The sequence below is a fragment of the Flavobacterium tiangeerense genome (assembly GCF_007830355.1).
GTDB lineage: Bacteria > Bacteroidota > Bacteroidia > Flavobacteriales > Flavobacteriaceae > Flavobacterium > Flavobacterium tiangeerense.
In genome coordinates this window covers 1-115,343 of record NZ_VLKO01000009.1, presented here as the reverse complement: position 1 = coordinate 115,343, position 115,343 = coordinate 1, and the positions used below count along the sequence as shown (strand labels likewise).

110 protein-coding genes and 3 tRNA genes (1 of these 113 running past the window's edge) are annotated in these 115,343 nt (G+C 33.9%); 42 read left to right on the top strand and 71 right to left on the bottom strand.

The genetic code is table 11. The features are described from left to right. From IQ05_RS15585 to rluF, 3 genes are all read left to right on the top strand, one after another. Positions 1-140, top strand: partial view of a hypothetical protein gene (locus IQ05_RS15585; RefSeq protein WP_317133643.1) — the end only. It extends 142 nt beyond the left edge of the window; 140 of the gene's 282 nt are visible here — the last part of the coding sequence; its start codon lies off the left edge, out of view; its stop codon occupies positions 138-140. Between the two features lie 9 nt (positions 141-149). Next, complete coding sequence (locus tag IQ05_RS11765) at positions 150-704, top strand: alpha/beta fold hydrolase (RefSeq protein ID WP_317133642.1); 555 nt, start codon at positions 150-152, stop codon at positions 702-704. 180 nt (positions 705-884) lie between these two features. Next, entirely contained in the window at positions 885-1,697 is an 813-nt protein-coding gene (rluF, locus tag IQ05_RS11760; protein WP_144893196.1) for a 23S rRNA pseudouridine(2604) synthase RluF, read from the top strand. A gap of 62 nt (positions 1,698-1,759) precedes the next feature. Here the strand turns inward: rluF and IQ05_RS11755 are convergent, their stop codons facing one another. The 8 genes from IQ05_RS11755 to IQ05_RS11720 form a co-directional block, all read right to left on the bottom strand. Continuing rightward, positions 1,760-3,145: a DUF4153 domain-containing protein gene (locus IQ05_RS11755; RefSeq protein WP_144893194.1), complete on the bottom strand. Its 1,386-nt coding sequence runs from the start codon at positions 3,143-3,145 to the stop codon at positions 1,760-1,762. Between the two features lie 54 nt (positions 3,146-3,199). Next, positions 3,200-3,493 (bottom strand): winged helix-turn-helix domain-containing protein, encoded by a 294-nt coding sequence (locus IQ05_RS11750; RefSeq protein WP_144893192.1) that lies wholly within the window; start codon positions 3,491-3,493, stop codon positions 3,200-3,202. 2 nt (positions 3,494-3,495) lie between these two features. Further along, complete coding sequence (locus tag IQ05_RS11745) at positions 3,496-4,110, bottom strand: hypothetical protein (protein ID WP_144893190.1); 615 nt, start codon at positions 4,108-4,110, stop codon at positions 3,496-3,498. Positions 4,111-4,203: 93 nt separating this feature from the next. Beyond that, positions 4,204-5,130: a magnesium transporter CorA family protein gene (locus IQ05_RS11740; RefSeq protein ID WP_144893188.1), complete on the bottom strand. Its 927-nt coding sequence runs from the start codon at positions 5,128-5,130 to the stop codon at positions 4,204-4,206. 221 nt (positions 5,131-5,351) lie between these two features. Continuing rightward, positions 5,352-6,233, bottom strand: coding sequence for a bifunctional 5,10-methylenetetrahydrofolate dehydrogenase/5,10-methenyltetrahydrofolate cyclohydrolase (locus IQ05_RS11735; protein ID WP_144893186.1), 882 nt, complete (start codon positions 6,231-6,233; stop codon positions 5,352-5,354). Positions 6,234-6,307: 74 nt separating this feature from the next. Then, entirely contained in the window at positions 6,308-7,669 is a 1,362-nt protein-coding gene (ffh, locus tag IQ05_RS11730) for a signal recognition particle protein (RefSeq protein WP_144893184.1), read from the bottom strand. A 196-nt stretch (positions 7,670-7,865) separates the two neighbouring features. Further along, complete coding sequence (locus tag IQ05_RS11725; protein WP_144893182.1) at positions 7,866-8,498, bottom strand: HmuY family protein; 633 nt, start codon at positions 8,496-8,498, stop codon at positions 7,866-7,868. Positions 8,499-8,517: 19 nt separating this feature from the next. Then, positions 8,518-10,593 carry a TonB-dependent receptor plug domain-containing protein gene (locus tag IQ05_RS11720; RefSeq protein ID WP_144893180.1) on the bottom strand — a complete coding sequence of 692 codons (2,076 nt, stop codon included), beginning with the start codon at positions 10,591-10,593 and terminating at the stop codon, positions 8,518-8,520. Positions 10,594-10,690: 97 nt separating this feature from the next. On the opposite strand from IQ05_RS11720, the gene IQ05_RS11715 reads away from it, so the two are divergent. Continuing rightward, positions 10,691-11,605, top strand: coding sequence for a DUF6607 family protein (locus IQ05_RS11715; protein ID WP_167496943.1), 915 nt, complete (start codon positions 10,691-10,693; stop codon positions 11,603-11,605). 126 nt (positions 11,606-11,731) lie between these two features. Here the strand turns inward: IQ05_RS11715 and argS are convergent, their stop codons facing one another. Further along, positions 11,732-13,510 (bottom strand): arginine--tRNA ligase, encoded by a 1,779-nt coding sequence (gene argS / locus IQ05_RS11710; RefSeq protein WP_144893176.1) that lies wholly within the window; start codon positions 13,508-13,510, stop codon positions 11,732-11,734. A 293-nt stretch (positions 13,511-13,803) separates the two neighbouring features. On the opposite strand from argS, the gene IQ05_RS11705 reads away from it, so the two are divergent. Beyond that, positions 13,804-16,212 (top strand): TonB-dependent receptor domain-containing protein, encoded by a 2,409-nt coding sequence (locus IQ05_RS11705; RefSeq protein ID WP_144893174.1) that lies wholly within the window; start codon positions 13,804-13,806, stop codon positions 16,210-16,212. Between the two features lie 203 nt (positions 16,213-16,415). Here the strand turns inward: IQ05_RS11705 and IQ05_RS11700 are convergent, their stop codons facing one another. Continuing rightward, the gene (locus tag IQ05_RS11700; protein WP_208653367.1) at positions 16,416-17,411 is read right to left on the bottom strand and encodes an isoaspartyl peptidase/L-asparaginase family protein; all 996 of its coding nucleotides are present in this window, start codon (positions 17,409-17,411) and stop codon (positions 16,416-16,418) included. A 131-nt stretch (positions 17,412-17,542) separates the two neighbouring features. Further along, the gene (locus IQ05_RS11695) at positions 17,543-18,550 is read right to left on the bottom strand and encodes a 3-oxoacyl-ACP synthase III family protein (protein WP_144893170.1); all 1,008 of its coding nucleotides are present in this window, start codon (positions 18,548-18,550) and stop codon (positions 17,543-17,545) included. 271 nt (positions 18,551-18,821) lie between these two features. Between IQ05_RS11695 and IQ05_RS11690 the strand changes: the two genes are divergently transcribed. Continuing rightward, positions 18,822-21,233 (top strand): alpha/beta hydrolase family protein, encoded by a 2,412-nt coding sequence (locus IQ05_RS11690; protein ID WP_144893168.1) that lies wholly within the window; start codon positions 18,822-18,824, stop codon positions 21,231-21,233. Positions 21,234-21,333: 100 nt separating this feature from the next. Here the strand turns inward: IQ05_RS11690 and IQ05_RS11685 are convergent, their stop codons facing one another. From IQ05_RS11685 to IQ05_RS11675, 3 genes are all read right to left on the bottom strand, one after another. Continuing rightward, entirely contained in the window at positions 21,334-22,281 is a 948-nt protein-coding gene (locus tag IQ05_RS11685; RefSeq protein WP_144893166.1) for an ABC transporter ATP-binding protein, read from the bottom strand. Positions 22,282-22,385: 104 nt separating this feature from the next. Beyond that, positions 22,386-23,081, bottom strand: coding sequence for an OmpA family protein (locus IQ05_RS11680; RefSeq protein ID WP_144893164.1), 696 nt, complete (start codon positions 23,079-23,081; stop codon positions 22,386-22,388). Between the two features lie 13 nt (positions 23,082-23,094). Next, positions 23,095-23,571, bottom strand: a complete 477-nt coding sequence (locus IQ05_RS11675) for a lipocalin family protein (protein ID WP_144893162.1) — start codon at positions 23,569-23,571, stop codon at positions 23,095-23,097. Between the two features lie 181 nt (positions 23,572-23,752). Here IQ05_RS11675 and htpG point away from each other — a divergent pair, with 181 nt between their 5' ends. The 9 genes from htpG to IQ05_RS11635 all read left to right on the top strand — a co-directional run bounded on the left by htpG (position 23,753) and on the right by IQ05_RS11635 (position 35,518). Further along, positions 23,753-25,639: a molecular chaperone HtpG gene (htpG, locus tag IQ05_RS11670; RefSeq protein ID WP_144893160.1), complete on the top strand. Its 1,887-nt coding sequence runs from the start codon at positions 23,753-23,755 to the stop codon at positions 25,637-25,639. 371 nt (positions 25,640-26,010) lie between these two features. After that, complete coding sequence (locus IQ05_RS11665; protein WP_144893158.1) at positions 26,011-27,423, top strand: KAP family P-loop NTPase fold protein; 1,413 nt, start codon at positions 26,011-26,013, stop codon at positions 27,421-27,423. A gap of 87 nt (positions 27,424-27,510) precedes the next feature. Then, a complete protein-coding gene (locus IQ05_RS15605) occupies positions 27,511-27,942 on the top strand; it encodes an RDD family protein (RefSeq protein WP_144893156.1) in 432 nt (143 codons plus the stop codon). 296 nt (positions 27,943-28,238) lie between these two features. Beyond that, on the top strand, positions 28,239-28,694 hold the full coding sequence (locus tag IQ05_RS11655) for a hypothetical protein (RefSeq protein WP_144893154.1): 456 nt from the start codon (positions 28,239-28,241) through the stop codon (positions 28,692-28,694). 325 nt (positions 28,695-29,019) lie between these two features. Then, entirely contained in the window at positions 29,020-29,238 is a 219-nt protein-coding gene (locus IQ05_RS15455; protein WP_208653366.1) for a hypothetical protein, read from the top strand. A 158-nt stretch (positions 29,239-29,396) separates the two neighbouring features. Further along, complete coding sequence (locus IQ05_RS11650) at positions 29,397-29,720, top strand: DUF3291 domain-containing protein (RefSeq protein ID WP_144893152.1); 324 nt, start codon at positions 29,397-29,399, stop codon at positions 29,718-29,720. Between the two features lie 238 nt (positions 29,721-29,958). After that, on the top strand, positions 29,959-30,417 hold the full coding sequence (locus tag IQ05_RS11645) for a DUF4440 domain-containing protein (protein WP_144893150.1): 459 nt from the start codon (positions 29,959-29,961) through the stop codon (positions 30,415-30,417). 202 nt (positions 30,418-30,619) lie between these two features. Then, positions 30,620-31,855, top strand: a complete 1,236-nt coding sequence (locus IQ05_RS11640) for a retropepsin-like aspartic protease (protein WP_144893148.1) — start codon at positions 30,620-30,622, stop codon at positions 31,853-31,855. A gap of 411 nt (positions 31,856-32,266) precedes the next feature. Further along, entirely contained in the window at positions 32,267-35,518 is a 3,252-nt protein-coding gene (locus tag IQ05_RS11635) for a S41 family peptidase (protein ID WP_144893146.1), read from the top strand. 113 nt (positions 35,519-35,631) lie between these two features. Here the strand turns inward: IQ05_RS11635 and IQ05_RS11630 are convergent, their stop codons facing one another. The 6 genes from IQ05_RS11630 to IQ05_RS11610 all read right to left on the bottom strand — a co-directional run bounded on the left by IQ05_RS11630 (position 35,632) and on the right by IQ05_RS11610 (position 40,796). Further along, the gene (locus tag IQ05_RS11630) at positions 35,632-36,591 is read right to left on the bottom strand and encodes a sodium-dependent bicarbonate transport family permease (protein ID WP_144893144.1); all 960 of its coding nucleotides are present in this window, start codon (positions 36,589-36,591) and stop codon (positions 35,632-35,634) included. 74 nt (positions 36,592-36,665) lie between these two features. Next, on the bottom strand, positions 36,666-37,625 hold the full coding sequence (locus tag IQ05_RS11625; RefSeq protein ID WP_144893141.1) for an L-threonylcarbamoyladenylate synthase: 960 nt from the start codon (positions 37,623-37,625) through the stop codon (positions 36,666-36,668). A gap of 3 nt (positions 37,626-37,628) precedes the next feature. Continuing rightward, positions 37,629-38,465, bottom strand: coding sequence for a DUF6671 family protein (locus IQ05_RS11620; RefSeq protein ID WP_144893139.1), 837 nt, complete (start codon positions 38,463-38,465; stop codon positions 37,629-37,631). Further along, positions 38,458-38,760 (bottom strand): hypothetical protein, encoded by a 303-nt coding sequence (locus IQ05_RS11615; RefSeq protein ID WP_144893137.1) that lies wholly within the window; start codon positions 38,758-38,760, stop codon positions 38,458-38,460. Before IQ05_RS11615 ends, IQ05_RS11620 begins: the two co-directional genes overlap by 8 nt. Positions 38,761-38,762: 2 nt before the next feature. Beyond that, on the bottom strand, positions 38,763-38,933 hold the full coding sequence (locus IQ05_RS15365; protein ID WP_158634591.1) for a hypothetical protein: 171 nt from the start codon (positions 38,931-38,933) through the stop codon (positions 38,763-38,765). Positions 38,934-39,281: 348 nt separating this feature from the next. After that, positions 39,282-40,796 (bottom strand): DUF2254 family protein, encoded by a 1,515-nt coding sequence (locus IQ05_RS11610; protein WP_144893135.1) that lies wholly within the window; start codon positions 40,794-40,796, stop codon positions 39,282-39,284. A gap of 163 nt (positions 40,797-40,959) precedes the next feature. On the opposite strand from IQ05_RS11610, the gene IQ05_RS11605 reads away from it, so the two are divergent. Next, entirely contained in the window at positions 40,960-41,361 is a 402-nt protein-coding gene (locus IQ05_RS11605) for a DUF2721 domain-containing protein (RefSeq protein WP_144893133.1), read from the top strand. Between the two features lie 39 nt (positions 41,362-41,400). Here IQ05_RS11605 and IQ05_RS11600 read toward each other — a convergent pair whose 3' ends face one another. Next, positions 41,401-43,530, bottom strand: coding sequence for a TonB-dependent receptor domain-containing protein (locus IQ05_RS11600; RefSeq protein ID WP_144893131.1), 2,130 nt, complete (start codon positions 43,528-43,530; stop codon positions 41,401-41,403). 142 nt (positions 43,531-43,672) lie between these two features. On the opposite strand from IQ05_RS11600, the gene IQ05_RS11595 reads away from it, so the two are divergent. The 10 genes from IQ05_RS11595 to IQ05_RS11550 all read left to right on the top strand — a co-directional run bounded on the left by IQ05_RS11595 (position 43,673) and on the right by IQ05_RS11550 (position 52,936). Next, the gene (locus IQ05_RS11595; RefSeq protein ID WP_144893129.1) at positions 43,673-45,058 is read left to right on the top strand and encodes a DUF1800 family protein; all 1,386 of its coding nucleotides are present in this window, start codon (positions 43,673-43,675) and stop codon (positions 45,056-45,058) included. 10 nt (positions 45,059-45,068) lie between these two features. After that, the gene (locus IQ05_RS11590) at positions 45,069-46,238 is read left to right on the top strand and encodes a DUF1501 domain-containing protein (RefSeq protein WP_144893127.1); all 1,170 of its coding nucleotides are present in this window, start codon (positions 45,069-45,071) and stop codon (positions 46,236-46,238) included. 58 nt (positions 46,239-46,296) lie between these two features. After that, positions 46,297-47,193 carry an EamA family transporter gene (locus IQ05_RS11585; protein ID WP_144893125.1) on the top strand — a complete coding sequence of 299 codons (897 nt, stop codon included), beginning with the start codon at positions 46,297-46,299 and terminating at the stop codon, positions 47,191-47,193. A gap of 68 nt (positions 47,194-47,261) precedes the next feature. After that, positions 47,262-47,615: a DoxX family protein gene (locus IQ05_RS11580; protein ID WP_144893123.1), complete on the top strand. Its 354-nt coding sequence runs from the start codon at positions 47,262-47,264 to the stop codon at positions 47,613-47,615. A 4-nt stretch (positions 47,616-47,619) separates the two neighbouring features. Beyond that, positions 47,620-48,228, top strand: a complete 609-nt coding sequence (locus IQ05_RS11575) for an alpha-ketoglutarate-dependent dioxygenase AlkB family protein (protein ID WP_144893121.1) — start codon at positions 47,620-47,622, stop codon at positions 48,226-48,228. A 298-nt stretch (positions 48,229-48,526) separates the two neighbouring features. Next, positions 48,527-48,805 (top strand): DUF2805 domain-containing protein, encoded by a 279-nt coding sequence (locus IQ05_RS11570; protein ID WP_086455130.1) that lies wholly within the window; start codon positions 48,527-48,529, stop codon positions 48,803-48,805. A gap of 55 nt (positions 48,806-48,860) precedes the next feature. Next, positions 48,861-49,202, top strand: a complete 342-nt coding sequence (locus tag IQ05_RS11565; RefSeq protein ID WP_144893119.1) for a hypothetical protein — start codon at positions 48,861-48,863, stop codon at positions 49,200-49,202. After that, positions 49,203-50,144 (top strand): alpha/beta hydrolase, encoded by a 942-nt coding sequence (locus IQ05_RS11560; RefSeq protein ID WP_144893117.1) that lies wholly within the window; start codon positions 49,203-49,205, stop codon positions 50,142-50,144. It begins immediately after the preceding gene. Between the two features lie 45 nt (positions 50,145-50,189). After that, positions 50,190-52,052, top strand: coding sequence for a M61 family metallopeptidase (locus IQ05_RS11555; protein ID WP_144893115.1), 1,863 nt, complete (start codon positions 50,190-50,192; stop codon positions 52,050-52,052). A 173-nt stretch (positions 52,053-52,225) separates the two neighbouring features. Then, positions 52,226-52,936, top strand: a complete 711-nt coding sequence (locus IQ05_RS11550; protein ID WP_144893113.1) for a DUF4369 domain-containing protein — start codon at positions 52,226-52,228, stop codon at positions 52,934-52,936. A 220-nt stretch (positions 52,937-53,156) separates the two neighbouring features. Here IQ05_RS11550 and IQ05_RS11545 read toward each other — a convergent pair whose 3' ends face one another. From IQ05_RS11545 to idi, 8 genes are all read right to left on the bottom strand, one after another. Beyond that, complete coding sequence (locus tag IQ05_RS11545) at positions 53,157-53,618, bottom strand: hypothetical protein (protein WP_144893111.1); 462 nt, start codon at positions 53,616-53,618, stop codon at positions 53,157-53,159. A 121-nt stretch (positions 53,619-53,739) separates the two neighbouring features. Continuing rightward, positions 53,740-53,813: transfer RNA gene (locus tag IQ05_RS11540), tRNA-Thr, on the bottom strand. A 149-nt stretch (positions 53,814-53,962) separates the two neighbouring features. Next, positions 53,963-54,036, bottom strand: a tRNA-Thr gene (locus IQ05_RS11535). A 78-nt stretch (positions 54,037-54,114) separates the two neighbouring features. Beyond that, on the bottom strand, positions 54,115-54,381 hold the full coding sequence (locus IQ05_RS11530) for a hypothetical protein (RefSeq protein ID WP_144893109.1): 267 nt from the start codon (positions 54,379-54,381) through the stop codon (positions 54,115-54,117). A 71-nt stretch (positions 54,382-54,452) separates the two neighbouring features. Beyond that, entirely contained in the window at positions 54,453-55,412 is a 960-nt protein-coding gene (locus IQ05_RS11525) for a type I phosphomannose isomerase catalytic subunit (protein ID WP_144893107.1), read from the bottom strand. A gap of 96 nt (positions 55,413-55,508) precedes the next feature. Further along, on the bottom strand, positions 55,509-55,970 hold the full coding sequence (locus IQ05_RS11520) for a peroxiredoxin (protein ID WP_144893105.1): 462 nt from the start codon (positions 55,968-55,970) through the stop codon (positions 55,509-55,511). After that, the gene (locus IQ05_RS11515) at positions 55,967-56,377 is read right to left on the bottom strand and encodes a 6-pyruvoyl trahydropterin synthase family protein (protein WP_144893103.1); all 411 of its coding nucleotides are present in this window, start codon (positions 56,375-56,377) and stop codon (positions 55,967-55,969) included. Before IQ05_RS11515 ends, IQ05_RS11520 begins: the two co-directional genes overlap by 4 nt. Before the next feature lie 12 nt (positions 56,378-56,389). Continuing rightward, positions 56,390-56,947 (bottom strand): isopentenyl-diphosphate Delta-isomerase, encoded by a 558-nt coding sequence (gene idi, locus IQ05_RS11510; protein ID WP_144893101.1) that lies wholly within the window; start codon positions 56,945-56,947, stop codon positions 56,390-56,392. A gap of 383 nt (positions 56,948-57,330) precedes the next feature. On the opposite strand from idi, the gene msrB reads away from it, so the two are divergent. Together msrB and IQ05_RS11500 are read left to right on the top strand one after the other, a co-directional pair. Beyond that, positions 57,331-57,891, top strand: a complete 561-nt coding sequence (gene msrB / locus IQ05_RS11505) for a peptide-methionine (R)-S-oxide reductase MsrB (protein ID WP_144893099.1) — start codon at positions 57,331-57,333, stop codon at positions 57,889-57,891. 207 nt (positions 57,892-58,098) lie between these two features. Then, the gene (locus tag IQ05_RS11500) at positions 58,099-59,406 is read left to right on the top strand and encodes an amidohydrolase (RefSeq protein WP_144893098.1); all 1,308 of its coding nucleotides are present in this window, start codon (positions 58,099-58,101) and stop codon (positions 59,404-59,406) included. Positions 59,407-59,467: 61 nt separating this feature from the next. On the opposite strand, the gene IQ05_RS11495 is transcribed toward IQ05_RS11500, so the two are convergent. Continuing rightward, complete coding sequence (locus IQ05_RS11495) at positions 59,468-61,036, bottom strand: NAD(P)/FAD-dependent oxidoreductase (RefSeq protein WP_144893096.1); 1,569 nt, start codon at positions 61,034-61,036, stop codon at positions 59,468-59,470. Positions 61,037-61,225: 189 nt separating this feature from the next. Here IQ05_RS11495 and IQ05_RS11490 point away from each other — a divergent pair, with 189 nt between their 5' ends. Then, positions 61,226-61,465, top strand: a complete 240-nt coding sequence (locus IQ05_RS11490; protein ID WP_144893094.1) for a hypothetical protein — start codon at positions 61,226-61,228, stop codon at positions 61,463-61,465. 2 nt (positions 61,466-61,467) lie between these two features. Here IQ05_RS11490 and IQ05_RS11485 read toward each other — a convergent pair whose 3' ends face one another. Then, positions 61,468-62,289 (bottom strand): purine-nucleoside phosphorylase, encoded by an 822-nt coding sequence (locus tag IQ05_RS11485; RefSeq protein ID WP_144893092.1) that lies wholly within the window; start codon positions 62,287-62,289, stop codon positions 61,468-61,470. 62 nt (positions 62,290-62,351) lie between these two features. Here IQ05_RS11485 and IQ05_RS11480 point away from each other — a divergent pair, with 62 nt between their 5' ends. Genes IQ05_RS11480 through IQ05_RS11450 form a run of 7 tightly spaced genes read left to right on the top strand, consistent with a single transcriptional unit; the run spans position 62,352 to position 67,757 of the window. Beyond that, positions 62,352-63,101, top strand: a complete 750-nt coding sequence (locus IQ05_RS11480; protein ID WP_158634590.1) for a DUF547 domain-containing protein — start codon at positions 62,352-62,354, stop codon at positions 63,099-63,101. Between the two features lie 9 nt (positions 63,102-63,110). Next, positions 63,111-63,446 (top strand): arsenosugar biosynthesis-associated peroxidase-like protein, encoded by a 336-nt coding sequence (locus IQ05_RS11475; protein WP_086452673.1) that lies wholly within the window; start codon positions 63,111-63,113, stop codon positions 63,444-63,446. Then, positions 63,443-64,510 carry an arsenosugar biosynthesis radical SAM (seleno)protein ArsS gene (arsS, locus tag IQ05_RS11470; protein ID WP_144893088.1) on the top strand — a complete coding sequence of 356 codons (1,068 nt, stop codon included), beginning with the start codon at positions 63,443-63,445 and terminating at the stop codon, positions 64,508-64,510. Before IQ05_RS11475 ends, arsS begins: the two co-directional genes overlap by 4 nt. A 9-nt stretch (positions 64,511-64,519) precedes the next feature. After that, entirely contained in the window at positions 64,520-65,167 is a 648-nt protein-coding gene (locus IQ05_RS11465) for an aquaporin (RefSeq protein ID WP_144893086.1), read from the top strand. An 11-nt stretch (positions 65,168-65,178) separates the two neighbouring features. Continuing rightward, the gene (gene arsM / locus IQ05_RS11460; RefSeq protein WP_144893084.1) at positions 65,179-66,150 is read left to right on the top strand and encodes an arsenosugar biosynthesis arsenite methyltransferase ArsM; all 972 of its coding nucleotides are present in this window, start codon (positions 65,179-65,181) and stop codon (positions 66,148-66,150) included. Positions 66,151-66,203: 53 nt separating this feature from the next. Beyond that, the gene (locus IQ05_RS11455; RefSeq protein ID WP_144893082.1) at positions 66,204-66,797 is read left to right on the top strand and encodes a TIGR04282 family arsenosugar biosynthesis glycosyltransferase; all 594 of its coding nucleotides are present in this window, start codon (positions 66,204-66,206) and stop codon (positions 66,795-66,797) included. Between the two features lie 6 nt (positions 66,798-66,803). Next, on the top strand, positions 66,804-67,757 hold the full coding sequence (locus IQ05_RS11450) for a 1-acyl-sn-glycerol-3-phosphate acyltransferase (RefSeq protein ID WP_144893080.1): 954 nt from the start codon (positions 66,804-66,806) through the stop codon (positions 67,755-67,757). On the opposite strand, the gene IQ05_RS11445 is transcribed toward IQ05_RS11450, so the two are convergent. From IQ05_RS11445 to recQ, 4 genes are read right to left on the bottom strand one after another with little or no spacing between them, the layout of a single operon-like run. After that, positions 67,758-68,786, bottom strand: coding sequence for a VOC family protein (locus tag IQ05_RS11445; protein ID WP_144893078.1), 1,029 nt, complete (start codon positions 68,784-68,786; stop codon positions 67,758-67,760). Between the two features lie 13 nt (positions 68,787-68,799). Next, the gene (locus tag IQ05_RS11440; protein WP_144893076.1) at positions 68,800-69,591 is read right to left on the bottom strand and encodes an SDR family oxidoreductase; all 792 of its coding nucleotides are present in this window, start codon (positions 69,589-69,591) and stop codon (positions 68,800-68,802) included. Continuing rightward, positions 69,581-70,285 carry a TIGR04283 family arsenosugar biosynthesis glycosyltransferase gene (locus IQ05_RS11435; protein WP_144893074.1) on the bottom strand — a complete coding sequence of 235 codons (705 nt, stop codon included), beginning with the start codon at positions 70,283-70,285 and terminating at the stop codon, positions 69,581-69,583. The genes IQ05_RS11440 and IQ05_RS11435 overlap by 11 nt, the downstream gene beginning before the upstream one ends. Positions 70,286-70,319: 34 nt before the next feature. Further along, entirely contained in the window at positions 70,320-72,515 is a 2,196-nt protein-coding gene (recQ, locus tag IQ05_RS11430; RefSeq protein WP_144893072.1) for a DNA helicase RecQ, read from the bottom strand. Between the two features lie 85 nt (positions 72,516-72,600). On the opposite strand from recQ, the gene IQ05_RS11425 reads away from it, so the two are divergent. The 4 genes from IQ05_RS11425 to lptB all read left to right on the top strand — a co-directional run bounded on the left by IQ05_RS11425 (position 72,601) and on the right by lptB (position 75,581). Next, positions 72,601-73,566, top strand: a complete 966-nt coding sequence (locus tag IQ05_RS11425; protein ID WP_167496942.1) for a KpsF/GutQ family sugar-phosphate isomerase — start codon at positions 72,601-72,603, stop codon at positions 73,564-73,566. Continuing rightward, a complete protein-coding gene (tatC, locus tag IQ05_RS11420) occupies positions 73,566-74,381 on the top strand; it encodes a twin-arginine translocase subunit TatC (RefSeq protein WP_144893070.1) in 816 nt (271 codons plus the stop codon). The genes IQ05_RS11425 and tatC overlap by 1 nt, the downstream gene beginning before the upstream one ends. After that, a complete protein-coding gene (locus IQ05_RS11415) occupies positions 74,374-74,727 on the top strand; it encodes a carboxymuconolactone decarboxylase family protein (RefSeq protein WP_144893068.1) in 354 nt (117 codons plus the stop codon). The genes tatC and IQ05_RS11415 overlap by 8 nt, the downstream gene beginning before the upstream one ends. Positions 74,728-74,840: 113 nt before the next feature. Beyond that, positions 74,841-75,581 (top strand): LPS export ABC transporter ATP-binding protein, encoded by a 741-nt coding sequence (gene lptB, locus IQ05_RS11410; RefSeq protein ID WP_086452666.1) that lies wholly within the window; start codon positions 74,841-74,843, stop codon positions 75,579-75,581. Between the two features lie 31 nt (positions 75,582-75,612). On the opposite strand, the gene IQ05_RS11405 is transcribed toward lptB, so the two are convergent. Together IQ05_RS11405 and IQ05_RS11400 are read right to left on the bottom strand one after the other, a co-directional pair. Then, the gene (locus tag IQ05_RS11405; protein WP_144893065.1) at positions 75,613-76,479 is read right to left on the bottom strand and encodes a glycoside hydrolase family 25 protein; all 867 of its coding nucleotides are present in this window, start codon (positions 76,477-76,479) and stop codon (positions 75,613-75,615) included. Positions 76,480-76,487: 8 nt separating this feature from the next. After that, positions 76,488-77,204, bottom strand: a complete 717-nt coding sequence (locus IQ05_RS11400) for a CDP-alcohol phosphatidyltransferase family protein (protein WP_144893063.1) — start codon at positions 77,202-77,204, stop codon at positions 76,488-76,490. A 238-nt stretch (positions 77,205-77,442) separates the two neighbouring features. Here IQ05_RS11400 and IQ05_RS11395 point away from each other — a divergent pair, with 238 nt between their 5' ends. After that, positions 77,443-78,513, top strand: a complete 1,071-nt coding sequence (locus tag IQ05_RS11395) for a putative type IX sorting system protein PorV2 (RefSeq protein ID WP_449404243.1) — start codon at positions 77,443-77,445, stop codon at positions 78,511-78,513. A 132-nt stretch (positions 78,514-78,645) separates the two neighbouring features. Beyond that, positions 78,646-79,785, top strand: a complete 1,140-nt coding sequence (locus IQ05_RS11390) for a lipoprotein N-acyltransferase Lnb domain-containing protein (protein WP_144893337.1) — start codon at positions 78,646-78,648, stop codon at positions 79,783-79,785. A gap of 21 nt (positions 79,786-79,806) precedes the next feature. On the opposite strand, the gene IQ05_RS11385 is transcribed toward IQ05_RS11390, so the two are convergent. From IQ05_RS11385 to IQ05_RS11220, 34 genes are all read right to left on the bottom strand, one after another. After that, a complete protein-coding gene (locus IQ05_RS11385; RefSeq protein ID WP_144893061.1) occupies positions 79,807-81,201 on the bottom strand; it encodes an exopolysaccharide biosynthesis polyprenyl glycosylphosphotransferase in 1,395 nt (464 codons plus the stop codon). A gap of 160 nt (positions 81,202-81,361) precedes the next feature. Then, positions 81,362-82,705, bottom strand: a complete 1,344-nt coding sequence (locus tag IQ05_RS11380; RefSeq protein WP_144893059.1) for an O-antigen ligase family protein — start codon at positions 82,703-82,705, stop codon at positions 81,362-81,364. After that, the gene (locus IQ05_RS11375) at positions 82,702-83,778 is read right to left on the bottom strand and encodes a glycosyltransferase (RefSeq protein WP_144893057.1); all 1,077 of its coding nucleotides are present in this window, start codon (positions 83,776-83,778) and stop codon (positions 82,702-82,704) included. The genes IQ05_RS11380 and IQ05_RS11375 overlap by 4 nt, the downstream gene beginning before the upstream one ends. After that, positions 83,775-84,893 (bottom strand): glycosyltransferase family 4 protein, encoded by a 1,119-nt coding sequence (locus tag IQ05_RS11370; RefSeq protein ID WP_144893055.1) that lies wholly within the window; start codon positions 84,891-84,893, stop codon positions 83,775-83,777. Before IQ05_RS11370 ends, IQ05_RS11375 begins: the two co-directional genes overlap by 4 nt. Continuing rightward, entirely contained in the window at positions 84,890-85,819 is a 930-nt protein-coding gene (locus IQ05_RS11365) for a methyltransferase domain-containing protein (protein WP_144893053.1), read from the bottom strand. Before IQ05_RS11365 ends, IQ05_RS11370 begins: the two co-directional genes overlap by 4 nt. 86 nt (positions 85,820-85,905) lie before the next feature. Beyond that, positions 85,906-86,925 (bottom strand): glycosyltransferase family 2 protein, encoded by a 1,020-nt coding sequence (locus IQ05_RS11360; RefSeq protein WP_144893051.1) that lies wholly within the window; start codon positions 86,923-86,925, stop codon positions 85,906-85,908. Beyond that, the gene (locus IQ05_RS11355) at positions 86,915-87,934 is read right to left on the bottom strand and encodes an exostosin domain-containing protein (RefSeq protein WP_144893049.1); all 1,020 of its coding nucleotides are present in this window, start codon (positions 87,932-87,934) and stop codon (positions 86,915-86,917) included. The genes IQ05_RS11360 and IQ05_RS11355 overlap by 11 nt, the downstream gene beginning before the upstream one ends. A gap of 5 nt (positions 87,935-87,939) precedes the next feature. Next, the gene (locus IQ05_RS11350) at positions 87,940-88,788 is read right to left on the bottom strand and encodes an FkbM family methyltransferase (RefSeq protein WP_144893047.1); all 849 of its coding nucleotides are present in this window, start codon (positions 88,786-88,788) and stop codon (positions 87,940-87,942) included. Further along, a complete protein-coding gene (locus IQ05_RS11345) occupies positions 88,778-90,331 on the bottom strand; it encodes a glycosyltransferase family 2 protein (protein WP_144893045.1) in 1,554 nt (517 codons plus the stop codon). The genes IQ05_RS11350 and IQ05_RS11345 overlap by 11 nt, the downstream gene beginning before the upstream one ends. Continuing rightward, positions 90,328-91,476, bottom strand: coding sequence for a glycosyltransferase family 4 protein (locus IQ05_RS11340; RefSeq protein ID WP_144893042.1), 1,149 nt, complete (start codon positions 91,474-91,476; stop codon positions 90,328-90,330). The genes IQ05_RS11345 and IQ05_RS11340 overlap by 4 nt, the downstream gene beginning before the upstream one ends. An 89-nt stretch (positions 91,477-91,565) precedes the next feature. Beyond that, the gene (locus tag IQ05_RS11335) at positions 91,566-92,438 is read right to left on the bottom strand and encodes a hypothetical protein (protein WP_144893040.1); all 873 of its coding nucleotides are present in this window, start codon (positions 92,436-92,438) and stop codon (positions 91,566-91,568) included. Positions 92,439-92,488: 50 nt separating this feature from the next. Next, complete coding sequence (locus IQ05_RS11330; RefSeq protein ID WP_144893038.1) at positions 92,489-93,922, bottom strand: MBOAT family O-acyltransferase; 1,434 nt, start codon at positions 93,920-93,922, stop codon at positions 92,489-92,491. A gap of 1 nt (position 93,923) precedes the next feature. Beyond that, positions 93,924-95,321, bottom strand: coding sequence for a glycosyltransferase family protein (locus IQ05_RS11325; RefSeq protein WP_144893036.1), 1,398 nt, complete (start codon positions 95,319-95,321; stop codon positions 93,924-93,926). A gap of 88 nt (positions 95,322-95,409) precedes the next feature. After that, on the bottom strand, positions 95,410-96,285 hold the full coding sequence (locus IQ05_RS11320) for an N-acetylneuraminate synthase family protein (protein ID WP_144893034.1): 876 nt from the start codon (positions 96,283-96,285) through the stop codon (positions 95,410-95,412). A 211-nt stretch (positions 96,286-96,496) separates the two neighbouring features. Further along, positions 96,497-97,657 (bottom strand): acylneuraminate cytidylyltransferase, encoded by a 1,161-nt coding sequence (locus IQ05_RS11315; RefSeq protein ID WP_144893032.1) that lies wholly within the window; start codon positions 97,655-97,657, stop codon positions 96,497-96,499. Then, on the bottom strand, positions 97,654-98,502 hold the full coding sequence (locus IQ05_RS11310; RefSeq protein ID WP_208653365.1) for a hypothetical protein: 849 nt from the start codon (positions 98,500-98,502) through the stop codon (positions 97,654-97,656). The genes IQ05_RS11315 and IQ05_RS11310 overlap by 4 nt, the downstream gene beginning before the upstream one ends. Positions 98,503-98,563: 61 nt before the next feature. Beyond that, a complete protein-coding gene (locus tag IQ05_RS11305) occupies positions 98,564-100,003 on the bottom strand; it encodes an MBOAT family O-acyltransferase (RefSeq protein ID WP_144893028.1) in 1,440 nt (479 codons plus the stop codon). A gap of 1 nt (position 100,004) precedes the next feature. After that, positions 100,005-100,883 (bottom strand): glycosyltransferase family 2 protein, encoded by an 879-nt coding sequence (locus IQ05_RS11300; RefSeq protein ID WP_144893026.1) that lies wholly within the window; start codon positions 100,881-100,883, stop codon positions 100,005-100,007. A 12-nt stretch (positions 100,884-100,895) separates the two neighbouring features. After that, positions 100,896-102,041: a glycosyltransferase gene (locus tag IQ05_RS11295; RefSeq protein WP_144893024.1), complete on the bottom strand. Its 1,146-nt coding sequence runs from the start codon at positions 102,039-102,041 to the stop codon at positions 100,896-100,898. Beyond that, positions 102,038-103,189, bottom strand: coding sequence for a glycosyltransferase (locus IQ05_RS11290; protein WP_144893022.1), 1,152 nt, complete (start codon positions 103,187-103,189; stop codon positions 102,038-102,040). Before IQ05_RS11290 ends, IQ05_RS11295 begins: the two co-directional genes overlap by 4 nt. 79 nt (positions 103,190-103,268) lie before the next feature. Then, complete coding sequence (locus tag IQ05_RS11285) at positions 103,269-104,300, bottom strand: acyltransferase family protein (protein WP_158634589.1); 1,032 nt, start codon at positions 104,298-104,300, stop codon at positions 103,269-103,271. Between the two features lies 1 nt (position 104,301). Continuing rightward, on the bottom strand, positions 104,302-105,087 hold the full coding sequence (locus IQ05_RS11280; protein WP_144893018.1) for a glycosyltransferase family 2 protein: 786 nt from the start codon (positions 105,085-105,087) through the stop codon (positions 104,302-104,304). Continuing rightward, positions 105,084-105,944 carry a glycosyltransferase family 2 protein gene (locus IQ05_RS11275; RefSeq protein WP_144893015.1) on the bottom strand — a complete coding sequence of 287 codons (861 nt, stop codon included), beginning with the start codon at positions 105,942-105,944 and terminating at the stop codon, positions 105,084-105,086. The genes IQ05_RS11280 and IQ05_RS11275 overlap by 4 nt, the downstream gene beginning before the upstream one ends. Next, on the bottom strand, positions 105,941-106,783 hold the full coding sequence (locus tag IQ05_RS11270; RefSeq protein WP_144893013.1) for a glycosyltransferase family 2 protein: 843 nt from the start codon (positions 106,781-106,783) through the stop codon (positions 105,941-105,943). Before IQ05_RS11270 ends, IQ05_RS11275 begins: the two co-directional genes overlap by 4 nt. Before the next feature lie 19 nt (positions 106,784-106,802). After that, positions 106,803-107,750, bottom strand: a complete 948-nt coding sequence (locus tag IQ05_RS11265) for a glycosyltransferase family 2 protein (protein WP_144893011.1) — start codon at positions 107,748-107,750, stop codon at positions 106,803-106,805. Then, on the bottom strand, positions 107,750-108,658 hold the full coding sequence (locus tag IQ05_RS11260; RefSeq protein WP_144893009.1) for a glycosyltransferase family A protein: 909 nt from the start codon (positions 108,656-108,658) through the stop codon (positions 107,750-107,752). The genes IQ05_RS11265 and IQ05_RS11260 overlap by 1 nt, the downstream gene beginning before the upstream one ends. Then, complete coding sequence (locus IQ05_RS11255) at positions 108,652-109,506, bottom strand: glycosyltransferase (RefSeq protein ID WP_144893007.1); 855 nt, start codon at positions 109,504-109,506, stop codon at positions 108,652-108,654. Before IQ05_RS11255 ends, IQ05_RS11260 begins: the two co-directional genes overlap by 7 nt. Further along, positions 109,506-110,483, bottom strand: a complete 978-nt coding sequence (locus tag IQ05_RS11250) for a glycosyltransferase family 2 protein (protein ID WP_144893005.1) — start codon at positions 110,481-110,483, stop codon at positions 109,506-109,508. Before IQ05_RS11250 ends, IQ05_RS11255 begins: the two co-directional genes overlap by 1 nt. A 27-nt stretch (positions 110,484-110,510) precedes the next feature. After that, on the bottom strand, positions 110,511-111,362 hold the full coding sequence (locus IQ05_RS11245; RefSeq protein WP_244289568.1) for a glycosyltransferase family 2 protein: 852 nt from the start codon (positions 111,360-111,362) through the stop codon (positions 110,511-110,513). After that, positions 111,341-112,087 (bottom strand): class I SAM-dependent methyltransferase, encoded by a 747-nt coding sequence (locus tag IQ05_RS11240; protein ID WP_144893001.1) that lies wholly within the window; start codon positions 112,085-112,087, stop codon positions 111,341-111,343. The genes IQ05_RS11245 and IQ05_RS11240 overlap by 22 nt, the downstream gene beginning before the upstream one ends. Beyond that, the gene (locus tag IQ05_RS11235; RefSeq protein WP_144892999.1) at positions 112,056-113,306 is read right to left on the bottom strand and encodes an ABC transporter ATP-binding protein; all 1,251 of its coding nucleotides are present in this window, start codon (positions 113,304-113,306) and stop codon (positions 112,056-112,058) included. Before IQ05_RS11235 ends, IQ05_RS11240 begins: the two co-directional genes overlap by 32 nt. A gap of 197 nt (positions 113,307-113,503) precedes the next feature. Then, positions 113,504-114,373: an ABC transporter permease gene (locus IQ05_RS11230; protein ID WP_144892997.1), complete on the bottom strand. Its 870-nt coding sequence runs from the start codon at positions 114,371-114,373 to the stop codon at positions 113,504-113,506. A gap of 218 nt (positions 114,374-114,591) precedes the next feature. Further along, on the bottom strand, positions 114,592-115,068 hold the full coding sequence (locus IQ05_RS11225) for a hypothetical protein (protein ID WP_144892995.1): 477 nt from the start codon (positions 115,066-115,068) through the stop codon (positions 114,592-114,594). A gap of 140 nt (positions 115,069-115,208) precedes the next feature. Next, positions 115,209-115,294: transfer RNA gene (locus IQ05_RS11220), tRNA-Leu, on the bottom strand. Positions 115,295-115,343 lie beyond the last annotated feature (49 nt).

The following is a 115,343-nucleotide window of genomic DNA, read 5'->3' as shown; positions in this document are numbered from 1 at the left end:
ACCAATTACCCGCCGTACTGCAACAAGCCCAAACCCAAACACTCTCTTTTCAAGATCAAAAAATACAAACCTATACTTGGCCTGGCAACAGTCATGTGATTTTATTAGTACACGGTTGGGAGAGCAACGCTTCGCGTTAGGAAAAACTCTTGCCTTACCTCGCAAAAACCGGTAGTACCATCGTAGCACTTGACGGTCCTGCGCACGGACTCTCCAGCGGCACCACATTCAATATTCCGCATTATGCCGAATTTTTACACCAAGTGGTACAGCATTTTAAACCACAAACTTTAATCGGACACTCACTAGGTGGCAAAACCTGCTTGTACTACCAGTACGTTTACCAAAGCGACGACTTAAAAAAAATGGTTATCCTTGGCGCACCAAGCGATTTCAAAATAATATTAGACAATTATATCGCGTTGTTAAGCCTCAATTCTAGAATTTTAACTGGCCTAAAAAAATATTATCGTGATGTTTTTCAACTCAATACAGATGAGTTTGCAGGACAACATTTTGCAAAAAACATGCTAACCCAAGGCTTTCTTGCCCATGATGAGCAAGACCAAGTAGTGCTCATTCACGAAGGCAACAAAATCGCCGCAACTTGGAAAAATGCTACTTTTATTACCACAACTGGCCTCGGCCACAGCATGCACGACCACAATTTATACGAAAAAATTAGTCAGTTCATTCAAAATTAGGGCGTGTTCGCCGCGGCGACCAGGCTATTCGCTACAATCTTTTTTGGGCAAAAAAAGCCCTAAAAAAGGATTTTCGCTGCTATCCTTCACGCAAATCCGTCGTAAAGTTGATAAGTTCGTTTTACAAGCAATCTCAAAATCAATAGCTATTATAATTTGCAAATTGATTACTTTTGCAAGATGGAAGATCAATTAAAACGCCTCAATAAATTCATTGGCGAAACAGGTTTTTGCAGCCGCCGCGAAGCTGATAAAATCATCGAAGAAGGACGAGTGACCATCAATGGTGTTGTACCCGAATTAGGGACCAAAGTAGCACCTCATGACGAAGTACGCATTGACGGCAAATTAATTCGTGAAAAAACAGAAAAATCAGTATATCTTGCCTTTTACAAACCAGTAGGGATAGAGTGTACCACAAACCTTGATGTACACAACAATATTGTAGATTATATTAATTATCCAAAGCGAATATTCCCAATTGGGCGTTTAGACAAAGCCAGTGAAGGCTTGATTTTCATGACAAATGACGGCGACATTGTTAATAAAATATTACGTGCGCGCAACAATCACGAAAAAGAATATACCGTTACCGTAAACAAACCCATCACTGATCGTTTTATTGAAAGAATGGGAAATGGTGTACCTATTTTAGATACCGTAACTAGAAAATGTAAAGTAGAGCAAATCAGTAAATTTACATTTAAGATCATCCTAACACAAGGTTTAAACCGCCAAATCCGTAGAATGACTGAATATCTAGGCTATGACGTAACCGCCTTAAAACGCATTCGGATTATCAATATTTCGCTAGATGTTCCTGTGGGGCGCTACCGTGATTTGACTGAGGCCGAAATCAAAGAACTCAATGCTCTTATTGAGCCATCTAGCAAAACAGAAGAAGCTAGTTTACCAAAAGTAGAAACACCAAGAAAAAGAACTGAGTTTATAAAAAGAGATGATCCTAGGTTTAAGAAACGCGGGGATTATTAAAAAGAAATCCCATTCTAGTTACACAATTACTCGAACTAGAATGGGATTTATATTTAATAGAATTACTTAGTATTCACAAACTCATAATACAAAGCTTTCGACAAAAAAGAGCATTCTTGATTTTTTAGAATTTCCTTTTCCCTAATCATTTCATTGTATTGACCATCTAATTTGTTTTCTTGAATAAATTTTCTACGAATTTCATCATTAAAATTTAAGCCTGATAAAAATACAGGTTCAACCCCTTTATTAACTTCAATATTATAATAAGTAATTATAGCGCCCCAATTAACAAAACTGGTTAATAAAACTATCCCATAAAAACCCCACATCATTTGATTGAAAAGAAAAGCATTTGTTTTTTGCTTAGCAATTTTTATAAAAGAAATAATCAATCCTATTATTGCTAAAATTAAGAAAGCGTACACACCTAATCTCTTGTAGGTCAATCCATAAAACGAAATGTACTCTGTGTTTTTGATTATGGTACAAAGTATTAAAATTCCATTTAAAACAATCCAAATTTTGGCTAATTTTTTAAGGTATATCGCTTTTTCATCAAAGTTAAAGCCACCTTTGAAGTAAAACAAGATTACACCAACTGCCATGATAATTGATAAAATTACAGCATTTACTCGTTCATGTGTATCCGAACTTAAATTTGATTTTTTAACCACTTCAAAAAACTGCTCATAGTTATAAGTTACAATGAAAACCAATAGCAATGCATTCAAAAGAAAGAACGTAATCTCTCCACTTCTTCTTTCGAAATCAATATCCAAAAACGAAAATGAGTTTTTATTTTGAATCTTGTCGACGTCATCAAAATCATTATCTAATAAACTATTCTTTTCGTAACAAATCTCTGGTATCCAATAATTCCAGAAAGTGAATGAAATAAAAAATCCTAAAGCAGAAATTACAATTGCTTGCCAAACATCGATGTCTAAATAATAACCGGTAAACAGAGACAAAAAATGATCACTTGCAAATGAGTATACTACTAAAAACAATCCAAGAAATAGAAGTGGAATAACAAAGTAAGCTATCAGTTTTTTTATAAAACCATTATTGATTCTGCGTTTAGGAAGGTATTGACTAAACATGAATATACGGCCTAAAGAGGTAATTCCATTGAACAAAACCAAAGGAAAAGCTTGTAACAATTTCAGTTTAGGTTCTTGAGTTTTGAATTGTAAAAAGATAATTGATAAAGACATGGCACAAAACGACGGAAAATCGCCATACCAAGCAAACGCAAAACAAGACAAAACCGATGCAACCACTAACAGCAAATGCATCCTACTGGTAAACTTCTCTTGGAAAAAATAGCATATTAATCCGATTTGTACAATCCCAAAAATAGCCCAATTAAGCCCCAAATCTTCGTTGTAAAAAAGCAATGTAAAAACCAAACTGCTTGCTAAAATAAAATGTAGTTTTTTCATAATTATAAATTTAAAAGTACTTTGTATTTCAAAGTAAAAAGTTAAAAAAAAGGTTTATTTAGATTTGAATAATTTTTCAAGACTATTTAAGTGGCAAACAAAAGCAGCTCTCCCCATATTGGTCACTCGATACGAGGTTTTTGGTTTTTTACCCACAAATTCTTTTTTGATTTCGATATAGCCTGATTTCTCTAAAGAAGAAGAGTGACTCGCTAAGTTTCCATCAGTAGTATTTAATAATGCCTTCATCTCTGTAAAATCGATCCAGTCGTTTACCATCAATACAGACATTAATCCTAATCGGATTCGACTTTCGAAATCTTTATTTAATTTATCGATAATACCCATGATTATCTGTATTTTTTAAACATAATTGTTCCGTAGACTATGTGTAGAATTCCAAAACCAAGGGCCCAAAAAATCAATCCATATCCTAGAAAAAATAAAGATACACCCCCAAGAAATAATTGAAAGTATCCTAAATACTGAATATCTGAATACGTATACTTACCCGCATTTACCAATGCTAATCCGTAAAAAAGTAAAGTAGCTGGCGCTAAAAAAGCGAAAAGACCATGATATATTAAAGCTAGACAAAAGACGCCTCCAACTGCTAAAGGAATTGCTAATTGCAAAAGCATCACTTTTGTGGTAGAAGTCCAGATTGGTACATTATTTTTTTTACTCTTTTTAAAAGTGAATAGAAATCCAGAAAGAAGAGCAAGAACTAAAATTACAATCCCCACTACAATTAGTTTATAAATCAAATCAACACTGTACACTTTCTCCAATCCATCAAAATAAGACATCTCATTTGACTCAAACAAAAAAGCAGCATAACCCGCACCAAGTAGCGCAAAGACTCCTGCAAAAACACCTGACAATCCGCTAAGGGAAATAAACCTTGAAGAACGTTCCATCATGGAACGAATGTGAACTAAATCTTCTTGAATATTGTGACTCATAATAAAAGTACTTTGAATTACAAAGTTATTGTTTTTAATGTATAATCCAAGAAAAGGAAGAAGAAAAAATATTTTTTTTTTAAATAATGTTTCTTAAAACCATCTTTTCTTTTTGAACAAAAATACTCCAAAGCACGAAAGCATAATAGATACTGCAATTACAATCCAGATGCCATAGCGGTTATTCTCTAAATCGTTGGGAACATTCATACCGTATAAACTGGCAATCAAGGTGGGAATCATCAAAATAATCGAAATTGAAGTCATTTGCTTCATAATCGTATTCATATTATTTGATATCACAGAGGCGTATGCATCCATTGTACCGGTTAAGATGTCACTATATATATTGGTAGTTTCTTGGGCTTGGCGCAATTCTATCTCTACATCTTCCAATAATTCTAAATCAAAATGCTCTTTTTGAGATTTGATATTTTTGATTCGATGCAATAGAATATCATTGCCTTTCAAGGAAGTCATAAAGAAAACCAAACATTTTTCTATTTGGAGTAAAGCCTGTAATTCTTCGTTTTTGATTGATTTTTCGAGATTATCCTCGGCTAATTTTATCTTTTGATTGACTTGCTTCAAGTATTTTAAAAACCAAACACTAGAGGATAACAATAGCTTGAGCACCAAATCAAAGTTGTCCTTAATATCGATTTTTTTACGTTGGGTGTAAATCACAAAATCAGAAAGCATTTCTGTTTTATGAAAACTAATGGTGATACAAACTTCCCTTTTGAAAACAACACCAACAGGAATCGTATGAAAAGGCAATTTCACATCGTTGCTTTTCACAGGAATTCGCATGATAATCAAAGTCCAACCATTTTCAATTTCTATCCTTGGTCTTTCGTCAATATCTTCAATGTCATTATAAAATGCTTCGGGAATTTGTAATTCTTCGAGTAAATATTTTTTTTCTATTTCGGTAGGACATTCAATATTGATCCAGCAGTTTGGAGTCCAATTAGTAGTGACACTTAATCCGTTATTGTTTTTGTAAAAAGCTCTCATTTCAAAATCCTATAGGTTTATGTATAGCCTCTTGAAAATTGTTCAAGTGCTATCTTAGTTTAACATTTCCGAATAATAATCGTCCATTACCTTTTTTTTTAAAGTGTTGCAAAAGTATTCTTTAAATTTAGATTCTAAGCTTTTACTAGTTATAATTTAGGAGCATCTTAAGACAAAAAAAAGCCCCAAAAATAAATTTGAGGCTTTCTATGTAAAAATTTTTATTTGTTTCTCTTCATTTCCCTTGCCAAGAGTGTGTTTTTTAACAACATAGCAATGGTCATTGGTCCTACTCCACCAGGAACTGGGGTAATAAAAGATGCTTTTTTGCTTACTTGATCAAAATCTACATCACCGGTGATTACGTATCCTTTCTCGTGGTTTTCGTCAGGAACGCGGGTAATACCCACATCAATAACAACTGCTCCATCCTTCACCATATCCGCTTTTAAATAATTGGGAACACCCAAAGCTGTGATTATAATATCAGCCTGAATGGTAATTTCTTCTATATTTTTGGTGTAACTATGCGTAAGTGTCACTGTTGAGTTCCCTGGAAAACCTTTGCGTCCCATCAAAATACTCATTGGTCTACCCACAATATGGCTGCGGCCAATAACAACAGTATGCTTTCCTTTTGTTTCTACTCCATAGCGATCTAACAATTCTAGAATACCAAATGGTGTTGCAGGAATGAAAGTTGTCATATCCAATGCCATTTTCCCAAAGTTCTCCGGATGAAAACCATCAACATCTTTACTTGGGTCAACCGCCATTAAAACTTTTTGCTCGTCAATTTGTTTAGGAAGTGGCAATTGCACAATAAAACCGTCAATTTGCTCGTCTTCATTTAATTCTTTGATCTTTTTAAGCAATTCAATTTCTGTAGTAGTGTTTGGCATTTTAATCAAAGTAGACTCAAACCCTACTCTTTCACAGGCTTTTACCTTACTTCCTACATAGGTTAAACTTGCGCCATCATTCCCTACGATTAGGGCTGCCAAATGAGGAACTTTCTCACCATTGGCTTTCATTTTTTGTACTTCAACAGCAATTTCGCTTTTAATGTCTTCTGCTGTTTTTTTTCCGTCTAGTAGTTGCATTGTTGTTTTGTTTAATATAGTAAAGACAAAAGTCTTAAAATCATAACGACTTTAAGACTCTCTTTTTAAATTCTTTATTTCATTCCTGGCATTCCACCAGGCATTCCGCCTTTCATTCCGCCCATCATTTTCATTAGGTTTTTTCCACCCGGACCTTGCATCATTTTCATCATTTTGCTCATTTGGTCAAACTGCTTCATTAGCTGATTTACTTGCTCGATTTTTGTCCCTGAACCTTTAGCAATTCTTGCTTTACGTTTTACATCAATCACAGCTGGTTTACTTCGTTCAATTGGGGTCATTGAGTAAATAATAGCTTCAATATGTTTGAAAGCGTCGTCTTCAATTTCAACATCTTTCATCGCTTTTGAAGCACCCGGTATCATTCCTACCAAGTCTTTCATGTTACCCATTTTCTTTACTTGCTGAATTTGAGAAAGAAAATCATCAAAACCAAATTCATTTTTAGCAATTTTCTTTTGGATTTTTCTTGCTTCTTCTTCATCGAATTGCTCCTGAGCTCTCTCCACAAGGGAAACAACGTCACCCATTCCTAAGATTCTCTCGGCCATACGTACAGGATAGAAAACATCAATAGCTTCCATTTTCTCTCCAGTACCTACAAACTTAATAGGCTTATTTACAACTGTTTTGATAGATAAAGCAGCTCCACCACGGGTATCACCATCTAATTTTGTTAAGATAACACCATCAAAATTCAATCTGTCGTTGAATGCTTTTGCTGTATTTACGGCATCTTGACCTGTCATAGCATCAACTACAAACAAGGTTTCTTGTGGTTGAATCGCTTTATGTACGCGTTCAATCTCGTTCATCATTTCTTCATCCACAGCCAAACGACCAGCGGTATCCACAATGACAACATTAAACCCATTTGCTTTAGCATGTTTGATTGCGTTTTGAGCAATTTCAACTGGATTTTTATTTTCTGGTTCTGAATATACCTCAACACCAATAGAATCTCCAACTACATATAATTGCTGGATCGCCGCAGGACGGTAAATATCACATGCAACTAATAATGGTTTTTTGTTTTTCTTAGTCAAAAGATAATTGGCTAATTTTCCAGAGAAAGTAGTTTTTCCAGAACCTTGTAATCCAGACATCAAAATAACAGATGGATTACCCGATAAATTAATTCCGGCTACATCGCCACCCATTAATTCAGTCAATTCATCTTTGACTAACTTAACTAATAGTTGCCCTGGTTGAAGCGTTGTTAAAACGTCCTGACCTATTGCTTTTTCTTTTACTTTGGTAGTAAAATCTTTGGCAATTTTAAAGTTAACATCGGCGTCAAGTAAAGCACGTCGAACTTCTTTTAAAGTATCTGCTACGTTTACTTCGGTTATTTTTCCGTGACCTTTTAATATATGGAAGGCTTTATCTAGTTTTTCGCTTAAATTATCGAACATAATTCTTTTTCTCTTTAATTAAGGTGTAAAATTAATGATTTGGTATTGAAGTTGAAAAGGTATTAGTAATAAAAAAAGGAATGTTTTTAAAATTATCTGAATAAAACAAAAAGAGGCTGAAATAATCAGCCTCTTTAATTCAAAAAAAAAATAAAAAAATCAACTAAAAATGAATTCAAGCTAAACAGTTTTTCCTCTAGAAAGAGATTGAACTGTTGTTTTGATAAACGAATTTAAATGTATAAAATCGAGATATAGAAGTCCCATCAGGAGATGTGGGTGCATCTTTGTAATAACTTAAAATTTCGAATTTAGCATATTTCCCATCGTGTGTTTTTACCACGTATACTTTACCTGCTTTGGCAGAAATAATATGCGATGTAGCATTATAATCATACCATGAATTAATACCCGAGGTAGGAAAGGAATAGGTTTTATCACCATCTTGAATAAATGTATTTGCAGCTGGAATAGCTGTAATACTGCTCAATGACCCCGTTACAATACTTACAGCTGCAACACCTTTTCTAGATGGTTCTTCTTTAAGACCAATCAATGAGCCTCCGTTAACAATTATTTTTGTCCCTCTAAAAGCAATATCCCAAACATCATTTGTAACAACTGCATTTTGAGAAAAACTAAATTTGGTGAACGGCCCTCCTTCTGGTTGTCCTTGACCACCTGTTTGTGGAGCTGGTAAATTTGAAACTGTTTTTGTCTCAAGTACTACTACTTTTTGTGGAGCATCATCCTTATCACATGAAATAAAGGTTGTAAAGATTGCCATAACTGCGATCGTAAAAAAAGAGGTTGAAAATGTGTTTTTCATAATAAAAATATTAAAAGTGTTAAAAATTAAATTGTAATCTTGTAAAAAATAAACGCCCCGAAAGTGTACTAATTTCTTGTGGATTTGTAAAATCAAAAAGATTGTTGACACCTGCTTGTAGCGTAAATTTTTGTAGCATTTTTTTTGAAGCGGAAATATTGATCGTTGTAAAAGCATTTACAAAGTCATCATATTTATCTAAAACTTGATTGTTATTAGAATCCCATAAACCATACTTACTTTTATAAAAAACTTGTAAATTGAAATCGGTTTTTAACTTTGGCACAGCATAATAAAACTTTAAATTTGCCGTGTTTTTCGAACGATTGAATAACCCAAAATAATCAGCTTTTTTAATTTGGAAAGATTCTAATGTTACAGGATCTCGGGCGTAAACTGTGCCTTTCTCAACAGCTTTGATAACAGACTCGTCTTTAGCAATTAAGTATTGATAACCAAAAGAAACATTAAATTGCTTAGAATACTTATGAGTAGAATTGAATTCTAGACCATAGGTAAAAATTTGGTCAACATTAAAGTAACTAAATACGTTTTGTCCATTATTCTTTTGTGCGGCAACTCTTGTATCGATGAGATTTGATATCGAATTGTAAAAAAAATTGGTCTCCACTTTTAATTTTTCCTTTTGATAAAAGCTGCCCAAATTTAGATTTACGGAACTTTCTGGTTCTAATGGATTTTCAAAACTAATTCCAGGTATCCTGTTCAGCAGCTGTCCTTGCTTTTCTAAAACATTTAATTGTGATTCTGCTACATTATATCCCAGCACGGTATATCCTACTGAGGAATTTGTAAAATCAAAATACAATTGTCTAAAATCAGGCGCTTTAAAACCATAACCTATAGATGTTTTGAAAGATAAACTAGGATTGACTTTGTAATTTACAGCAAATTTAGGGCTCCATTGAGAGGCAAACTGGCTATTATTGTCATACCGAATTCCTAGCAAAAAATTGACTTTCTCCGTCGGATTAAAATCCAATTGTGAAAAAACATATTGAGATTGAACAGCCACTTTTGTAGCAAAATAAGTTCTATCTAAAGATTCATGATTAAAACCCGCACCTGCTATAATTTTATTTTTTTTCCAATTAAACAAGGCTCTAATTTCTGGACGATACAACCATTGATTGTAATAATTTTGTTCAAAAAGTATATTTTCAGGACTATTCAAGAAAGAATTATTTTTGTAATTTGTGGCATACAATTCATAATCTACTTGTACATTAGAACCCCATTTTTGTTCTAATTTTGAATGTAAATCCCATTCTAAAATTGTTGCATTACCAGCATAATTAATGGCATTTATGATCGTTTTATATTCTTGCAATTGATTGTAAAAACGTGTCCCAAAGGTAAATTTTACATTTTTTGAAAAATCCCAAAACACTCTGGGTTGTATAGTGGTGTTTTGATAAGGCTCTACTGTTTTTAATTCCGTATTTGGGTCTAAATCATAGCCATTTGAGGAGAAATAATTGGTAAAAAGTGTTGCCGAAATTTTTTCTTTTTTCCAATTAAAATTCAGATTTACATCATTAGTATTCCAACTAGCGTATCTAAAGGATCCATTTCCCGAAGCATTATTACGTGTTGGCTTTTTAGTAATAATGTTAATTACACCCGCTAAAGCTTCAGAACCATATAAAGACGAAGAAGCTCCTTTTACAATTTCTATTCGATCAATATTTCCCACACTTATTCGAGACAAATCAAATGTTCCTGCACTCCTTCCTACAAGAGGAACCCCATCCATTAAAATTAAAATATATGCTGCATCAAGACCTTGCATTTGTAATCCTTCCACTCCTCCAAAATCTGATGTTAAATGAAGTCCTGTTTGTTGTGCTAAAATTTCATCTAATCGTGTCACGCCGGCCTTTTCTATAGTAGCCGCAGATATAACATGTGTTGGAAGTGGCAAAGTAGCAATCAATCTTTTTGTTCGTGTTGCTGTTACAACAACTTCATCTAAATGTTCCTGTTTTAAAGAATCAATTGACTGTTGACCTTGAGAGTAACACGCTAATGAGAGTAAAGGAAAGCCTATTTTTAGTATTCTATTTAGAAACATTCTTGATTTTTTTCAGCAAATGTAGATATTATTTTTATTTGTTCTAAATAAATATAGTATTTTTGTCGAAATTATTTAATCCTTAAAAAGTATTTATATGAGATCAAAAGTTTTCATTACCTCCATTGCATTAACTACAAGCTTATTAAGCAACAGTCAAACAGATGCTAGACAAAATGACATCGCAGCCATCAAGTCTATGTGCGGTTGCTATGAAGTTCAATTCAACTTTGCTGAGACTTTTAATTATCCCAAAGATTCATTAACCTATAAACCTTCTGAAACAAAACATGAAAAAGCATTAGAATGGGTTCAGCTTATTGAAGACTCATCTAAAAAAATAAGCATGCAACATTTATTAATAGTAGGTTCTAATGAAAATGACATTGTAAAACACTGGAGACAAGACTGGCTATTTGAAAACACCGATTTTCTTAACTTTCAAAAAGATTTGACTTGGAAACACAGCGCAACACCTGCAAAAAATGTAAAAGGACAATGGACACAAAAAGTATATCAGGTAGACGACAGTCCTAGATATGAAGGCTCATCTAGTTGGGTTCATGTTGATGGAAGTCACTATTGGAAAAATACCACAGACGCACCTCTCCCTAGAAGAGAGTATACAAAAAGAGATGACTACAATGTATTAAAAAGAAGAAACATACATGAAATAACGGCAACGGGCTGGGTTCATGAACAAGATAACGACAAATTGATTCGGAATTTAAATCAAAAAGACATCTTATTGGCTCAAGAAAAAGGTTTTGATGTCTATACTAAAGTTCCTGATGCTAACTGTAAAGTGGCCCAAAACTGGTGGAAGAAAAACGAGGACATCTGGCTCAAAATTAGAAATAAATGGAATAGCGTTTATGCCTCAAAAAAAGACATCAACTTGCACAAAAAAGTAGAAAAGAAGTCTCTTTTTTCCCTTCTATTTGATCTAAAACCTACTGCAAGTCAAGCAGAAATTGATGCTATCATAGATTCCTTTGTAATTAAATCTTAAAAAAAATATAATGCATCGTTTACAATACATTTAGGTTTGCAAAAACTATTTAAAAAATTGGCTTTCGCCCAAAAAAAAAATCCGAATCTTAACTGATTCGGATTTTTTTGATCTAAAGTTTTAAATTTACATTCTGTCAGGAACATTAATTCCCAGTAACTTAAATGATGCCGCAATAACCTCGGCTACTTTTTTAGACAGTTGTACTCTGAATTTTTTCTTTTCTAAATCCTCTTCCCCTAAAATAGGCACTGCTTGGTAAAACGAATTGTACTCACGAACTAAATCATAAGTAAAATTTGCCAAAAGCGCCGGACTGTGATGCTGGGCTGCATTTTGAATTACTTCAGGAAAAAGTTCCAATTGTTTGACCAATTCTTTCTCTTTTTCATGTAAAATATCTATTTGTGCATTATTTGAGTAATCAAAATTTGCTTTGCGAATTATAGATTGAATACGTGCATAGGTATATTGTATGAACGGACCTGTGTTTCCAGCAAAATCAACAGACTCTTCTGGATTAAAAAGGATTCGCTTCTTAGGATCTACTTTCAAAATATAATATTTCAATGCTCCTAAACCGATTGTGCTGTATAAATTAGCTTTTTCTTCAGGTGAATACGCTTCTAATTTTCCTAAATCCTCTGCTATTTTTTGAGCCGTAGCGGTCATTTCTTGCATTAAATCATCGGCATCTACAACAGTTCCTTCACGAGATTTCATCTTTCCTGATGGTAAATCAACCATTCCGTATGACAAGTGGTATAAGTTTTTTGCCCAATCAAAACCTAATTTTTTCAGAATCAAAAACAATACTTTAAAATGGTAATCTTGCTCATTTCCTACAGTATATACCATTCCGCCAACATCTTGCATGTCTTTCACACGTTGAATTGCCGTACCAATATCCTGAGTCATATACACAGCCGTACCATCTGAACGCAACACAATTTTACGATCAAGACCTTCGTCAGTTAAGTCAATCCAAACAGAACCGTCAGGATCTTTTTCGAAAATTCCTTTTTCTAACCCAATTTGGACTACATCTTTCCCTAGTAAATACGTATCGCTTTCGTAATAATACTTGTCAAAATCAACTCCTAGATTCTTATATGTAATGGCAAAACCATCGTAAACCCATTGGTTCATTTTGGCCCACAATGCTTTCACTTCAGCATCTCCAGCTTCCCATTTTTGGAGCATTTCTTGGGCTTCAAGAATAATCGGAGCTTGTTTTTTAGCTTCTTCTTCTGTTTTCCCTTCTTGCATTAATTGATTAATTTCCTCTTTGTAGGCCTTATCAAATGCCACATAAAAGTTACCAACTAATTTATCTCCTTTTAAGCCTGAAGTTTTAGGAGTTTGATTGTCACCAAATTTTTGCCAAGCCAACATGGACTTACAAATATGAATACCTCTATCATTAATGATTTGTGTTTTATATACTTTTTTACCTGAAGCCTTGATGATTTCAGCTACTGAATATCCTAGCAAATTATTACGAACGTGTCCTAAATGCAAAGGTTTATTGGTATTTGGAGAGGAATACTCAACCATAACGGCTTTATCATTTGCCGAAGGCGTCACAAAACCATAAGTAGCATTGTCTTTTATACCTGCAAATAGGTTTAAGTAATATTGATCCGCAATTACAATATTCAAGAAACCCGAAACTACATTGAAACGACTTACTTCAGCTAGGTTTTCGACTAAATAATTTCCAATTTTATTTCCTAATTCTACAGGATTACTCTTTACTAGTTTCAACAATGGAAAAATAACCATGGTAATATCTCCCTCAAACTCTTTACGAGTGGTTTGAAACTCCACCTTTTCAATGGTCACGTCAAACAAGGTTTTTATTGCGTTTTCTATTGCGGGTATAAGAACTTGTGGTAAAGTCATTTTATATTTTTTTTGAGACAGCAAATATAGTCATAATCAAGGAAATTGAAAATTGGATACCAACATAATTTACAACTCACAATCTGACTGATACATAAAAAACACAAAACAAATCAAAATTACATAGAAATTAATGTAACAATTATACTTCAAAACAGTCTATTATCTTGGTTACTGTGTTCCAAATATTAATTAAATGTTAAATAATACATAAAATAGTATTGTGCTTAACATAGTATTATTTAAAAGAATACATTTGCCTCATCAATCAAATCAATCAAATCAAATTAATCATGAAATTGAAACTATCAATTATCTGCTTTATGGTAACGCTGTTTACTGTACAAGCACAAACTTCAAGTAAAACCTCGCCACTTGAAAACTCTGGACTAATCACTGGAAAAATAATCGACAAGCAAACTAATGAACCGCTTGGATATGTAAATGTAGTTATAAAAGAAGACGGTAAAGTGCTAACCGGCGAAATTACCTCAGAGAAAGGACTTTTTAGCATTAAAAATTTACCGCTAAAAAAGTATACCGTTGAAATTCAATTTATGGGATATAAAACTGTTTCTAAACCAGTTGTACTTTCTATAGATCAAAAATCGGCCAATCTCAATACCATAATTCTAGAAGAAGACGCTATACAACTAAAAGGAGTAGAAATTATAGCAGAACGCTCAACCATTGAACAAAAAATAGATCGAAAAGTGATTAATGTGGGTAAAGATTTGACTACCGCAGGAGCCACCGCATCAGAGATTATGAGTAACATCCCCTCTGTAAATGTAGATCAAGATGGTAAAATTTCCTTGAGAGGAAATGAAAATGTACGTGTTTTAGTTGACGGCAGACCCAGTAACATTGAGGCTTCGCAATTATTAAAACAAATCCCATCAGCCTCTATCAAAAAAATTGAACTGATTACAAACCCAAGTGCAAAATACAATCCTGAGGGAATGTCTGGGATTATCAATATTGTTTTACATAAAAATGCTAATGACGGCCTTAATGCCAGCATCAATTCTGGATTAACATTTGCCCAAACTCCAAAGATTTCCAACACTCTGAACATGAACTACAGAACAGGAAAAGTGAATTTTTTCTCTACTTATGGGGATAATTTTGGGATCCGATTTAATGAAGGCATGATATCACGATTAGATGATAATTCGAATCAAATTTTTGATATAAAGAATGATAACAAGTCACATCTTGTGAAATTTGGAATGGATTATTACATCAACGATAAAAACACCTTGTCTGCTTATACCAATCAAAATATTTTTAAGAGTGATGGTATAATTGATATTAGTGTCGTTAATCCTAACGCTTCTCAAAATATTGGATTAAACTCGAACTACCTCACTGACAATACCGATGGGACGTATAATGTTGCGCTAAAACACCTAACAAGTAAAGAGGGAGAAACACTTGATTTAGAAGTAAATCACAGTATTTTCTCTGAAGATCAAATAGCACGTTTTCGCACCACGTATACCAATCCTAGCATCCCAAGTAGCGCTTACGATGATTCGCTTGGCGAAAAAAGAATTAACACCATCGTAAATCTCGATTACACGAATCCGCTTGACGAAAAAACAAAATTAGAGCTTGGTGCAGAAAGCAGAAATTTACGTACCGATAACGATTATGCTACAAACAACGCTGCTTTGACAAATTCAAATTACACGTATGATTTAGACATTTATTCGGCTTATGCGACCTATGGACAAAAATTCAAAAAAATTGGCTACCAATTGGGTGCACGTTTTGAAAGCTATCATGTAAAAGCAGTGCTAAACGGCACCGTTGCTTACAAAGATGATTATTTTACAGTATATCCATCAGCGTCTATGACGTACTCACCATCTGAAAAAAACCAACTCCAAATTAGTTTTAGCAGACGTGTAGACAGACCTGGAATAGATCAAACAAAACCCCTGAGAGAATTTAGCTCGCCTAGATTAACCTCTATAGGAAATCCAGAATTGGACCCACAATTTACAAACTCAATAGAATTTAATTACACAAAGACACTTTCAAAGGGATCTTTAACCACCGGATTGTTTGTAAGAAGCATTCAAAACGAAATCAACCGAATCATTTATCCAGATCCTCAAAATCAAGACCAACAAATTTTAAGTTTTGACAACTTTGACAACAACACTGCCTATGGATTTGAAGTTTCTATGAATTATAAAATTAATAGTTGGTGGGATATTCAACCTGCAATAGATTACTCAAACATCAACCAGAAAGGACTTGTATCTCAAATAAACACTACTACAAACTCATTCGATTTGGTTACCAAAGAAGTTGCCGCAGCAGCATTTAATGCTCGTTTTAATAGTAATTTCAAAGCTAGTAAAAGTCTACGTTTTCTATTATTTGGTTTTTATAGATCTGGAGTTGATGGTGTTCAATTTAACAACAAAGAAATGTACAAAATTGACGCTGGTGGACGCTACTCTTTCTTGAAAGACAAGGCTACATTAAGCATCCGATTCAATGATATTTTCAACACCATGAAAGCAGGTTTTGAGGGTGAAAATCCGTATCCACAAAGAGGTCAATTTAGATGGGAAAGTCAATCCGTATTTGTAGGTTTCAATTATGCTTTTGGCGGAGGTAAAACTAAAAACCTGCAGCGCAAACAAAGAGAGGACAATACCAAACAAGGTGGAGGTCTGTTCTAGAAAAAAATAGTGTTACAAAATTTTAAATTTTGATAGCATATAAAAAACAGTATGAGTCAGTTGCCTATTTTATCAACTCAATTGTCTAATTTTTTTTTGAATTCGAAAATGCTTTTCCAATTCTAAAAAATTAGTTTTAATAGTTTGTTACCCAAAAAATTCGGAGCATGCCACTCCGAATTTTTTATTTTCATTAAGATTTATTATTTCAAAAAATAAGAAGCATCAATCAAGCGATTTCCTGTTGCATCATGTACCGCATAATTAAAACCACCTTGAATACAATATGATCCGTACTCCCCTTTTTTGTTCAAGGCTATAAAACCAACTTGAATGTCTTTTAGATTTTTATTTCTTTTTTGGGTTAAATTTACAATGCGCATGACCGCCTCTTCACATGCTTTTTGTGGAGATTTCCCTTGTCGCATGAGTTCTACCACCAAGTGACAACCTGTAATTCGTATTACTTCTTCCCCATGACCTGTAGCAGTGGCAGCACCAATTTCGTTATCTACGTAGAGACCTGCACCTATGATGGGCGAATCTCCTAAACGTCCATGCATTTTAAACGCCATGCCACTTGTAGTACATGCTCCAGACAAATCTCCATTGGCGTCAAGGGCAATCATGCCAATGGTATCGTGATTTTCAATATTAGCAATAGGTTTGTAATCACTGGTTTTTAGCCATTCTTTCCACTCCCGTTCTGAGTCAGCTACTAGTAAATTTTCCTTGACAAACCCTTGCGAAACAGCAAATTGAAGGGCACCATCTCCTACCAGCATTACGTGAGGTGTTTTTTCCATTACTGCTCGTGCCACAGAAATGGGATGCTTTATAAACTCTAAACACGCCACAGATCCAATATTAGCATTTTCATCCATGATACAAGCATCAAGCGTCACTCGGCCATCGCGATCTGGTCTTCCGCCATAACCTACGCTTCGCTCTTTTGGATCAGCTTCGGGAATTTTCACGCCAGCCTCAACAGCATCCAGCGCTTTCCCATTATTTTTTAAAACATCCCAAGCAGCCACATTCGCTTGCATACCGAAATTCCAAGTTGAAAGCACAATTGGTTTGTTGATTTTCTTGGGTTCTGCTATATTTTCTGTTTCCGCTTTACCCTTGAAGGCTTGCAAAGCAAAAGCTGCTGAGGCGAGCGCTGTTGTTTTTAAAAAATTTCTGCGGTTTGCCATAATTAAAGAGGTTTAGTATTTGAAATAACGGGAGTATAAAAATAGCTTTTATTTTCCAAAAAAAAAGTCTGTACAAATTTGTACAGACTTTTTACTTTATTATGCATTTACCTTATAAATACAGGGTTTATTTACCATTTTATAATAGCACTTCCCCAAGTAAAACCACTGCCAAAAGCAGCTAAAACAACGGTATCTCCTGATTTTATTTTACCTTTTTCCCAAGCTTCAGTTAAAGCGATTGGAATAGAAGCTGCGGTTGTGTTACCATATTTTTGAATGTTGTTGTACACTTGGTCATCCGTAAGATCAAATTTCTTTTGAATGAATTGAGAGATTCTCAAATTTGCTTGATGAGGAATCAACATATCAATATCAGAAACTTGCAAGTTATTCGCTTGCAATCCTTCATTAATCACTTCGCTAAAACGAACTACAGCATTTTTAAACACAAACTGTCCGTTCATGTAAGGGAAATAACTTTCGTCGTCTGGATCATTATCTGCTAAAATATCTGTTACCCAGCGTCCTCCCATTCCTGGTGCTTTTACAATTAACTCCTCAGCATGTTGCCCTTCGGAGTGTAAATGTGTAGACAAAATACCTTTGGTCAAATCTTCCTCTCTACTTAATACAGCGGCACCAGCTCCATCTCCAAAAATTACCGAAACGCCACGACCACGCGTAGTCATGTCTAATCCAGTAGAATGTACCTCTGAACCAATTACCAAAATGTTTTTATACATTCCTGTTTTAATATATTGATCTGCAACAGATAAAGCATATATAAAACCCGAACATTGATTACGAACATCAAGAGCACCAACTGTTTTTAATCCTAAATCACGCTGTACTAGAACTCCTGGACCAGGGAAATAAAAATCAGGACTCAACGTTGCAAAAACTACAAAATCAATATCTTCCTTGGCAACACCAGCACGTTCAATAGCTATTTCAGCAGCCTTTACACCCATAGATGTAGTCGTATCTTCTCCTTTTATGATGTGGCGTCTCTCTTCTATACCGGTACGCTCTTGAATCCATTCATCATTGGTATCGATAATCTTAGATAAATCGTCATTTGTAACCACGTTTTCGGGTACATAATAACCCAATCCTGCTATTCTTGAATGATACATATAATTATTGTTTTATTAAAATCAGATTGCAAATTTAGAACTAACTCTAAAATTCAGGGTACTAAAATACCACTTTTTTAGCAAATTACAAGTTTTAAGCATTTTGAGGCCTTGCAAACCGTCAACTCAATTATCATAAATGAAATTTAAATTGACAGTATCTATTAAAAAAGAAGATTCTTGTAAAGTTTAACACAACAAATGTAACAACAATGCAGTTAAGCAGACTAAAAATAGATACTATTCAAGCTAATTTAAAATCATTAAAATTATGAAATTAAAAATGTCCTTACTCCTTTTCCTTGGCATGAGTTTACAGACTTTTGCACAGGAAAACGTAACCTACCAAAAACCATCTCCATCTATCTTGACTCTTGCTGATTATGAAAGAGCTCCATCAGTGTCAATGGATACTAAAAAAGAATACCTTTTATTATCTTATCGAAATACCTATAAGTCCCTTGACGATTTAAATCAAGATGAACTTAGACTAGGAGGTTTACGTATCAATCCTACTACAAATATTTCAAGTACGGTTACCTATGTGAACAACTTAAAAATTAGAAAAGTAAAGGATCAAAATGAAGTACAAGTTGCTGGTCTTCCTCAAAACCCACGTATCAGTAATATTTCTTGGTCACCTAATGATTCAAAAATTGCATTTACGCATACTGCCGCAACTGGTGTTGAGTTATGGACTATCGATGTGGCATTGGCTACAGCCAAAAAAGTAAGTGAGGCTACCTTAAACGCCAATATTGGAAGTCCGTTTGTATGGATGAAAGATAACAATACACTTCTTGTAAAAATGCTTCCTAAAAATAGAGCAGCTTTGCTAGATTCTAAAAAAGATTTGCCTACCGGACCAATTATTTCTAACGCTGATGGATCTAAATCTCAAAACAGAACCTATCCTGACATGTTGAAAAATATGAATGATGAGATCAATTTTGAGAACATTATGACATCCGAATTGTACAAAATTAATTTAGATGGTACAGCTACTCTATTTAAAAAGGCAGCTATGTACGCGGGTGAAAGTTTCTCCCCTGATGGAAATTACTTGATGCTAACAACTATTCAAAAACCGTTTTCTCACATAGTTCCTTTGAGTCGTTTCCCATCAAAATCAGTGGTGTATGACAAAGACGGCAACGAAGTAAAAACAGTTAATGAAGTACCCTTAACCGAAATTATCCCGAAAGGTTTTATGGCTGTCAGAAAAGGAAAACGCAACATGAGCTGGAGAGCAGATAAACCTGCTACACTAGTTTATGTAGAAGCACTTGATGGTGGTGACCCAGCGAACAAAGTTGATTTTAGAGATGAAGTACTGCTATGGAACGCACCTTTCACCTCTCCTGCAAATACGCTTGTAAAAACACCACAACGTTTTAGCGGCATCATGTGGGGTACTGAAAATGTAGCGGTACTGATGGATGAATGGTACGACACTCGTAATACTAAAACATACCTCATCAATCCTGCAGCTCCTGAACAAGCTCCTAAAGTAATTTTTGACCGAAATTCTCAAGATGTGTATGCAGATCCTGGAAATTTTGAAACTCGCAAAAACGAATTCAACAGATATGTACTGGCTATAGAAAACAACAAAACTTTTTTAATAGGTGCTGGTTTTACTAAGAACGGACAATTCCCTTTTATTAGTGAAATGGATTTAAAAACATTGCAAACTAAGAGACTATACACCTCATCGTACACGGACAAAAAAGAAGATATTCTAGAAATTGAAAACTTAAAAGAAGGTACGGTTTTGGTACAAATTCAGTCTAAAAACGAATATCCAAACTATTACTTGAGAAACATCAAGCAAAAAAATAAACTAACACCTATCACCACTTTCCAAAATCCTTTTGAAAGCATTAAAAACGTTAATAAAGAAGTGATTAAATACACTCGTAAAGATGGTGTTCAATTATCTGGAACCTTATATTTACCTGTAGGATATGACAAGGTTAAAAAAGAAAAAATGCCATTGTTGATTTGGGCGTATCCAGCAGAATACAAAGACAAAAATTCAGCGGGTCAAAGCACGCAGAACCCGAATGAATTCACTTTTCCAAATTACGGTTCGTTTGTGTACTGGGTAACCAAAGGTTATGTGGTACTGGATGATGCTGCTTTCCCAATTATTGGTGAAGGAACTACGGAGCCAAATGATAATTTTATCACACAACTAGTAGATAATGCCGAGGCTGCTATTAATGCAGTTGATGCTTTAGGATACATTAACCGTAAAAAAGTAGCTGTAGGCGGACATTCATACGGAGCTTTTATGACAGCTAATTTACTAACACATTCTAATCTTTTTGCATGTGGAATTGCACGTAGTGGTGCTTACAATAGAACATTAACTCCTTTTGGTTTTCAGAGTGAGCAACGCAACTACTGGGAAAGTCCAGAAGTATACACAGCGATGTCTCCGTTTATGAATGCTGGAAAAATGAAAACACCAATGTTGTTGGTACACGGTGAAGCGGATAACAATCCGGGAACGTTTACTTTGCAAACCGAACGCTACTTTCAAGCTCTGAAAGGACTTGGAGCTCCAGCTCGAATGGTGATTTTACCAAAAGAAAGTCATGGTTATGCAGCCAAAGAAAATATTTTGCACCTGCTTTGGGAACAAGATCAGTTTTTAGAAAAATATTTGAAAAACTAAACGCAGCTTGATCAAGCCCAGTTTTTAAACACAAAAATCCCCGAAATCAAATCTGGTTTCGGGGATTGTTTTTTTATATCAAAAGGAAAAAAATTTAGCTTTACGCTAACATCAAGTTGACTTCTTGATTAAAGTCTAATTCCGTGTCATGCTCAAAGAAAATGGCTCTTCTGTCAAAAGCAGCTTTAACTAAAAAATGACCGCCTCTAAAATAGCATTGCTTGACAACCGCTGTCATTTTTGCATTGTCTACAACTTTTAATTGGTGCGGATACAACAATAAATATTCGTCATCAGCGGGGTCAATGTCTATAATTTGTGACAGCATAAACTCATTGACTTCACCAAAAAGAGACGCTACATATTTATTTGCCGGAAGTTCATACAAAGCTCTTGAAGCACCTTTGATCACTACTTGTCCTTGCTGCAACACAATAGTTTCATCTGCAAATGACAAGGAATCCACACTATCATGTGTGGCTATGATACAAGTAATTCCTTTTTTCTTTAAATAGGCAAACAAGTTGCGTCTTAAAGCATTCTTTCTGAAATTATCAATATGGCTGAAGGGCTCGTCTAGCAATAAAATTTCTGGCTCGAGGGCCAAAGCTTTGGCTAAGGCTACCCGTTGTTGTTGTCCACCACTTAAATCTTTGGCTTTTACTTTGGCAAAATCCGTCATCTCTACCATTTCGAGTAGCTCTTGAATTCGGAGTTTTTTTAGAGGTAAAAAAGCGCTCGACAAAAATTTCCCCACATTTTCCTCTACGGTAGTGTAGGGCATTAAATCAAAATCTTGAGCCAGGTATTTAATATAAGCAACGCCAGGAATCAAGTTGTATTTAGGACCCAGTATTGGTTTTTCGTTGTAACTAATTGACCCACTATTGAGATCCAGTAAACCATAAATCAGTTTGAGTAAGGTACTTTTTCCGCAACCACTTTCCCCAATAATAGCAATGTTTTGCCCTTTCTCAATAGTAAAATTAATATCTGTTATTACAGGCTTGTCACTATAAGAAAAGTGTATATTTTTTATTTCTAGCATCATCAAAAATTAAAGTGCAAATTTACAATCTTTAAATCAATTTTAAGCACAAAAAAAGCTGCTTCTAAAAAGAAACAGCTCTTGTTTTTTAAAGTACTTTAAGCTTATTTTTTCACTTCAGCTTCAGCATCTTTTATCATTTTTTCGTTAGCCGTAATAGCAAACTCTACACGACGGTTTTGGCTTCTACCTTCATTAGTTTCATTAGAAGCAATAGGATCAGCAATACCCATACCTGTTACTTTAAATCTAGCAGAAGAAACTCCTTTGCTTGACAAGTAATTACGTACCGCCGCAGCTCTATCCCCTGAAAGTTTCAAGTTATAATCTGCTGGACCTGTACTGTCAGTGTATCCGTAGATAGTAATGTTCGTATCTGGATATTCTCCAAAAACAGGAACTAATTTATCTAGATTAGTTTTTGCAGCAGCAGTCAAAGTAGATTTGTTCGTATCAAAACGTACTGCATTTTCATTCAAAACCAATTTAATTCCTTCTCCTACACGTACTACCTCAGCACCTGGAAGAACAGCATCAATTTCTCGTGCTTGTTTGTCCATTTTATTACCAATAGCGCCACCTGCAACACCACCAATAACTCCTCCTAGTACAGCACCCATAGCACCATTACCACCTTTTCCTAAATTGTTACCTAGAACTCCACCTAGAACAGCACCTGCAACAGCACCTATTCCTGCTCCTCTTTGAGTTTTGTTTGTGTTTTTCACAGCCTCACAGCTTGTAAAAATTGAACCTATAACCATTATTGTTGCTATAGCAACTACTGAAATCTTTTTCATGTTATCTTATTTTTTAGTTAGTTTTTTGAAACTGATATATTACATCAGTCATTTTTCCTGCTACATCTATTTTGTCTACTAGTTGAAACGAAGTTTCAGTTTGATTAGCAAGACCTAAAATATAACCATCTCTCACTTTTCTTGCTTTTTCGCCAGCGTCTAAAACTTTTAAAACAAACTGACCTTCATTGTTTACAAACCAAGTAATTGGAGAACTAAATGCAACACAATTTGCTTTGGTCAAAGCCATAGTTCCTTTGTTATTGTTTGATACAAATTTCCAGGAACTACCTACAAAACATTCCGAGTCAGCCAACTGAAAGCTATTTACTTTTACATATTGAGATCCTGGATATGTTACTGAGCTAATAACCCAGTCTCCTTTGATGGCAACTTGCGATTTTCTATCTGTTTTGGTACTCGTAGCTGATGTTGACTTGCAAGCAAACATCAAAACGGCTATAGCGCACACTAAAATAATTTTTTTCATTTTGATACATTTAATGAATTAATACTTACACAAAGATACTATGCATTTTTGAAATTATGTTTCACAATTTTAACATTTTGTATCATAATTAACGCTTACGCCATTTTGTCACCCTTTTTACAATTGGTATTCTATTTGAAAGCCTGATTGGTAACCAATTTAATTTTAAAATTTAAAAAATATGACAACAGGTAAAATTAATGTTTCAGTAGAAAACATCTTTCCCTTAATCAAGAAATTTTTATACAGCGACCACGAAATTTTCTTGAGAGAATTGATTTCGAACGGTACCGATGCCACCTTAAAATTAAAGCATCTGATCAGTATTGGCGAAGCCAAAGTAGAATATGGCAACCCAATGATCGAGGTAAAAATTGACAAAGAAGGAAAGAAAATCCACATCATCGATCAAGGTTTAGGAATGACTGCTGATGAGGTTGAAAAATACATCAATCAAGTTGCTTTTTCAGGAGCCGAAGAATTCTTAGACAAGTACAAAGACTCCGCTAAAGATTCTGGAATTATCGGACATTTTGGTCTTGGTTTTTACTCTGCTTTTATGGTAGCTGAGAAAGTAGAAATCATCACCAAATCATTCAAAGACGAGCCTGCTGCACACTGGACTTGCGATGGTAGCCCAGAATTCACTTTAGAACCAGCTGATAAAACTACACGCGGAACTGAAATTATTTTGCACGTTGCTGAAGATTCTTTAGAATTTTTAGAAGACGCCAAAATCAAAGATTTGTTGAACAAATACAACAAATTCATGCCTATTCCAATTAAATTTGGAACTAAAACACAAACATTGCCTAAGCAAGAAGATGCTCCAGAAGATGCCGTTGCCGAAACCATCACCGTAGACAACATCATCAACAACCCAAATCCAGCTTGGACCAAACAACCAACAGAATTGGCTGCTGAGAATTACAAAACCTTCTACCACGAGTTGTACCCAATGCAGTTTGACGAACCGTTATTCCACATTCATTTAAATGTAGATTATCCGTTCAACTTAACTGGTATTTTGTATTTCCCAAAACTAGGATCTGATTTGCAAATCCAAAAAGACAAAATTCAGTTGTACCAAAACCAAGTCTATGTTACCGATAACGTAGAAGGAATTGTACCTGAATTTTTAATGATGTTAAAAGGTGTGGTAGACTCGCCAGACATTCCATTGAACGTATCTCGTTCAGGATTGCAAGCTGACGCTGCCGTTAAAAAAATCTCTAACTACATCACGCGTAAAGTTGCCGATAAGTTAAAATCATTGTTCACAGAAAACCGTGAAGATTTTGAACAAAAATGGAATGACATTAAAATTGTTTTGGAATACGGAATGTTATCCGAAGACAAGTTTTATGAAAAAGCAGGCGCTTTTGTACTTTACCCAACCGTAGATGGCAAATTCCACACGCTTGAGGAATTAAAAGAAAAACTAGCTGCCACGCAAACCGATAAAGATGGTAAACTTGTCATCTTGTACGCAGGTAACAAGGATGCGCAACACTCTTACATTGCTACAGCCAAAGACAAAGGATACGAAGTATTGTTGCTAGACTCTCCAATTATCTCGCACTTAATCCAGAAAATTGAAGGCGACAACAGCAACCTGACTTTTGTACGTGTAGACTCGGATCATATTGACAACTTGATCAAGAAAGACGAAACTACCATTTCAAAACTTTCAGATGAAGAACAAACCAGCCTAAAAACCGTTCTAGAAACCATTGTACCAAAACAAACGTACAGCGTACAACTAGAAGCGCTAGACAGCAACTCGGCACCATTTATCATCACACAGCCAGAATTCATGCGTCGTATGAAAGAAATGAGCCAAAGCGGTGGCGGCGGAATGTTCGGGATGGGTAACATGCCAGAAATGTACAATTTAGTAGTAAACACTAACTCTGAATTGGCCAGCAGCATTCTAAACAACAAAGACAAAGACGCTCAAGAAAGCCTTGTAAAACAAGCGCTAGACTTAGCCAAACTTTCTCAAAACTTGCTAAAAGGTGAAGCCTTAACTGCATTTGTAAAAAGAAGTTTCGAGCTAATAAAATAAATATTAGATTTTTAGATCGTTAGATTTTAGAGTAAACCTGCAAGCGACCCCGAAGTATCGGGACTTGCAGGTTTTTTTTTGGAGCAGATCAGCCGTTTTCAGCAGGCGTGTACTCCCGCTATACGCTGTAATCTTTGCTTTTGGCTGCCGCCACCGCAAAGGATTTTCGCTGCTATCGGGGCTATTTGACACGGATAATTTTTACAAAGTCGTTTTTGAAAAACATAATTTGTAAGATTATTTTAATACATTTGAGAAATGAATGAGGTGAGATGGAACTTTTTTTAATTCCGCTGAATTGGGTGGTGTTTGCGAAGGTTTGATACACCAATTCGTAAGTTACCAGCAAGTTTATAAAAAATCTTAATCAAATGAATATTAGACACCACGAAATAGAAATAGAACAGCATAACCCTTTTTCTAATTGTAAACTCGGCAGGCAAAAATATTCTACTGTCTTAACTAGCATAATCAATTCATATCCAAATGGTTTTGTATTAGGTTTAAACAACAAATGGGGAACTGGAAAAACTACGTTTGTAAAAATGTGGCAACAAGATTTAAAAAACAACAATTTTCAAACTCTGTATTTTAATGCTTGGGAAAATGATTTTGAGAATAATCCTCTAACTGCATTAATGGGAGAATTAAAGACTATTACTAATGTAGATACAGAGCCAAAATTTAAAAACACGCTAAAAAAAGCAGCAATATTATCTAAAAACATAGCCCCAATAATTGCAAAAGCAATCGCTGATAAATATATAAATACTGACGGTGTAAAAGAAGCAATAATTGGAGTAACAGAGGGATTAGTAAATATTTTTGAAAACGAAGTTAATGAATATGAAAAAAAGAAAAAAAGCATCTCTGATTTTAGACAAAGTTTATCAGAATTCATTTCAAATACTAACAAGGGAAAACCGTTAGTCTTCATTATTGACGAACTAGATAGATGCCGACCAAACTACGCAGTTTCAATACTTGAACAAATAAAACATTTTTTTTCTGTCCCAAATATTGTTTTTATTTTATCAATCGATAAAGAACAACTTGGTAACGCAATTAAAGGTGTTTACGGAAGTGATAAGTTAGATTCCGATGAATATTTAAGACGATTTATCGATATCGAATATTCAATTCCGGCTCCTGAAGTAGACATTTTTTATAAATATTTATACGAATATTTCCAGTTTGATGATTTTTTCAATTCCGTGGATAGATTAAAGCACTATGAATTAAAATCTGACAAATTAAATTTCCTTGATACTTGTAAACTACTATTTACGAATGCTAATGTTCCCTTAAGACAACAAGAGAAAATATTTGCACATTCTAGATTAGCTTTAAGGAGTTTTACATCAAATATGTTTGTAACTCCACATCTTTTTATGTTGTTAAATTTCATAAAAATAATAGACAATAAATTTTACGAACAACTGAAAAGCAAACAACTTTCAATAAAAGACTTACAGAACAAATTTTTATCTATAATCAAAATCCATATTAACGAAGATTCTGAAAGACAACTTATGTGGCTTGAAATTTCTTTAATTAACGTTTACAATAATTATAATCAAGACAGATATTATCGAAAAAAATTATTTGAAAGAGACAAGGATACTGGGCTTAATATAGCATTAATTAGTTCAATTTTAAAGGAAAATTCAGAATCTGATGTTATGCATATTCTGGAAAGTATAAACCGAGGTCATCGCGAAGGAGATTTAGATTTGTCTCATTTCACAAATAGAATAGACTTGTTAGAAAATATACAAATATAAAAACCTATCTGCTAGAAGTGTTTAAAAGTTATTCATGCGAAGTCAGAGACATCCGAAAAACAGGTAAACGAAGTATACTATATTGAAATGACAAAAATTAATTATTTAGTACGTCGAGCTAGTTCGGCTTTAGTGGATTTGCTTGTATTTGCTATTTGCTGCAAACTTTTAGAGCCAATTTTTGGAGAAAAGAATCTTGATGGCACCTATTCTTTTAACAGTGGATTGGTCCTTATTTTATTTTATTCTTTTTACTTAATTCAAGATTTTTTTTTCAAAAAAACAATTGGTAAGTATTTACTAAAACTAGAATTAAACTTTGAAAAACAATCCGATTTAAATGGGTATCGCAAGTATTTAAAAATAGTGTTAAGAAGGCTTTTTGATTTGATAGAGTTAGTTTGCCCTTTGATTTATATTTTATTTATAATTTCCACAAAAAACAATCAAAAGTTAGGGGATATAATTTCTAAAATTACTGTAAGGCCAGTAAGCACAGCTCCTCGATCTGTTCTTTAAAAAAAGTTCTTAAAACTCGAGATTGCTTAGTGACTACCTCTGAATCAAGCTGCTAGAAGTATTATTAAAAAAAACGTTTTAACAAACAATGTGCTAAATGCTATGCCTTGCAATGCGCAGTTACAGACATTCGCACAGAATCTAGTTTTAATAACATTGTGTTCTAAAAAAGAAGACTTCGTGGACCGAGAGTCTACTGCAATTCTATTTAATGTTAATCAAAATAAAAAAACAAGCAAAACAAGCAAAATTGTAGAAATTAATTAACTTTCACACAAACTTTAAATGTATAAAAAATGAACTTTACACAAAAAAAATTCAGTCTAATTTTCATGTTGTTTTTTAGCCTATCACTATTGGCTCAAGAAGCAAATAATGAAACAAAATTGCTACAAGATATCAATTCTATTTTGTCTAATAGTATTGCAGCAACTACGTATACCATTTCTATTTCCAATGATGATATAATAGCAAACTGTGGTTTCAAACAAACATTCCCACTAGATAAAATTGATATCGAAAAAATTAAAATTAAAAAAGAATCGATGCAAATTAACAATCAAGGTAGAAAGGGAAATCTCTATTATTTGAAATTATTTAGCAATGAAAAAGGAAATCATGTTGTTAATGATAGTTTTCCGGGAAAAGTAAATATGTTGCTTATTACTTTTAGTCACGAACAACCAGAAACAGTTCAAAAACTCAAAGATTTACTTATTGAATTGGTTAAAAACCATATTTACAGAAAATAAACTAATACTATTGGTCCTCTTCTTGCGCTAGCGTCTGATCCAGCTGCTCGAAGTGTTTTAAAAAAAACTCTTAAAACTCTGGACTACTGTGCAAATGTCTCCCCATCTACTCGAAGTGTTTTAAAAAAAAGTTCTTAAAAGTAAGACTGCTGTGCGAATGCTTGCGGATATATGCTATAACTTGCGAAGTGAAGTCAGAGGCATTGGCACAGCACAAGTTCAGATATCATTCTGTTCTAAAAAGGAAGACTTCGGGGAGCGCTTGAAATTAAATTCAGCGATTAAAACATAATCATTACTTATCAATCCCTTAAATACTCACAAAATGAAAGATGAGAAAAGAAAAATAATTAAATCCCAAAAAAACGCAGCCCTACTTTTAATTTTTGGTCCATTACTGGCGCTAATCTCATATAGCAGCAAAGATGACTTCGACAAATATGGAAATAACAATTACTACATCTGCGCCTGTCTATTTGTGATTATGATTTGCGGCGCACTAGCATTAAAGAATAGTTTACGTAAACTAAAAGAATTGAATTGATGCCCAGCTGCTCGATCTGTTCTAATAAAACGTTCTTAAAAACTCGAGTCTGCTTTGCGAATATCTATGAATTAGGGCCCTAGCTAGATTCGATGGTGTTGAAAAAATGTGTTGTACCAATTTATAAATTAGCGCTCATTGTAAAAAAATCGAAATAAATGATAGTATCAATAACTAAAATAGAGCTAAATTCTTTTTCAAAACTTATTGATTTTTTTAAGTTTAATAGACAAATTATAAATCAGTTAAAAGAATCAAACTGCAAAAAATATAAAGCAACAGGAAGTTGGAATTTAAAAGTTTGGTATACAATGACTTTATGGGAAAATGAAAATCAAATTAATGACTTTTATCGTAATGGAAATCATTTAGAGGCAATGAAGCAATCAAAAAAATTTTCATCAAAAATTCAATCACATAGAATAGAAAATGACGATTTGATAAATTGGAAAGAATCAAAAAAATTATTTATTAAAAAATAATTAAATAGAAACAACGAACCACTAACAGGCGTCACACACAAGCCAGCTGTTCGATCTATTCTGTAAAAATAAGTTTTAAAAACTTTTACAATTTATACACTTGCCAACTCATTGATAATAAATACATTATTTAAAAAACTTTTTTAATACTTTGAATCAAAAAGCTTTATAAGTAGCAACAAGAAAAAAATTAGATAAATTAAGTTCTTCATCTAGCAGTTAATTTAATTTCAAAAAAATGAAAAGACGTAACACCATAATATTGACGCTGTTTTTTAATTCGATAGCATTCGGTCAAGTTTCAAATGAAACCCACAAAAAACAAATTCAAAAACTAGTACTCGAATCGTTTGATGAAATTTGGTCCAAACTAGAACCTAAAAACATTGAGAAATATTACACCAAAGATTTCCTGCTGTTAGAACACGGCGAAGTGTGGAATAACGACACCATTGCAACACATTTGAACAAAGCCAAACTCAAATTACCCATGCCAAAACGAGTAAACACGATTGAAATTATTGACATCAAAATTACCAACAAAACTGCTTGGGTGGCCTACCACAACCATGCAACCATTTCTGTTGATGATAAAATTATTAGAAAAGCCCACTGGCTAGAAAGCGCCACGGCAATTTTAACCGAAAAAGGCTGGAAGTTTGATATGCTGCATTCTACTAGAGTAAAAAGTGAGTGAAAAATACAATCGTATGTAAATGTCGCTATAAACAATAGTATTGATTTGCAATTTTTTTTTCCACAAAGTTTATGGAAAATGAGACAGGAATAAATTAAAACCAAATCAAGCAGAGTTAGAACTTAAGGTCAGAACTTTTGAAAAATTTGTTTCTGCTAATTTACAGGTTGGCAAAACTTCAAAGAAAGCAAAAAATTAGTTTATGAAAATATATTTGGTTGCAGTTTTTTTGTTTGCAAACATTCTAAATGCTCAAAATAAGTACAATTTGAACGTTGGTGAAATAAAAGAAAAAAAATATCACTCAACTTTTGATTTTGAAGATATTAATGGAAAGATAATTATAGATGTCAAGATCAACAATAAAATACGAAAATTTTTTTTAGATACTGGTGCGCCTACAATGATTAGCAATGAAATCGCATCTGCTAAAAATTATAAGAAAGTTTTCAAGTCTGCAGTGACTGATGCTAACTCTACCACAGAAAATCTTGAAGTAATTCAAATACCTGAATTTTCAATTAACGACGTAACTTTTATTAATAATTATGCGTTAAAAATTAAAGACATGACAATTTTTGACTGTTTTAATGTTGAAGGAATAATTGGTAGTAATTCTTTAAGAAATTCTGTAATTGATTTTGATTTTAAAGCAAAAAAAATCACAATTACGAGCAATTTCGAATCATTAGGATATAGACAAATAAAAGAAAATAAGTTACTATTCAAAGATTTACAGAGTACACCAATACTAGAGATAAAAATGAAATTGGGTTATTTTAGATATAACGAAGAAGTTATTTTTGACACAGGTGATAATTCGTTTTATTCGATATCAACAAATAATTTGAATAAAATAACAACACTGATAAAGAAAAACCAAATACCAAAAGAATTACAAAATATAAATCAATCTGATTTACTGGGCATCATTGGGAGTTCGAATGGGAGTTTCACTTGGAGTCTTTTTGGAAATGAAAAAAATAATGTTCAGTATAAATTTAAAATTCAAGAATTTGATTTTAGCAGCACCCTTTTCAATAACATAATTGCAACAACAACCTATGGGGGCAATTCTAACATTGGTTCCGAAATTTTAAAATATGGAAAGCTTACTTTAGATTATAAAAAAGAGAAGTACTATTTTCAAGTATACGAGAATCAAAAAGAAATAAATGTAAACCATAATTTTAAAAGTATTTATCCAATAGTTGAGAACGATAAATTGATTGTTGGTGTAGTTTGGGATAGTAAAATCTCGGATAAGATAAACATTGGGGATGAAATTATGAGCATTAACAACACCGATTTAAGTCTATTCACCAAATGCCAAATTCTGAAAATGTCGTTTGAAAATTTTAAAGAGGAAGATAAATTAATAATGAAAATTAAAGATAAGGCAACCAATGAAATAAAGGTTGTGACAATTCAAAATTAAATAAAAAAAATCAGATCACACTGATTTTGAATCCTTGGCAACAAAACCCCTTGAAAATTGAACAGAAAGAAATATAATTATTGTTGGGCCTTCTTAAACTAATAATAAAATTCCGCTTAAATCCGCCGAATCAGACAGTCATTAATTTTAATAAATAGTATACACTTTTTGTGATTTACAAGACCGAAAACAAGAAGATGTAATAATTTATTCTTATATCGGTTTATTTATTTCTCCGTACTATACCTGACTTTTAAGCTTGTCTACCTGTACATAGCTGGCCAAGAAACGAGACTTGAACATAAAAAAGGTCTTCTCTGTTTTTGCTTTTTAAAATCCTAAAAGACAAAGTAAATATGTAACAGAATCTAAAAATAGGCTACTAAATTAAAAACTAAATTCTAATAAACTATGAACTTAAAATCTTCATTATACTGTGGCTTGTTGTTGGTAGCAAGCTCAGTATCATTCGCACAAGATGCCCTATGGTTGCGCCATCCCGCGCTCTCTCCTGATGGAAAAAACATTGCTTTTGGCTACAAAGGCGATATTTATGTAGTCAATGCCAAAGGTGGTACTGCAGTTCCTATTACCATTCATGAAGGACATGACATGATGCCTGTTTGGAGCAAAGACGGAAAGCAAATTGCTTTTGCTAGTGACCGCTACGGAAATTTTGATGTGTTTACGCTACCCGTAACTGGAGGTACTCCTACCCGACTAACCTTTAACTCAGCCGCTGATTATCCGTATGATTTTTCACCTGATAGTAAAAAGGTGTTATTTGGTTCTAGCCGCCAAACTAGCAGCAATAACATTCATTTTTACTCGCCGCGTTTGTTCCAAAACCTTTACACAGTTGCAGCAACTGGCGGAAAACCGGTGTTGGTTACTGAGGGCGGAATAGAATATGCGCGCTACAATGCAGCAGGAAATCAAATTGTTTTTCAAGACCGCAAAGGCTACGAAGATGCCTTACGCAAACACCACACCAGCAGTGTAACGCGTGATATTTGGGTATTTGATGTCAACAAAAAAACATACACGCAGTTAAGCACTTACGAAGGTGAAGACCGCGAGCCGGTATACAGCAATGACAACCAAAATATTTTCTTTTTGAGCGAAGCCGATGGCAGCAATCAAAATATTTTCAAGCAAAACCTTGGCGCTAAAACAGCAACGGCCATAACTACTTTCAAAAACAATCCGGTACGTCATTTAAGTGTGGCACAAGACAATACTTTGTGCTTTTCGCAAAACGGTGAAATTTATACTTTGAAGGAAGGTCAAAGCCCACAAAAAATAAAAATTACGATTCAAAATGATGGTAAAGGCAATGTGGAGAAAAACGTACCTATTGCAGGTTCTATTTCAGAGTTTGTACCAAGTCCTAACGGAAAAGAAATTGCAATTGTTTCTAGAGGTGAAATTTTTGTGACCAATGCCGACGGTGGAAGTACCAAAAGAATTACCAACACACCAGAACAAGAGCGCCATGTGCAATGGTCTCCTGACAGTAAAACGCTTATTTACGCCTCAGAACGTGGTGACAGTTGGGATTTATTTACGGCAAAAGTGGAACGAAAAGAAGAAGCTTATTTTTATGCTGCTACTTTAATCCAGGAAGAAAAATTGATTACGTCTGACAAAGAAGAGTTCCTACCTAAATTTAGCCCAGACGGAAAAGAAATTGCTTTTGTTGAAGAACGCAACATTGTTCGTGTGTATAATTTAGCCAACAAAACCACAAGAACCATTTTACCAGAAGGTAGAAACCACAGTTATTCTGATGGCGATTTTGGTTTTAACTGGAGCGATGATAGCAAATGGCTTTTTGTAGATGATAGCATGGGTAATTTTAATGCAACGCATACCGCGATGATCAAAGCCGATGGCTCCGAAACTAAATACCCAATTATGAGTGGTTTCGGAGAAGATGCAGCCAAACAACAAATAAAAGGCAAAGCATTAGCCTGGCTGAGCAGCAAAGAAGGTCGTAAATCATTGGCAAACCAAGGCAGCAGAGAACTTGATGTATACGCCGTATTTTTCGATAAAAAAGACTTTGAAAATTTTAAATTATCCAAAGAAGAAGCGGCACTAGCAAAAGAAATAAAAGACAAAGAGAAAGAAGCCGAAGACAAAAAAACAGCTGCTAGCACTGATAAAAACAAAAAAGACACTCCTAAAAAAGAGGAAGTTGTAGTTTGGAATCCAGATTTGACTGACCTTGAAACCAGAAAAGTTCGTGTTACAATTAACAGCTCATCTATTGCGGATTTTGTATTTAATGATGAAGGCAGTAAATTGTTCTATTTAGCTTCTTTTGAAAAAGGATTCGACCTTTGGGTAACCGATACCAAAACCAAAGAAACTAAGATTTTAGCCAAACTAGGATCATCGCCAAGTACTTTATTTTTAAGCAAGGACAACAAAACATTGTTTGTACGAAACGAAGGAGGCTTATCGAAAATTGATACGGAAGGCGGAAAAATTACTGGAATCCCTGTATCGGCAGAGATGGTTTTAAATACCGAAGCAGAACGTAACTATATTTTCAATCACATGTGGAGACAAACCGCTAAGAAATTTTATGATCCAAAATTACATGGTGTCGATTGGAAAATGTACAAAGATACTTATGCTAAATTTTTACCACACATCAATAATAACTATGATTTTCAAGAATTATTGAGCGAAATTTTAGGAGAACTCAACGCCTCACACACCGGAGGACGCTACAGCGCTAGTTTTCCTAATATGGATGTAACGGCTTGTTTGGGTTTATTGTACGATGAAAAAAACGCCGCGGACGGTTTAAAAGTTACAGAGGTTATTGTAGGCGGGCCTTTTGATAAAACAGGCTCAAAGCTAAAAGCAGGTGCCACTATCAATAAAATTGACAACGAACCAATTACTGCAGCTACAGATTGGGCTAAGTTTTTGAACAGAAGAACGGGTAAACTAATCCTAATTTCAGGTGTAGATGCTAATGGTGTACCGTTTCAAGAAAGTGTAAAACCGATTTCATTTGGTGAAGAATCGGGTTTAATGTACAACCGTTGGATTCGCAAGATGAATCAGATAACCGAAAAATTGAGTAACGGCAAAGTAGGCTACGTGCACGTACAAGGTATGAATGACGGCAGTTTTAGAGAAGTTTTTGACCAAGTAATGGGTAAAAATTTCGAAAAAGAAGCTTTGATTGTTGACACTCGTTTTAATGGTGGTGGCTGGTTACACGATGATTTGAATACGTTATTGAGTGGCAAACGCTACCTTGAATTTGCACCACAAGGTAACCGATTGAAAGATGCGGAGCCATTAGGGAGATGGACCAAACCTAGTTGTGTTTTAATGAGCGAAGGTAATTATTCAGATGCATTTATTTTCCCATACGTCTACAAACAAAACGGAATCGGGAAGTTAATTGGAATGGGAGTACCAGGAACAGGAACGGCTGTTTGGTGGGAAACTCAAATTGATCCATCTTTAGTTTTCGGAATTCCAATGGTAGCTACTATTGGAAAAGAAAACAGACCTACTGAAAACTTGCAAGTAAATCCAGATATTCCAGTTGCATTGAAATACGAAGATTATTTGAACGGACAAGACAAGCAATTAGAAAGAGCTGTAGAAGAAATGCTGAAAACTATTAAGTAATCATTCTGTTCCTAGAAGGTAATTTCATTAAAAAAATGAGAATATAGTAGAACAAAAAAAAGAGGTAGCTTTTTGAGCTACCTCTTTTTTTTACTCAATAATTGGGACCGAAATTAACAATTAATAATGGCAAAATATATTGGCATCCCAAAGGTGATATTAAAAGGAAATGTTACTGCTAAAGCCATAGGTAAAAATATTCCTGGATTTGCTTTAGGAACAGCAATTTTCATGGCCGCTGGAACAGCAATGTACGACGCGCTTGCAGCTAAGACAGCAAAGATGAAACGGTTCCCGATATCCTCTGTTACAAAGTGACTTAGATAGGCAACAACACTTCCATTAATTAAAGGAATTACTATGGCAAAGGCAAAACTGAACCAGCCACTTTTAAAGAAATCCCCCAATTTACGACCACTTACAATTCCCATATCAAGCAGAAACAAAGCTAAAAATCCTTTGAAAATATCGGTGGTAAAGGGTTTAATACCTAAAGCTTGTTGCTCACTCGCCAAAAAACCAATGAACAAACTCCCTAGAATTAACAACACGCTTCCGTTTGTGAAAGAATGGGTAATAATTGTTGACATCTTAGTTTTTAAAACGTTCTCGGTACTAAACAATCTAATTAAGATGACACCAACAATAATTGCCGGAGCTTCCATCAATGCCATCACAGCAACCATATGACCACTAAAGGTGTAATTTTGTAATTCTAAAAACGAAACCGCGGTTACAAATGTTACTGCACTTACAGATCCATAAGTAGCAGCAATAGCTCCCGCATTCTCAATGCTGTATTTTTTCTTTAAAATAAAAAAAGAATACAAGGGTATGATTAAAGCAATTGAGACCCCAAAAAATATGGCCCATATAATATCAATAGTAAAATGACTGTGAGCTAGCTCTTGACCGCCTTTAAAACCAATGGCAAATAAGAGGTATAAAGAAATAAACTTGGAACTTCCTTCAGGGATTTGCAAATCACTTTTGACTAAAACAGCAATAATTCCTAAAACAAAAAAGAGTAATGCCGGATTTGTTAAATTATCTATTAATAAATTTAAATTCATGAGTTAGTTTTTTTACAATCACATTAATGTCATGCAATTGAATTGATATAATTGTTTTGTTAGTGTTCTAAAAATTACTTTTTGGTAGCTCGTTGTAATCTGTCATTAATAGCTTTACCGAGTCCGCTATCTGGGAAACGCTCTGCTAGAATGACATCTAGATTTTTTTCATCCAATCTATGTAGTGCAGCGTATAATCCTGAAGCTGCCTCTAGTAATGAACCCGAAACTGACAAAACTTCTTGGGCACAAATAGATGTGTTTTGAACCTCTTGCTTAAAAGCCAAGACTCCCACTCTTTGATTTGCAAATTTGGCTACATCCGCACTTATCGTATCTGTAAGGTACGTGGTAGTATTAGGTGCGTAATGACGTGACAACATTCCTGGTGCAGGCGGTGCTTTTTCGTCATGCACTATTGTTTTAAGTGGACCAATGATGGCTTCTAAGTCCTCTATTGCTAGTGATCCCAAACGATACAGAATGGGTTCACCATCATCAAACCCTATAATTGTAGATTCAATTCCTCTTTCACAACTACCACCGTCTAAAATCATAGGTAATTTATTTTCAAAATAATGCGCAACATGAACGGCTTGAGTAGGACTTATAGATCCAAAAGGATTTGCGCTGGGTGCTGCCAATGGAAAATCCAGTTGCTCTAAAAGTGATAAAGTAACCTTATGATTAGGAACCCTAACTGCTACTGTATCCTTGCCGGCAGTAACCGAATCTGGAATTTGAGGTTGCTTTTTTAATACCATAGTTAGAGGTCCAGGCCAAAAGGCATTTGCTAGTAGCATCGCTTTTTCGGGAATTTCTCTAGCTATAGATGGTAAACTTTCAATAGATTTTATATGAACAATAAGCGGATTGAAAGAAGGTCTTTCTTTTATACTGAAAATAGATGCTATTGCTTTTGGACTAAAAATATTTCCTGCTAATCCGTACACCGTTTCAGTAGGAATCGCTATCACTTCATCTTGATTTAATAAAGCAACAGCTTTTTGAATGGAATTGTTTATTATACTCATTATTTAGGGGTTACAGTAATCACAAAAAGTAGGTTCTTCGGTCATTTTTTGATACGGAAAATTGATTTCGTGCGTATATTGGCATTTTTTGCAAGAATATATATGGCTCAAAGTAGACTGAGTAGGATTGGCACACCAAGAACATGGCAAACCGGGATTAACACTGGTCACAACAAAACCTGGAGTCATGCACTCAGGACATATAGATTGTATGGATTGCAACAATTTTTGGGTAGCGATCTCAATAACTTTCATCCGTGTGGGATTGTAATGGGCACGCATATCTGTTTCGGCGTATATCGTACCATACACCTCCATGATATAGTTGTAATATTTTTTTAAATCGTCTTCAGTTGTTATACCTTTAATGACTGCTTTATCATCATCGGCAATACTTCGCAAAATAATTGCATGTGATGGGAAATGAACTTTATGGGCAAATGCAGTCAGTGCCTCATAACTTGCAACAGCCTCACCGTAAAAATTAGTATCTAAACTGAGTTCTCTAACGATTATTTCAAGATCATTTTTTTTATCTATGAAAATCAGAAATTCTTCATCCGCTTGTGCAAAAAACAAAGACGGATGAGGACCAAAAGATCCTTCGCTAGCAAGACCTAAATCACAATCAAAAGCTTCCATCGCGGCTAGACATTTTTCCCGAACAGTTGCCACAGCCGATTCCTTTCGCTTAATTTCTCCTGAAAAAGTACCAAAAACATCCGTATCAAAATTAGAAGGCACAAAACAAGAAACGCCTAATCCATTTTCAAGAATGGGTGCAATGACCCTTTCCTTGTGGTGTTTTGTGGCAATTAGTAACGTTCTGCCATTAAACATCCGCCTCTTGTTTGAGTCTAGGTTGCATTTCAATTTGAATTACACCGTTTACACATAATTCCATATTTTTTGCATCGGCTTCTTTAATCAGTTCTTTAATATAATCAGAGGCTTCTTGTAATGTTTCTTTCCTTCTCTTAGAATGCAAATGGTCTTGGTCAAACCTAATTTCATTGCTAAATTGCTCTAAGTTGTGGTAATTGATTTTACTATTAATCAACGAGAACAATACTTTTCCGGCTTCCGTTGGCTCAAATTGACCTTCGACTAATTTAAATTGATACTCTTTTTTCATGATTATTCTAAATTATTTTGTTTTGATAAAATGTACACGCTGTACACTATTCCTAAACCTAAAATCAAAATAAAAAATACATTTTGAGGCGCTACGAGGTTCAGCAAAAAACCTGTCAACAACCAGAGCGCAGCAACAAGTAAACTTCCGTTAATTTTAAATTTAGTTCTCATACAGACACATTTGTTTGGTGCTGCAAATGTATCATGGTTATGTTATAAATTTTTATTTATATTTATAATGATATTCATAAAATAAATTAATGAATATACGCGTGGATGGTCGTGAAAATCATAGAGAATTGATTTTCGATTGAAAATTTTACAAATTAGCAGGTGATAATTGGATAGAAATTAAATATAGAAGTTTTAAAAACAATAAATTCTACAGAAAAAAAGTGAAAAATTTGGGTAAACGGTACAAGGAAGCAGCATAAATTGAAAACCAATTGCGCCAATCTATTTTAGAGTTATACTTTTTATAGAAAAATATGCAGACAATTTAATACTAGTTTTAAAACCTTAGTAATCATAGGCGTTTAAATAGGCAATAGCATCTGATTGAACCGAAGCAATTACTTCATTATCACTAACGCATTTAATCTCATAAAAGGATAAAATCTCTTTTTGTTTTAATCTCAAAATTTGCTGTTTTGCTTTTTTTCTAAATTGGGATAACTCATTCTCAATTGTGAATAGCTTTTCCTTTGATATTTTCAGCGTACCGTTAGCATGATTGGTTAAGTTGTAAATATCTGACAGTTCCATTTCCTCCACTTGTTGAATTAAAATTTTTAAATGGAATGGATTTTCAACTAATGGGAGTATGATTCTAATAGATCGGATGATTCGTTTGATTACAGTGGGATCTTCCTTGCCCCATTGAAAAATTTGATCGTAACAAAAATCGATAAACTCCTCAAAGTTGAATTCATTTACTTGTATATGCTCCGATTTAAGTGACTTAGCATCAGTTGATGGAAACTCTTTCATTGCTAACTCCTTTGCAATTTCCCCAATTTGGTCTATACAATTCAGGCAGGTTGTGGGATCGTTTACCGCTGGTGAAATGGCTTTTATGGCTATATCAACTAGTTTTCGAACACCAAAATTGATGTCTTGAGTGTGGCTTCTAAATTGTTCTACCTTAAATGCGTTTTTCACAATGGCGCCTACTTCTTTTTGCAACTCTTGAACTTGAGCTGGAGTAAGATTTTGGTCAAAAACTAATGTTAACAAGGTAGTTGTCCCTTTCATAATAAACTCCCCAACGATAGGTTTTTGGAATGCATTTTCAAAACAAAATCCTACTTCCGATTGCAATACATACTCCGTAACCTTTTTGAGTTTACCATAATTAACGCTATCTAAATACCCAGAATCAAAAGGACTCACAACAGATACCTTGAATTTGTCTGGATGAATTATGGCCCGTTTGTACAACAGATTTTTTCCTAAACACCAGTTTTCTTGATATAAAATATTAATTTCCTCAATCATGTCTACTTTGATCCTATTGGTAATACTGGATACATTCATATTGATACTCAAATAGGTAATCATGTTAGGGTAAGACCAAGACAAACCATAAAAAGCCAATAAAGTCCCCAAAGAAAGTGTTACCAAAAATGGAGTATTCGGGCAAAAAACAGAAGCAAATTGCGGCAAAATACACAGTGAAATGGTTCCCACAAAAAGACCTATAAATTTTTGCATTTTAAAATCATTAATCAAAAAATGTCTTAAAATGCGTGGCGAAAATTGCGATGAAGCCAGTTGCATAACTACAAAAATGACCGAAAATGTAGTGAGCGATATACCTATTAGAATCGAAATCAACACATTCGTCACAGAGATGAGCCTAGTGTAAGTATCTAAAATATCAATATTAAAAATAGTCCCAAAATCTACTGAATATTCTAAAATCATTACAGCCGAACCTATAACTACTGCATATAAAACTCCTAGAAAAGTACCTAAATCTTTTAGTTGGTGAATCAATATGTTTTTTAACTTGTATTTTAATGTTTGCGGCATACCTTATTATTAAGAAAGTAAAATTAATATAAATGATGATATAAATCCTGATGGCTGGTAATTTTAGTAATTTTGTAAAAAGAATTAATGCTAAAATAAAAGCATGAGTTTTTTTAAGAATCCATATTTGCATTTTTAAACCTTTTTCAAACAGTAAGCTCAAATGATTTTACAAATAGAAACTCCTGCACTCCTTTTTGGCGCAACATCATTAATATTATTAGCCTACACAAATCGGTTCTTGACCATTGCAACTATTGTTCGCGGACTAAAGAAAACTTATAAAGAAAAAGAAAACAACTTGATTTTACTGGAAATAAAAAACCTCAACTTGCGCCTTACCTTAATTAGAAACATGCAAATGGCTGGTGTTTTAAGTCTTTTTTTGAGCGTATTTGCAATGTTGCTGTTGTTTTTACAACAACAAACAGCAGGTATATACCTATTTGGCCTTAGCTTGCTAGGTTTACTGGTATCCTTGGCTTTATCATTTTGGGAAATCAGTATTTCTGTGAATGCTTTGCGCTTGCATTTAAGTGATTTGGTTCAAAAAGAAACTCCATAAAAAAAGCTGTAACATGATGTACAGCTTTTTAGAAATTGTTTATTGGTTGATTAAACCGCCTTCTTCTTTTTTCTCGTTGTTTAATAAACTCGGATTTTCCTTTGCCAATTTGTTCTTAGTTGGTATTTTGTAGTTCAAACTAAAACCAAATTTTCTTGTGTCTTGCTTACTGCTTATGAGTAAAGGCGTCTCAAAGGAATTGAATGCGTTTCTATTCGTATTCAAAATATCATCAGCAAAAAGAGATACTGTCAACTGATCTTTTAAGAATTTTTTCGAAAAAGTAAAGTCTAATGAATTTCTAAGGGGCTCTACCGCAATAAAGTAAAAATAATTTCCTCTTGGAATAACGTAATTATAATTGGCAACAAATTTTACTTTTTTGGGTAAAAGTATCTGAGACATAAAATTAAACATCCAAAAACCATTTGTATCTACTTTAGGAATTTGATGGTATTGGTAGCCCGCATAGACGTATAAAAAATTCATGGTGTCAGGATTTACGTTCATTTTCATAGTTTCGGCTAGGCCTTTGGTAAACAACATATAGGGAATAGGCATTCCTACACTAAAATTATGAATCTTAACTTCTGGAATATTTTCATTTGTATTAACTACACGATTATTAGTAAGTAAAACTCTATTGATCACTTGGTTTTTTGCCACACTCATGTTGTAGCTTATAAATGCGTAATCAAAAGCACTCAATTTAACTTCATAATTATCAAAAATGGTAGGCTGCAAGTTAGGGTTACCAGAATATGCAACATTAGGGTTTTGATAATTAGTATTATTGGGGTTCAATGCCGATGTGCTTGGTAACGTAATTTTTTTGTTGTAGTTCATATTAAAATTAATGGCATTACTAAAATTGTACTGCGCACTTGCATTGGGGAAAAACCTGAACTGATTAAATTCTGCTAGTTTTGAAACATCAGTATTTCCAGTAATTTTATAATCTTCGGCTCTACCACCTAGAATAAAATTAACTTTATCAAATTTAGTTTGAAATTCTAAGTAAGTTGAAGCGGTTCTGCGCTTGTAATCTAAGTTGGTTACACCTCTATTTGAAGCATCAAACAAAAGCTCTTCATACAAGGCTCCTACATTCAGTTTACCTTCATCAGAGAAAGCAATCGGTTGAGAGTAATCTACTTTTGCATTAAACAACTCTTGTTGTGAAGCATTGTCTAGTAATGGAGTTGTGGAACCGGCTGGAGCCAATTGAAATTCATTTGAATTGCTGTTATAGTTGAATTTAAACTCCAGTTTTTTGGCTGCATTATCAAACTTTTTTTGATAGGTAATTACCGCGTCATGACGAAAACCACCGCTCATTGAAGCATCATCAGTTGTGAAACCCGGACCATTTGAAAGCGTTTGACTGTTGTTATTATTGTGTGTCAGATCATAATTAAGGAGTAATCTATCTTTACCAATATCAAAAGTAAGCGCTGATTTTACATAATTATTTCTCCCCACACGATCAGCTTCTGTTGCTGTTAGTAAAGCACTACCTCCGTTTTCTTCATTTTTTAAGGAAGTCCATAAAGCACTTTCTCTATAATTTTGACCCAAGTTTAATTGCCATCCAAAATATTTATTCTTGGCACTCAATAACACGCTATTGTTCATTCTCCAGCGAACATCATCATAACTGGTAAAACTGCTGCTGTTAGTATATGTAGCACTCAAATAATTTTTCGCGTTTTTGTTGGTAATAATATTAAGGATTGCACCACCGGAAGTAGCCGGAAACTCAGCTCCTGGTTGTGTAATAATTTCAATTTTTTCAATAGCATTTGCTGGCATTCCCTCTAGGAAAGCATTGAGTTCATTAGTAGAAATATTAAGTGGTCTTCCATCCATAAACACATCCAGCTGCTTACCTTGAAACATCATACCGGCAATATCTGATGCTATCAATCCTGGTAATTTCTTGATTCCTTCTAGCACAGAACCAGTATTTAAGCTTGGTTGATCCGAGAAGTTAAAAATGGTTCGGTCTGCTTTTTGCTCCACTGCTTTTTTAGTTTTTACAATGGTTACTTCTTTCAACTCTGTAGTTTTTTCTGTTTCGGTTTCAGGAGTTTTCTCCGGAGTTGTTTGAGCCATACTGCGCGTCATAGAAATCAAACTCAACAAAATAATAAAATGTATCTTTTTCATGTTTTTTATATCAGATACCCCATAAGACATCTTTATAAAGGAAATGTTACAAAATTGACAATTTGATTTTTCTTATTAGTACATTAATGTTGTAAGGTTAAACCTTTTTTAGAACAACATGTCCTACTGTAAATAACTCTCTATGAACGCACAAACACTCTGGTCTTTACGACTTGGTTTTTCCTCAAAGCAAGCCGAAAAAATACAAACTATGGGAATTAATTCATTTCTAGAGGCTTCGTTTGCAACGTTACATGACCATAAAGTTCCTGATTTTATGGCAGACAGCCCAAAATCTATAACCGAATTACAACAATATAGAAAAAAACTTAAAGATGCCAGTCCAGAACAAATAAAGGAATTGCGTAAAAAGGAAGCACAAACTGCACTCGAATTGAAGAGTTGGTGGATTGATAAAATGCAAAACGAAACCTATCCGCTACGCGAAAAAATGACCTGTTTTTGGCACAATCATTTTGTATCAACACTGCAAAAAGTAAAGGTTAATTATTGGGTTTTTCAACACAATCAAATTCTTAGAGAAAACGCATTTGGAAATTTCAAAACTTTAACAAAAACGATTATTCAAAGCAATGCTATGGTGCGCTACCTTGACAATGTAGACAACAGAAAAGGCAAAATAAATGAAAATTTAAGTCGGGAATTACTAGAATTGTTTACTCTAGGTATTGAGAATTATACTGAAGCTGACATAAAAGGTGGCGCTAAAGGGCTTGCAGGGCTTGGACTAGGAGAAGACCAAGCAATATACCGAACCTTTTTTGAAGATAATGAGGCTTTTAGCTATCTAGGCAAAAAAGGAAGTTTTAAAATTGATGCGATGATAGACCTTATTTTTGAACAGTCTCAAATTCCTTATTTGTTGACTCGCAAAATTCTAAAATGGTTTATTTATGACACCCCAAATGAAGACTTAGTTACGTATTATGGAGACTATTTCAGAAAAATGAATTTTGAAATACAGCCCTTACTTTTAAAAATTTTTACCGAAGAGTATCCTAAACAAACGGCGGGCTCCAAAATAAAAAACCCACTAGAATTTAGCCTGCAAATATTTCACGAACTTGGAATCAAAAAGACAAATACAAAAATGATTGCACTTTTTTGTAAGCAACAAGGAATGGATTTGATGGACCAACCCAATGTAAAAGGATGGGATGGCGGAAATTCATGGTTAACATCCCAAGTGTACTTACAACGCAATAATGTAGCAGATTTACTTTGTAACGGAAAAAATTTAAACCGGAATTTTAATGCTGAAATGAAGGGAAATAAAAGTGCTGATAAAACGGTTAACCTCCAATTAAAATGGAATAAAACGGATACTAATAAAATGATCATCAATGCATTTGAAAACCAATTATTATTCCAGAATGATGATGTCATGCAGGCCGATTTTGAAAAAATATTGAAATATGATTTTGATAGTTCAATTGAAGGCTCACAATTTGCAGTACTAAGATTGGTAAATTTCATGATAAAAACTCCAGAATTCCAACTTATCTAAAGCTAGTATTATGAATAGAAGAAATTTTTTGAACTTAACAGGTACACTTACTGCAGGAACTCTGCTTTTACCTGATTTTTTATATTCTTTTGGGAAACAAAAAAGTATAATTACTGGAGAGCAATGTGTAGTTTTTATTCAACTCAACGGCGGTAATGACGGCCTTAACACGTTTATTCCGTATCAGGATATGATGTATTATGACTTTCGTCCAAAAATTGCAATTTCAAAAAATGAAATAATCCAGTCAGCACAAGGAATGGGTTTTCATCCAGCTTTAAAAAACTTTGCACAAATGCAACAAAGCGGAGACTTAGCTGTAATCCAAAATGTTGGGTACCCAAATCCTGTAAAATCTCATTTTAGAAGTCAGGAAATTTGGCAAACAGCTCCTACAAATCAAGAGTTTTTAAATGACGGTTGGCTAGGACGTTTCCTAGATTTACAATGTAAGGATCACCAGCCTACAGCAGGGATAAACATTGATACTATTGACAACTTAGCGCTCAAAGGTGACGAACCTAATTCGATCACGGTAAAAGATCCAAACCGATTTCTTGCTGGAAACAAAATGGAGGTCAACACTAAACTAGCTATAAATCCACAATTAGACTTTGTTAGAAAAATAGCAAATTCTGTAGTTGAAGGTGCCGATGAGATACAAAATGCCCTAAAAAAAGGTGCTCCCGCCGAAGTAGTATACCCCAAAACAGGTTTGTCCAAAAATCTAGAATGGATGGCGCGCTTAATCAAAGGAAATCTAAACTCAAAAGTGTATTATACCTCACTGAACGGTTTTGATACGCATGATAACCAACTTATAATTCACAACAACAAACTTACAGAACTGAATGATGCTGTATTTAGTTTTTACCAAGACTTAAAGAAAGCGGAGTTGTTAGAGAACGTTACTATAGTAGTTTTTTCTGAATTTGGCCGACGCGTCAAAGACAATGGTAAAGGTACAGATCATGGAACTGCTGCACCTCTATTTGTCATTGGCGGAAGCAATAAAGGAAAAATAATTGGTAACAACCCTAATTTACAAGACTTAGACGGAGGAGATTTAAAACATGAAATCGATTTTAGGAGTGTATATGCATCGCTTTTACAACAAAAAATGGAGTTTGATCCCGTTAAAATTGGGATAAGAAACCCTGAATTAAAAGGACTTTTTTAAAAACGCTGTAAATCACTTTAAAAAACTATCTTTGCCCGCTTTTAAAAATTGAACAAAAATGATGAAAAATAGTATTTTAAAGGGAGTATTCCTTGTGGGACTCGGTGCTACTAGCTACGGAATGTTGGCTACGTTTGTAAAAATTGCTTACGGTGAAGGCTTTACAACTCCTGAGGTAACCATTGCACAATTCACCTATGGAATTTTAGGAATGCTACTAATAAATGCTTTTCAAAAATCAAAAAAAGGGACTGAGGTTGTAAAAGCATCTACAAAAAACATTACCCAATTAATGCTTGCCGGAACCTCACTAGGTATGACAAGTGTATTTTATTATTTAGCTGTAAAATACATACCGGTATCAATTGCTATTGTGCTATTGATGCAAACCGTTTGGATGGGTGTTATATTTGAAATGATTTTAGAAAAAAAAGCACCGTCAACACAAAAAATAATATCGGTTTTAATAGTTCTTGCAGGAACCGCCTTGGCTACAAATTTAATTGAAAGTACAGTAGAACTAGACTGGCGTGGTATCGTTTTAGGACTCTTGGCTGCCACTTCCTTCACTACAACTATGTTTACTGCAAATAGAGTTGCTACTCAAATTTCATCCGCACAACGCAGTCTTTATATGCTACTTGGCGGAGCGGTAATTGTAACTGGTTTTGCAATAGCTACACAAACAGGCGCCTTTAACTTTGATATTTTTCTTAAATGGGGTATTGTATTAGCGCTTTTTGGCACTATCATTCCACCTTTATTATTCAATGCTGGATTCCCACTTACAGGTATCGGACTAGGCAGTATTGTATCAGCATTGGAACTTCCTGTCTCTGTACTTATGGCCTATTTCTTATTGAGTGAACAAGTTAATAGCCTGCAATGGTTTGGAATTATTTTGATTATAATTGCTATTGTGATTATGAATATCAACTTCAAAAAGACTTTGTAAAGACTATTTGATTCTAAAGAGCTTTATTTTGAGGTTTTTTTTCTAAATTCGTTCTAAATACTTTTACTATGAATTTACCTTGGCATTTGTACGGAATGGCTTTTATATATTTTATTGCTGGAATAAACCATTTCAGGAATCCTAGATTGTACTTAAAAATCATTCCTCCCTATTTCCCAAACCCAAAAGCCCTTAATGCGATAAGCGGCGTTGCTGAGATTATTCTTGGCATAGCATTATGTATACCCCAGCTGTCAAGCGCAGCGGCATGGGGTGTAATTGCTTTGTTAATTGCCATTTTTCCTACTCATATTTACATGTATTTTGATCCTAAAGCAGGTATGGGATTACCAAAATGGGTATTGTTCCTGAGATTACCTTTGCAGTTTGCATTGATTTTTTGGGCCTACCAATACACCTAAAAGTATGGAATCCTTATTTGAAAATCAGGAACAACTGGTACAATTTCAGGTTCCAGATGCTGACATTACGTATTACCCTGCCTTTTTTAATTTGGCTACAGCCAATGAAATCTTCCTAAGCTTAGTTCAAGATATCCCATGGCAACAAGATGACATTCGCGTTTTCGGAAAAGTTCACCCACAACCACGTTTGACTGCACTTTATGGAAATGAAGGAAAGCCCTACTCCTATTCTAATATTACCATGCTGCCACACCCTTGGAATCCGCTGTTACAAAAACTAAAAAAACAAGTAGAGGCTGCTGCTGATACTATTTTCACAACCGTTCTTTTAAATCAATATCGAGATGGAAAAGACAGTAACGGCTGGCATGCTGATAACGAAAAAGAACTGGGAATCAATCCTATAATTGCCTCATTGAGTTTTGGTGCAATACGTAATTTCCAAATGAAGCACAATCATTTAAAGGATCAAAAACTAAACCTTTTACTAGAACACGGGAGTTTACTGATCATGAAAGGAAGTACACAACATTTCTGGAAACATCAAATTCCAAAAACTGCAAAACCTGTAGAACCTAGAATCAACCTCACTTTTAGGGTAATTATCTAAGTATTATACTCCTTATATTTCATGCATTTGAATCACGCAATTCTTTATACTCTAGTAGTACTAATTTGAGATGATTTAGGAAATACGTAACTACGGATTTGGCGTACAAAGTTTTTGTACTACTCTTGAAATAACATTAAAAAACTAACAACAAATAATACTTTAAAAAAATATTTAGGAAACAAGAAAAAAAATGCAGTTTTGATAAAATCCAATTGATTTTTTTCTTAATATTGATAACAAATTAGAGATTTACATTATTAACCATTTACAACTTATTTGAATTAATTTTCACGTGATGAAAAAGAGTAACCGAAAAGAATTAAACTGGGAGCAAACAGAAAAACTTGTTACAATGGCTTTAGAAGAAAAAAATCCTTTTGAAATCATTAAAAAAGAATTTGGCTTAGCAGAAAAAGAGATTCTCGAAATCATGAAAAAGAAAATGCCTGCTGAAAAATTCGAAATGTGGAAAAAGAAAGCTGTCGCAAATAAACCAAAACCAAAACCTTTGAAAATTGATGATTTTGACGAAGATTTGGATGGTAAATATTATATAAAAAACAAATTAGATTAAAACACGAAACTCCTGATTTACGGGAGTTTTTTTGTTTGCTTACAATTCAAAAAATATGGTAGCAATTACAACAATCAACGAAACCATTTCATTCGAAATCATGGGTTGGCACAAAATATGGTCGCTCCAAAATAAACTAAGTATCCCTAAAGAAAAAATAATAAAGGCGTATCAAGACGAATCAGAATTTACATTTTGGAAAGGTCTCAGAATTCCTGGAACAGAAATTCCTAGATTAATTACAGCGGGTACTTTTTATAAAAACGGAAGGAATTTTTGGGATGTATCCAATAAAAAAAACGCCAGTGTTATCACATTACGAGATCATTATTTCAAAAAATTAATCATTGAAGTAGAAAATCCTGAAGCGGTGCTACAACAAATAAACACACCTTAAATGAAAATCATTTACACTTTTGTTTTTATAACGCTAACGGCATGGTGTCATGCTCAAAATAAAAACTTCACAACCAAAGAAGTTGCTATCAACCCGTTGCTAAAGGGAACGTTATATGCACCTAATGAAAGTTCAAAAAAGAAAACTCTTGTAATAGTTATTGCAGGTTCAGGTCCAACAGATAGGGATGGGAACCAAAGAAATCTTGTCAATAATTCCCTGAAATTTCTGTGCGAAGGTGTAGCCTCCCGTGATATTCATGCTTTTAGCTACGACAAAAGGATGTTTGCTCTGGCTCAAGCAGGAAATCTAAACGAAGCTTCCTTATCTTTTGAAGACTTTATCACTGATGCAAAAGAAGTGGTACAGTTTTTTAAAAATCAAAAAATCTATAAAAAAATATTTGTCATCGGTCACAGTGAAGGAGCATTAATCGGGTTAGTTGCTGCAAGTCAAAACACAGACGCCTACATTTCAATAGCTGGTGCAGGACGGGGTATTGACGCTGTACTTCTGGAACAAATAGCCCTACAAGCACCTTCTTTAAAAGACGAAGTCAAGCAAAATTTAGAAATCCTAAAAACTGGCAAAACATTTGAACTCAAAAACCAAATGCTTGCTTCCATCTTTAGACCAAGCGTGCAACCCTACATGATTTCGTGGTTAAAGTACCAGCCACAAGAAGAAATAAAAAAACTACAAATACCCATATTAATCATCAACGGTACCAAAGATTTACAAGTAAGTGTAGCAGACGCACAACTGCTTCAGCAAGCTAAACCAACTGCTAAACTCGTAATCATAAACAATATGAATCATGTATTTAAAGACATTTCAGGTGATGATTCAGCGAACAAGGCTTCCTATAATAATCCTGAATTACCCAACTCATCTCAACTACTAGATGAAATAATTTCTTTTATTAAAAATTTAAATATGTAACAAATACAGCTGTAAGCCGACTTACTTTAAAATAAAATCTATTCCATGAAAAAAATACTATATTCCTTAGCAGTTGTATCAATGCTGTGGAGTTGTAAAACAACAAGCACAACAGCAACGTCTTCTGTAAAAGAAGAAGTTAATGTAACAATTGACATTAACAATGTAAAAGAGGACAAGGTGTTAGTAACTGTTGTTGCTCCAAAAATAAAAACAAACGAAATCACATACAGTGTCCCAAAAATAATCCCAGGTACCTACTCCATAGATGATTATGGAAAATACATGGAAGATTTCAAAGCATTTGATAGCAAAGGCGGACAACTTACCGTTACTAAAACAGATGACAACACTTGGAACATTCAAAACGCAACTACATTAAGTAAAATAACATACCTTGTTAATGATACTTTTGATACTGAAAAAGGTGGTGGTTTTGGTAAAAATGATGTTTTCTCTCCAGCAGGAACAAATATTGATGCCGGTAAAAACTTCATGCTGAACATGCACGGTTTTGTAGGTTATTTTGAAAATAAAAAAGACATACCATACACCGTTACGGTCTCACATCCTGAAACATTGTGGGGCGCTACATCCATGAAAGATCTTGACGTAAGTACCTCAACAGACGTATTTAGCACCCCTAGATACTCAGAACTTGTAGAAAACCCAATCATGTATGCGAAACCGGATTATACTACATTTACTGTTGATGGGATGGAAATATTGATTAGTGTTTTTTCACCAAATGGAAAAGTGACCGCAGAAAGTATTACTCCGGATATGAAAACCATGATGATTGCTCAAAAAACATTTTTAGGGAAAATAAATGCTACAAAAAAATACACTGTATTGCTGTACTTATCAAGCATGACCCCTACAGATGCAAAAGGTTTTGGCGCATTAGAACATCCTACAGCAACCACGGTAGTACTGCCAGAAGCAATGCCTAAAGCTGAGCTCGTAAATGCAATGAAAGATGTAGTTTCACATGAATTTTTTCACATTGTAACTCCGTTAACAATTCACTCTAAAGAAATTCACTATTTTGATTTTAATAGCCCAAAAATGTCCGAACATTTATGGATGTATGAAGGCATTACAGAATATTTTGCAAACCTTTTCCAAATCAATCAAGGTTTGATTACTGAAGAAGAATTTTACACGCGAATGGCTGAAAAAATTGAAAACTCAAAAAAACTAAACGACACCATGCCTTTCACAACCATGAGTGCCAATGTTTTGACAGAGCCTTACAAAGCACAATACTTAAACGTATATGAAAAAGGAGCACTTATAGGAATGTGTTTGGATATCATCATCAGAGAAAAAAGTAATGGTGAAAGAGGTATTCTAGATTTAATGCAGAAATTATCTGTGGAATATGGCGTTGCAAAACCATTTAATGACAAAGAACTTTTTGACAAAATAACTTCATTTACGTATCCTGAAGTAGGTGATTTCTTAAAGACTTATGTAGCAGGTCCTACTCCTATCCCTTATGAAGCTTTTCTAGCTAAAGTTGGTGTAGTAAAAAGTTCTGAAAAAGTTCCAGCAAATGTATTCCTTAAAGGTCAAGTTCCTTACATTACAGTAGACCAATCAACAAAGGAAATTAGTATCATCCCAAACATAGAACTTAATGTATTTTACAACACTTTAGGACTTGTAGGAGGTGACACCATTCTTGCCATCAATGATAAAGCATACTCACTTGCTAATATTTACGAAATGATAGCCGACAGCCAAAAATGGAAAGAGGACGATGCTGTTGCTGTAAAAATTAAACGCAACGGTGTAGAGCAAGTTATCAAAGGAAAAGTAAAATTACCTTATGAAGACAAAGAAGATCTCAAAGCTACTGATGTTTCTAAAAACGCCCTAAAACAAGCGTGGTTAAAAGGCTAATAATTTTAAATCAATATATAAAATCCTAATTTGAAAAAATTAGGATTTTTTTTGTAAAATAAAAAAAACACAACAGCATTTCAACAATTTTCTTTATTTTGCGCCCCAATAACAATAAAACCAAAACCGCTGTACAACACTTATAAACAGCACTATTTAATTACAATATCAATATGAAAAAAACAATATTTGCTCTTGTTACTCTAGCATTATTATCTTCTTGTAATAAAGAAGACGCAAAAGGCAACCTACACATTACAGGAAACATCAAAGGTTTAAAAAAAGGGACTCTATACTTGCAAAGAATAGTAGATACAACACTAGTTCCATTAGATACTATAAATATCGATGGAAATGCAGCCTTTGAAAGTCATATTAATCTAGAATCACCAGAAATGCTGTATTTATTCCTTGATAGAGGTGTAAGTAATTCATTAGATAACAACCTTTCCTTTTTTGCAGAACCAGGTAACATGACTATTGACACTAGTTTAGACAATTATTTAATGGATGCCAAAGTTACAGGGTCAAAAAACAATGAGGTATTTGAAGAATACAAATTAATAAAAACTCGTTTTAATGAAGAAAACTTGGAGTTAATCCAAAAGAAATTTAGCGCAATTAAAACCAAAAACAACAACAAAATTGACAGTTTAAGTGCTAAGCAAGATTCTAATCTGAAAAGAAGGTATTTATTTGCTACAAATTTTGCTTTAAATAATAGAGATTATGAAGTTGCTCCTTACATTGCCTTATCTGAAATATACGATATCAACTTAAAATACTTAGATACCATCCAAAAATCAATGTCACCTAAAGTTGCTCAATCTCTTTATGGAAAAAAGCTAACAAAATATGTAAGCTCATTGAAAAAACAAGAATAAACACAATCCGTTTTGAAACATTTTAAACTGCCCAAGAAGATATTTTTTGGGCAGTTTTTTTATGCTTTTCTTGAAATGTGTTTTAAAAAACCTCACTTGTAAATACTTAATACTAAAGTTTCCTAAAAAAGTGATGTCTTTATTTAAAGACAATGTTCTGCCTTTAATTGTAGTTGGTTCATAACATATAATGCAAGCTACAATATTGCAAAATGTTTGCTTAAAAGGATGAGAAGAGCCCCATAAACATCATTCCTACAAGAAGCAGTACGTATAATGAAAAAATTACCAAGGTCATAATTCCAATATATTTATAGTGTGATTTCAAATATCTAAATGAAAGGGTTAAAGCAGCCGTGTCACTATTTTTTATGGCCACTTTAGCATTTGAAGCAAATTTATTCAGGTAATAAATCGGAAAAAAATAAAGTGCTCCTATCAAAATATAAACGAATGCAACCCCTAAACCCATTGATGATTCTAAAAACCCCATTGAATTACTAGTACTACCTACAATTGCAAACGTTATTCCTAGAATTAAAGCAATCAAGACAATAAACCCTACGCCTATAAATCCTAGAATAGACAAATAATAAGCCCATTTTGCAGTTTCAGCTAATAAATCTTTGGCGGTTGTAGTAATTTGTAAATCGAAATTTTCAACGGTAGTTTGTTCTTCCATAATTAATCGGTGTTAGTGTTAGTTTTCAAATATAACAATAACAATCAATTTAAAAGAATATTATGTAAGTAATTATTGCCATAAAAAAACCACCTAATAAAAATTAGGTGGTTTATAGAAGAGCCGGCGGAGGGACTCGAACCCACGACCTGCTGATTACAAATCAGCTGCTCTAGCCAACTGAGCTACGCTGGCGACTCATTACGGGTGCAAATATAATGCTGTTTTTTAATTAAACAAATATTTTATTTAAATATATTTCAAATATCTTTCATCCTACTGCAACCTAGACATTTATTTATATTCCAAAAAAAAAAACCACCTAAAAAGGTGGTTTTACAATGAGCCGGCGGAGGGACTCGAACCCACGACCTGCTGATTACAAATCAGCTGCTCTAGCCAACTGAGCTACGCTGGCGTCTCATTTCGAGTGCAAATATAGAGATGAATTTGACTTATCCAAAATAATTTTGCACTTTTTTGTCAATTAATTTGACTACAATTCGTTGATTTTAGTAATCAATTGATTTGCAGTTTGTTCTAATTCTACATTGATTTGCTTGAAATGTGCTTTTTTGTTTTCAACATTTTTAGCATTTACTTTAGTAATCAAAACATCAAAAGCTGCAATAGCCTCATCAATTAAATTATTTGTTTCTGTAGTAGGTTTTCCTGTTGTAGAAATTTCATATAAATAAACTGCTTCAATAATATCACCTAAAACGTAATTGATGTCTTTCTTTAAATTTTTAACGTTTGCCATTTTTATTTTTTTAAAATTTGATTTTTAATTTGCGTTTGCAAAAGTACATATAATCTTTCTATTCCTGACTATTAAATGTAAATTTCTAAAATAGAAGCTTTTCCACTGATTACAAAAGCGCTTATGTATGCAGGAATCAATAGTGTGTCCCCTTTTTTATATTGGTATACTTTTTCATTTAGTTCTAAACTAAAATTGCCATCAACACACATGTATACTGTAAAGGATTCATTTGTTTTACTAATTGAAACCTCACCATCTAACGGCAAAAAATTAGTTGTAAAATAAGGACATCGAACCATTTCATTAGAAAGGTTAACCTCTTTTAAATAGTGTCTTTGAGTATCTACCCTATTGTAATTAATAGCATCCAAAGCTAAATCAACATGAAGCTCTCTTGTGTTTCCAGTAGCATCGACCCTATCAAAATCATAGATGCGATAGGTAATATCAGATGTTTGCTGTATCTCTGCAACCACCATTCCAGCTCCTATAGCATGTACAGTCCCTGTTTCTAAAAAGAAAACATCACCTACAAAAACCTTTTTTTGATCTAAAATAGAAAGCAAAGTTTTATTTTTCAAGCTAGAGACATATTCCCCTGCATTTGAATTATTTTTGAAACCAACAATAATTTTAGCGTCTTCATCAGCCTGCATAACATACCACATCTCTGTTTTTCCAAAAGATTGATGTCTAGCTTGCGCTAAAGCGTCATTAGGATGAACCTGAATGGACAGATCCTCTCGAGCATCTAAATATTTAAAAAGGAGCGGAAATTGAAGTCCGAATTTTTCATAAACTCGTGTTCCAAGAATTTCCTCAGGAAACTCTTCTAATAATGCCATCAACGATTTTCCTTTCCAAAATCCATTCGCAACCACACTTACATCACCAGCAACTGCTGATAGTTCCCAACTTTCACCAGTTATAGTAGACGTAATAGATTTTCCTAAAACGTTTTTTAACTTTTCACCACCCCAAATTCTTTCTTTGAGTATGGGTTCAAATTGTAAAGGATAAAACTGCATAACGAAAGGGTTTAGTTCTTATTAAAAATAACGCCAAAAAAAACTTTAGAAATTGTTCCTAAAGCCTATTTAAATGTAAAAATAAGAAAACTTTAGTTAAGGAACTAGTTTTTTTATCGCCTGTAATGCCTTAGGTATGTGTTTTGTTGCCAATACGCTATCAAAAACCATCTGGACAACACCTTGTTTATCTGTCACATACGTCACTCTTCCTGGTACTAAACCAAAAAGGCCAGTAGGTACTCCAAAACTTTTACGTATTGATTTATCACTATCTGATAGCAATATAAAAGGTAGTTTAAATTGCTTAGAAAATTTCTGGTGAGACGCTGTACTGTCACTACTTATCCCTATAACTTCGGCTCCTAAATCTTTAAAATCTTCATATTGATCTCTAAAACTGCAAGCTTGGGCAGTACATCCAGGTGTATTATCTTTTGGATAAAAATAAATCACTAAAGGCTTATGCCCTACAACACTTGCGCTGTCAAAGGTGTTGCCATCTGTATCAATAGCTGTAAAATGCGGAATTACATCTCCTACTTTTAATTCTTTCATTGTCCTTTATAGGTTACAAAGTTACGCGGTGTTTCATACAATACTACTTCCAAATCAAATTCGGGTTTGATTTTCTTTTTGATTTTATTCCAAATTACAACTACAATATTCTCAGCTGTGGGATTCAAATCTTTAAAATCTGGCACATCTAAATTTAAGTTTTTGTGATCAAATTGATTTTCAACTTCCTCTTTAATTATGTCACTTAAGAATTTTACGTCCATAACATAGCCTGTTTCTGGATCAATTTCACCTGTTACACTTACTATTAAATCGTAATTATGTCCGTGGAAATTGGGGTTATTGCACTTCCCAAACACGGCATCATTCTGTTCGAAAGTCCAATCCTTTCTATACAATCTATGTGCTGCATTAAAATGAGCTTTTCTGGAAATGGTAACTTTCATATTATATAGAAATTAGTTGTTTTTTATGTTGTGCGAAGTTAACGGGCTTTTATGTTCCTCAAGATAATGATAAAACTCGTCAAAAATAATTTTGAACCATACGGTATACAATTCAGGATTAACGACCATGTCTTTTTTCACGTCTTCAATTTTCATCCATTTCCAGCTTTCTACCTCATCCCTATTAATTACCGGAGTCTCATTGTAATACCCTATCATAACATGATCCAGCTCGTGTTCTGTTAACCCATTATCAAAAGGTGCTTTGTATATAAAATGAAACAACTCTTTCAGCTCAGTCACAAAACCCATTTCTTCATGCAATCTTCTTGTTCCAGCTTGAATATTAGTCTCTCCCTCTCTTTGATGACTACAACAGGTATTGGTCCACAATAATGGGGAATGGTATTTTTGATGTGCTCGTTGTTGTAGCATGATTTCATTTTGGCTATTTAAAACAAAAACAGAAAAGGCGCGATGCAAAACAGCTTTTTGATGCGCTTCTAGTTTTGGCATAAGCCCAATTTGTTCGTCGTGTTCATTGACTAAGATTACATTTTCTTCTGGCATGTTTGTATATTATGACTTCAAAAGTACGAAAAAAAATAATGGGATTAAGTGTTTAACATTCTGTTTCGAATTGTTCAATCTCATTTGAAAACATTTCTATTTAATTTAGTTAACAGAAAATTTCAATACTAAATCAAATACTTTATTTCATTTTTACAAATGGAACAAAACCTTATTAAACAAGTCATTGGAGCTGTTGTACAGTTAAATCACCATGCTATGCTATCAAATACCTATTCCATGAAAAACTTTTGTAATTTAAAATCTAAACTTTGTTTTTTAACGTAAATAACAAAAGTTAAATAACTTCTCAAAAGCGTTAATTTGTTAAAAACAAGATCGCTTAAGTCTTAAAATGAATTTATATTTGTAAAAAAGAAATCATGAAAAATACAGTCACTTTTTTTTGCGTCCTGTTCGCAATACCTCTTTTTATGTTTACTGCTTGTGCACAAAACACAGTCAAAAAACAACCTTTAAATAAAACCACTACAAGTGGAACAGTACTTTCAAAACCTGAAAATCCATATTATTCCAATACCGATACGGCAAAACTCAATGTTAGTAATGCCGAATGGAAAAAAGTTTTACCCGAAGATGTTTATGACGTTACGCGAAATGCAGACACCGAAAGACCTTTTACAGGAAAATATTGGAATACTGATGAGAAAGGAACGTATTATTGTGCCGCTTGTGGGAATAAATTGTTCCGATCTGGTGCTAAATTTTCTAGTAATTGCGGCTGGCCAAGTTTTTTTGAACAAGATAATAAGAACAGCGTAGTTTACAAAAATGATAATTCACTGGGAATGGAACGCATCGAAGCCCTTTGCGGACGATGTGATGGTCATTTAGGGCACCTTTTTGATGATGGTCCAGAGCCAACAGGTAAAAGATATTGTATGAACTCTATAGCTCTTGACTTTATTCCTGACAATAAATAAAGGAAAAAATAAAGCCCTATAGATTCTTTACAACCTCAAAAAAACCAGCTTGAAAACATATTTTCAAGCTGGTTTTTTTATTTTGAGCAACGAGAAGTTAAAAGTCAACAATTTGAAAAATATTCATTACTTTTGAAAAAATCCGTTTTAAATTTGATCACTTTAATTCATTTGCTTTAAGCGGTTTACACCTAATATTTACACGAAATGAACACCTATTACTTACTACCTTGTTTACTACTGTTTTCAATTGGAACACAAGCCCAAAATAGCGCATTGAAAAGCAAAATCGCCACAAAAGCAGCTGCTATGGAGTCGAAAGTAGTAGATTGGAGGAGAGATTTTCATCAAAATCCAGAATTAGGAAATCGCGAATTTAAAACTGCCGAAAAAATAGCAACCCATTTGCGAAGCTTAGGAATTGAAGTTCAAACTGGAATTGCCAAAACCGGAGTGGTAGGTATTTTAAAAGGAGGAAAACCAGGACCTGTTGTGGCTTTACGAGCAGATATGGATGCCTTACCTGTAAGCGAACGAGTGAATTTACCCTTTGCCTCAAAAGCTACTGGTGAATATAATGGAACTAATGTGGGCGTAATGCACGCTTGTGGTCATGACACTCACGTAGCCATGTTGATGGGTACTGCCGAAATTTTGGCTTCAGTTAAAAGTGAAATAAAAGGAACTGTAAAATTTATTTTTCAACCCGCTGAAGAAGGACCTCCTGAAGGGGAAGAAGGAGGAGCTGAATTGATGGTTAAAGAAGGCGTTTTGAACAACCCAAAAGTGGATGTTATTTTTGGGCTACACATTAATGCTCAAACCGAAGTCGGCCAAATCAAATACCGCCCAAAAGGAACCATGGCTTCCTCTGACTGGTTTACCATAAAAGTAAACGGCAAACAATCTCATGGCGCATATCCATGGCAATCTGTTGATCCTATAGTTACAGCCTCACAAATTATAATAGGCTTACAAACTATTGTGAGCAGAAATGTAAACCTCTCGCAAAACGCTGCCGTGGTAAGTGTAGGTCAAATTAATGCTGGTGTTCGAAGCAATATTATCCCGGAGTCTCTAACGATGACCGGTACCATTAGAACATTAGATGCAGAAACGCAAGATTTCATTCATGGTAAAATAAAAACGATAGCTACAAATATTGCAACTAGTGCAGGTGGCTTGGCTGAAGTTGCAATTTACAAAAAAACTTTAATCACTTATAACGAGCCCTCACTTACAGAGCAAATGCTGCCTACCTTGCAAGAAGCTGCCGGAAAAGAGAATGTTATTTTAACCGAAGCGGTAACCGGAGCTGAAGATTTTTCTTTCTACCAAGCAAAAATACCGGGTTTGTATTATTTCATTGGAGGCATGCCAAAAGGTAAAAAACCGAGTGATATGCCCTCACACCATACACCCGACTTTTACATTGACGAAGGGAGTTTTGTGCTTGGAATGACCACTATGGCACATCTTACTTTGGATTATATGGATATGAAAACCAAAAAATAATTCAACAATCTAAGTAAGTTTCATTCTAAAATAATTTTGACGCGTTTTTCTAGAACTATAATCAAACTTTATTTTTCAATACTTGAGCAATCATTTGTGCGCATTTTTCACCATCTATTGCAGCCGAAATAATTCCTCCTGCGTATCCCGCTCCTTCGCCACAAGGGTACAAACCTTTTATTTGTACATGTTCATAAGTAATAGGATCTCTTGGTATGCGCACTGGCGATGAAGTTCTGGATTCTGGTGCGTGAAGAATAGCCTCGCTTGTTAAATAACCTCGCATGGATTTTCCAAACTCAGAGAAACCTTCTCGCAAAATGTGCGTCAAATTACTTGGAAATACCTGACCCAACTCAACAGACGTTGTTCCAGGTACATAAGATGTCTTAGGAATATCTGATGATACTTTTTTTTGTGTAAAGTCAATCATGCGTTGTGCTGGCACTTTCTGACTTTCTCCTGCAAGGTGCCAAGAGCGTTGCTCTATACTTTTTTGAAATTCCATTCCAGCCAGCGCTCCAAACTTAGCAAAAGGCTTGAAATCTGCTAACTGCAACTCAATTACAATACCTGAATTTGCTGTTGCTTGATCCCTTTTAGAGGGTGACCAACCATTTGTTACAACTTCGCCCGGACTCGTTGCGCAAGGAGCAATTACGCCTCCTGGACACATACAAAAAGAATACATACCGCGGCCAGCAACTTGCTTTACAATGGAGTACGGCGCTGGTGGTAAATGTTCTCCTCTATAATCACAACTATACTGTATACTATCAATTAAGGTTTGAGGATGTTCTGCACGAACACCTAAAGCAAAAGGCTTAGCTTCTATAAAAATTTGTTTTTTATCCAATAGCTCAAAGATATCACGCGCTGAATGTCCCGTAGCTAATATCAATTTATTAGCAAGAATAGTATCTCCTTTATGCGTAACAATCCCTTGAACTTCATTGTTTTTTACCAAAACATCAGTAACTCTAGTTTCAAACAAAACTTGACCTCCACATTCAATGATTTTTTCACGAATATCCTGAATAATTTGAGGAAGTTTATTGGTGCCAATGTGTGGGTGCGCATCTACGAGTATGTCATGAGAAGCCCCGAAAGCAACAAACAGTTCTAATATTCTATTGACATCACCTCTCTTTTTAGATCTAGTATACAATTTTCCATCAGAATAGGTTCCCGCGCCACCTTCGCCAAAACAATAATTAGAATCTTCATGAACTATATGATCTACATTGATAGCTTTTAAATCTCTTCTTCGTCCGCGAACTTCTTTCCCTCTTTCTATTACAATAGGCTTTAATCCTAATTCTACCAGGTGCAAAGCTGCAAAAAGTCCTGCTGGTCCAGCTCCTACTACCAATACTTCCTGTGCATTTGCTACATTAGGAAAATCAGGCATGGTGAATCTTCTTTCGTCAATTACTTCCCCTTTTATAAAAATCTCTACTTTGAGATTGAATTTTATTGTTTTTTGTCGGGCATCAATAGATCTTTTTAAAATAGAAACATGTTGCACATCTTCAGCTGCAACTTTAATTTGCTTTGCCAAATGGTTTTTGAGCAAATCATTATTTGCAGCTATTTCTGGGGTGACTTGGAGTGAAAGTTCTTGAGGCATTTTTTTAAAATCAACATTGGATGTTACGTGAAATAAAATCCAAAATATTAGGGTACAAAAGTAACATTTTTTTACAGTCAAAAGGACAAGGAATAACCACTATCCACGTTTTGGAAAATAAAAAAATAAATTCATTTTAGAAATAGACTTCGTAACTTTGACATCAAAATAAGTTCAAAAAAAGAATACATGTCTCGTAAAATAAAATTAATCTGGGATTTTCGTGGTCCTAGTGCTGCAAAAACTGCAGAACACCATGAAATTCATCTCAAAGAATATATTGCAATTGAAAAATTACCTTTGCAAATCACAGGATTCGAAATTCAGGGTGAAATGCAAGCTATAGCATTTATGGTGGTTACTGATGAGCACATGATTCAAGTGCGTGATGCCTTAAAACCACATCGCGGAGAATTATATGCCGAATAATACTAGACAATACTGTGAATGGTTTCAAAGAATAACTGACTCAGTTTTTCATCTGATGTACCTGCTATTGCAATAATTTCAGCAATATCAACAGGTTTTAAATTATCCGGATCACATTCATCAGTAATTACACTTACGGCAGCACAAGGCAATTTTAATTGATTGGCTACAATAACCTCGGGCGTTGTACTCATTCCAACCATATCAGCACCAATTCTACCAAGATAACGATACTCTGCCCTAGTTTCTAATTGTGGCCCATAAACTGAAGCATACACTCCTTTTTTTAGTAACAACTCCATTTTGCTAGCTTCGGTTACTAAGATATTATTTAGCTTCTCGTCATAAGGCGCGCTCATATCTGGAAAAATACCACCGTATTCAAAACTATTCAAGCCAGAAAGCGGACTGCCACCTTGTAGATTAATGTGATCGTCTAACAAAACCAAATCGCCTTTTTTGAAGTCTTTATTGATTCCGCCTGCAGCATTGCTCAACAACAAATGCTGGATACCTAATTTTTGTAAAACCCTAATAGGAAAAGTTACTTGCTGTAAACTGTATCCTTCGTATAAATGAAAGCGGCCTTGCATAGCAATTACTTTTTTGGATCCAATAGATCCAAAGAGCAACTTCCCTTTATGAAACTCAACAGTAGAGACTGGAAAATGCGGAATATCAGCATAATCAATTTCTTGTTCTACTACCAAATAATCTAAAAATTTTCCTAAGCCTGTTCCAAGTACTACGCCTACCTCTGGATTTAAAATTCCTTTAGAAATTAAAAAATCAGCTGATTGAGAAATTTGTGCTAAATATGTCATGTTTTAAAAAACTATTGTTGGTAAATTTCGTAAATAATAATAAATTTACAAAAACCCAAGCTATGAAAAACCTATTATTATTACTTTGTTTCACTCAAATACTTATGGCACAGCCTAAAGATTACGTAAAAATATCACAAGACTTTATTGAAGCAGCAAAATTTGGAGAAGGCAATACCGAAGAATTTGTAGCGCTAATTGCAAATGCAAACGAAACGGACCTACTTAATCAACTTACAAATGACGATCTTAAAAAAGCATTCTTCATAAATCTTTACAATGGATTTACAAATTACGCTTTGAAAAAAGATCCCGAAAAATACAAGAGTCGTAGCGCTTTTTTTACATCAAAGCAATTTGTACTTGCTGGAAACGAATTGAGTCTTGACGATATAGAACATGGTTTTTTAAGAAAATCAAGCATTAAGTACACTGTGGGGAAATTGAATAAAATTTTTCCGCCAAAACTTGAGAAAAAATTCCGAGTAGACAAACTAGATTATCGCATCCATTTTAGTTTAAATTGTGGCGCCAAGAGCTGTCCTCCTATATTTTTTTATGATCCAAAAAAAATCAATCAGCAACTTGACGTTGCCACAAAAAGTTATTTAACCGGAGACGCAAGTTATGATAAAGAGAAAAACATCTTGCGAGTTCCTGTTTTGATGAGCTGGTTCCGTGGAGATTTTGGAGATAAAAAAGGAATTTTAAAAATTTGCCAAGATTTAAAAATCATACCCGAAAATGTAAATCCTAAATTAGAGTACAACGAATACGATTGGAGTTTATTTCTAGAAAACTTTAAAAACTAAAAAACACAAATGGACAAAAACTATTACAACTCAGACGATTTAAAAAAATTTGGTAACATAGTCGAATTTCAAAAAGAAATGGGCGAAAAATTCTTTGGCTATTATGGAGAAGTTTTCAAAGAAGGTGAATTAACCGCTAGAGAGAAATCTCTAATTGCACTTGCAGTAGCGCATGCCGTTCAATGTCCGTATTGTATTGATGCTTACAGTTCTGACGCCTATGAAAAAGGATATAGTGAAGGACAAATGATGGAGGCAGTTCATGTTGCAGCAGCTATTCGTGGTGGAGCTAGTTTAGTACATGGAGTTCAAATGATGAATAAAGTCAAGAAAATTAGTTTATGAGCGAGTTTGTAAAAGTTAAATTAAAGTCCCTCAAGGCCAATGAAAATATACTTTCTAAAGCAGCACATCAAATAGCCGTTCTAGAACAAAACCCTGATGTGTTTACGCCTTTTAAAACGCAGTTACAAACCATTGGCTTAAGCCCACTACAACCTACAAGTTTGGAGATTTTTCAAATTAATTTGGGTAAAATGTGCAACCAAGTTTGTACCCATTGTCACGTAGATGCTGGTCCTGATAGAAAAGAAATCATGACCAAAGAAACGATGGAGGTTATTCTGGAAGTTTTGAAAGTCAATCCTAACTTTAAAATAGTAGATATGACCGGTGGTGCACCCGAAATGAATCCTAATTTTAGATGGTTTGTAGAAGAAGTTAGCAAACTAGGAATTCAAATGTACGTGCGTTGTAACTTGACTATCATAACTGCGAATAAAAAATACAACGACTTACCACAATTCTTTAAGCTACACCAAATAGAAGTTATCTCATCATTACCATTTTATTCTAAAAATAGAACCGACAAACAAAGAGGTGATGGTGTTTTTGAAAGCTCTATAAAAGCCTTAAAAATGCTCAATGAGGTGGGTTACGGAAAACCTGATTCTGGTTTAAAACTAAATTTAGTGTACAATCCAGCAGGAGCTTTTTTACCACCTGACCAAAATGCTTTAGAAAAAGAATACAAAACAGCTTTGCAAAAAGATTTTGGAATTGAATTTAACAATCTGTTTGCAATAACGAATCTGCCTGTGAGCCGATACTTAGATTATTTGATTTCGTCAGGTAATTATGAAGATTACATGACCAAACTCATTGATGCTTTTAATCCTTCGGCAGCTCAAAATGTAATGTGTAGAAATACCATCTCTATAGGTTGGGACGGTTATATCTATGATTGCGATTTCAATCAAATGCTAGAGTTAAAAGTTACTTGCAAAGACGCGCAACACATTAGTAATTTTGATTCTAATGCCCTTTTAAATAGGACTATTATTGTAAACAATCATTGTTATGGCTGTACCGCTGGTTCTGGTAGCAGTTGTGGTGGTGCTGTTGCTTAAAACGAAACTATGAGAGAAAATATTTCAGAATTTTTATGTACCTACATACTGGTGTTTTGCGGTACTGGTGCAATTATTATCAATCAAGAAACAAATGGCAGCGTTACTCATGTGGGTATTTGCATCACTTTTGGGTTAATTGTAATGGGGTTAATTTATGGTTTCGGACAAATCTCTGGAGCACACATGAATCCAGCCGTAAGTATTGCATTCGCTTTCTTGAAAATACTTCCAATAAAAAAATTGCCTTTTTATATAATTTCTCAAATTTTAGGCGGATTAGCAGCCAGTACAACACTCCATTTATTGTTCCCAAAAAATAGTGGATTGGGAGGAACAATTCCATCCGGTACTGACGGTCAATCATTTGTATTAGAATTCATTCTGACCTTTATTTTAATGCTTGTCATATTAACAGTAGCATTAGGAAACAAAGAACATGCTCCTTTTGCTGGTATTGCCATTGGAGGCGTTGTATTACTCGAAGCCATGTTTGCTGGACCTATATGTGGCGCCTCTATGAATCCCATTAGATCTCTGGCACCTGCGCTAGTTTCTGGTAATATGAACTCACAATGGTTGTACGTTGTAGCACCTATAACAGCAACTGTTCTTGCCACAATAACATGGAATACCATTTTAAAAGAAAAAAACTAATAGTAACAAATATGGAAAATTATTTAGACGCAACAGTAAATTTATACCGAGATGCAGCACTTACTCCCGATGTGGGACTGTGCTGTACAACAACACCAATATGGAAATTTCCTGGCTTAGAAATTCCAAAAATAATGCAAGAAATGAATTATGGTTGTGGCAGTACCATTTCGGCTCAAGACCTAATCAACAATCCAAAAATATTATATGTAGGTGTAGGTGGTGGTATGGAATTGCTTCAATTCTCTTATTTTTCACGTCAAAAAGGTGGTGTGATTGGTGTAGATGTTGTTGATGAAATGCTGGAAGCATCCAAACAAAATTTTAAAATTGCAGAGCAAGAAAACGACTGGTTTAAAAGTGAATTTGTCGAATTGAAAAAAGGAGATGCATTAAACCTACCGATCGAAAACGAAAGTATTGATATTGCAGCTCAAAATTGCTTGTTCAATATTTTTAAAACTGATGATTTAAGAAAAGCACTTGAAGAAATGTATCGGGTTCTAAAACCTCACGGAAGATTGGTAATGAGTGACCCAACTTGTGAACAAGAAATGAACGAAACTCTTAGAAATGATGACCATTTAAGAGCGCTTTGTTTGAGCGGAAGCATCCCAATCAAGGAGTATATTAAAATGTTGACAGATGTAGGTTTTGGAACTATAGAAATTAGAGGTCGAAGACCGTATCGAATTTTAGACCCTGAAAATTATGCTACCGATGAATTAATTTTCATTGAGAGTATTGAAGTTTGCGCTATAAAAGACCCTATGCCTAGTGATGGTCCATGTGTATTTACCGGAAAAGCAGCTATTTTTTATGGCAAAGACGACTATTTTGATGATAAAAAAGGACATGTCTTGATGAAAAATCAACCTCTAGCAGTTTGTGACAAAACAGCACAAGCACTAGCCGATTTAAACAGAACCGATATTTTTATAAGTGAATCAACTTTTCACTACAACGGAGGCGGATGTTGCTAAAAACTCTAAAGCTGCAGTATTCTTAATGCTGCAGCTTTACTTATTACCTTTATATGCAAAACAAAAAAGCTATCATTCTCTTTACTAAAAATCCTGAACTAGGAAAAGTCAAAACACGACTTGCCAAGACTATTGGCAACGAAAAAGCACTTTACATTTACAAAAAATTATTAGAGCATACCCAGGAAATTGTTACTCCTGTTCGAGCTGACAAATTTGTATTCTATTCGGATTCGATTACAAAAGAGGACCAATGGAATGCGGGTTCGTTTTATAAAAAAGTACAACATGGTGATGATTTAGGTACTAGAATGGCAAAGGCTTTTCAAGAAATTTTTTGTTTAGGATATGAATCGGTTTGTATTATTGGGAGTGATTGCTACGAACTTACTTCTGATATTATTGAAAAAGCATTTTTAGCATTAGAAACAAATGAAACCGTTATAGGCCCCACATTTGATGGCGGCTATTATTTATTGGGAATGAACCAATTTCATGAAACAGTATTCAAGAATAAAACTTGGAGCACTGATAGTGTATATATGGATACGATAACAGATTTTAAAAATCTAAACCTTTCGTTTTCTAATTTGAATAAATTATTGGATATTGACGAAGAAAAAGATTTACCAGAACATTGGAAATAAAGCAATTTGTATACACTATTTAAAATAGCAGCATCTTTAGCATTAAAATTATATTGCAAAAAGACCATAGCCCGTTTTCATGGAAATAGAGGTAAAAAGGAACCAACCCTTATTGCAAGCAACCATCCCAACTCTTTTTTTGATGCTATCATCATAGCGGTTCATTACCCTGAGCCTATTTATTTTTTAGCACGTGGTGATGCCTTTAAAAATCCAATTGTTGCAAATTTTTTACGCGCTTTACACCTAATCCCTATTTATAGATTGAGCGAAGGCAAACAAAATTTGAATAAAAACGAAGATACATTCAAAACTTGTCTCGATTTATTACACGAAAATAAAACCATTTTAATTTTCTCAGAAGGTATTTGTATAAACGAATGGAATTTAAGACCTCTTAAAAAAGGTACGGCGCGATTAGCTTTCATGGCACTGCAAGATGGCTTGTTAAATTTAAGAATTCAACCAACCAATATCAATTACTCTTCGTTTCATAAAAATCCTAAAGAGGTTGAAATCAATTTCAATCTTTGTTTTGGAGTACACCATATTGATCAAGCAAAAGAATCTATTTTTTACAATACATTCAACACCTTGTTAAAGAAGAATATTTTAAATAATATGGTTGTAAAAGAAGATTTATCAGATATAAAATTATTAAAACCGAACCCAAAATGGCATTCACGATTATTGAAAGTTGTAATAGCATTTCCAGCTTTAATTGGATTTCTCTCTAATTATTGGATCTATTGGATCTTAAAAAAAATCACCGGCAAAAAAACAAAAAATTCTGTATTCTATGACTCCATTTTGTTTGGAATGCTGTTACTTTTATATCCTTTAATTGTATTTCTACTTTCAGCAGTAGTAACATTTTGCTTCAACCTACTAATGGGTTTACTCCTTTTCTTTGTAATGCCAATAAGTGCTTGGTTTTACAAAAGCTATAAAAGCTACTAATTACTTAACTTTACTCAAAGCGAGCATTTTTATCATCCAATCTGGCAAGGGTTTTTCTTGATTGCGCTTTCTAAGATCGAGGTACCAACCTATTTTCTTTAAAATGGGAACTTTGTGCGTTTCTACCAGTTCAATTAGTGTTCCATCAGGATCTTCAATATAGCAAAAGCGTCCCGATGCATTATCCATAGCAAAAGTGTTATTGCTGTCTACAGAAAAATGCAATCCCTGCTCTATGACATGCGCTTTCAAAGCATCCATTGCTACTACATCAAAACAAAGATGAATAAATCCACAATCTCCCCAAAATCTATTTTCGTAAATTTTAGGTGCTTTTGTATCTAAAATTTGCACTAATTCTAAGGTTACATCTCCTAATAATTTATTGAAAGCACCTTTACCCGTTGCTTTCTTAGAAAGACCGATTATATGAAACTTTTGATTGTTTTCAACACGTACATCATTATATAACACAGTGTCAATCCCAAGTATATTTTTGTAAAAATCTAACGATTTTTGCATATTACGCACTCCTATAACAGTACCTACAACACCACCTAAATCATACTCTTTCTTTTGAAACCAATCTTCTGATGGAATAATTTTAAAAAGATTATCATCGCTATCGGTAACATAAAAAAAAGACTTTTGGTCAAGTCCAATTTCCATTTTTGAAACCACTAATCCTTCTATTTTTGAAAGACGATTATGGGATTGCAAAATGTTATGAGTTTTTAATATCGCGGCATTAATACCAATGTGTCCAAGTTGTACTTTTACACCTTTTTGAGGAGCTCTATCTTGAAATTGCCAAATCTCAAATCCACCGCCTCCTTGTAAGTTCATCGTCAAGATAGCGCGACGCTTGCGCACTTCATTTCCTGTGTACTGAGTCATCAAACTGGCTTTCGCCTCATCATCAAAAATTAAAACATCCATCCCAAAAAGATGTTTGTAAGTGTGCATAGCCTTTGTAGCATTACAAACACCAATTCCCACTTGTTGAATTCCTGACAAAAATTGATGCATATATGTGATGTTGTTAATTTTCTAGACCTTTGGCATGCGCAATTTTATAGTACAACGATGGAAAAAACCACCACAACCAGAATAAAATTCGTTCTGCCTTAACAATAATTATTGTCTTTTTACCTTTGTATATCCCTCTAATAATTTTCCTAGCACAAACATCTACTTCCATACCTACTTTATTATTGGCATCGGTTGAGCCATATTGCTGTCCGTTACCGATTAAAGCATTTTTAGAAATATTGGTATTTATCCTTCCTGCATATACGATAGAAATGGTAGTTTTGGTTTTATACAACTCGCATTGCAAGGTTTCAAAGTAGCCTTTTACAGCATGTTTTGATGCTGCATAACCCGTCCGCAATGGAAAACCAATAAGTCCTGCAATACTGCTAATCACAGTTATGTTTCCACTATTTTTCATTTTAAAATGTGGCAAAATAGCTTGAGTTATTGCCAAAGGAGCAAAATAATTGATGTCCATTAATTTCTTGTACACCGTAATATCAGTATCTTCTGCCATAGCACGCTGACTTATACCCGCACTTTGAATGACGTAATCAATTGATCCTTCAAAGGCTAAAGCTTGCTCAACTAGAGTTGGAATTCCGTCTAAATCGAACAAATCATAAGGTAAAACATGTACTTTGGTCGAATGTAGTTCCACTCGTAGATGATTTAATAGTATGGCATTTGATGAAGTCAAAATTAAAGTAGCACCAAGATTTGATAATTGGATTGCCAATTCTTTCCCGATTCCTGATGAAGCTCCAGTAATCCATACTATTTTTGAATCAAAACGCATTTTTACGGTAGCTTAAAAGTTGTTTATAAGTAGTAACCATCTCCATTTGTGAAGCACCTCTTTTATACATTCGAACAATTTTTAAATTTGCTAGTTGTACTTTCAGCCATGAATTTTCATCATACTTTCTTGCAGATACTAGAGTGGCTTTCGGAATCAATTTAAACTTTCCTTGCTTCCACAATCGTGCAATAAAATCATAATCTTCCATGATGAACATGTCTTCTTTATAAGTTCCTACTGTATTCCAAAGGTCTTTGGTTACAAAAACACCTTGATCACCTCCGCGAAAAAATAAATAATTAAAACGAGTAAAAAAGGCATTAATTTTTAGTAAAGTACTCGAACAATCAAACTCGGTACGGAAACTTCCGCAGTTATACCCTTGAGAAAGTGCGTGTTTGATCAAATCATAAAAACGAGTCGTAGGTACACAATCCGCATGAAGAAAAAAGTAGATATCTCCTAACGCTTGGCTTGCTCCAAAATTCATTTGACCTGCTCTTCCTTTTTGGGGAGAAACTACAACTTTAGCTCTCATTTTAGTGGCTAAAGTTACCGTATCATCTGAACTACCTCCGTCAGAAATGATTATTTCATATTGCTTTCCAACCAAATTTTCATGCAGCATTTGTATCGTACTTGCGATCACTTGAGCTTCATTGAATGTTGGAATAACAATACTTAACACCATAAATATAGATTAATTGGAGCCATGTCTTCTGAATTTAATTAGCTACTTCACTAATAAATTTAATGCGCATTAATCGTAATTCATCCAAATCATAATCTCCATCAAATTCTTTTAGCGCAGCCTCAATATTATCAGATTCTGATTCCATAAAATAATCGTGAATCTCCTCTTGTTGATCCTCATCAAGCATTTCGTCAATCCAATACTTAATATTCAACTTAGTCCCTGAGTAAACAATCTGCTCCATTTCTTTTAATAAAGCATCCATATTTATCCCCTTGGCAGAGGCAATATCATCTAAGGATAATTTTCTATCTATGTTTTGAATAATGTATAACTTATTTACAGAGTTTACTCCGGTTGATTTAACTACTAAATCTTCTGGTCTTACAATATCGTTGTCTTCAACATAGCGACTTATCAATTCTAAGAAATCTTTTCCGTATTTTTTAGCTTTACCCTCACCCACTCCATGAATGTTTATCATCTCATCTTGTGTTATAGGATACTTTAAAGCCATATCTTCTAGAGAAGGATCTTGAAATACTACAAATGGTGGTACGCCAATTTTTTTGGCCACTTTTTTACGTAAATCTCGTAGCATCCCCATTAAAATCTCATCAGCAACACCAGTTGATTTTGCGGCTGTTACTATAGCTTCATCAACCGTTTCATTGTATTCATGATCTTCAGACATCATGAAAGAGTGCGGATTTTCAAGGTAGCTCAATCCGTTGTTTGTGACTTTTACAATACCGTAGGTTTCAATATCTTTAGACAAAAATCCTGCTACTAAGACCTGTCTTAATAATGCCATCCAGTACTTTTCATCGTGATTTGAACCACAACCAAAAAAAGATTGCGTATCGGTTCTATGTGCTTTAATTACGGCGTTAACACGCCCTATTAATGTAAAAACAACTTCTTTTGATTTATACAAATGTTTGGTGTCCCGAACAACTTGCAAGAGCTGTATAACTTGATCTTTGGCTTCAACTTTTGTTTTAGGATTACGTACATTATCATCCATATCAGCACCTTCGCCGGTTACTTCATCAAACTCTTCCCCAAAATAATGCAATAAAAACCTTCGTCTAGACATAGACGTTTCAGCATAAGCCACAACTTCTTGCAACAATGCAAAACCTATCTCTTGTTCAGCAACAGGTTTTCCAGACATGAATTTCTCGAGTTTTTCTACATCTTTATAAGAATAGTAGGCTAGGCAGTGTCCTTCTCCTCCATCACGACCCGCGCGACCCGTTTCTTGATAATAACTTTCAAGTGATTTAGGGATGTCATGGTGAATTACAAACCGAACATCGGGCTTATCGATACCCATCCCAAAAGCAATAGTAGCCACCACTACATCAACATCTTCCATCAAAAACATGTCTTGGTGTTTGGCTCTAGTTTTAGCATCTAGACCCGCATGGTAGGGAACAGCTGATATACCATTAACCTGCAAAACTTCGGCAATTGCCTCTACTTTTTTACGGCTTAAGCAATAAATAATACCTGATTTTCCTTTGTGTTGTTTTATAAATCGAATGATGTCCGACTCTATATTTTTTGTCTTTGTACGTACTTCGTAATATAAATTAGGTCTGTTGAACGAGGCTTTAAAAGTTGTCGCATCAGACATATCCAAATTTTTCAAGATATCCTCTTGTACTTTTGGCGTAGCCGTAGCCGTAAGTCCTATAATAGGTACATCACCCAATTGCTTGATGATGTGTTTTAGATTTCTATACTCGGGTCTAAAATCATGACCCCATTCTGAAATGCAGTGCGCTTCATCAATGGCAACAAATGAAATGGTGACACTTTTTAAAAAAGTCACATATTCTTCTTTTGTTAAAGACTCGGGAGCCACATACAAAAGCTTGGTTAAGCCTGATGAAATATCTTTTTTTACCTGAGTAATCTCCGTTTTATTTAACGATGAATTCAATACATGCGCAATACCATTCTCTGAAGAAAGGCTTCGTATTGCATCTACTTGGTTCTTCATTAATGCAATAAGAGGCGAAACCACGATTGCAGTTCCCTCTTGAATTAAAGCTGGCAATTGGTAACAAAGTGACTTTCCTCCACCAGTAGGCATAATCACAAATGTATTTTGCTGATTTAGGATGCTCTTAATCACTTGCTCTTGCAATCCCTTAAATTGGCTAAAGCCAAAATGCTTCTTTAATTCTTTGTGTATGTCAATTTCGTTTGAATTCATTCTTTATTACGTGGTATTTTGTATAAATTTGCAATATCTAAAGGTACAAATTTCTTTTACACTTACAAATTTTAATTATTCTGTTTTGAATTCAAAAGAAAATATATTGGCTAGTGCCAAAAAAACCATTTTATCTGAAAGTCAATCAATAGCAAAACTCACTGATTATCTGGACGAAAACTTCGTAAATGCTGTAAACTCAATCTACAATTCAAAAGGGAGATTAGTCGTTACTGGAATAGGGAAAAGCGCTATCATTGCTCAAAAAATGGTAGCTTCATTCAATTCTACAGGGACACCTTCTTTGTTTTTACACGCTGCAGAGGCTATTCATGGAGATTTAGGCATGATACAACATGAAGATGCGATTATTTGTATTTCAAAAAGCGGCAACAGTCCCGAGATAAAAGTGCTCGTTCCGTTATTAAAACGTTTTGGAAACACATTGATTGCAATCACAGGAAATACATCATCATTCTTAGCAAAAGGATCTGATTTTGTATTAAACACCACTATTGATTCCGAGTCTTGTCCTAATAATCTTGCCCCAACAAACAGCACAACCGCACAACTTGTAATGGGAGATGCTCTTGTGGTATGCTTAATGGAATTTAGGAATTTTAAACCGGAGGATTTTGCGGTTTACCATCCTGGAGGTGCACTAGGCAAAAAATTATTACTGCGTGTAAAAGACATGCTGGAACACAGTTTAAAGCCAGCAGTATCCGCAGATGCCTCTATAAAAAAAGTTATTTTTGAAATTTCAGAAAAACGCTTGGGTGTTACAGCTGTTGTAGAGAATGAGATTGTCATAGGAATAATTACTGATGGTGACATACGTAGAATGTTGAACGAAAGGGATACCTTTACGGAACTAACGGCCAGTGACATAATGACTAAAAATCCTAAAATCACGACATCCGAAGCTATGGTAGTAGACGCATTAAACACCATGGAAGATTTTGCTATTACCCAACTTGTAGTAGTTGATCAAGGAGTCTACAAGGGAGTATTGCATTTACATGACATTTTAAAAGAAGGAATCGTATAATGGCAAAAAAAAATCTAAACGAAATGTCGTTTTTGGACCATCTAGAAGAGTTGAGATGGTTGTTGGTGCGCAGCACTATAGCAGTATTGATACTAGCTACGGTTGCATTTTTAATTAGTGATTATATATTTGACGTCATTATTTTTGGCCCTACTAAAGCTGATTTTATAACGTATCGATTCTTTTGTGATTTATCCAGTCAGCTGGGCTATTCCGATTTGATTTGTGTTAAAGAAATGCCGTTTATTATCCAAAACACAAATATGGAGGGACAAATAAATGTACTTATTTGGTCTTGTATCACAGCGGGTTTCATCCTTTCCTTCCCTTTTATTCTTTGGGAAGTCTGGAAATTCATCAGTCCTGCCTTGTATGAATCAGAAAAAAAGCATGCTAAATTGTTTATTTTTTCTTCTTCTATGCTATTTTTTATAGGTGTTCTTTTTGGATATTACGTAATAGTTCCAATGTCTGTTAACTTCTTTGCTACTTTTACAGTAAGTACCGTAGTTATCAACCAGTTTAGCATAGATTCTTATATCGGCATGGTAAAAACAAGTGTCATAGCTTGTGGCCTGTTTTTTGAGTTACCCATAATAATTTATTTCTTAACTAAGGTAGGCCTTGTAACGCCTGAGTTTTTAAGAAAATATTGGAAATACGCCGTCATTATCATTCTTGTTGTGGCAGCAATTGTAACACCTCCAGATGTTGTAAGTCAAATTATAGTTACCATACCTATGCTAATCATTTATGAAGCAAGTATTTTAATATCGAAAATAGTAGTAAAAAATCAAAACAAACAAAATGGCTGATATCATTCAAGAATTCAATGAGTACCGTTCAAAAATGAACGAAAAATTACTAGCAGACAACAATAAAATTGTAAAAAGAATTTTTAATCTTGACACCAATGCTTACGCTGCTGGAGCACTAGATGTAAAAACAAAAGAACTACTAGGTCTTGTAGCATCTGCTGTATTACGTTGCGATGATTGCGTTAAATACCATTTAGAAACAAGTCACAAAGAAGGCGTTACTAAGGAAGAAATGATGGAAGCTATGGGAATTGCTACCCTTGTGGGTGGTACTATTGTTGTTCCTCATTTGCGTAGAGCTTATGAATTTTGGGAAGCACTAGAAGAAAACGATGCTAAATAAAAGCATTAGCAAAACCTAAAGTTGTATATTCAATAAAAAACTATCATTATACCCAATTGTTTGAAAGTGCACATTTCAAATTAAACTACAAACTCATTAAACTGATAACTTAAATGCAATTAAGAGCCGAAAATTTAATTAAAACATACAAAGGAAGAAGTGTTGTAAAAGGGATTTCTGTAGAGGTAAATCAAGGAGAAATTGTAGGCTTACTAGGACCCAATGGAGCTGGAAAAACTACATCTTTTTACATGATAGTAGGATTGGTTAAACCCAATTCGGGAAATATATTTCTAGATGACTTGAACATTACTGACTATCCTATGTACAAGCGTGCACAGCAAGGCATAGGATATCTTGCTCAAGAAGCATCCGTTTTTAGAAAACTAAGTATTGAAGATAACATTCTCAGTGTTTTGCAATTGACTAAACTTTCTAAGGCAGAACAAGAAGCTAAAATGGAAAGTTTAATTGAAGAATTTAGTTTAGAACACATTCGCACAAACCGTGGTGATTTACTTTCGGGTGGAGAACGACGCAGAACCGAAATTGCAAGATGTTTGGCCACCGACCCAAAATTTATTTTGCTTGATGAACCTTTTGCAGGGGTTGATCCAGTAGCGGTAGAGGATATTCAAAGGATAGTAGCGCAATTGAAAAACAAAAATATTGGTATCTTAATAACTGATCACAACGTACAAGAAACTCTTGCTATTACTGACAAAACCTACTTAATGTTTGAAGGCGGTATTCTTAAAGCTGGAATTCCCGAAGAATTAGTAGAGGACGAAATGGTACGTAGAGTGTATCTTGGACAAAATTTTGAATTGAGAAAAAGAAAGTTAGAATTTTAATTTCGGCAATAAAATTAGTGTGCCTTTACTGTTACTCTTCTAGGGTAATGTGTTGTAATTGTTGCAAATCGCCGTTGTAAATATTTACGTCTGCATTCCCTTTTATTCCCGGTACCGAAGCTTTCTCTGTAAATTGCCAAAACAACCAATTGTCTTTCATTTCTTCTCTATAAAAATTGTAATTGGCTATCCAAAAAAGATAGTCACTAAATTCCTCTTTCAAAAAATCATCGTAATAACGTTCTCCCGTGTAAATGATCGGTTTTACTTGATAATGCGCTTCTACGGCCTGTAACCACCTTCTCAAACCAAGTTTTAAATTTTGAATGGATTGGTTTTTTGGAAGTTTTTCAAGGTCAACCACTGGAGGCAAATCTCCCTTTTGTAGGGTGACGGTCTTTATAAAAAGTCGGGCTTGCTCTATAGAATTTTCATTGGGACGGTAATAATGATAGGCTCCTCGGATCATTTTATTTTTTTTGGCACCAGCCCAATTTTGATTAAATTTTCTATCCTTTCGATCTTTTCCTACCGTGGCTCTTATAAATACAAACTGAATCGGATATTGCTGCTCTAACGTATCGACATAAGACCAACTTATTTTTCCTTGGTATTCAGAAACATCTATACCCACACTTTTTCCGTTGCTTTTTTCAAGGACCTGCACATTTCTAATGTCTGAAATTCGTTTTTCTTCGGCAGTTTGGGAATTTATTTTATTGGATTTAAATCCTAAATAATACGCAAGACCTCCTCTGTAATGATAGCCCAGATATAAAATCACACCCAAGAAACAAACAACTAAAAACCACCAAAAAAGATTACTTTTAGAACGCTTCGTTTTTCTAGTCGTCGTTCTATTGTATGAATGCTTTCTTGTGCTGACTTTTTTTCTCATTACAAAAATTACTTTTGTAAAAATTTATTTTGGATTACAGAAAGAAGGATATAGAAAGTAATTAATAACGGAATTCCCAGAAACCCAAAAAATAGCATAAGACAAAGGGAAACTGCTAAGAATAGTATTTGTAATTTATTTTCTTTGAAACTAAATTTTTTAATTTTCAATGAAAACAGTGGAATCTCAGCATTAAGCATGAAAGCACTTAATAGTGTTATTACTAATAAAAACCAATCGTTAGTTAGCAATTCAATTACAATTAAGGAATCGGTATTTGCTAAAACAAGAGGTAAACTTAAAATAAAAAGCGCATTTGCTGGAGTGGGAAGTCCTATAAAAGAATCGGATTGACGGGTGTCTATATTGAAATTAGCCAATCTATAGCAAGAACCTAGTGCAATTATAAAACCTAAATAAGGGAAATACTGCCATGGTGCAGCTGCCGCAGTACTTAAATTACTAATCATCATGTGATACATAACCACTGCTGGTACTACACCGCTCGTAACCATATCTGCCAATGAATCAAGTTGTAAACCTAATGGACTAGAGACATTGAACAAACGGGCAAAAAAACCATCAAAAAAATCTAAAAAAATCCCGAGGCATACAAAAAAGAACGCCATTTTAAAATCTTGATGAAAAGCAAAAACAAGCGCAATACAACCAGAAAAAAGATTGAGTAATGTGATAATATTAGGAATGTGTTTTTTAAGCATCATCTGTGGAGCGTTATAAATTAATAGGACAAATTTAGTACAATAAGTCTATGAAATACACGTTTTTTTTTAATTCATACATTTAAAATTGGCACAAAAGAATTCTATTATATAGCTTTATAATTGGAGAACTATACTTTTACAATCGTTATAGCGTTATAATTCAATTTACTAATAGCATGAAGCTCATTAAAAAATTCTATTTTTGAAAAAAAATAGCACTACATAAAAAACCATATACTTGAAAAAAAGTCTTTTCATAATTACACTTTGCATAAGTACCGTTGCTAGTAGTCAAACTGTTCGGAAATATTCTAACGAGTTCATGAATATTGGAGTAGATGCTGCGGCATTAGGCCGATCAAATACTGTTGTTGCTTCTACAAAAGACGTGAACTCTGGATACTGGAATCCTGCGGGTCTTGTAGCTCTTGAGGATCATCAAGTCTCATTTATGCATGCCAATTATTTTGCCAATATTGCCCAATACGATTATCTAGCCTATGCGAGTCCTATTGATGAGCGCTGTGCATGGGGAGTTTCTTTGATCCGTTTTGGGGTAGATGATATTTTAAACACCACTGAACTTATTGATAGCGAAGGAAATATTGACTACAATAGAATCAGCTTATTTTCAACAGCTGATTATGGTTTTACCTTTTCGTATGCTCGAAAGCTACCCGTGCCCGGATTTCAATATGGGATTAATGCGAAAATAATTCGGCGTATCATAGGAAAATTTGCAAATTCTTGGGGTTTTGGTTTTGATGCTGGAATACAATTTGAAAAAAACAATTGGCAATTTGGCTTAATGCTCCGAGACATTACTACTACTTACAACGTTTGGGATATCAATGAAAAGGAATACCAAAAAATTGCAAATGCTATTCCAGGTGAAAACCAAGAATTACCCGAAAGCGCCGAAATTACCGCACCAAAAATCCAAGTAGGATTGGCTAAAAAATTCATATTTAGATATGATTACAGTATTGAAGCAGCGGTTAATATGAACATGCGATTTGCTAAAACAAATGATTTGATTTCAACAGATGGCATTAGTATAGATCCTGCTGTAGGACTAGAATTTGGCTATACCGATTTGGTTTTTATCAGAACAGGAATGGGGAATTTTCAAAACGTAATGCAACTTGACGGCAGTGAAAAAGTAGGTTTTCAGCCTAATGTGGGATTAGGATTCAAGTACAAAGGCATCCAAATAGATTATGCTTTGACAGATATTGGTAATCAAAGTACCGCGTTATATTCTAATATCTTTTCCTTAAAGGTTGACTTAAGCATTTTTAGAAATTAAAATTTCTTGATAGATTATTAATTTTAAAAAGGTTTTCAAGTTTGTTTTGAACAAAAATAAAGAGGTCAAAGCTTATTATTTTTATATTTGTTTTCTGTTTCATTACTACAAATCCAACTAAACTACATGAACATGCTAGCATCAATGGTTAAAAAAAATGCACTTATACTTTGTTTTTTAATCGTATCGCAATGGGTTTTCAGTCAAAAAACTTTATTATCAAATAGTTCTAAAGTAAGTGTAATTACTTGTGGAACAGGAAATGAATCGTATTCCCTTTTTGGTCACACAGCATTGAGAATACAAGATCCTGCAAACGCATTGGATTTGGTTTACAACTATGGTGCATTTGATTTTCAAACCCCAAATTTTGTTATGAAATTTGTAAAAGGAGACTTGCAATATTTTGCTGCAGTCCATACATTTCCCGAATTTTTATCTCAATATCAGTATGAAGAAAGGGCTGTTATTGAACAAGAATTACAACTTGCTAACGTCCAAAAACAAGATTTGTTTGATGCATTAAACCAGTCTCTTACATCAGGATCTAGTTATTATACTTATAAATTCATAGACAAGAACTGCACCTCAATGGTGGTTGACATGATCAATAAAACGCTCAAAACGAAACTAATTGTAAATAAATCCCACCAAGACGAGACATACAGAGCTATTTTGTTTCCCTATTTTCAAAATCACTTTTATGAAAAACTGGGAACAAGTATCATTTTTGGAACCAAAGTAGATCAGCAAGGCACACAGCTTTTTTTACCCTTTCAATTATTGGAAAGCTTGAAGAAAATTCAATATCAAAATAACCCAATTGTATCAGAAACTAAAACACTGCTTTCACTTAACAAGGAAGCTCCGTTTTCCTACTGGAACAATCCTTACACTTATTTCGCTTTACTTTTTTTTATAGTGTTACTCAACAAGCGATTTATAAATTTATTTTTCTTGAGTATAATGGCTTGTATTGGATTATTTATCACTTTTGCATGGTTCTATTCCTTGCATCTTGAACTAGCAAATAATTATAATATTTTGCTTTTTAATCCTACGCTACTTGGATTTTTATTCTTTTTTTGGAGAAAAAATAAAAGAGGGATCTATAGACTTGCTCTTTTTAACTTCCTTTGCTTACTGGTTTATCTGGTAATAATGATCAACAAAGTTCATCTTATTCTTGTGTTGCCATTACTTGTAACTTCTGGAATCATTTTAGTGAGAATTGCCATCCAAAACAAACGTAGAATTCCAATTATTATCTAAGTGTTCAATGATAAATATAATTTACTGACCGCGATAAAACAAAACGGTTGTAATGGTTTTAAAAACTATATTAAGATCAAGATAGATACTACGGTGTTTGATGTAGTATAAGTCATATTGCAACTTTATAACACTATCTGATATGGTATCGCCATAGGAATAATTAACTTGTGCCCAACCGGTTAGTCCTGGTTTAATAATATGACGAGTATCATAGAAAGGCATGATAGTCCCAATTTCTTTGACAAAAACAGGACGTTCTGGACGTGGACCTATTACTGACATATCGCCTTTGATAATGTTGATAAACTGTGGGAATTCATCAATTCTTGTTTTTCTTAAAAATTTTCCAAAAGCTGTTACTCGACAATCATTTATGGTAGTGAAAACGGCTCCGTCTTTTTCGGCATTTTCAATCATCGTACGGAATTTCAAGATTTGAAAAACAATACCATTTTTGCCCACTCGTTCTTGAAAATAAAACAATCTCCCTTTGTTACCCAAACTATTTCCTATCCATAAAAATGGAATCAAACACAAACCAATAAAAACACCTAACAAAGCAATTGCAATTTCACAGAATCTCACAATTAATAAATACAACTTGTTATGGTTGCTTCGACTAAAAGGAAAACAGCGGTAAAAATCTTTTTCCATGTACTGAATAGGGATACGCTGGGTTTTACTTTCGTAAACTTGAGTGTATTCTCTAATTACTGTTCCCGACTCTAAAACATGAAGTAAATTTTGATACAAGATAGTATCCATGCCCTCTTCATGATGTGTAGACACAACAATTTCGGATACTTTATTTTCTTTGACAAATTGCAATAGATCATTCGCCGTGATTTCAGGCACATAGTTGTAATGTTTACTTTCTGTATCAGGTTGTGAAACATTGACATACCCTAAAATTTTATAATGTGGGTCTATATCTTCAAGACCCTCTATAAGTTCTTGAACTCGTTTTTGGTCACAAATTAAAATTGCATTTTGATAAAATCTAGTAGAGGCTAAAAAAATAACATACAAGATGCGCCAAGAATATAAAGAGAGGAAAGTAACACTGAAAAACAATAAGATTTGAAGCCTACTACTTGGTAAAACAGGCGAGAAAAAAGGTGTTAACAGATATACTAACGCAGTAACAGAGGCGGTAATTAAAGTACTTTTTAAAACTTGAAATTGATTGCTTGCTATCTGCAAGTTGTACATTTCGAAAATGGTACCAAAGAAATTGATGTACACTGCAAGGACTATTGTCCAATAATAATTAGTTGTTGAAATACTAAAATAATCAAACACCAAAAACTGACCCAATAGATATAAGGCTGTTAAAACAAACAGAACGTCAAAAAGTCGTAAAATTAACTTACGTTCCGAAATTTCAAAGTGTATTTTGCCAATGGAAAACATAAGTGGTATTTATGATTGGTACTGCAAGATACTACTTTTAAGAGCAAATAATTTTAGAAAATCCGTATTTTTTTAACAAATATAGTAACTCAAAAAAAGCAAAATAATACTACAACATTAAAGAACAGTATGAAATAGCAACTATGATGTAACACGCACTTTATTGTGTTTCGTCTCTTGACGAAGGACGTAGTTGCACATTTAACAGTGCCAAAGAATAAATAAACGCAGGTGCGGCAGTACGCATGGCTGCGTGATTAATGGTCAGAAACCAAAATACTACAAAACAAATTAAATACATGTTAAACTTGTTTTCTACAAACAAAACAAAGGGTGTGATAATCAAAATTAATAATCCTATGAGTCCTAAGGATCCATGCTCAGCAAGCATTCTAGTTATTTCATCATGAGATACAACTTTAATGCCTATTTCCTGCTCCCTAATCTCCACTCCCTTTCCTACACCTACGCCAAGAATCGGATTTTTAAAAAACATATTGATTTCATTTTGAGCCACATCTTCTCTTCCTGTAAACTGACTTTGTTTTGCTCTTCCTGCAGCATCTTGATTGGCATAACGTTTATCAATAAGTCCACCCGTTTGATAAGAAGAGTAAGACCAAATGGCCATCATAGCGAATGCTATAATAATGAACATATAACTTAATTTAACTTTCCCTGTACTATTTGATTTGAAGTATAAGAACAATAACAACATAACAATCATAAAAAAACCAGTAATCATACCTCCTCTTGAAAAAGTAACCATTCCCCTATACCCAATATTCAAGGCAATTATCAAATTAAGTACAACCAAAAAAGTATTTTTTGATTCTAAAATAATTCTTGAAAAAAAGATAAACATTCCTAAACCTAAAAAAGTAGCAACTTGATTCGGCCCAAATCCCCCCGATGTTTCAAAACTGGATTGGGTTCCTGTTATAACGTCCCGAACATTGGGTGTATAAAAAATAAGATAAACAGTGCAACTCACAATAGGTAATCCAACACAAAGAAGGATTGAATTCATTTGAGCCAAACTTATTCTTCTGCGATAGGTATACAAAGAAGCAAATGCCAAACAAATAGGTCCCGAAATATTAAATCCGATTGCATTTTTTATATTCGTATTGAAATTCAGTACAAAAGTAGACATGATTATACCGGGAATAAGAAGGAATAAAAAAAACCAATACGGGAAAGCAGAACGAGAAAACCCCTTAAAATACATTCCCAAAAACAAAAAAATAATGACCTCATATTTTGAAAATTCATAGGATATATTCCCTCCGGTCATTCTTAAAATTATTTCACTACCTACTACATAAGCAGCAACTTGCAAGCATTCATTATTTGCATTTTGTTTTTTAACAATATAATAAATTCCTAAAAAAAACACAGCGTATCCATACAATTTGGCCACAAAAGGAGCTATAAAAACCAACATACCTAGTACGGCATGCAGGAGAATTAAAAACAAATAGGTCTTATCGTCTTTTTTCATTTATTGTGCTTTTCCAACCAACTTAAATAACGCGAAATAACATGCTCCTCTGAGAAGTTCGTATGAACGGTATTTTTCAGCTTTGAGCCAAATGTAGTTCGTTTTACCTCATCCTGCATCAAAATCAGCAGTTTTTCATAGAATCTTTTTGAATTTTGAACTACGAGATACCCATTTTCACCATCTTTAATTACAGCTCCATTTTCCCCCACATTAGTAACAACGGTAGCCATGCCTACGCTACCATATTCTAACAAAGCAAGAGGTAGCCCTTCTGAAGATGAAGTCAATATCCCAATTGTCGCTTGGTCTAAAACATTTGAAACATCACTTCTAGTTCCATAGATAAAAACGGTTTGCTCAAGATTAAGGGCTACAATATTTTTTTTTAAATCATTCGAATAATTATCATTAAAATCTTTACCTACAAGATGAAAGGTCCAGTCAGGATGGGAATTCTTGACTAATACAGCAACTTCTAAAAGTAGAGCATGGTTTTTTTGAAGCCGCAAATTAGCTAAAGATACTATTCGTTTTCCCACTTCACCATTTAACTCACTTATGCTTTGCTCGAGCTTTTGGGGCGTAGTAAAATTTTCTAAATAAATAACATTATTACTAAACCCTTTAGTTTCTGCCCAATTTTTTAATTTTTGGTTTACTGCGATAATCCCACTAAAAAAGGGCAAGGTTAACCGTAACGCCAATGTGGGTCTAGCCGGTAAAAACTCACTATCTCCATAGTGATCGTGCCAAACCAACTGCAAAGAAGGATGAAGCAGTTTTACAATAAAAGCTAAAAAGAAGGAGGTACTATGCGCATGAATAACTTCAATATTATGTTTAGCAACATATTGGCGCAAAGCCCAAATAGCTTTAAAATCAAGGGTTCTTTTTTTGTTTAAAAAAAAATAAGCGGTTTTAGACTCAATATGCTCTCGCAATGGTCCTTCCTGACGCGTGCATACAATCCCCGAAAAATCAATTCTTGTGTTTAGCGCATTGGCATAATTCACAGCCATTCGTTCAGAGCCTCCAGCAGCAAGTGTATCTATGAGTTGTATGATTCTCATGGTTGTAAAAGCAATTGGATTTCGTTTTCAAAACGCTCTATGGTATATGCTCTGGACCAATCAGCTGCCGCTTTGCGTTGTGTTTCTTGCTTAGTTGCATCTTGTAAAAGAGCAAAAATCTCTTTACCATCCTGCTCTAATTGCATGGTAAGCAAAACTCCTCTTTTGCCAAAATCTAACATATTTGGAACACAAGATACTGCAGTTGCCAGTGGAATACAACCCCAAAACATCCCTTCGGCAATGGCTTTGGGCCAACCCTCACTATTCGAAGGTAATATCACAAAATGACTGGATTGATAGGCATTTTTTACCACTTCACTACTTTGATTTCCCATTACAGTAATCCATTGAGACAAATAATTAGTATTGACATACTCTTCTAAAGAAACTTTTAAAGGTCCGTCACCATAGATTTTTAAAGTAACACTACAATTTTGATGTAATAAATTTTGGATAAGTTTTATGGCGTAAAGAGGATTTTTCCCCGGTACCAATGCACCCACAAAGACAAACGTAAAGACAGCATTTGGACTCCATGGTTCAAGTGGAACTATTTCGTTTTCTGAATAACTTGCCGTAAAAAAAGGTTTGCAATTTAAACTGTTGTTTTTCCATTCACCATACACCAAAACATTCATGTTCTTGGTCCAGAAAGTAGAATTCAAAATCCACTTTTGCAACCTATACGTCCAAGGTTGTTTTGGATTAGGATCCCAATTGCCTGCATACTTAGCTGTTTTTGGGGTGTTAGGAAAAAATATTTGAACAATACAGCCTAGCATTCCTATATTTCCAGGACATCGTAAATGAATATGATCTGCATTTTGCATTGCTTTAAAAAGCTGGATGCAAATTTTTGGAATTTTAAAAAAAGCCTGCAATGTACTCGTAAAATGAAGCACATCAAAACGTGCTACAGGTATAAATTGTAATTTATTGTGTGCATAAAAAGCATCAATTACTTTATGAGCTTGATTTTGTAAAGGAGCAATAATAGTAGCTGTATCACAATGTTTTAACCACAAATTCATTTCTTTAACATAAGGAGCATAGGCATAATAACGCCCGTCTTTATGAACATGAGGAACATGGGTAATAACAAGAAGTCTCATTTTTTTAATTGATAAAACTCCGTTAATAAGTCTTTTGAAGATCGGGGCTGAGAATCTTTTTTAAAAGTAAAAGCATATCCTTTTGGCATTGAAACGGATCGTCTGGTAAGATTAGCTTTCGGGCAATCTAGGTATTTCATCCATCCTAATGTCAATCTAGTGACTAACAACCACGCACTTCTTACCCATCTAGTAGAAGATGTATTGATGAAAAAATTAGATACCGTAACCGCTACATTTGCTGCGTTTCCCTCAGTTATTTCAGAGGTAACAACGGCACATTCCCGAAACAAACTTCGCATACCAGTAAAAGTAAATCTAAAAAAATCATAGGGTTCAGCATGATATGGAAATGATTGTGGAGCTTCTATTTGCAAAAAACCATTTATTTTGGTAACCCTTTGTAACTCTTCACAAAAAAGCCACGGATGCAAAGTATGCTCTATAACTTGTGCCGCCAAAACAAGATCAAAACAAGCATTCTCAAACGGGATATAATGCCCATCAAAAATATAATCTGGTTTGAAAGTAGCATGAACATCTGTGGTTATAACCTCGCAATCAGTAAAAATATTTTTATAATAAGTAGCTTTTTCACCCACACCTACAATAAGCACTTTGCTACCTTTAGCCAACCTTTTTGCTAGTTCAGTATACCGCTGATCCATATTAAAATCAGCACATAAAGCAGGTAACATTTTTCTACGGATGTAATTCTTCAGGTTTGAGGTGTCTAAATGAGCCCCATTTTGAGTAGTCACTTTGGCTTTGCAAATATCCTCGTAACAAAACATAGATTGTGATCCAAAAAGAACTGGAATCCCATTAAAAAAAGGCAACTGACTGCCATCGTCAAAATGAAAAAAATCTTTTGTAGATGATACTAATTTAGCATGTGTATCAGGATGAATAATGTGTTTTTGCATACAGTAGGGTAAATTGCGGCATTCAAATTTAATGCTTTTTTATTCGAAAAGCCAACGGAATTCTTAGCGAATCTTTTGCAATTATATTAAAGGCCTCCATAGTCCTTAATTTGTATTTGCGGCGGAGAAAACAAAACCGATATCCATCCAATAACTCTTCCTATAGTTTCTAAAAATGCGGCTTTTTTATCATTGCCCCTTAAAGAATTTGTACCTCTGATGCACAATAACAAAACGGTAATTAGATGCCATTTGAGCCTATCCTTGATTTTAGGATTTGGGTTCTTCACGCGCCACACGTACCACCCGTTTCGAACAACCATTTTACCATATTTATATTGATTTGGCCGGCCATAAGGTTCGTGATAGTGGTGCAATTGAGCCTTTGTATTGATAGCATTTCTGCCATATTGCAAAACTCTCAAACTGAAATCAGCATCTTCATACAAGCCATATCCTTCAAAATAAGTAGAAAATTGCAACTCCTTAAAAACACTTGCCCGAAAGGACATTGCCATGCCTATTAACAAATCCGCATCATAAGTTTTACCCGTTAGTGGATAACCACAAGTACGACCATGAGAGAAATTAGGCATTTTTCCGGGATGCAATGGAGAGGACAAACCCAGATAATTGCGAACTACATTGCGCAATCCCTCGGGATAAACATAATTTTCCCATTGATAAAAATAATGAGGATGATAAGAAATATTCTGTTTTTTTTCTTGCCATTTATTTTCGTTCATTGCAATACCTCCCACTCCTACAAGGCCTTCATCCTCTTTGAATGTTTTAATGATTTCCAAGCAATAATTAGGAGTAAGTATGGTATCATCGTCCAGAAAACAAATGACTTGGGAACTTCTATCACTTTTTTGAATGCCAAAATTTCTTTGCTTTGTCAAACCTCTTTCTGATTCACTTACTTTGTAATAAGCCACCTTAGCAAAATCATGTTGTGCAATAGCATTTTCCGTATCTTGGTTCTCACTCCCATCAATGATTAGAATTTCATCTGGATAAAGGGACTGCTTCGCAACAGATAGCAACAGTTTTACCACGGCTTGTGGGCGCATGTAAGTACATATAATGAGACTAAACTTCATTTATTTTATTTTTAAAAATACCATAGATAGTACTAAAATAAGCTTCTCGTTCTAAAAAATTCAGCCATAAATTACGGTTGTCAATTTGCATTTGAATAAAATCTTTTGGCGATATAGCCTTATGAAAAGCGACTAACTCTTGTATCATGTTTTCCTCAGATACCATTACGCAATGTTTACTCCAATCAATTTGATCATCTAGAGGCAATCGAATATCCGTGTTAACCACTACTGGAATCCTTCCCATGGCCAACGTTTCATAAAACCTAACCGAAAAATTTCCTGCTCCACGCATGCAAAACGTGTACGGATTAGCAGCAATATTATCAAAAAATTCCTGTCTTGCAATGGCTTTGTCCTGAACTGTTTTTGCACCAGCACTATAATTTTTTCTCAAAATAAAATTAGTTACTACTTTTTCACTTTTTGATAATTGTTTTAAAAAATGATAACGTTTTGTACTAGAAGGATAAAACTTTTGAAAATCAGCTTGTTCCCGCTTTAAAATGATATCTAAATTATTTTTACAATACCCAATTAATTCTTTTAACTGTTTAGTAATTGAATTAGCTGCATGTCCCACAAACCCTATTTGAGGCAACGCAGTTTTAGGAATAGCAGCTACTACTTGATCTTTATTTTGAAAGGGATCATTGATAAAAGACGGCAAAATAAAAGTAGCCCTTGGTAACTTAGAATGAAAACCGCCGTTTCTAAATACTTGAACAGCCGAGTCTAATGTTAGTCCAAAATCTCCACCAGAATACAGCCAAACTATTTTACGCCTTTTTTGGGCCTCAGAAATAAATTGATTTAAATCATTACGGGTACCAAACCGTCGCAAATTTACTGGAACTATTGCTACATCACACGCTTCAAGAGTTGATACGAACTCGTAAAGGGTATGCAAAATACTATTATCTGTATAACACAAATCAAACAACAACGGAAAAACTTCTTTGCGGTTTTCAGGAGTTATAAACAGATGATTGGTATAAATTTTTAGCATTTGTATTATTTGCTTTTCTTAATGAAAATAGTATTGAATGTCAACGTGTTAAAACTCTCCATTTCAATACACTTTTTATTCTCCACATCGTATCGAATAGGTACAAAGTTAAAAGAAAGTAATAATTCAAATATTTGTTGGTTGGTATTACCAAATTTCAAATTAGACGAGTTTAACTCAATAATAATATATTTGAGACTTTCACGCTTTAGTATAGCTGTTGCTCCTTTTAGAACAAAATATTCATAACCTTCAACATCAACTTTCAAAAAAGTTGGGGCAAAATCAGCCAAAATTGTATCGAGTTTTTTTACCTCAACGGTAACATATCCTGACTCCTGCTCTAAAGCAACTGCATTCATGACTCCCTTATGCTGTGTAAAATTCAAAAAGGATTCCTTTTCGCCTATTCCAATATTATATGTTGTGATTTTTTGCGAAAGATTATTTAAATCTATATTTTTTTTCAATTTTACAAAAGTGGATGGTATTGGTTCAAAAGCTATTACATCTGCTTGACATATTCCTGCAGCCAGTAAAGTAAAATGTCCCACATTTGCTCCAACATCAATAAACAGCTCATTCGGTTTTAAATGATGCAACAAAAACATAGAATCTTCGTAATCAAATAGTTTATAATAAATATTTGCCACAATACCTGCATCTCCTTTTTGAGCATAAAACTTCAAACCATCAATCCAATCATATTGTCTTGGTTTAGGATGTAAACTTTGAATACTATTGAATGAAACATATCTAAAAAAAGCTTTCAAAACATCATCTTTTGTTAATGGATGCTGCTTAAAATCATCCCATCTTTTGAGTAATTTAGCATAGGTGTATTTAATTCTCATGTTGCCCCATTTTTAATTTTTGTGCCCAAAAAATGCTTCTTTCCCATTTTTTATTAAAATTACGAACAAAAAGAATACTCTTTAAAATGGGCTCTTTTTTTAGAAGCTTTAAAAAAAGTAATAGCTTAAAACCTTTTAATTGCTCTAAAGTAAAATGTTTTAAATAGACATACAATATAGTAGGTGATGGTTTGGGGTGAATGCAATCTTGTTCCCATAATTGAGGCTGTGGCGTTCTAAAACCTCCCGACGATGCTTTGAGATGCGTGATTTTTAAACTGGGAAAATAAATAATATCACAACCTGAATTTCGTATTTGTAGACCAAAATCAGTATCCTCTCCATAACCAAATTCTAATGCCTTATCAAATCGAATGTTTTTTAAGGATGGCGCAGCTACAAAACTATTTCCCGACCCAAAAATACCGGATTGATGAATGGTATTGAATATTTGAGTTTCACCCTCTTGCAAATAAGCAGTAGTTATAGCTTCTAAGCCATACTTTGTTGCGTTTTGTAACACATCCCGAATCAAATGTTGTCCAAAACGGTTGTCATCATCCCCAAGAAATACCCACTCACTTTCCACTAGATCTAAAGCTAGATTTCGGGCATTGCAAGCTCCCGTTTGATGTGTAAAGACGTGTTTTACAACAAAAGGCCAGTTTTTTTCTTGCAAATATTCTAGTTCTGAAATACTATCAGGAATAGGATTTTGCTCAATCACAATTACATGTACAGGCAAATGAGATTGGGCAGCCAAATCAAGAAGTACATCATATAAATACGCTTTCCTTCCCAAAGTAGGAATGATAACATCAATAGAAGGCAACTCTTGAGCATCTTGGGCAGCATCTGCCATTAAGGACTCAAAAATAAGGTTCAGATACAAGCGACTTTTAAAAAACAAGGCCTTTAAAAGAGGAAAAAAAGCGAATCGTTTTTCATGAATCAACACCATAAAAAATAAAAAGAACACCCATTGCTTTTTAAAATGCTGGCTCACAAACTTAAACACTGTAAACGTACTTACAGGCTTTTCTGGAATTCCATCTTGATTATCAAGTAATAATTGTGGTTCAGCATAACAAAATAGGCCTTTGATCATTCCTGTTTTTGCAATAGAACACAAAAAATAATCCAAATTGACATCTGGTTTAAGCTGTGATTTATAGCGCTCTAGTACCGAGGCGTGTATCACTCCCACGGTTGAACTCATGCACCACGTAGGATAGGTAACGGTGTGATTGACTTTTAAAAAGGGAGACTGCTCTATATAGCCTACTACATTTTGAAAAGGCAAATCTGCTGCTCCTTTGTAACTCAACATCACATTTTTATGCTTTGAAAGCGCATCTAAGGCTGTTAGATTCAGTTTTTTCTTCACGTTTTCATGACACCAAACTATTTTTACATTTGGATTTTCACTAGCAATAAGAAATAATGTGTGCGAAATATTGCTTCTATTTAACTTTGAAAAAAACAAAGGCGAAACTCCATCAACGGCAGTAACTTTACTATTTCTATGATATACTATAATCACTTCTTAAGAATTGATTTATAAAATTGAATATTCTCTACTACAATTTTTTCGATATCAAAATGTTGTTGTACATATATGCTAGCATTCTTACCCATTTCAATACCAAGTTGCGGCTGCTCCAGAACAGTAAGAATACGATTTGCAAATTGTTGATGATCTGCTGGATGCACTAAAAAACCACTTTCAGCATCCACCATCAATTCTTGCGCCCAACCAATATTGGTATTTACCACAGGTTTCTGCAAAGCCATAGACTCAATTGTCACCATTCCTAAGGTCTCTGCATAACTAGGAAAAATGCATACTTGTGCTTGTTTTATGTGTTTTTGGATTTCTTGATACGGTATTTTCCCTAAGTACGTTACGTTTTTTACGTCTTCACTGTCAAAACTTTGCTGCAATAACTCCCAAGTAGATGTTGCTCCCGTTGCTATATCAGATGCATCTCCGCCTATCAAAACCAGTTTGGCCTCTGGGAATTTCGTACGCACGATATTGAAAATAGCAGGCAATTCCAGAACTCCTTTTTTTCTAATAATAGTGCCTATGTACAATAACAGTCCGTTCTCAAATTGTGTTGGATTTGGATTTTGAAAATCTTCTAATGCCAATCCATAATGAATGGTTTTTACAGTTTTGTTTTTAATTCCAAATAATTCTTTAGATACTCTTCCTGCGTAAGCAGTGGGAGCTATAAACGCCTTGGCTTTTTTAACAGCTTGCTTTTCGAACCAAAAATTTTTCCATTTTTGTTTGCGCTTTTCAAGATGACAAAAATAGGTATCACTACCATGAAAACGAATTACCAATGGCGCTTTTAGTTTCATAAAAGCAGTAATCCCTGTCCAATCAGGTGCTTCAAGAATATCAATCTTTTTGGTGATTATCAAATCATTTACATAATCCTGAATGTATTTTCTATGCAAATACCAGCCTAGAAATCGGTATTTTTTTGATTTTAAAATATGTATCGTTACTCCATCTTCGTCAAGTTGAGCATTTTCTGCCTGACCATATACAATCACCGTTACCTTAATCTTTTCTTTAGCTAAAGCTACTACCAAGTTTTTAATACTTGTGCCAATGCCCGCAGCGTGAGCTACTTGCTTATGAGGATATTCTGGCGTAAGAAAAGCAATGTGCATAAGGTATGGATTACAAGTTTAATGGCCAATGTATTATTCTAACCCACCGACGTTTTATTCTGCTCTATTTAATTTTGTGTTCTTTACTGTTAAAAAAAATCCGTAATTACAACTGAGGTAAACTTTCTAGCTCCTGCATCATTCAAATGGCCACAAGATGAAAAATATTGATCTCCAATCACCACATTTTCATAATTATGAATTTCAGGATATAATTTGTTTACTTTTTCAAAATAATTCATGCCTTTGGTATTGCTACACATAGGCGTCATGATAGCAATAAAGTTAATGTTATTCTCTTTACAAAGCTGTTTTATTTCTTCAAAATATTTGTTTTTCAAAGGCTTTAAGTTGGTCAAATCATTCTTCATATTTGCCTTTGGATTTTTGTATAAAGGATAATACCCAGAATTATCTAGTAAAGTCGTAGGCTTTTGTTGCACTACATTAAATAACTCTCTAAAACCTATTTTTGCATCAAATGCTACATACCTATAAAACGGTACATAATACATGGATGCAAAATCAGTTTCATTCGAAAAATGATTTGCTATAGTTTGAGATTGATGCAAAAATGGTAGAAAATGTGATGAAACTCCTTCGTCACGCTTTTCATTGGAGAGATTCAAATCAGCTTCTAAAACTACATTTTTTATAACATACTTTTTTTCAATCATTAATTTTAATAACAAAGAGGCTTCAAAAAGATGTCCACCGCTCATTCCGTAATTAAAAGCGCGCAACCCTTTTTGTTCAAACAATGGAGTTACAAAATGATTATTGGCTCTTGAGGATCCTAAAATAACCACATCAAATTTTTGAGATTTGGAGTTATAAACCTGTTCTATCTTTCCTCTAGTGGAAGATTGCAAATAAACAGAGGTGTACAAAACATCCAAGATCACTACTACACATAGGAGTATCAAGAGTGTTTTGCCAATAAAAATTAAAAACTGCTTCATTTTTCGGGTTTTCGAGGTTGAATTTGAGGTTTCCTTAATCCTATTTATTTTTAAAACTGAAAATAAATAAATTCTTTATAATCAGCGTAAGTGCCTAAAGCTACAATAGCAACAAGACAAAGACTCAGCCTTAGATAACTGTATTTTCCAGAAATAGGTTCTACTTGCTGACGGTTTTTCCATTCTACAAGAACAAAAGCTACTACCAGAACTACAATTTCATAGTTGTACCTTTGATTCTCTAAATACTGTATTTCAAAAATACGATTCGAAAACATTCGTACAATATACTCATAAGCAGCCTCTATAGATTTGGACCTAAAAAATATCCAAGCCAAACAGGTTAAAGCAAAAGTAGTCAGCATGCTAAAGAATACTTTAATACCGCTAAAATTCCAATTTAAACCAACCGTTTCCATATTCGAACGGTTGCGATTTAAAATCAATAATGGCAAAAAGTACAAGGCATTGATAAAACCCCAAGCAACAAAAGTCCAATTGGCTCCATGCCAAAAACCACTAACCAAGAAAATGATAAAAGTATTTCTAATTTTCATAGCCATACCTCCTGAGCTACCTCCTAGCGGAATATACAAATAATCTTTGAACCAAGAAGAAAGCGAAATGTGCCAACGCCTCCAAAACTCAGCTATATCTCTTGAAAAATAGGGGTAATTAAAATTGCGTAACAAATCAATCCCAAACAATTTTGACATTCCCAATGCCATATCAGAGTAACCCGAAAAGTCACCGTAGATTTGGAAGGCAAAATACACAGCACCCAACACGAGCGATAAGGCATTCATAGACGGGTAATTATCAAAAATAGCATTCGCATAAGTTGCGCAAGTATCAGCAATGACCACTTTCTTGACTAATCCCCACACGAACTGAAATACACCTTCTTTAGCTTTTTGATAATCAAAACTGCGCTTTACTTTTACTTGCGGTAATAAATGGGTCGCTCTCTCAATAGGACCAGCTACTAGCAAAGGGAAGTAACTCACAAATAAGGAATAATCTACAAAATTATATTCGGCTTTGATGCGCTTGTAATAAATATCAATTACGTAAGATAAGCCGTGAAAGGTGTAAAAAGATATTCCTACCGGCAACACCACATTAAGTAACAATGGACTAGTTTTAAAACCAAAACCATTTACCAATTGAGAAAACGAATCAGCAAAGAAATTGTAGTACTTAAATACTCCTAAAAATCCTAAATTGATTGCTATACTGAGCCAAAACCAAAATTTGCGAGCCGTTTTACTGCTGCTTTTTTCTATTTGAATCCCCGTGTAATAATCTAAAAACGTGGAAAAAATCAGTAAAAATAAAAAACGCCAGTCCCAACACGAATAAAAATAATAACTCGCAATAATAAGAAGTGCATTTTGATAGGACTTGTTTTTATTACAAACAAACCAATACAAGATAAAAACAATGGGCAAAAATACCGCAAAGGCAAGTGAATTGAAAAACATATTAGTTTTTTAAAATAGTTTCTATGGTATCCCAAATAGTTTTAGACGCAACTGATGGATGATTTGACGCAACAATATCAAACCATTTTTTCCCTACTGAAACATTGGATACTTTTTGTTCTAAAATTTGTTCAACCAAGAATTCTAAATCTTTTTTATGGGTACAAAAAACGGCAGCATCTGGGCTGGGCATACTCCTAAAATGAACATAGTTATAGTTTTGACCTATATCCCGAATGCCTTTTTTCAATTGAGGTTGCTCGTAATTAAAATACAAACAGGATTTATTGTGCAAAACAAAATCAAAAACAGTTGAGGAACACACATTGGCCACAAATTCCGAATGTTCACACACATTATATAACAAACCTAAATCAGCTTTTGTGGGTAAAATTTCATTCCACTGTGTTCCTTTGGAGGTCCACAAAGGATCTATCACAGCAATAACATCTTGGTATTGCTGTATTATTTTTTCATATCTCGTGGTAGTATCCACGGGGCATTTCCTGTAAATTATCCCCAGATTATGTCCTTTACCATTTAAACTTCGTACGGCTTGAGCCAAATCCTCTAAATAAAACTGATCAAGTGGTGAGGTAGTTTCGTCATCGCCCGAAAAACAAATGTACTTTTTATGATAATCCAAATTATGTTGGTTACAAAAATCCATTCTGCTTTGTGCCAAACTCGTATCAAAATGAGGTTCAAACTGTGGAGTCCCAGTTACAAAAACTTGATGTTCTTTGATAAACGGATAATAAGTCAATACTTCTTTTTTCATCAAATCACTCCATACACAATAGAAATCTGTTTCTATGAGCTGCATCGCCTTTGGAACATTATCCCAAGAATAAACAAAACCTAATGTAGGAATTCCTAAATCTTGGGCAGCAAGCAATGCGCTTATAGATTGTGTGGCACGCTGTGTGGTACAAAAAACAAGATCTGGTTTATGGGCTTGCAGCTGGGCTTTGCAATACTGATATTTTCTTGTAGAACGTTCTAAACTATTGATTCGTTTTCGAATGCGAATTATACCTGTCTCAGAGGAGTTCAAGCCAATGAGTATTTGGGTAAAGACACTCTTCAAAATATTTTTGATTCCTTTGTAACTAAAAGGAAATTTATAGGTTGCATAAACGGGGTCCTTGATTTTTTTTTGAGAAACATGGAGTTCAACATGCTTTCTAGCTCGAGTGTACAAAGGTGTTAGTGGATGTATTTTATGATTTTTGAGTGGTAATTCCTCATAACCCAATTCATTTTCAAGTGAAAATACCGTGTTATTCCAGTACACAATGGTATTACCCCGTTCCTCTCCCAATTCCTTAAACTGAGTAAAAGCAAAATTGCGCAACCCTACTCCATCTGGAAAAAAAACAAAAACTTTTTTATTCATGTTACCCATTTACTTCAAAAATTCAAACTTTAAAATGCGATTTGGCATACGCATGCATACCCAACACACGATTTAAGAACAAAACTGTTTATCCTTTTTTATTTTTTAATTTATCTCTTTGCACTTGTTCAATTGGCAAAATATCCGTCGACTTAGTTGTCAACGCTTGGTACACTGCTTTTAAATCTCGCGTCAACTTACGCATACCCATTGGCTCAAGAGAGGCGGCATGATCAGTGCCTTTCCAAGTTCTATCCAGGGTATAATGGCGTTCAATAATAGAGGCGCCTAAGGTATAGGCGGCTACATCCACAGCAATGCCTAAATGATGACCTGAAAAACCAATTTGTTTTACTAGTCCTCCATATTTACTTTGCAAAGCATTAATTTCTAACAAACAAACACTGTCAAAAGGAACTGGGTATCCTGAAGTACAATTGTATAAAACCAAATCTTGATTGCGTTCTTTTTTTACGAAAAAGTCTACAATATCTTTCATTTCATCTTGCGTTGTCATTCCAGTCGAAATATGAATTTCCCCTTTGTAATGGTCGCATAACCATTCGAGCATGGCATAATTATTATTACATGCTGATGGAATTTTTATGAATTCAGGTTTTAAAGAGGCTATTTCTTGAGCCGATGTTACATCCCAAACCGATGTAGAATATACTAATCCTACTGATTCACAATATTCTTTTAACTCAGCATGTTGTTCCACTGTGAATTCTAGATACTCTCGGTGCGCTCCATATGTATCGCCATACGAATTGTCTCTATTGGGATGAGGCGAATTGTACTGCTCTATAGTAAGTAATTCTTTGTTGTTTCTTTTTTGAAATTTTACGGCATCTACGTTACAAAAAATCTTTGCAATATGAATCAATTCCTTAGCAATAACCATATCTCCTTTATGGTTACATCCTATTTCAGCTATTACATAAGGTGCTTTGTATACCTTCATTTTTTTAATTTTAGTAAGCAAAGAAAATTATTTTTTTCCTAAAAACGATTACTTTGCCGTATTAATATTTGGCTAAAAACAACACCTCAACTCTATTGCTTTCGCAACATACATCGAACCTTACAAAAACATCTGGATTTACAAATGCCATCTCATTATTTGTATTTCTTTTCGTATTGTATCATAATGCCGTTTGAGTAGATGCTTATTTTTAAGAGTAGCGCACGTTGTATTTCATAATGCGCTCACACACTTCCCTAATGGCACCTTGAGCAGAAGCTTGGGTCAATACATAATCCGCATGTTGTTTCACAATTTCGGTTCCATTAGCTGGACAAAAAGACCAACCTACACTACAAATGTTGGCCAAGTCATTCACATCATCACCTACATACGCTACTTGTGAGTAAGAAGCTCCCTCATTTTTTAAAAATTGTTCCAGAAATGAATATTTGTCTTTGACTCCCATAAAACAATGTTCTATCTGCAATTTTTTCATGCGGGTTTTTACCAATTCGGAGTTTTCAGAGGTCATAATTACAACTTCTACTTGATTTTGTCTGATTATTTCAAGTCCCATCCCATCACGCATGTCAAAATACTTCATCAATTCCCCATCAGCTCCATAGTATACACCACCATTGGTAAAAACACCATCAACATCCAGAACCAAATAGGATATTTTATCATGCTTTTTACTTTTTTGTAAACGATGCGCTAGCAAGTGGGTTACTATTTCCCAGTCCGAAGTTGAATCAATCTCCGTATAGGACTCTTCGTCCATCTCTACAAGTCCTATGTTGCCACTTATTCTGTTTTTTGAACGTACAAATGCAGCTTTGGTAGTGGCATATATGGCTCCATTTTCAACCAAAAGTCCTTCAAAATCCTGGCGTCTAGGTCTGTTGTAGATGTCATAATTTTGTGGTTGACCCGACGCATCCCAAATAAAACGGTGTGTTTTAACCACTGTAAGAGCTGCATCATAAGATTCCTGTTCTACTTTGGCTAAAACGGTATTAATTGCTACTCGTTGCGTTAAAGGTGACGTTGCCTGAAGCAAGCACAAAACATCATAATCATGATCTAGAAGCTGAGTAAACTCATTCATAACACTTTCGGTTGAGGCCGTATCCGTTGCATTCTCATCAGTTCGCAAGAGTGCTTTTACTTTTGAACTCCAATTGTATTCTTTTTCTATATATTGAATAATTTCTTTATCATCTGTAAACACATATACTTCATCTAAATTTGAAAAAATAGCTTCGCTCAAAACCCAGGAAAACAAGGGTCTCCCTAACATTTTTTTCTTGTTTTTTCCTGGTATTCCTTTAGAGTTTTTGCGTAGCGGAATCAAACCTATTTTTTTCATTTCAGGTAGTTTTTATTTTGTATAAAGGTACTTATTTCATTTGTAAAAACTTGGGCGGCTTTTTGCTGCAAATGGGATTCGTCATGAAAACTAGCTTCCTTTTGATAAATCGTGTTCAGGGTATCGTAAACCATAACATCATGTGCAGGCACCATTTTTAAAAACCGCTTGTAAAATTGTTTGTCGAATGCCCCATAACTGGGAGGGAAAACATAAACTATTTGTATCTTATTTTTGAAACACAATTGTTGTAACGCCTTAAAAGCGGTTATTTTTTCTGTATTTTCTAAGGCACTATTATATTGATGAATCGGATTTTGTTTACCAATAAAAGAAGCTTTTCTGTTATAAAAAGGCATGGAACCCCAAGCATCAATTTTTCCGTCAAGCGGAATAGCTACTTTTGATAACGAAAAATTGGATCGATTGAGACGCGCCAAACAAAAAAACCAAGAAAGCACATTTTTTTCTTTTTGACGGATCAACTCTTGTGTGATATAATTGTATTTAGCTAGTGGATACAAACGATCAAAACGAAAATTAAGTGTTTTTTCATTTACAAATTCATGCGGATTATCAATGGTTAAGACTACCATTTTTGGCTTTTTATTATATTTTAATACTGATTTTAATACAAAATAATGAAACCTAACATCTGATCCAGGATAGGAAAGATTGTATGTACTGTGCCTTGTTTTGCTTTCTATTTGTCCTGCCAAAATATTATTTGCGCCTCTTGAAGACCCTAAAATCAACACCTCTTTGTTCATCTTTCCCTCTAATATTTGTTCTAAACGCGTGTCGTACTCCAGTGTAGGCGCATGATGTAAGAAAAAATAAAACATCTTATCCACCACAAAAAAAGTAGCTAAAAAAAGGACACTATGAAGGATAAAACGCCGCATATTAAAATTGAAAATAGATGAATTGTTGTTCTACAGGACTACTAAACACGAAAATGAGAATTAAAATAAAACTTACAAAAAACCATCTAACTACTCTATTTCCTTGTAAATTAAAGTTTTCTAATGCAAATGCATTCCTACGACCAAACCATTCTACAGTGATACAAAATAAAATAAGTACTAAAACATTGGTCGGGCGTACACTGGGTATTGTAAATAAAGAAATTGAAAAAATACCCGAAATATAATCAATAGCAGCAGACAAAGAATTGGCCCTAAAAAAAATCCACGCTAGGGTTGTCATTAAAAAAGTAGTACCCATTTGACAAACCTCCTTACCACTAGGCCATGTATTTGAAAAAGCTACTATCTCAATATGTTTTCGATTTTTTTGCGCTAGCAGCAAGGGTACAAAATACAAAGCATGTAAAAGTCCCCAAACGATAAAAGTCCAATTGGCTCCATGCCAAAAACCGCTCAATAAAAAAATGATACAAACATTTCGGATTTTTAAAAAACGAGAGCCTGCACTACCTCCCAGTGGGATGTACACATAATCTTTGAACCAAGAGGATAATGATATGTGCCAACGACGCCAAAACTCAGCAATATCTCTGGAAAAATAGGGGAATGAAAAATTTTGAAGCAACTCTATTCCAAAAAGTTTTGAGGTTCCTAAAGCAATATCTGAGTAACCACTAAAGTCGCCATAAATTTGGAAAGCAAAAAATAAAGCTCCCATAAATAAGGTGCTTCCGGATTCCTGTGGTGCATTATTAAAAATTGCATTGGCGTAAAGCGCACATTGATCAGCAATCACAATTTTTTTAAACAATCCCCACACTATTTGATACAATCCATTTACTGCTTGCTGGTATGAAAATGTTCTATTTTTTTTGAGTTGGGGTAATAAATGAGTGGCTCGCTCAATTGGCCCAGCAACCAAAAGGGGAAAATAAGATACAAACAAAGCATAAGCTATGGGGTCTTGCTCTGGAACCAGTCGTTTTTTATAAACATCAATCACGTAAGATAGTCCGTGAAAAGTGTAAAATGAAATGCCTACTGGTAAAATAATTTCCAACACGTACAAATCAATGTCCAAACCCAACACCTGCAGTGCTGACTGCATAGAAACTGCAAAAAAGTTATAATATTTAAAAATTCCGAGGAAAGAAATATTAATTCCGATGCTTGTCCAGAACCATATTTTCCGGATATGTTCTGATTTTGAATTTTGCATTTGTAACGCCGATACATAATCTAAAGCAGTTGAAAACAACAACAATCCAAGAAACCGCACATCCCAACAAGAATAAAAATAGTAACTACACAACAACAAAAAAATATTTTGAGCCTTGCTTGATTTACCCAAAACATACCAATACACCACAAAAACTACGGGTACAAATAAGGCGTACATGAGGGTGTTAAAAAGCATATTAGTAAGGCATATTTTTTAATTTTTGAATAGCTTTAAGTGTTCTATTTTGAATAGGACATCTGTATTTTAAGGTATCAAATAAAGTAAATATCATGTGTCCAACAGCACGCCAGTACAATTTAAAAAAAACAAAATCAGTACAAGCATAACGCTTGAAATTATGAAAAAGCAAGCGCGCTATTACAGGCAAAGGATTAGGATAATAGACTAGATAGAGTTTGAAACTATTGCGTAACTGTCGTTCAAATCGGAAGTAATTCTTGCCTTGCAATTTTCTTTTTTCGATGTCAATTCTATGATTGACTACAATATCATGTGCAAAAAATATAGTATAGCCCGTATCCAGAACCTCAAAAGCCACGCAAGGTTCCTCACCATAAATATCGATCCACGTAGGGAACCCATTGGTAATGGCGTATACTTTTTTGGCTATAGCAAAACCACAACCTACAAAATCTTTAGTGTAAAACGATGTTTTATTCTTTGCTTGAAGCAAAGCTAAATCATCTGTTGGGTAAATTCCTTTAACTTCCTGAAAAGCCAAGATTCCCAGTTGAGTATTAGTCTCAAAATGCTGTTGTACCTTTGGGATAAAATCAGCACTAATAGGATGTGCATCATCATCAAGACCAATGAATAAAGTACCCACAGCTTTTTGATACAAAATAGCTCTTGCCGGAGAAGCACTAATACTATGATCCCAAACGGTCCATTTTACCCAATCAAACTCTGTAACCAATGCCTGAGTAGCCACACACCCATCAATAAATACTAAAACTTCATGCTTATCAATTGTCACAAGATTTTGCAACCGTGATAGCGTATACCGCAATTCATCGGGTCGGTTTTTAGTAACAATTAAAAAGGAGATATCCATAATGTAGCAAAGCTAAACCGTAATTGAGTCGTACAAATGTACTATTTGTGATTGCAATACTGCTCTATCATAGTTTTTAGTACAAAAGGCAACATTGTATTCTTGTGCTTTTTCCCTGAGGGCAGTGTGCTGCAAAGAATTTGTTATATGATGCGCAATCTCCGTAACATCCAACGGATTTTCAATCAAAAGCCCATTTTTTTGATGTTCTATAATTTCAGAGGTAGCTCCGCCAGGATTAGACTGAATAGGAAAAGCGCCCATACCCATAGCCTCAAGTAAACTATTGGGCATACCATCTGACAGGCTGTTACCAAGGTACAATATGCTTTGCCCCATTTGTTTCAACAGAATTTCATTTGGCACAAATTGATTCCTGAGTTGTATTTCAACGTCGTAGTTTTGGAGTTTTTTTGAATTTTTAAAAAACGCCTCCACAACAGCATCAGCACTAAAAACAATAATTTTTTTATCCGAAAGCAACACAGGATCAACCAGTTCTAGTGCTTTACCTATTTCCAGTGCTTTCCCTACCTCATCATCATATCCTTTTATAATAATGCAGTTTCTTTTGTGCCAAGGCAGTATCTCTCTTTTAGGATATGCAATTCCACCATTTCCAGGATAGACTCCTAGAAAAATATTTCGAAACTGATTTTGTAGTGCAAGCGTGTAATCTCTAAGGCAATCCGTGATTAAATAATCCACTCGTTTTAAAAAGCGATGCACGTTTTGTGATGACAGACCCATTTCTTTATGATAAAACAAATCACTCCCCCAGGAACTATAAATCAAGGGAATATGGGAATATTTTTCCATTACTTCAAGAATAGGTATTCCAGCAAGTTGCATTTCAAAACACTGCACTACATCAGGTTTGATTTGCTGCAACTGTTTTTCAAAAACTTCAGCAAGCTTGCGTTCATTAATTTTTTGAATTAGGCTATACCCTTTCGGGAATCGAGACTTGATGAAATGTCTCAATGGAAAATCCCACCTCAACTTCCAACCTTTAATTTGGTGTACCCATTGAATTTTCTCAACTAAACCTCCTCCATCAGTACTATCAAACCAAAATACTTCATACCCACTATCTTTCAATTGGTTTACCCATTGAAAAAAATGATGATTGGGAATGGCTACCATGAGTATTTTCATGAGGTAAAAACTTTGTCTAAAACTCGTAAATATTGATCTGATATTATTTTTTGAGAAAAATAATTTTGATATTTAAGCCTATTTAAAAATCTAATTTCCAAGATTTCTTCAGGAGTCAAACTTTGAAGTCTATTTACCAAATCTAAAAAAGTACTTTCAGAACGAATATCAAACCAAAAATCATTTTTTGTGCTTTTCATTCGTTCCTCCATTGCACCAACTCTTGTTGAAAAAATAATTTTTCCAGCAGCCATTGCTTCAATCCCTACTAATGGACCGGCTTCTTCCATTGAAGGAATAATCAAAACATCGATTTCATCAAAAAAATCAACTATTCCTTTTTGAGAAATCTCTCCTAAAAGCACACAATCCCCTGACATAGAATTTTTAACATTTTTCAATAGTGGACCCGAGCCTGCAATTATCAATTTTGCATCTAATTCTTTAAATATATTTACTAATTCAATAATTCCTTTTTCACTTGAAAATCTTCCCAAATATCCATAAGTAATTTCATTTCTATTGTAAATAGGTATATGTAGTAGTTCCGTCTCCATTAGAGTTGTTTGATCCAAAAAAACAATATTATTATTTGAACTAGTAATAAATTTGCTTAGATAACTTTTTGAATGAATCAATATGGATGAAACTTTCGGCAACAGCAACATTAAACCGTCATTAATCAACTTAATTTCACCTGTTGATCTTATAATAATTGGTTTATTCATTCTATCACAATAAGAAATTATTTCATTTAATAAACTTGATTCTAATACACCATTAAACATTACAATATCAGCATTTGAAATCTCTCTTCTAACTATGTTCCGTTTTTTATCCTCTAATGAAAAAAAGAAATTACTCAATTTGTTGTTTACAAAATAATAATTTGGCTGCTTAGAGTTATTATATGCTCTACTTAATTTACTAAATATTTTAATCATTAAATTAGAGCGGTAAATTTCCTTAAAAACATTACTTGAAATACAATGAAGATCTTTTACAGCCATAGAGTCAGATGACATATTTAGTAAAGAAAAAACCCTAATATCATAATTTTTAATTAATGCTTCTATAATATTACGAACTTCTATTTCACGCCCTCCAAAATTATTTATCAAACCAATAATTAGAACTTTTTTTTTCATTTATATAGTGTTACTAAAAATTATCGATGTGTTGGCTAAAACGATATTTTTCAAATTAGCCTTCTAGCTATATATTGGTTTACTTTAAAATACGATTTTCCTTTAACAGCAATGCCTTTTTCTCTATACCATGCCAAGAAAGAAATCCCAAAATAATTGAAATTAAAATAGAAAACGCCATCAAAGAATACACTTTGGGTTTAAAGAGATGCACCAACACCTGCTGCACCGGAAAGCTGTAAATATAAATCCCATACGATAAGTCTCCATATTTCCCAAATGTACTAAAAAAACGTAGGGGAATAAATCCTAACGATAAAACTACAACCGGAAAAACGAAATGTTTTACAGTGCTATAAACCTCAAAGTAAATGGCTAAAAGTAGTATTACAACACTAATAAACAGTATCACAACAGAAACCTTTTTTTCAAATTGAATAGAAGCCAGCAAACTCCCCATGACAAAAAAAGTTCCTAAATTAAAAAAGTGATATCCTTGCAGGTATAACAATTGCATTCCTGCCACCCGTTCTAAAAAAAAAGTATAAACAAAATAGAGCAGTACCATCACAACCGCAAGTAGAACTGAAATCAATTTTTGATACGCTCGAAAATAAAATAATAGTGCAATCAATACATACAAACTAAACTCATATTGTATGGTCCAAAGTGACCCATTGATGGCGTGGTAAGAATTAGTATCAAAAACACCTTTTACTGTAGATTGAAAACCGTACAACGTCATGTTTCTAGGAACATAGGTATAATAATCGCATTGTGTAAATATCGTAAAGCCTTTAACATGAAGGAACGGAATCAAGAGCAGTGTAACACATAATACGCCAAGCAAACCGGGAAAAATACGTAGAATTCTGTTCTTAAAATACGTTTTTAAACTACTCGCCCGCTGTAAACTTATAAAAATAAAATACCCACTAATAACAAAGAATCCACTTAAACCTATTTGAGAAAAAGACAGTTGTCCCGCAGTAATTTGCCACATCCATTCTTCTGATTCTGGCGTTCCTGATAAGGCGTAAGAGTGCGTTATGACTACAAATAAGGCAAATAGAAATCGTAGAAAATCAAAATTGTTTACGTTTGCTTTCAATTTACTCCATTTTTTTAGGTTTATTACTCCAGAAACGCAATAAAAAAAACAACTTCAAAAAAGTGTACTTTATACTTAGAAAAAAAGATGTGGCACTGGACCACAAACTCCCTAAGAAACTTTTAAAAATCGATTTAAATGTAACATCCTCTCCCCACAATTGATAATTCCCAACCACATCATTTCGGAATCTAAAAAATAACTGTTTGGGTGTTCGTTTGATTTCGTAGGCAAAAACAACAGGAGCAAACTCAATGTCATAGCCTGCTTTCAAAACCCGTTTGGTCCATTCCTTATCCTCAAAAGTAGCTACATCTTCTCTAAAAGGATGTTGTTCCCAGACCGCTTTGCTAAAAGCTGATCCTGCAAAAATTAATCCTGACTTATTAGGATCAACCGAGGCAGAGATAGCGTTGATATAATTTCTATAATCATTGGGTTGATGCAAACATCTTACTCCTGCTAAATTAGGATTTTGGTCAAATTGATTTTGAATAACCTTAAAAAAATCAGTACTTACAGGGTAGGAATGCGCACTAAAAATAACAATGATATCATTTTTAGCTTCAGAAGCACATACATTGGCACTACCGCCAAAACTAAAATTGGTAATCGTTACAAATCGAGCTCCAAAATGCGCTGCTACTGTTTCACTCTCATCAGTCGAGAGATTATCTACAACAATAATCTCATTAAAATCCGTGTAATAACGATTTGTTAAGTTTTTTAACAAAAAAGACAAAGCAGGAGCTTGATTTTTATTTCTAATGACTACTGATATGTTCATGTCTTTTTTGATTTTAAGATCAATTTTGTTAACCATCGGTAGGGTTGTAAAATTAATTTTCCAATTTTATATTCTTGACTGTTTTTATAGGTATCATGACCTGTACGTTGAACTTTTAATTCAAAGAATAGCACTTCCATACAATTCTCAAAATTACGGATGTACAACTCTTTATGCTTGATAAATAAAAATTGTTTGACCTCTTCTGCATGATGTTGGATTGTATTAGTCAGCATTGACTTCTTAGCCTTTCGGTAATAAAATAAAAATTCAGGAATTATTTTGTACGTCCATCCTTGTTTGGTACAACTTAGCCAAAAGTCCCAATCTTCAAATCCTCTTTTCATTGTTTCATCATATCCGCCTACTTGTTCCCAGCACATTTTTCTGAACAAAGAAGTGGCTACTAATTGATTCACAAACAGTAACGAAGTTACATTATCTCCAATAGGTTTCAATTGATTAACAATGTTATTTGTAGTACCCGAGAAAAAAGCACTATAGCAACTTACTATTCCTATTGCTGGGTGATCCCTCAAAACGGGAACTGTTTTGTTTAAATAGTCTGGATGCAATACATCATCAGCATCTAGCGGTAAAATAAATTCTCCCTTGCTATGTTTTATTCCAGTATTACGAGCACTAGACAAACCTGCGTTGTCTTGATATACATACTTAAACCGGGTGTCTTTAGCACACCATTCATGTCCAACAATTGCTGTATTATCAGGACTACCATCATTAACAATAATACACTCCCAATTGATATAGCTTTGGTCTAAAACCGATTGCAAGGAATCTTTTAAAAAATGAGCCTGTTGAAAACAAGGGACAATTATGGAAACTAATGGACTCATCTGGATACTATTTTTTTCAAAAACCGCAGTGGAGCAAGTACTAGTAACCCTATTTGAAACTCTCTAGACTCTTTGGCATTCCTTAAACTATTTCGCAAAATTGAATTTTGACGCAGCAAAGCACTTGCATAAAATTCATAATGAGTCTGATACATTTCTTTATGCTTATTAAAAATATACATGCGTAACTCATAATCATGATGTACAATTGCAGTGCGGTCCCGCGAAGTATTCTTAATTCGGTAGTGAGACAATATTTCGGGAATAATATGCATACGCCAATTATTTTTAGTGATAGCAAGCCAAAACTCCCAATCTTCATAACCTGCTTTCATGTTTTCATCAAATCCACCCACCTTTTCCCAGCATTCTTTTCTAAACATAGCGCTTGCTCTACCATTGTTAATGAACAAAAAATCAGTCATACCTCCACCTAAAGGTCTTACAATAGAGATTGTTTTTTTTTCTGAAAAAGTCCTACAGTAAGAACTAACTACTCCAATAGTGACATCAGTATCTAAAATTTGTATGGCTTTTTCAATAAAATTAGGTTCGTAATAATCATCGGCATCAAGATTAACAATATAGTCTGTTTGCGCTAAACTAATAGCATGATTTCTTGCAACACTAACACCTTGATTTTCTTGGCAAACAAGGTAAACCAATGGATTATTAATTGTAGCTAATTCTTTTTTTGTTTCTGCCTGTGAACCATCATCAACAATGATTATCTTTTCTGGCAATACTGTTTGATTGTATATAGATTCTAATGCTTCCATAATGTATGCCCCGTCATTATAACAGGGTATGATTACGGTAACATTACTAGATGGTTTCATCTTTTTATATTGCTTTTAATTATTTAAACAAAAATGGAAAAAGCATTTGTCTATACCTAATTATTGGAAAGTATTTAATGCTATAAATTTTAAAAAGTAATTGTGGTTGCAAGAAAAAGAATTTTCCCCATGAAGTTATATCTTGATACAATTTATTTTTTTGCTGGTATTTAAGCATCCAAATCCATTTCAAGACATCATCTATAATAACATTACTAACTTGATTTTTACTACACCAAATAGCTACAGCTTCGTGCATTTTTATATTATATATTTTATACAATGCTGTATTATCAAAAATATTTGTATCATGAACACCACGAATAGCTACCGCTTTATTAATAATTCCTGTTATTAAATTGCATTTTATAGCCATTTTCCAAAATAGTTCAGTGTCTTCTGCTACTACCAAACTTTCATTAAATAAACCTGTAACTTCCAAAACACATTTCTTAATAGTTAATCCATTAATATGAAAATGACCGTATTTACCATACAATAAGTTTTTAAACAAATCTTTTGGAGCTACTTTTTGTCTAACTGTATAAAGTTGATCCGTTTCTAATTCCATTGCCGTTGCTTCTCTATAAAAATGATATCCCACAGCATTATATACTCCATCACAATTAGAATTTGTTTCGAATATTATAAAATCATTTGCAAAACGATTGGGTAAATAATAATCATCTGCATCTAAAAAAGCAATGTAAGCGCCGGAGGATTTTTGTATTCCTAAATTGCGCGTGGCAGAGCGCCCTTTGTTAACGCCATTCGTGTGCTGAAACAGTTTAATTCTATTATCTATTTTTTGTAATTGTGAAACTAAAGATAAGGTTGCATCAGTGCTTCCATCATCTACAACGATTACTTCAAATACTTCATGTTGATCCAATACCGAAAGTATCGCTTTTTCAATAAAACGAGCTACATTGAAGGTAGGGATAATTACACTTAAATTGAATACCATTATTGTGTTTTTTTAAATTTGGCAATAATCACTCTTCTAATAAACTTTGCTAAAGCATAAAAAGAGCCATTTTGAACTAATTTCTGAACGATCAAAAAGAATAATTCAAAGTTCAATCGCTGTTGGGCAATAGCAGTAATTCCAAATTCTAAAATCAGCTTTTGCTTTTGAAAATGGGTAAACTTCAAAACATGAGCTTTAATCAGTTTTTCAAAAAATAAAAATTTTGCTTTATCTTTAACTTCAAGATTATTCTGCATCCCAGAAATATTTAGGTCTGAAAAACGAAATACAACAACCGCATCATTTATACTAAAGATCTTTGAATTCCCTGAGAATTCAATCCAAGCCATGTCGTCAGCATACCACGCCAAAGGAAAATCATTAAACTTATAATTTAAATAACTTTCTCTTCTGAAAATATATTCAGAAAGTGAACTCATTGTCAAAAACTGAAACTTTCTAAAATAAGAATCCGATGCTTTTTCCCAAATGGGATGGGTATAGATTTTAGTAAACTCCTTTTTATCTTGATTATAAATTTTTGAAGCAAGTCGAATTACGTTGGTTTTGTTTTTTAAATTATTTAGATTTTTATAGAAATATTCAACCACATTGTGATCCAAATAATCATCGTCTCCAAGTACCATTATCCAAGGTTCGTCATGACTCAGAGCAATACAACGCTCCCATTGTTTAGTTAATGAAATTGAACCTAAATTTTCTTCAAATCGGTGATAGGTAAAATCAAATTTTCCTTTGTATCTATCTAGCAAACAATTTGGTCTTTCAATACTAGCATCATCGCCAATATATACTTTAAAACGCTTATCAGTTTGTTTGGATAATGAATCCAAGGTTTCATCAAAAAAAGTAATTTTGTAGTATGGAATAACAATGCCTAACATTGTTTTTTATTTAATATAGTTTTCCAAAACTCAATATGATATTTTGCTTTTGGTTTTAATTTAAACATTTCGAACCACCAATAAATTGCGTCCCAATGTAATTTATGTTCAATTAACTTTGCAATAAAAATTTGACCAAATTTAAATTCAGTCTTTCTTAATTGTTCATATTTATATTCAGAATTTAATACTATTGGTAAATAATTTTTATACAGTTTATGAAATGAACTGGCCGATTCATACCATGCTTTATTTAAACTACCTTCTGAAAAATGTTCTAATAATATCTTACTAGTCACTAATACTTTTTTATTAAGCATATTATGCTTTAATGAAAGGTAAATATCATAATTATGAAAACCTGTCAATCTTTGATCAAAATTAATGCGATCATCTCTTCGCATCACCATAAAAACACCATCAATTGCAGCAACTTCAACAGTATCTGAATTATCAAAACCTTCACACCAGAGTTCTTTTGGTTTATTTTTGTAATGCTGTACCAATCTTAATGTGTTTTTCCCTCCATCCCACCAAGCTGAAGGCATTTTTGTTTTAATTTCGCCACCAGCTATACCCAATAACCCTGCTCCAGGATTCTCTAAAAAAATTTCTTCTATTACGTTGCCCCAATTTCTAGTTTGTATTAAAACATCGTCATGAATAAAACACAAGAAATCCCCAATACTTTTTACAATTCCTAAATTGTAAGCTTCGAAAATGGAATATTTGTTTTCTGAATTGTTTACAACAATCAATTCATTTTTGCAGCCTACCGTGTTTTTAATATTTTCAACAAAAGAGTCATTAATTGTTTTTGTTCGAGAACATATAATAATAGAAATCATTAGCTATAAATAAATTTAAAAATTTTATTTAACTTCATTTTCATTTTTTTCTTAAGGTTTAATGAACTCATTAGTGATCGTTTTATATTTTTTTGATTATCTCTAAAAAAACTCAAAGCTATCTCATATTTTAAATCCTTTATAATCTGATTATTCGTTTTGATAATAAATAATAGGTTTTTAGGTTTTTCTTTTGAGAAAAAAGAAATCAACTTAATTCTCATCTTGATAACCCGCAAAATAATTAAACGTATATTTTCAGTTTGCACAGAGTTCGCAATTGAACTTTTTTTATGATATCTGAAATTATTTAGGTACTCTGAAATAAATGCAGTTTTATGATTTGAAAGCAATTTTAAATAAAATAACCAATCACCACTATACTTTAAAATTGGATCAAGATCTAAGTTTCCTAATTGCACCACCCTGCTTTTTTTAAAGACAACACCACTGGCATTTGGAATAACATTCTTATAAATCAAGAATTTCTCTATAAATTCATTCCCACCCATTACAAAATTGTTCAAAAACAATTCAGTATCCAAATCATTAGTATGGTTGAGCCAACTTCCTGTAATTTTGCCCATTTCATCAACTCTATTGGATTGGCAATATGACAAAACGACTTCTTTATCGTCTAACATAGGTTTAACAACTTCCTCTAAAAAATTTATTTCACAAAAATCATCTGATTCTGCAATCCAAATATACTCTCCTTTAGCTAATTGAAGTCCTTTACTCCACTGTACAAAGGTATTACCTGAATTATCTTCATTAAAAACACAATGACTCACTTTAGGATGCTGAGCATATTCTAATAGTATAGTCTGACTATTATCAGTACTGCAATCATCCAATAAAATAACTTCATAATTAGTATAACTTTGTTTAAATATACTGTCTAACCTTTGAACTAAGTATTTTTCATGGTTGTAATTAGGGACAATTATAGAAACTAAAGGCTTGTAAAAGTTCATTTTTTATAATTTAAATTAAAAATATTGCTAAAGATTAAAAAGTTTAATTTTAAATACTTTAAAAAATAAAGCATTTAAAAGTATTTTTTCACTTTTAAAATCAAATTCTAATTTTTGTATTTTCCTTACTAAAAGATTATTTTCTTTAACAACATCATCATAATTTGACAATACAAAGTCTAAATGCTTACTATGAACATAATTTTCTGAGAAAATTCTTTGGTTCACATTGAGACTTCTTATCATTGATTCTTTTTTTATCCGGTAATAAAAGCCCAAATAATCTAAACACTTAACTTCTCCTCCTTTTTTTAAAATTGCTATCCAAAAATCCCAATCCTCTAATCCATATATAAGTTGCTCATCATAACCACCCACTCTAGTCCAATCAGATTTTCTAAACATGGCACAACAAAAAATCACATTCCATCGTACCAAAATCGTACGAGAAAAATCAGGCAATAGCCAAAGGCCTTCTTCTTCTCCAAACTTTTCGACTTTACAATAAACTACTTTTAAATTAGTATCTATCTCAAAAGCCTGTATAGAAAGATTCAAATAATCTCTTCCTATCTTATCATCAGCATCTAATGGTAAAATATACGTTCCATTAGCAATTTCAATTCCTGCATTCCTTGCACTACTCAAACCACCATTTTCTTTATAAATATATTTAAATCGAGAATCTTTCTTAGTCCATTCTTTTGCAATAACATCAGTGTTATCTGGACTGCCATCATTCACAATTATACATTCCCAATTGCTATAGGTTTGGTCAAGTACTGATTGCAACGCTTCATCAAGATATTGCGCCTGGTAGTAACACGGAACAATAACACTTACTAAAATAGTATTAATCATTTTTTTTGAAATAACCATAATTGATAAATTTCAATATCTGGAACATTGAACATAGGTGGAATTCCAAATCTTTCTAAACGAAGTGTTGAGAAATGTTTCTTCAATACCAACTCTTCCAATTCCTTTTCAGTAATCCAATCTTCTACAGGTTGATTTGGACCTATATAAGCTTTCCATTGCTCTTCGACTTCTTTTCTTGGCGTAGTAATAATTAGAAATCCTTTTTCATTTAATAATTTACTGATATCTTCAATAAAAGATTCTTTACTATGATCGGGGATGTGTTCGATAACCTCAGAGGTGACGATTAAATCATACTTTTTAAAATTTTTTCCTCTGATTAAGGTTTTAGATGTACCACAAATAAATTTAATATTTGGAAACATTGTTCTAGAATATCCAACAACTGACTTAACCGGCTCAACACCAACAACATTCCCATAATTAGCAAGTAAATTTGTTAACCACCCTCTACCACTACCTAAATCTAAAATATCAACATTTTCATCATCTTTTTTTATGTTACTCAAAAAATCTTTTATAATCTCCCACCTTAAAACTTCTTCCTCATTAGGCTTAGGAGTGTTCCAATGTTCATTTTCAATAAATAATTTTTTATAAAAATTAGACTCTTTTTGTTTTTCTGATACAAAATGGTATTTGATTTTTCTTAAATATTTCTTTATTGTTTTTTTCATGCTATTTACAAATCTAACTATTATACTCCCAATTAATATTTTCATGAAAAACCTTGTTGATTTTAAAATTTAAACTATTTATAACTTCATATTCAAACGACTCTAAAATATTGAATTTAATTGCTTCATAAACTATTTCCAAATCTGTTGTTGAGTCTCCTAAAAATAAATCAATTTTATATATACCAGGAAAAAGATTTAATTCTTTTATAAAAATAGAAACGTAACCTTTATACACATCTTGTTGATTAATTTTATCAGATTGATAATGTCTATTATTGACTCCTATTAACTCAACGTCGTTTATATCTTTTACAACTAATCCCAAAACTAAATTTTTTATTAAATTTTTAGATTCAAAAAAAACATCTAATTTAAAATCTGATTTGTATTTGATGGAGTTATTGGATGTATGAAGTAATGCTCGTTTTATAATATTGTCTCCAATATACTCTGTTTCAATCTCAATACTATTATTTAATTGATACGCATCCAAAGCCCCATCAATACCACCATCAAATTTAACTTTCCCATGCTCCATTACAATTCCCCTTGTACACAAACTTTTGACTGCCGCCATATTATGACTAACAAACAAAACCGTTCGGCCACCAGTTTTAGAAATGTCTTGCATTTTGCCAATGGCTTTTTTTTGGAATTCGGCATCACCTACTGCTAAGACTTCGTCGACAATCAAAATTTCAGGCTCTAAAAATGCTGCTACTGCAAAAGCCAAACGTACGTACATCCCACTGCTGTAACGTTTTACAGGAGTATCAATATACCGCTGGCAACCTGAAAATTCAATTATTTCATCTAACTTGGAGGTAATCTCTTTTTTAGTCATTCCTAAAATAGCACCATTCAAATAGATGTTTTCGCGTCCGGTCATTTCTCCATTAAAACCAGTTCCAACCTCCAATAATGAAGCTACACGACCGCCAAACTTGATGCTCCCGGTTGTTGGTGCCGTTACACGTGATAAAATTTTCAATAAGGTCGATTTTCCAGCGCCATTTTTACCAATAATACCAATTACTTCACCGCGCTCAATTTCAAAATTAATATCCTGGAGCGCCCAAACATAATCACTCTCTGCTTTGGTCGAACGGTCATTGGTATCCCCAATTTTCAAATAAGGATCTTCCTTACCACGAATTTGGTGCCACCAACGATTCAAATCATGAACCAATGAACCCGTTCCAACAGTACCCAAACGGTATTGCTTTGAAATATTTTCTACTTTTAATATAATGTCTTTCATTTTTCTTTCCAGAGATAAATCTTATGTGGTGAATTGCAAATGATGAATGATCCCTATTTACTTCTCCTTTTTACAGTTCACCCTTCTTTGCCCACTATTAACTGTTATCTATTTAATTCTAATTATCGGATTCATCTTTCTCGCTGCATACTTACAACTAGCTGTATACTGAAACTGCACACTATTCACTGCTCACTTTATACGGTATCAATAAACTTTTTCTCTGTATGATTGAACAATAACAATCCAATAAATAAAACTGCGATAGAAAAGAATAACGTATATACTATTCCCCAAAAAGGGAATGCTCCTGTACTGAGAAGCATATAACGTGTTGCTTCAATGCAATATGCCAAAGGGTTATATTGTACAAGCCAAGCATATTTTGGCATTTTAACAGCAATTAAATCCAGCGGAAAAAATACGGCAGAAATATACATCAACAATTGTATACCAAAACCAATTAAATACGTTAAGTCTCTATACTTAGTAACAAGTGCAGAAATAATCATTCCAAAACCCAAACCTAAAATTCCCAAGAGAATAACGACAAGAGGAAAAAAGTAGGTCCATGAATTGAAAGATACTAAAGCATCTTGACTGTAGTAATAAATAAAAAAACAAAGAAAAATAAAGAGTTGGATAAAAAATTTGATCAAATTAGATAGGACGACAGTCAAAGGAGCTATGATCCGTGGAAAATAAACTTTACCAAAAATTCCAGCATTTGAGGCAAAAGTATTAGAAGTACCATTCAAACAAGCAGTAAAATAATTCCAAACAGTTATACTAGCAAGATTAAACAGAAATGGAGGAACAGATCCTGTACTTATTCCTGCTAAATTATTAAAAACAATAGTAAAAGTTAGACTAGTTAACAAGGGCTGAATGAAATACCATAAAGGCCCTAAAATAGTTTGCTTATAAACCGTCACAATATCTCTTTTTACAAAGAGAAACAAAAGATCACGATATACCCACACTTCTTTGAGATGCAGTGAGAAAAATTTATTTTTTGGTGTTATTTCAAACAACCACGTGGCATTGGTTGATTCTTTCAAATTCATTGTAGGAAAAGAATTAAAGTAGGAAAAAAAATATTGGGACAATATCATAAAAAAAAAGGCACATAATAATTCAAATGTCAATTCCCTTAAAAAAACGAATAAAAAATTAACTTGTAAAGTGTACTAGCTTCACAAAAAGGGAAATTAAAAATGAAGAAATAATGATTTCAATCGAGTGTCATCTATTAGAAATCAATCAACGTGAACTCTATTAAAAACTACTTACAATCTACAACTGAAAATTTAAATTTAACTCGATCAAAATCTATAGGCTCTCCTTTTACAAAATAAGTAGCACCCATGGTCGTTTGCATTTTACCATTACCTAGCACTAACGAATCACCACGTTTTAAAAAAGCCATTGGATTTTTAAAAGTAACTTTTGTATTATCTCCTTCAATAAAAGTATAACTTACAAAAATAGTATCGCCACTCGTATTACCAGATACAGTACCTTTTTTTACTGCAGCATTGTTAAAACTCATCACCATATCCCCACTAATCTTCCCATCTTTTAATGAGTTCAGTTGTAAAGTTATAGAATCTTTATCATAAATAGACTTGTAACAGGTAACAGAAATAGGTTTTTCTTGTTTAGCTGCATCATTATTAAGTTTCTTCTCAGATGTTGAGTTTTGACAGCTTTGTAAACCAATACAAGCAAACAGAAAACTCCCAATGATATATTTTTTCATAATAATTTGTTTTTTTTTTAATAGCTTAGCTAAAATACGAATAAAATAAAGAATGAAGGATATAAAAGGAAAAGATATCAATTAATACCAAATTCTCTAAACAAAAAAACTCCAACACGACTGTGTTGGAGTTTCTAAAGTACTCAGAGCGGGACTTGAACCCGCACGAACATTGCTGTTCACTGGATTTTAAGTCCAGCGTGTCTACCAATTTCACCATCCGAGCGATGTTGTGGTACCTCCAGGGATCGAACCAGGGACACATGGATTTTCAG

What these genes read in the sequence shown, in the direction of transcription:
- IQ05_RS11520 (WP_144893105.1), bottom strand. Translation starts at nt 55,970, where the DNA reads ATGAAAGAATTAAAAGTAGGAGATGTAATTCCGCATTTTACAGCTATT.
- IQ05_RS11565 (WP_144893119.1), top strand. Translation starts at nt 48,861, where the DNA reads ATGGTAGCAATTACAACAATCAACGAAACCATTTCATTCGAAATCATG.
- IQ05_RS11375 (WP_144893057.1), bottom strand. Translation starts at nt 83,778, where the DNA reads ATGAGAATCATACAACTCATAGATACACTTGCTGCTGGAGGCTCTGAA.
- IQ05_RS11630 (WP_144893144.1), bottom strand. Translation starts at nt 36,591, where the DNA reads ATGAATTTAAATTTATTAATAGATAATTTAACAAATCCGGCATTACTC.
- IQ05_RS11745 (WP_144893190.1), bottom strand. Translation starts at nt 4,110, where the DNA reads ATGAGTCACAATATTCAAGAAGATTTAGTTCACATTCGTTCCATGATG.
- IQ05_RS11740 (WP_144893188.1), bottom strand. Translation starts at nt 5,130, where the DNA reads ATGAGAGCTTTTTACAAAAACAATAACGGATTAAGTGTCACTACTAAT.
- ffh (WP_144893184.1), bottom strand. Translation starts at nt 7,669, where the DNA reads ATGTTCGATAATTTAAGCGAAAAACTAGATAAAGCCTTCCATATATTA.
- IQ05_RS11400 (WP_144893063.1), bottom strand. Translation starts at nt 77,204, where the DNA reads ATGATGCTTAAAAAACACATTCCTAATATTATCACATTACTCAATCTT.
- IQ05_RS11480 (WP_158634590.1), top strand. Translation starts at nt 62,352, where the DNA reads ATGAAAAACCTATTATTATTACTTTGTTTCACTCAAATACTTATGGCA.
- IQ05_RS11650 (WP_144893152.1), top strand. Translation starts at nt 29,397, where the DNA reads ATGATAGTATCAATAACTAAAATAGAGCTAAATTCTTTTTCAAAACTT.
- IQ05_RS11240 (WP_144893001.1), bottom strand. Translation starts at nt 112,087, where the DNA reads ATGAAAATATTAATTGGGAGTATAATAGTTAGATTTGTAAATAGCATG.
- IQ05_RS11340 (WP_144893042.1), bottom strand. Translation starts at nt 91,476, where the DNA reads ATGCACATTGCTTTTCTTACGCCAGAATATCCTCATAAGCAAGTAGCT.
- IQ05_RS11485 (WP_144893092.1), bottom strand. Translation starts at nt 62,289, where the DNA reads ATGACATATTTAGCACAAATTTCTCAATCAGCTGATTTTTTAATTTCT.
- IQ05_RS11370 (WP_144893055.1), bottom strand. Translation starts at nt 84,893, where the DNA reads ATGAGACTTCTTGTTATTACCCATGTTCCTCATGTTCATAAAGACGGG.
- IQ05_RS11695 (WP_144893170.1), bottom strand. Translation starts at nt 18,550, where the DNA reads ATGTATCATTCAAGAATAGCAGGATTGGGTTATTATGTACCCGAAAAC.
- IQ05_RS11500 (WP_144893098.1), top strand. Translation starts at nt 58,099, where the DNA reads ATGAACACCTATTACTTACTACCTTGTTTACTACTGTTTTCAATTGGA.
- IQ05_RS11225 (WP_144892995.1), bottom strand. Translation starts at nt 115,068, where the DNA reads ATGAAAAAATATATCATTGGGAGTTTTCTGTTTGCTTGTATTGGTTTA.
- IQ05_RS11690 (WP_144893168.1), top strand. Translation starts at nt 18,822, where the DNA reads ATGAAATTAAAAATGTCCTTACTCCTTTTCCTTGGCATGAGTTTACAG.
- arsS (WP_144893088.1), top strand. Translation starts at nt 63,443, where the DNA reads ATGAGCGAGTTTGTAAAAGTTAAATTAAAGTCCCTCAAGGCCAATGAA.
- IQ05_RS11675 (WP_144893162.1), bottom strand. Translation starts at nt 23,571, where the DNA reads ATGAAAAAAATTATTTTAGTGTGCGCTATAGCCGTTTTGATGTTTGCT.
- IQ05_RS11335 (WP_144893040.1), bottom strand. Translation starts at nt 92,438, where the DNA reads ATGAAGCAGTTTTTAATTTTTATTGGCAAAACACTCTTGATACTCCTA.
- argS (WP_144893176.1), bottom strand. Translation starts at nt 13,510, where the DNA reads ATGACTTTACCACAAGTTCTTATACCCGCAATAGAAAACGCAATAAAA.
- IQ05_RS11280 (WP_144893018.1), bottom strand. Translation starts at nt 105,087, where the DNA reads ATGAACATATCAGTAGTCATTAGAAATAAAAATCAAGCTCCTGCTTTG.
- IQ05_RS11555 (WP_144893115.1), top strand. Translation starts at nt 50,190, where the DNA reads ATGAAAAAAATACTATATTCCTTAGCAGTTGTATCAATGCTGTGGAGT.
- IQ05_RS11475 (WP_086452673.1), top strand. Translation starts at nt 63,111, where the DNA reads ATGGACAAAAACTATTACAACTCAGACGATTTAAAAAAATTTGGTAAC.
- IQ05_RS11350 (WP_144893047.1), bottom strand. Translation starts at nt 88,788, where the DNA reads ATGAGAATTAAATACACCTATGCTAAATTACTCAAAAGATGGGATGAT.
- htpG (WP_144893160.1), top strand. Translation starts at nt 23,753, where the DNA reads ATGACAACAGGTAAAATTAATGTTTCAGTAGAAAACATCTTTCCCTTA.
- idi (WP_144893101.1), bottom strand. Translation starts at nt 56,947, where the DNA reads ATGCCAGAAGAAAATGTAATCTTAGTCAATGAACACGACGAACAAATT.
- IQ05_RS11300 (WP_144893026.1), bottom strand. Translation starts at nt 100,883, where the DNA reads ATGGATATCTCCTTTTTAATTGTTACTAAAAACCGACCCGATGAATTG.
- IQ05_RS11575 (WP_144893121.1), top strand. Translation starts at nt 47,620, where the DNA reads ATGGAATCCTTATTTGAAAATCAGGAACAACTGGTACAATTTCAGGTT.
- IQ05_RS15455 (WP_208653366.1), top strand. Translation starts at nt 29,020, where the DNA reads ATGAAAGATGAGAAAAGAAAAATAATTAAATCCCAAAAAAACGCAGCC.
- IQ05_RS11525 (WP_144893107.1), bottom strand. Translation starts at nt 55,412, where the DNA reads ATGCAGTTTTATCCTTTACAATTTGAACCCATACTCAAAGAAAGAATT.
- IQ05_RS11270 (WP_144893013.1), bottom strand. Translation starts at nt 106,783, where the DNA reads ATGAAACCATCTAGTAATGTTACCGTAATCATACCCTGTTATAATGAC.
- IQ05_RS11230 (WP_144892997.1), bottom strand. Translation starts at nt 114,373, where the DNA reads ATGAATTTGAAAGAATCAACCAATGCCACGTGGTTGTTTGAAATAACA.
- IQ05_RS11415 (WP_144893068.1), top strand. Translation starts at nt 74,374, where the DNA reads ATGGCTGATATCATTCAAGAATTCAATGAGTACCGTTCAAAAATGAAC.
- IQ05_RS11590 (WP_144893127.1), top strand. Translation starts at nt 45,069, where the DNA reads ATGAATAGAAGAAATTTTTTGAACTTAACAGGTACACTTACTGCAGGA.
- IQ05_RS11365 (WP_144893053.1), bottom strand. Translation starts at nt 85,819, where the DNA reads ATGCAAAAACACATTATTCATCCTGATACACATGCTAAATTAGTATCA.
- IQ05_RS11310 (WP_208653365.1), bottom strand. Translation starts at nt 98,502, where the DNA reads ATGTTTTATTTTTTCTTACATCATGCGCCTACACTGGAGTACGACACG.
- IQ05_RS11445 (WP_144893078.1), bottom strand. Translation starts at nt 68,786, where the DNA reads ATGCATCAATTTTTGTCAGGAATTCAACAAGTGGGAATTGGTGTTTGT.
- IQ05_RS11560 (WP_144893117.1), top strand. Translation starts at nt 49,203, where the DNA reads ATGAAAATCATTTACACTTTTGTTTTTATAACGCTAACGGCATGGTGT.
- IQ05_RS11305 (WP_144893028.1), bottom strand. Translation starts at nt 100,003, where the DNA reads ATGCTTTTTAACACCCTCATGTACGCCTTATTTGTACCCGTAGTTTTT.
- IQ05_RS11610 (WP_144893135.1), bottom strand. Translation starts at nt 40,796, where the DNA reads ATGCCGCAAACATTAAAATACAAGTTAAAAAACATATTGATTCACCAA.
- IQ05_RS11465 (WP_144893086.1), top strand. Translation starts at nt 64,520, where the DNA reads ATGAGAGAAAATATTTCAGAATTTTTATGTACCTACATACTGGTGTTT.
- IQ05_RS11645 (WP_144893150.1), top strand. Translation starts at nt 29,959, where the DNA reads ATGAAAAGACGTAACACCATAATATTGACGCTGTTTTTTAATTCGATA.
- IQ05_RS11390 (WP_144893337.1), top strand. Translation starts at nt 78,646, where the DNA reads ATGCTAGCATCAATGGTTAAAAAAAATGCACTTATACTTTGTTTTTTA.
- IQ05_RS11295 (WP_144893024.1), bottom strand. Translation starts at nt 102,041, where the DNA reads ATGAAAATACTCATGGTAGCCATTCCCAATCATCATTTTTTTCAATGG.
- IQ05_RS11620 (WP_144893139.1), bottom strand. Translation starts at nt 38,465, where the DNA reads ATGTTTAATGGCAGAACGTTACTAATTGCCACAAAACACCACAAGGAA.
- IQ05_RS11615 (WP_144893137.1), bottom strand. Translation starts at nt 38,760, where the DNA reads ATGAAAAAAGAGTATCAATTTAAATTAGTCGAAGGTCAATTTGAGCCA.
- IQ05_RS11725 (WP_144893182.1), bottom strand. Translation starts at nt 8,498, where the DNA reads ATGAAAAACACATTTTCAACCTCTTTTTTTACGATCGCAGTTATGGCA.
- IQ05_RS11700 (WP_208653367.1), bottom strand. Translation starts at nt 17,411, where the DNA reads ATGGCAAACCGCAGAAATTTTTTAAAAACAACAGCGCTCGCCTCAGCA.
- IQ05_RS11495 (WP_144893096.1), bottom strand. Translation starts at nt 61,036, where the DNA reads ATGCCTCAAGAACTTTCACTCCAAGTCACCCCAGAAATAGCTGCAAAT.
- IQ05_RS11380 (WP_144893059.1), bottom strand. Translation starts at nt 82,705, where the DNA reads ATGAAAAAAGACGATAAGACCTATTTGTTTTTAATTCTCCTGCATGCC.
- IQ05_RS11250 (WP_144893005.1), bottom strand. Translation starts at nt 110,483, where the DNA reads ATGAACTTTTACAAGCCTTTAGTTTCTATAATTGTCCCTAATTACAAC.
- recQ (WP_144893072.1), bottom strand. Translation starts at nt 72,515, where the DNA reads ATGAATTCAAACGAAATTGACATACACAAAGAATTAAAGAAGCATTTT.
- IQ05_RS11440 (WP_144893076.1), bottom strand. Translation starts at nt 69,591, where the DNA reads ATGCGTTTTGATTCAAAAATAGTATGGATTACTGGAGCTTCATCAGGA.
- IQ05_RS11605 (WP_144893133.1), top strand. Translation starts at nt 40,960, where the DNA reads ATGATTTTACAAATAGAAACTCCTGCACTCCTTTTTGGCGCAACATCA.
- IQ05_RS11530 (WP_144893109.1), bottom strand. Translation starts at nt 54,381, where the DNA reads ATGGCAAACGTTAAAAATTTAAAGAAAGACATCAATTACGTTTTAGGT.
- tatC (WP_144893070.1), top strand. Translation starts at nt 73,566, where the DNA reads ATGGCAAAAAAAAATCTAAACGAAATGTCGTTTTTGGACCATCTAGAA.
- IQ05_RS11720 (WP_144893180.1), bottom strand. Translation starts at nt 10,593, where the DNA reads ATGTTTCTAAATAGAATACTAAAAATAGGCTTTCCTTTACTCTCATTA.
- IQ05_RS11515 (WP_144893103.1), bottom strand. Translation starts at nt 56,377, where the DNA reads ATGAAAGTTACCATTTCCAGAAAAGCTCATTTTAATGCAGCACATAGA.
- IQ05_RS15605 (WP_144893156.1), top strand. Translation starts at nt 27,511, where the DNA reads ATGACAAAAATTAATTATTTAGTACGTCGAGCTAGTTCGGCTTTAGTG.
- IQ05_RS11275 (WP_144893015.1), bottom strand. Translation starts at nt 105,944, where the DNA reads ATGAGTCCATTAGTTTCCATAATTGTCCCTTGTTTTCAACAGGCTCAT.
- IQ05_RS15365 (WP_158634591.1), bottom strand. Translation starts at nt 38,933, where the DNA reads ATGAGAACTAAATTTAAAATTAACGGAAGTTTACTTGTTGCTGCGCTC.
- IQ05_RS11235 (WP_144892999.1), bottom strand. Translation starts at nt 113,306, where the DNA reads ATGAAAGACATTATATTAAAAGTAGAAAATATTTCAAAGCAATACCGT.
- IQ05_RS11405 (WP_144893065.1), bottom strand. Translation starts at nt 76,479, where the DNA reads ATGAGAAAAAAAGTCAGCACAAGAAAGCATTCATACAATAGAACGACG.
- arsM (WP_144893084.1), top strand. Translation starts at nt 65,179, where the DNA reads ATGGAAAATTATTTAGACGCAACAGTAAATTTATACCGAGATGCAGCA.
- msrB (WP_144893099.1), top strand. Translation starts at nt 57,331, where the DNA reads ATGAAAAATACAGTCACTTTTTTTTGCGTCCTGTTCGCAATACCTCTT.
- IQ05_RS11665 (WP_144893158.1), top strand. Translation starts at nt 26,011, where the DNA reads ATGAATATTAGACACCACGAAATAGAAATAGAACAGCATAACCCTTTT.
- IQ05_RS11570 (WP_086455130.1), top strand. Translation starts at nt 48,527, where the DNA reads ATGAAAAAGAGTAACCGAAAAGAATTAAACTGGGAGCAAACAGAAAAA.
- IQ05_RS11640 (WP_144893148.1), top strand. Translation starts at nt 30,620, where the DNA reads ATGAAAATATATTTGGTTGCAGTTTTTTTGTTTGCAAACATTCTAAAT.
- IQ05_RS11705 (WP_144893174.1), top strand. Translation starts at nt 13,804, where the DNA reads ATGAAATTGAAACTATCAATTATCTGCTTTATGGTAACGCTGTTTACT.
- IQ05_RS11435 (WP_144893074.1), bottom strand. Translation starts at nt 70,285, where the DNA reads ATGGTGTTAAGTATTGTTATTCCAACATTCAATGAAGCTCAAGTGATC.
- rluF (WP_144893196.1), top strand. Translation starts at nt 885, where the DNA reads ATGGAAGATCAATTAAAACGCCTCAATAAATTCATTGGCGAAACAGGT.
- IQ05_RS11755 (WP_144893194.1), bottom strand. Translation starts at nt 3,145, where the DNA reads ATGAAAAAACTACATTTTATTTTAGCAAGCAGTTTGGTTTTTACATTG.
- IQ05_RS11715 (WP_167496943.1), top strand. Translation starts at nt 10,691, where the DNA reads ATGAGATCAAAAGTTTTCATTACCTCCATTGCATTAACTACAAGCTTA.
- lptB (WP_086452666.1), top strand. Translation starts at nt 74,841, where the DNA reads ATGCAATTAAGAGCCGAAAATTTAATTAAAACATACAAAGGAAGAAGT.
- IQ05_RS11635 (WP_144893146.1), top strand. Translation starts at nt 32,267, where the DNA reads ATGAACTTAAAATCTTCATTATACTGTGGCTTGTTGTTGGTAGCAAGC.
- IQ05_RS11580 (WP_144893123.1), top strand. Translation starts at nt 47,262, where the DNA reads ATGAATTTACCTTGGCATTTGTACGGAATGGCTTTTATATATTTTATT.
- IQ05_RS11685 (WP_144893166.1), bottom strand. Translation starts at nt 22,281, where the DNA reads ATGCTAGAAATAAAAAATATACACTTTTCTTATAGTGACAAGCCTGTA.
- IQ05_RS11330 (WP_144893038.1), bottom strand. Translation starts at nt 93,922, where the DNA reads ATGTTTTTCAATTCACTTGCCTTTGCGGTATTTTTGCCCATTGTTTTT.
- IQ05_RS11735 (WP_144893186.1), bottom strand. Translation starts at nt 6,233, where the DNA reads ATGCAACTACTAGACGGAAAAAAAACAGCAGAAGACATTAAAAGCGAA.
- IQ05_RS11325 (WP_144893036.1), bottom strand. Translation starts at nt 95,321, where the DNA reads ATGAATAAAAAAGTTTTTGTTTTTTTTCCAGATGGAGTAGGGTTGCGC.
- IQ05_RS11595 (WP_144893129.1), top strand. Translation starts at nt 43,673, where the DNA reads ATGAACGCACAAACACTCTGGTCTTTACGACTTGGTTTTTCCTCAAAG.
- IQ05_RS11265 (WP_144893011.1), bottom strand. Translation starts at nt 107,750, where the DNA reads ATGGTATTCAATTTAAGTGTAATTATCCCTACCTTCAATGTAGCTCGT.
- IQ05_RS11655 (WP_144893154.1), top strand. Translation starts at nt 28,239, where the DNA reads ATGAACTTTACACAAAAAAAATTCAGTCTAATTTTCATGTTGTTTTTT.
- IQ05_RS11585 (WP_144893125.1), top strand. Translation starts at nt 46,297, where the DNA reads ATGATGAAAAATAGTATTTTAAAGGGAGTATTCCTTGTGGGACTCGGT.
- IQ05_RS11320 (WP_144893034.1), bottom strand. Translation starts at nt 96,285, where the DNA reads ATGAAGGTATACAAAGCACCTTATGTAATAGCTGAAATAGGATGTAAC.
- IQ05_RS11315 (WP_144893032.1), bottom strand. Translation starts at nt 97,657, where the DNA reads ATGAAAAAAATAGGTTTGATTCCGCTACGCAAAAACTCTAAAGGAATA.
- IQ05_RS11490 (WP_144893094.1), top strand. Translation starts at nt 61,226, where the DNA reads ATGTCTCGTAAAATAAAATTAATCTGGGATTTTCGTGGTCCTAGTGCT.
- IQ05_RS11290 (WP_144893022.1), bottom strand. Translation starts at nt 103,189, where the DNA reads ATGAAAAAAAAAGTTCTAATTATTGGTTTGATAAATAATTTTGGAGGG.
- IQ05_RS11455 (WP_144893082.1), top strand. Translation starts at nt 66,204, where the DNA reads ATGCAAAACAAAAAAGCTATCATTCTCTTTACTAAAAATCCTGAACTA.
- IQ05_RS11260 (WP_144893009.1), bottom strand. Translation starts at nt 108,658, where the DNA reads ATGTTAGGCATTGTTATTCCATACTACAAAATTACTTTTTTTGATGAA.
- IQ05_RS11680 (WP_144893164.1), bottom strand. Translation starts at nt 23,081, where the DNA reads ATGAAAAAGATTTCAGTAGTTGCTATAGCAACAATAATGGTTATAGGT.
- IQ05_RS11385 (WP_144893061.1), bottom strand. Translation starts at nt 81,201, where the DNA reads ATGTTTTCCATTGGCAAAATACACTTTGAAATTTCGGAACGTAAGTTA.
- IQ05_RS11600 (WP_144893131.1), bottom strand. Translation starts at nt 43,530, where the DNA reads ATGAAAAAGATACATTTTATTATTTTGTTGAGTTTGATTTCTATGACG.
- IQ05_RS11750 (WP_144893192.1), bottom strand. Translation starts at nt 3,493, where the DNA reads ATGGGTATTATCGATAAATTAAATAAAGATTTCGAAAGTCGAATCCGA.
- IQ05_RS11550 (WP_144893113.1), top strand. Translation starts at nt 52,226, where the DNA reads ATGAAAAAAACAATATTTGCTCTTGTTACTCTAGCATTATTATCTTCT.
- IQ05_RS11360 (WP_144893051.1), bottom strand. Translation starts at nt 86,925, where the DNA reads ATGAAGTTTAGTCTCATTATATGTACTTACATGCGCCCACAAGCCGTG.
- IQ05_RS11545 (WP_144893111.1), bottom strand. Translation starts at nt 53,618, where the DNA reads ATGGAAGAACAAACTACCGTTGAAAATTTCGATTTACAAATTACTACA.
- IQ05_RS11255 (WP_144893007.1), bottom strand. Translation starts at nt 109,506, where the DNA reads ATGATTTCTATTATTATATGTTCTCGAACAAAAACAATTAATGACTCT.
- IQ05_RS11625 (WP_144893141.1), bottom strand. Translation starts at nt 37,625, where the DNA reads ATGAGTATAATAAACAATTCCATTCAAAAAGCTGTTGCTTTATTAAAT.
- IQ05_RS11355 (WP_144893049.1), bottom strand. Translation starts at nt 87,934, where the DNA reads ATGCTAAAAATTTATACCAATCATCTGTTTATAACTCCTGAAAACCGC.
- IQ05_RS11245 (WP_244289568.1), bottom strand. Translation starts at nt 111,362, where the DNA reads ATGGTTATTTCAAAAAAAATGATTAATACTATTTTAGTAAGTGTTATT.